The 114134-nt window shown below is 72.9% G+C and carries 106 protein-coding genes and 2 pseudogenes (2 of these 108 only partly in view); 51 read left to right on the forward strand and 57 right to left on the reverse strand.

The genetic code is table 11. The features are described from left to right. The 5 genes from OHA72_RS38695 to OHA72_RS38715 all read left to right on the forward strand — a co-directional run. Window positions 1-482 carry the 3' portion of a M28 family metallopeptidase gene (locus OHA72_RS38695; RefSeq protein ID WP_327001034.1) on the forward strand. 739 nt of this gene lie to the left of the window's left edge, so 482 of the gene's 1221 nt are visible here — the last part of the coding sequence; its start codon lies beyond the left edge, outside the window; its stop codon occupies window positions 480-482. A 12-nt stretch (window positions 483-494) separates the two neighbouring features. Then, window positions 495-824, forward strand: coding sequence for an ArsR/SmtB family transcription factor (locus tag OHA72_RS38700; RefSeq protein ID WP_327001035.1), 330 nt, complete (start codon window positions 495-497; stop codon window positions 822-824). A 93-nt stretch (window positions 825-917) separates the two neighbouring features. Further along, complete coding sequence (locus OHA72_RS38705; protein ID WP_327001036.1) at window positions 918-2297, forward strand: NAD(P)-binding domain-containing protein; 1380 nt, start codon at window positions 918-920, stop codon at window positions 2295-2297. After that, complete coding sequence (locus tag OHA72_RS38710; RefSeq protein ID WP_327001037.1) at window positions 2297-5122, forward strand: MFS transporter; 2826 nt, start codon at window positions 2297-2299, stop codon at window positions 5120-5122. The genes OHA72_RS38705 and OHA72_RS38710 overlap by 1 nt, the downstream gene beginning before the upstream one ends. 9 nt (window positions 5123-5131) lie before the next feature. Then, window positions 5132-5758 carry a hypothetical protein gene (locus tag OHA72_RS38715; protein ID WP_327001038.1) on the forward strand — a complete coding sequence of 209 codons (627 nt, stop codon included), beginning with the start codon at window positions 5132-5134 and terminating at the stop codon, window positions 5756-5758. A 57-nt stretch (window positions 5759-5815) separates the two neighbouring features. Here the strand turns inward: OHA72_RS38715 and OHA72_RS38720 are convergent, their stop codons facing one another. From OHA72_RS38720 to OHA72_RS38730, 3 genes are all read right to left on the reverse strand, one after another. Beyond that, entirely contained in the window at window positions 5816-7384 is a 1569-nt protein-coding gene (locus OHA72_RS38720) for a nucleotidyl transferase AbiEii/AbiGii toxin family protein (RefSeq protein ID WP_327001039.1), read from the reverse strand. 55 nt (window positions 7385-7439) lie between these two features. Then, entirely contained in the window at window positions 7440-7979 is a 540-nt protein-coding gene (locus OHA72_RS38725; protein ID WP_327001040.1) for a GNAT family N-acetyltransferase, read from the reverse strand. Between the two features lie 85 nt (window positions 7980-8064). Then, entirely contained in the window at window positions 8065-8571 is a 507-nt protein-coding gene (locus OHA72_RS38730) for a DUF1269 domain-containing protein (protein ID WP_327001041.1), read from the reverse strand. A 198-nt stretch (window positions 8572-8769) separates the two neighbouring features. Here OHA72_RS38730 and OHA72_RS38735 point away from each other — a divergent pair, with 198 nt between their 5' ends. Further along, window positions 8770-9378 carry an HdeD family acid-resistance protein gene (locus tag OHA72_RS38735; RefSeq protein WP_327001042.1) on the forward strand — a complete coding sequence of 203 codons (609 nt, stop codon included), beginning with the start codon at window positions 8770-8772 and terminating at the stop codon, window positions 9376-9378. Between the two features lie 16 nt (window positions 9379-9394). On the opposite strand, the gene OHA72_RS38740 is transcribed toward OHA72_RS38735, so the two are convergent. Then, window positions 9395-10534, reverse strand: a complete 1140-nt coding sequence (locus tag OHA72_RS38740; RefSeq protein WP_327011748.1) for an alpha/beta-hydrolase family protein — start codon at window positions 10532-10534, stop codon at window positions 9395-9397. Window positions 10535-10720: 186 nt separating this feature from the next. Here OHA72_RS38740 and OHA72_RS38745 point away from each other — a divergent pair, with 186 nt between their 5' ends. After that, entirely contained in the window at window positions 10721-11593 is an 873-nt protein-coding gene (locus OHA72_RS38745; RefSeq protein ID WP_327001043.1) for a hypothetical protein, read from the forward strand. A gap of 59 nt (window positions 11594-11652) precedes the next feature. Beyond that, window positions 11653-12243, forward strand: a complete 591-nt coding sequence (locus OHA72_RS38750) for a hypothetical protein (protein ID WP_327001044.1) — start codon at window positions 11653-11655, stop codon at window positions 12241-12243. Here the strand turns inward: OHA72_RS38750 and OHA72_RS38755 are convergent. The 10 genes from OHA72_RS38755 to OHA72_RS38800 form a co-directional block, all read right to left on the reverse strand. Further along, window positions 12206-12859 carry a hypothetical protein gene (locus OHA72_RS38755; RefSeq protein ID WP_327001045.1) on the reverse strand — a complete coding sequence of 218 codons (654 nt, stop codon included), beginning with the start codon at window positions 12857-12859 and terminating at the stop codon, window positions 12206-12208. The genes OHA72_RS38750 and OHA72_RS38755 overlap by 38 nt on opposite strands. Next, window positions 12856-14211: a cation:proton antiporter gene (locus tag OHA72_RS38760; protein WP_327001046.1), complete on the reverse strand. Its 1356-nt coding sequence runs from the start codon at window positions 14209-14211 to the stop codon at window positions 12856-12858. Before OHA72_RS38760 ends, OHA72_RS38755 begins: the two co-directional genes overlap by 4 nt. Further along, a complete protein-coding gene (locus OHA72_RS38765) occupies window positions 14211-15518 on the reverse strand; it encodes an ATP-grasp domain-containing protein (protein WP_327001047.1) in 1308 nt (435 codons plus the stop codon). Before OHA72_RS38765 ends, OHA72_RS38760 begins: the two co-directional genes overlap by 1 nt. Before the next feature lie 31 nt (window positions 15519-15549). Further along, window positions 15550-15951, reverse strand: a complete 402-nt coding sequence (locus tag OHA72_RS38770) for a nuclear transport factor 2 family protein (protein WP_327001048.1) — start codon at window positions 15949-15951, stop codon at window positions 15550-15552. A gap of 144 nt (window positions 15952-16095) precedes the next feature. Next, window positions 16096-17127, reverse strand: coding sequence for a guanitoxin biosynthesis L-enduracididine beta-hydroxylase GntD (gene gntD, locus OHA72_RS38775; protein WP_327001049.1), 1032 nt, complete (start codon window positions 17125-17127; stop codon window positions 16096-16098). A 40-nt stretch (window positions 17128-17167) separates the two neighbouring features. Further along, window positions 17168-18028 carry an MBL fold metallo-hydrolase gene (locus OHA72_RS38780; RefSeq protein ID WP_327001050.1) on the reverse strand — a complete coding sequence of 287 codons (861 nt, stop codon included), beginning with the start codon at window positions 18026-18028 and terminating at the stop codon, window positions 17168-17170. A gap of 2 nt (window positions 18029-18030) precedes the next feature. Beyond that, window positions 18031-18840 (reverse strand): dimethylargininase, encoded by an 810-nt coding sequence (gene ddaH, locus OHA72_RS38785; RefSeq protein WP_327001051.1) that lies wholly within the window; start codon window positions 18838-18840, stop codon window positions 18031-18033. A gap of 24 nt (window positions 18841-18864) precedes the next feature. After that, window positions 18865-20115, reverse strand: a complete 1251-nt coding sequence (locus tag OHA72_RS38790) for an ATP-grasp domain-containing protein (RefSeq protein ID WP_327001052.1) — start codon at window positions 20113-20115, stop codon at window positions 18865-18867. 6 nt (window positions 20116-20121) lie between these two features. After that, window positions 20122-21222, reverse strand: coding sequence for an FAD-dependent oxidoreductase (locus OHA72_RS38795; protein WP_327001053.1), 1101 nt, complete (start codon window positions 21220-21222; stop codon window positions 20122-20124). Between the two features lie 16 nt (window positions 21223-21238). Further along, window positions 21239-22258: a TauD/TfdA family dioxygenase gene (locus OHA72_RS38800; protein WP_327001054.1), complete on the reverse strand. Its 1020-nt coding sequence runs from the start codon at window positions 22256-22258 to the stop codon at window positions 21239-21241. 244 nt (window positions 22259-22502) lie between these two features. Here OHA72_RS38800 and OHA72_RS38805 point away from each other — a divergent pair, with 244 nt between their 5' ends. The 11 genes from OHA72_RS38805 to OHA72_RS38855 all read left to right on the forward strand — a co-directional run bounded on the left by OHA72_RS38805 (window position 22503) and on the right by OHA72_RS38855 (window position 35954). After that, the gene (locus OHA72_RS38805; protein WP_327001055.1) at window positions 22503-23807 is read left to right on the forward strand and encodes a lysine N(6)-hydroxylase/L-ornithine N(5)-oxygenase family protein; all 1305 of its coding nucleotides are present in this window, start codon (window positions 22503-22505) and stop codon (window positions 23805-23807) included. A gap of 24 nt (window positions 23808-23831) precedes the next feature. Next, window positions 23832-24206: a cupin domain-containing protein gene (locus tag OHA72_RS38810; RefSeq protein ID WP_327001056.1), complete on the forward strand. Its 375-nt coding sequence runs from the start codon at window positions 23832-23834 to the stop codon at window positions 24204-24206. A gap of 6 nt (window positions 24207-24212) precedes the next feature. Continuing rightward, entirely contained in the window at window positions 24213-25865 is a 1653-nt protein-coding gene (locus OHA72_RS38815; RefSeq protein ID WP_327001057.1) for a class I tRNA ligase family protein, read from the forward strand. Between the two features lie 8 nt (window positions 25866-25873). After that, a complete protein-coding gene (locus tag OHA72_RS38820) occupies window positions 25874-27181 on the forward strand; it encodes an MFS transporter (protein WP_327001058.1) in 1308 nt (435 codons plus the stop codon). 59 nt (window positions 27182-27240) lie between these two features. Then, on the forward strand, window positions 27241-29016 hold the full coding sequence (locus OHA72_RS38825) for an ABC transporter substrate-binding protein (protein ID WP_327001059.1): 1776 nt from the start codon (window positions 27241-27243) through the stop codon (window positions 29014-29016). Continuing rightward, window positions 29013-30359, forward strand: coding sequence for an ATP-grasp domain-containing protein (locus OHA72_RS38830; protein WP_327001060.1), 1347 nt, complete (start codon window positions 29013-29015; stop codon window positions 30357-30359). Before OHA72_RS38825 ends, OHA72_RS38830 begins: the two co-directional genes overlap by 4 nt. After that, window positions 30356-30826 carry a cobalamin B12-binding domain-containing protein gene (locus tag OHA72_RS38835; RefSeq protein WP_327001061.1) on the forward strand — a complete coding sequence of 157 codons (471 nt, stop codon included), beginning with the start codon at window positions 30356-30358 and terminating at the stop codon, window positions 30824-30826. Before OHA72_RS38830 ends, OHA72_RS38835 begins: the two co-directional genes overlap by 4 nt. Then, window positions 30823-33195 carry an amino acid--tRNA ligase-related protein gene (locus OHA72_RS38840; RefSeq protein WP_327001062.1) on the forward strand — a complete coding sequence of 791 codons (2373 nt, stop codon included), beginning with the start codon at window positions 30823-30825 and terminating at the stop codon, window positions 33193-33195. The genes OHA72_RS38835 and OHA72_RS38840 overlap by 4 nt, the downstream gene beginning before the upstream one ends. A gap of 85 nt (window positions 33196-33280) precedes the next feature. Beyond that, window positions 33281-34546: a glutamate synthase-related protein gene (locus tag OHA72_RS38845; protein WP_327001063.1), complete on the forward strand. Its 1266-nt coding sequence runs from the start codon at window positions 33281-33283 to the stop codon at window positions 34544-34546. Next, window positions 34543-34878 (forward strand): avidin-fold protein, encoded by a 336-nt coding sequence (locus tag OHA72_RS38850; RefSeq protein ID WP_327001064.1) that lies wholly within the window; start codon window positions 34543-34545, stop codon window positions 34876-34878. Before OHA72_RS38845 ends, OHA72_RS38850 begins: the two co-directional genes overlap by 4 nt. Continuing rightward, window positions 34875-35954: an asparaginase gene (locus OHA72_RS38855; protein ID WP_327001065.1), complete on the forward strand. Its 1080-nt coding sequence runs from the start codon at window positions 34875-34877 to the stop codon at window positions 35952-35954. Before OHA72_RS38850 ends, OHA72_RS38855 begins: the two co-directional genes overlap by 4 nt. A gap of 35 nt (window positions 35955-35989) precedes the next feature. Here OHA72_RS38855 and OHA72_RS38860 read toward each other — a convergent pair whose 3' ends face one another. Further along, on the reverse strand, window positions 35990-37147 hold the full coding sequence (locus OHA72_RS38860) for a hypothetical protein (protein WP_327001066.1): 1158 nt from the start codon (window positions 37145-37147) through the stop codon (window positions 35990-35992). Beyond that, entirely contained in the window at window positions 37099-37431 is a 333-nt protein-coding gene (locus OHA72_RS38865; protein WP_327001067.1) for a hypothetical protein, read from the reverse strand. Before OHA72_RS38865 ends, OHA72_RS38860 begins: the two co-directional genes overlap by 49 nt. Before the next feature lie 239 nt (window positions 37432-37670). Between OHA72_RS38865 and OHA72_RS38870 the strand changes: the two genes are divergently transcribed. Then, window positions 37671-37841 (forward strand): hypothetical protein, encoded by a 171-nt coding sequence (locus OHA72_RS38870; RefSeq protein WP_327001068.1) that lies wholly within the window; start codon window positions 37671-37673, stop codon window positions 37839-37841. 9 nt (window positions 37842-37850) lie between these two features. On the opposite strand, the gene OHA72_RS38875 is transcribed toward OHA72_RS38870, so the two are convergent. Then, window positions 37851-40856 carry an AfsR/SARP family transcriptional regulator gene (locus tag OHA72_RS38875; protein ID WP_327001069.1) on the reverse strand — a complete coding sequence of 1002 codons (3006 nt, stop codon included), beginning with the start codon at window positions 40854-40856 and terminating at the stop codon, window positions 37851-37853. A gap of 295 nt (window positions 40857-41151) precedes the next feature. Here OHA72_RS38875 and OHA72_RS38880 point away from each other — a divergent pair, with 295 nt between their 5' ends. Next, window positions 41152-41355 carry a hypothetical protein gene (locus OHA72_RS38880; RefSeq protein ID WP_327001070.1) on the forward strand — a complete coding sequence of 68 codons (204 nt, stop codon included), beginning with the start codon at window positions 41152-41154 and terminating at the stop codon, window positions 41353-41355. A gap of 54 nt (window positions 41356-41409) precedes the next feature. On the opposite strand, the gene OHA72_RS38885 is transcribed toward OHA72_RS38880, so the two are convergent. The 10 genes from OHA72_RS38885 to kdpF form a co-directional block, all read right to left on the reverse strand. Beyond that, on the reverse strand, window positions 41410-43245 hold the full coding sequence (locus OHA72_RS38885; protein ID WP_327001071.1) for an Hsp70 family protein: 1836 nt from the start codon (window positions 43243-43245) through the stop codon (window positions 41410-41412). Window positions 43246-43398: 153 nt separating this feature from the next. Then, window positions 43399-43914 carry a hypothetical protein gene (locus OHA72_RS38890; RefSeq protein WP_327001072.1) on the reverse strand — a complete coding sequence of 172 codons (516 nt, stop codon included), beginning with the start codon at window positions 43912-43914 and terminating at the stop codon, window positions 43399-43401. Between the two features lie 3 nt (window positions 43915-43917). Beyond that, window positions 43918-45252 carry a diaminopimelate decarboxylase family protein gene (locus OHA72_RS38895; protein WP_327001073.1) on the reverse strand — a complete coding sequence of 445 codons (1335 nt, stop codon included), beginning with the start codon at window positions 45250-45252 and terminating at the stop codon, window positions 43918-43920. Then, the gene (locus tag OHA72_RS38900; RefSeq protein WP_327001074.1) at window positions 45249-45572 is read right to left on the reverse strand and encodes an Lrp/AsnC ligand binding domain-containing protein; all 324 of its coding nucleotides are present in this window, start codon (window positions 45570-45572) and stop codon (window positions 45249-45251) included. Before OHA72_RS38900 ends, OHA72_RS38895 begins: the two co-directional genes overlap by 4 nt. 88 nt (window positions 45573-45660) lie before the next feature. Next, complete coding sequence (locus tag OHA72_RS38905) at window positions 45661-46338, reverse strand: response regulator (RefSeq protein ID WP_327001075.1); 678 nt, start codon at window positions 46336-46338, stop codon at window positions 45661-45663. Continuing rightward, window positions 46335-48920 carry a sensor histidine kinase gene (locus OHA72_RS38910; RefSeq protein ID WP_327001076.1) on the reverse strand — a complete coding sequence of 862 codons (2586 nt, stop codon included), beginning with the start codon at window positions 48918-48920 and terminating at the stop codon, window positions 46335-46337. The genes OHA72_RS38905 and OHA72_RS38910 overlap by 4 nt, the downstream gene beginning before the upstream one ends. A 75-nt stretch (window positions 48921-48995) precedes the next feature. Further along, window positions 48996-49865, reverse strand: a complete 870-nt coding sequence (locus tag OHA72_RS38915) for a potassium-transporting ATPase subunit C (RefSeq protein ID WP_327001077.1) — start codon at window positions 49863-49865, stop codon at window positions 48996-48998. 17 nt (window positions 49866-49882) lie between these two features. Next, the gene (gene kdpB, locus OHA72_RS38920) at window positions 49883-51985 is read right to left on the reverse strand and encodes a potassium-transporting ATPase subunit KdpB (RefSeq protein WP_327001078.1); all 2103 of its coding nucleotides are present in this window, start codon (window positions 51983-51985) and stop codon (window positions 49883-49885) included. Window positions 51986-52014: 29 nt separating this feature from the next. Next, window positions 52015-53676, reverse strand: a complete 1662-nt coding sequence (gene kdpA / locus OHA72_RS38925) for a potassium-transporting ATPase subunit KdpA (protein WP_327001079.1) — start codon at window positions 53674-53676, stop codon at window positions 52015-52017. Next, window positions 53676-53765 (reverse strand): K(+)-transporting ATPase subunit F, encoded by a 90-nt coding sequence (gene kdpF, locus OHA72_RS38930; protein ID WP_327001080.1) that lies wholly within the window; start codon window positions 53763-53765, stop codon window positions 53676-53678. Before kdpF ends, kdpA begins: the two co-directional genes overlap by 1 nt. A 349-nt stretch (window positions 53766-54114) precedes the next feature. On the opposite strand from kdpF, the gene OHA72_RS38935 reads away from it, so the two are divergent. Then, entirely contained in the window at window positions 54115-54468 is a 354-nt protein-coding gene (locus OHA72_RS38935; protein WP_327001081.1) for an NfeD C-terminal domain-containing protein, read from the forward strand. Window positions 54469-54482: 14 nt separating this feature from the next. After that, window positions 54483-55265, forward strand: a complete 783-nt coding sequence (locus tag OHA72_RS38940) for an SPFH domain-containing protein (RefSeq protein ID WP_327001082.1) — start codon at window positions 54483-54485, stop codon at window positions 55263-55265. A gap of 178 nt (window positions 55266-55443) precedes the next feature. On the opposite strand, the gene OHA72_RS38945 is transcribed toward OHA72_RS38940, so the two are convergent. From OHA72_RS38945 to OHA72_RS38990, 10 genes are all read right to left on the reverse strand, one after another. Then, complete coding sequence (locus tag OHA72_RS38945) at window positions 55444-57570, reverse strand: MMPL family transporter (RefSeq protein WP_327001083.1); 2127 nt, start codon at window positions 57568-57570, stop codon at window positions 55444-55446. Window positions 57571-57682: 112 nt separating this feature from the next. Next, window positions 57683-58474 carry an ABC transporter permease gene (locus OHA72_RS38950; protein WP_327001084.1) on the reverse strand — a complete coding sequence of 264 codons (792 nt, stop codon included), beginning with the start codon at window positions 58472-58474 and terminating at the stop codon, window positions 57683-57685. Further along, window positions 58471-59418: an ATP-binding cassette domain-containing protein gene (locus OHA72_RS38955; RefSeq protein WP_327001085.1), complete on the reverse strand. Its 948-nt coding sequence runs from the start codon at window positions 59416-59418 to the stop codon at window positions 58471-58473. Before OHA72_RS38955 ends, OHA72_RS38950 begins: the two co-directional genes overlap by 4 nt. 13 nt (window positions 59419-59431) lie before the next feature. Next, the gene (locus OHA72_RS38960; protein WP_327001086.1) at window positions 59432-60277 is read right to left on the reverse strand and encodes a DUF4097 family beta strand repeat-containing protein; all 846 of its coding nucleotides are present in this window, start codon (window positions 60275-60277) and stop codon (window positions 59432-59434) included. A 68-nt stretch (window positions 60278-60345) separates the two neighbouring features. Further along, window positions 60346-60858, reverse strand: coding sequence for a YlcI/YnfO family protein (locus OHA72_RS38965; protein WP_327001087.1), 513 nt, complete (start codon window positions 60856-60858; stop codon window positions 60346-60348). Window positions 60859-60914: 56 nt separating this feature from the next. Then, a complete protein-coding gene (locus tag OHA72_RS38970) occupies window positions 60915-61292 on the reverse strand; it encodes a VOC family protein (RefSeq protein WP_327001088.1) in 378 nt (125 codons plus the stop codon). 43 nt (window positions 61293-61335) lie between these two features. Next, a complete protein-coding gene (locus OHA72_RS38975; RefSeq protein ID WP_327001089.1) occupies window positions 61336-61524 on the reverse strand; it encodes a hypothetical protein in 189 nt (62 codons plus the stop codon). Between the two features lie 180 nt (window positions 61525-61704). Beyond that, complete coding sequence (locus OHA72_RS38980; protein ID WP_327001090.1) at window positions 61705-62424, reverse strand: class I SAM-dependent methyltransferase; 720 nt, start codon at window positions 62422-62424, stop codon at window positions 61705-61707. Window positions 62425-62507: 83 nt separating this feature from the next. Beyond that, window positions 62508-63686 carry a hypothetical protein gene (locus tag OHA72_RS38985; RefSeq protein ID WP_327001091.1) on the reverse strand — a complete coding sequence of 393 codons (1179 nt, stop codon included), beginning with the start codon at window positions 63684-63686 and terminating at the stop codon, window positions 62508-62510. Beyond that, window positions 63670-64149 carry a SigE family RNA polymerase sigma factor gene (locus OHA72_RS38990; RefSeq protein ID WP_442788763.1) on the reverse strand — a complete coding sequence of 160 codons (480 nt, stop codon included), beginning with the start codon at window positions 64147-64149 and terminating at the stop codon, window positions 63670-63672. The genes OHA72_RS38985 and OHA72_RS38990 overlap by 17 nt, the downstream gene beginning before the upstream one ends. Before the next feature lie 232 nt (window positions 64150-64381). Here OHA72_RS38990 and OHA72_RS38995 point away from each other — a divergent pair, with 232 nt between their 5' ends. Next, window positions 64382-65350, forward strand: a complete 969-nt coding sequence (locus OHA72_RS38995; protein ID WP_327001093.1) for an aldo/keto reductase — start codon at window positions 64382-64384, stop codon at window positions 65348-65350. Window positions 65351-65363: 13 nt separating this feature from the next. On the opposite strand, the gene OHA72_RS39000 is transcribed toward OHA72_RS38995, so the two are convergent. The 3 genes from OHA72_RS39000 to OHA72_RS39010 form a co-directional block, all read right to left on the reverse strand. Beyond that, window positions 65364-65969, reverse strand: a complete 606-nt coding sequence (locus OHA72_RS39000; protein ID WP_327001094.1) for a hypothetical protein — start codon at window positions 65967-65969, stop codon at window positions 65364-65366. A gap of 369 nt (window positions 65970-66338) precedes the next feature. Further along, on the reverse strand, window positions 66339-68015 hold the full coding sequence (locus OHA72_RS39005; RefSeq protein WP_327001095.1) for an alpha-keto acid decarboxylase family protein: 1677 nt from the start codon (window positions 68013-68015) through the stop codon (window positions 66339-66341). Next, window positions 68012-68383: a hypothetical protein gene (locus tag OHA72_RS39010; RefSeq protein WP_327001096.1), complete on the reverse strand. Its 372-nt coding sequence runs from the start codon at window positions 68381-68383 to the stop codon at window positions 68012-68014. Before OHA72_RS39010 ends, OHA72_RS39005 begins: the two co-directional genes overlap by 4 nt. Window positions 68384-68467: 84 nt before the next feature. Here OHA72_RS39010 and mdcA point away from each other — a divergent pair, with 84 nt between their 5' ends. From mdcA to OHA72_RS39040, 6 genes and pseudogenes are all read left to right on the forward strand, one after another. Further along, window positions 68468-70111 (forward strand): malonate decarboxylase subunit alpha, encoded by a 1644-nt coding sequence (gene mdcA / locus OHA72_RS39015; protein ID WP_327001097.1) that lies wholly within the window; start codon window positions 68468-68470, stop codon window positions 70109-70111. Window positions 70112-70123: 12 nt separating this feature from the next. Then, window positions 70124-70946, forward strand: a pseudogene (locus OHA72_RS39020) (triphosphoribosyl-dephospho-CoA synthase). Window position 70947: 1 nt separating this feature from the next. Further along, a complete protein-coding gene (gene mdcC / locus OHA72_RS39025; RefSeq protein ID WP_327001098.1) occupies window positions 70948-71265 on the forward strand; it encodes a malonate decarboxylase acyl carrier protein in 318 nt (105 codons plus the stop codon). Next, window positions 71262-73025 (forward strand): biotin-independent malonate decarboxylase subunit beta, encoded by a 1764-nt coding sequence (locus OHA72_RS39030; protein WP_327001099.1) that lies wholly within the window; start codon window positions 71262-71264, stop codon window positions 73023-73025. The genes mdcC and OHA72_RS39030 overlap by 4 nt, the downstream gene beginning before the upstream one ends. Window positions 73026-73308: 283 nt before the next feature. Continuing rightward, window positions 73309-73638, forward strand: coding sequence for a phosphoribosyl-dephospho-CoA transferase MdcG domain-containing protein (locus tag OHA72_RS39035; RefSeq protein WP_327001100.1), 330 nt, complete (start codon window positions 73309-73311; stop codon window positions 73636-73638). After that, entirely contained in the window at window positions 73635-74543 is a 909-nt protein-coding gene (locus OHA72_RS39040) for an ACP S-malonyltransferase (RefSeq protein WP_327001101.1), read from the forward strand. Before OHA72_RS39035 ends, OHA72_RS39040 begins: the two co-directional genes overlap by 4 nt. Before the next feature lie 24 nt (window positions 74544-74567). Here the strand turns inward: OHA72_RS39040 and OHA72_RS39045 are convergent, their stop codons facing one another. Both OHA72_RS39045 and OHA72_RS39050 read right to left on the reverse strand, forming a co-directional pair. Continuing rightward, window positions 74568-74993 (reverse strand): MmcQ/YjbR family DNA-binding protein, encoded by a 426-nt coding sequence (locus OHA72_RS39045; protein WP_327001102.1) that lies wholly within the window; start codon window positions 74991-74993, stop codon window positions 74568-74570. Window positions 74994-75137: 144 nt separating this feature from the next. Continuing rightward, on the reverse strand, window positions 75138-75545 hold the full coding sequence (locus OHA72_RS39050) for a nuclear transport factor 2 family protein (protein WP_327001103.1): 408 nt from the start codon (window positions 75543-75545) through the stop codon (window positions 75138-75140). Window positions 75546-75626: 81 nt separating this feature from the next. On the opposite strand from OHA72_RS39050, the gene OHA72_RS39055 reads away from it, so the two are divergent. Further along, the gene (locus tag OHA72_RS39055; protein WP_327001104.1) at window positions 75627-76415 is read left to right on the forward strand and encodes a helix-turn-helix domain-containing protein; all 789 of its coding nucleotides are present in this window, start codon (window positions 75627-75629) and stop codon (window positions 76413-76415) included. Between the two features lie 59 nt (window positions 76416-76474). Here OHA72_RS39055 and OHA72_RS39060 read toward each other — a convergent pair whose 3' ends face one another. Beyond that, a complete protein-coding gene (locus tag OHA72_RS39060) occupies window positions 76475-78007 on the reverse strand; it encodes an alpha-L-rhamnosidase-related protein (protein ID WP_327011749.1) in 1533 nt (510 codons plus the stop codon). Between OHA72_RS39060 and OHA72_RS39065 the strand changes: the two genes are divergently transcribed. After that, complete coding sequence (locus tag OHA72_RS39065; RefSeq protein WP_327011967.1) at window positions 77889-78200, forward strand: hypothetical protein; 312 nt, start codon at window positions 77889-77891, stop codon at window positions 78198-78200. The two genes, OHA72_RS39060 and OHA72_RS39065, sit on opposite strands and share 119 nt — an antisense overlap. A gap of 52 nt (window positions 78201-78252) precedes the next feature. On the opposite strand, the gene OHA72_RS39070 is transcribed toward OHA72_RS39065, so the two are convergent. Both OHA72_RS39070 and OHA72_RS39075 read right to left on the reverse strand, forming a co-directional pair. Further along, window positions 78253-83328, reverse strand: coding sequence for a hypothetical protein (locus OHA72_RS39070; protein WP_327001105.1), 5076 nt, complete (start codon window positions 83326-83328; stop codon window positions 78253-78255). Between the two features lie 85 nt (window positions 83329-83413). After that, complete coding sequence (locus OHA72_RS39075) at window positions 83414-83962, reverse strand: DUF488 domain-containing protein (protein ID WP_327001106.1); 549 nt, start codon at window positions 83960-83962, stop codon at window positions 83414-83416. A gap of 53 nt (window positions 83963-84015) precedes the next feature. On the opposite strand from OHA72_RS39075, the gene OHA72_RS39080 reads away from it, so the two are divergent. The 3 genes from OHA72_RS39080 to OHA72_RS39090 all read left to right on the forward strand — a co-directional run bounded on the left by OHA72_RS39080 (window position 84016) and on the right by OHA72_RS39090 (window position 86894). Continuing rightward, on the forward strand, window positions 84016-84663 hold the full coding sequence (locus tag OHA72_RS39080; RefSeq protein WP_327001107.1) for a rhomboid family intramembrane serine protease: 648 nt from the start codon (window positions 84016-84018) through the stop codon (window positions 84661-84663). Window positions 84664-84744: 81 nt separating this feature from the next. After that, complete coding sequence (locus OHA72_RS39085) at window positions 84745-85872, forward strand: FAD-dependent oxidoreductase (protein WP_327001108.1); 1128 nt, start codon at window positions 84745-84747, stop codon at window positions 85870-85872. Between the two features lie 23 nt (window positions 85873-85895). After that, entirely contained in the window at window positions 85896-86894 is a 999-nt protein-coding gene (locus OHA72_RS39090) for a hypothetical protein (RefSeq protein ID WP_327001109.1), read from the forward strand. A gap of 27 nt (window positions 86895-86921) precedes the next feature. Here the strand turns inward: OHA72_RS39090 and OHA72_RS39095 are convergent, their stop codons facing one another. Then, complete coding sequence (locus tag OHA72_RS39095) at window positions 86922-87782, reverse strand: hypothetical protein (RefSeq protein ID WP_327001110.1); 861 nt, start codon at window positions 87780-87782, stop codon at window positions 86922-86924. A 51-nt stretch (window positions 87783-87833) separates the two neighbouring features. Then, a complete protein-coding gene (locus tag OHA72_RS39100) occupies window positions 87834-88415 on the reverse strand; it encodes a hypothetical protein (RefSeq protein ID WP_327001111.1) in 582 nt (193 codons plus the stop codon). On the opposite strand from OHA72_RS39100, the gene OHA72_RS39105 reads away from it, so the two are divergent. Together OHA72_RS39105 and OHA72_RS39110 are read left to right on the forward strand one after the other, a co-directional pair. Then, on the forward strand, window positions 88396-89205 hold the full coding sequence (locus OHA72_RS39105) for a sensor histidine kinase (protein WP_327001112.1): 810 nt from the start codon (window positions 88396-88398) through the stop codon (window positions 89203-89205). The two genes, OHA72_RS39100 and OHA72_RS39105, sit on opposite strands and share 20 nt — an antisense overlap. Then, entirely contained in the window at window positions 89196-89840 is a 645-nt protein-coding gene (locus tag OHA72_RS39110) for a response regulator transcription factor (RefSeq protein WP_327001113.1), read from the forward strand. The genes OHA72_RS39105 and OHA72_RS39110 overlap by 10 nt, the downstream gene beginning before the upstream one ends. Window positions 89841-90072: 232 nt before the next feature. Here the strand turns inward: OHA72_RS39110 and OHA72_RS39115 are convergent, their stop codons facing one another. The 6 genes and pseudogenes from OHA72_RS39115 to OHA72_RS39145 form a co-directional block, all read right to left on the reverse strand. Further along, window positions 90073-90666, reverse strand: a complete 594-nt coding sequence (locus tag OHA72_RS39115) for a hypothetical protein (RefSeq protein WP_327001114.1) — start codon at window positions 90664-90666, stop codon at window positions 90073-90075. Between the two features lie 8 nt (window positions 90667-90674). Then, on the reverse strand, window positions 90675-91034 hold the full coding sequence (locus OHA72_RS39120) for a hypothetical protein (RefSeq protein ID WP_327001115.1): 360 nt from the start codon (window positions 91032-91034) through the stop codon (window positions 90675-90677). 24 nt (window positions 91035-91058) lie between these two features. Further along, window positions 91059-91349: a hypothetical protein gene (locus OHA72_RS39125; protein WP_327001116.1), complete on the reverse strand. Its 291-nt coding sequence runs from the start codon at window positions 91347-91349 to the stop codon at window positions 91059-91061. Further along, window positions 91346-92997: pseudogene (locus OHA72_RS39130) on the reverse strand (carboxylesterase/lipase family protein). The gene OHA72_RS39125 and the pseudogene OHA72_RS39130 overlap by 4 nt, the downstream one beginning before the upstream one ends. Next, entirely contained in the window at window positions 92960-94666 is a 1707-nt protein-coding gene (locus tag OHA72_RS39140; protein WP_327001118.1) for an ABC transporter ATP-binding protein, read from the reverse strand. Before OHA72_RS39140 ends, OHA72_RS39130 begins: the two are co-directional and overlap by 38 nt. After that, a complete protein-coding gene (locus tag OHA72_RS39145) occupies window positions 94663-96261 on the reverse strand; it encodes an ABC transporter transmembrane domain-containing protein (protein WP_327011750.1) in 1599 nt (532 codons plus the stop codon). Before OHA72_RS39145 ends, OHA72_RS39140 begins: the two co-directional genes overlap by 4 nt. A 307-nt stretch (window positions 96262-96568) precedes the next feature. Here OHA72_RS39145 and OHA72_RS39150 point away from each other — a divergent pair, with 307 nt between their 5' ends. Genes OHA72_RS39150 through OHA72_RS39165 form a run of 4 tightly spaced genes read left to right on the forward strand, consistent with a single transcriptional unit; the run spans window position 96569 to window position 102509 of the window. Then, window positions 96569-98404, forward strand: coding sequence for a glycoside hydrolase family 15 protein (locus OHA72_RS39150; protein WP_327001119.1), 1836 nt, complete (start codon window positions 96569-96571; stop codon window positions 98402-98404). After that, window positions 98401-99753: a glucose-6-phosphate dehydrogenase gene (locus tag OHA72_RS39155; RefSeq protein ID WP_327001120.1), complete on the forward strand. Its 1353-nt coding sequence runs from the start codon at window positions 98401-98403 to the stop codon at window positions 99751-99753. The genes OHA72_RS39150 and OHA72_RS39155 overlap by 4 nt, the downstream gene beginning before the upstream one ends. A gap of 10 nt (window positions 99754-99763) precedes the next feature. Continuing rightward, on the forward strand, window positions 99764-101527 hold the full coding sequence (locus tag OHA72_RS39160; RefSeq protein WP_327001121.1) for an IlvD/Edd family dehydratase: 1764 nt from the start codon (window positions 99764-99766) through the stop codon (window positions 101525-101527). Continuing rightward, window positions 101514-102509 carry a C-terminal binding protein gene (locus OHA72_RS39165; protein ID WP_327001122.1) on the forward strand — a complete coding sequence of 332 codons (996 nt, stop codon included), beginning with the start codon at window positions 101514-101516 and terminating at the stop codon, window positions 102507-102509. The genes OHA72_RS39160 and OHA72_RS39165 overlap by 14 nt, the downstream gene beginning before the upstream one ends. Before the next feature lie 24 nt (window positions 102510-102533). On the opposite strand, the gene OHA72_RS39170 is transcribed toward OHA72_RS39165, so the two are convergent. Further along, window positions 102534-103163, reverse strand: a complete 630-nt coding sequence (locus OHA72_RS39170; RefSeq protein WP_327001123.1) for a hypothetical protein — start codon at window positions 103161-103163, stop codon at window positions 102534-102536. A gap of 66 nt (window positions 103164-103229) precedes the next feature. Beyond that, the gene (locus tag OHA72_RS39175) at window positions 103230-103724 is read right to left on the reverse strand and encodes a MarR family winged helix-turn-helix transcriptional regulator (RefSeq protein WP_327001124.1); all 495 of its coding nucleotides are present in this window, start codon (window positions 103722-103724) and stop codon (window positions 103230-103232) included. Window positions 103725-103784: 60 nt separating this feature from the next. Here OHA72_RS39175 and yczE point away from each other — a divergent pair, with 60 nt between their 5' ends. From yczE to OHA72_RS39225, 10 genes are all read left to right on the forward strand, one after another. Next, a complete protein-coding gene (yczE, locus tag OHA72_RS39180) occupies window positions 103785-104381 on the forward strand; it encodes a membrane protein YczE (protein ID WP_327001125.1) in 597 nt (198 codons plus the stop codon). Further along, entirely contained in the window at window positions 104378-105199 is an 822-nt protein-coding gene (locus OHA72_RS39185; protein ID WP_327001126.1) for an LLM class flavin-dependent oxidoreductase, read from the forward strand. The genes yczE and OHA72_RS39185 overlap by 4 nt, the downstream gene beginning before the upstream one ends. Window positions 105200-105381: 182 nt before the next feature. Then, entirely contained in the window at window positions 105382-106599 is a 1218-nt protein-coding gene (locus OHA72_RS39190; protein ID WP_327001127.1) for an ABC transporter substrate-binding protein, read from the forward strand. A 43-nt stretch (window positions 106600-106642) separates the two neighbouring features. After that, window positions 106643-107518: a branched-chain amino acid ABC transporter permease gene (locus OHA72_RS39195; protein ID WP_327001128.1), complete on the forward strand. Its 876-nt coding sequence runs from the start codon at window positions 106643-106645 to the stop codon at window positions 107516-107518. Further along, a complete protein-coding gene (locus OHA72_RS39200) occupies window positions 107515-108474 on the forward strand; it encodes a branched-chain amino acid ABC transporter permease (protein ID WP_327001129.1) in 960 nt (319 codons plus the stop codon). The genes OHA72_RS39195 and OHA72_RS39200 overlap by 4 nt, the downstream gene beginning before the upstream one ends. Next, window positions 108467-109291 carry an ABC transporter ATP-binding protein gene (locus OHA72_RS39205; RefSeq protein ID WP_327001130.1) on the forward strand — a complete coding sequence of 275 codons (825 nt, stop codon included), beginning with the start codon at window positions 108467-108469 and terminating at the stop codon, window positions 109289-109291. Before OHA72_RS39200 ends, OHA72_RS39205 begins: the two co-directional genes overlap by 8 nt. Then, window positions 109278-109997 carry an ABC transporter ATP-binding protein gene (locus OHA72_RS39210; protein WP_327001131.1) on the forward strand — a complete coding sequence of 240 codons (720 nt, stop codon included), beginning with the start codon at window positions 109278-109280 and terminating at the stop codon, window positions 109995-109997. The genes OHA72_RS39205 and OHA72_RS39210 overlap by 14 nt, the downstream gene beginning before the upstream one ends. A 21-nt stretch (window positions 109998-110018) precedes the next feature. Continuing rightward, window positions 110019-110315 carry a hypothetical protein gene (locus OHA72_RS39215; RefSeq protein ID WP_327001132.1) on the forward strand — a complete coding sequence of 99 codons (297 nt, stop codon included), beginning with the start codon at window positions 110019-110021 and terminating at the stop codon, window positions 110313-110315. Window positions 110316-110342: 27 nt separating this feature from the next. After that, window positions 110343-111110, forward strand: a complete 768-nt coding sequence (locus OHA72_RS39220) for a PH domain-containing protein (protein WP_327001133.1) — start codon at window positions 110343-110345, stop codon at window positions 111108-111110. A gap of 446 nt (window positions 111111-111556) precedes the next feature. Then, entirely contained in the window at window positions 111557-111970 is a 414-nt protein-coding gene (locus OHA72_RS39225; protein WP_327001134.1) for a hypothetical protein, read from the forward strand. Window positions 111971-112022: 52 nt separating this feature from the next. Here the strand turns inward: OHA72_RS39225 and OHA72_RS39230 are convergent, their stop codons facing one another. Then, window positions 112023-113006 carry an acyl-CoA dehydrogenase family protein gene (locus OHA72_RS39230; protein WP_327001135.1) on the reverse strand — a complete coding sequence of 328 codons (984 nt, stop codon included), beginning with the start codon at window positions 113004-113006 and terminating at the stop codon, window positions 112023-112025. Beyond that, window positions 113003-114134 carry the 3' portion of an acyl-CoA dehydrogenase family protein gene (locus OHA72_RS39235; protein ID WP_327001136.1) on the reverse strand. 29 nt of this gene lie beyond the right edge of the window, so the window shows 1132 of its 1161 coding nt (coding positions 30-1161); the start codon falls outside the window, past its right edge; the stop codon is at window positions 113003-113005. Before OHA72_RS39235 ends, OHA72_RS39230 begins: the two co-directional genes overlap by 4 nt.

The raw sequence follows: 114134 nt of genomic DNA on the forward strand, positions 1-114134 counted from the left end.
TCGAGGCGGCCCGCGTCCTGGCCCAGGGCCTGCCGGACCGGGCACGGCTGTCGGTCGCGCTGCTCGACGCCGAGGAGGCGGGAGCGCTCGGCTCCGCGCACCACGCGGCGCAACTGCGCGCGGCGGGCTCGGCACCCCTGGTGATCAACGTCGACGGTGCCGGCAACCTGTACCAGGCCGCCGCGGTCGAAGCCGGAGGACCCGCGCACGCCCTCCTCGCCGCGCTCGACCAGGCCGGCCGGCACACGGGCCTGCCGCTCGCCGCCGGGCCGGTGGCCTCCGACAACCGCCGGTACGCCGCCGCCGGGCTGCCGGCGGTCGGCATCGGCGCCGGGATGGCCGGATACCACAGCCCCGCCGACACCGCGGAGCGCGTCGAGACCGGCACGCTGACCGCCGTCGCGAGGCTCGTCGTCGCGACCGTCTGGCTGGCGACCGGGGACCCGGCTACACTTTCATCGTTGATCGGCGATAAACGATGAAGTGGGTGGACAGTGAGCGAACTGCTGGACCGCGCGGTCGCCGAGGAGTACGCCTCCTGGTTCCGTGCCCTGGCGGACCCCTCGCGGGTGCAGATCGTGGAATACCTGGCGCGGCAGGGCAGGCCGCTGAGCGTCGGGGAGATCGTGACCGCGGTCCGCCTCGCGCAGTCGACCGTGTCGCAGCACCTGAAGATCCTGACCGAGGTCCGGTTCGTGCTCGTCGAGGCGGTCGGCACCGCCCGGCACTACCGGATCAACACCAACTGCATCGCGTGCTTCCCGTCCGCCGCCGACGTCGTGATGGGCAAGCCGGCCCCCAGCCCGATCGGCGGCTGCGCATGACCGACATCGCGATCCGGCACGCCACCCAGGACAACCGTTGGCGCGATGTGGTCTTCATCGAACGCCGCAGCCCACTCACCTAAGGAATCAATCATGAGTACCTTGCCCGTCGTCGTCATCGGAGCAGGGCCGGTCGGCCTGGCCGCCGCCGCGCACCTGCACGAGCGCGGACTGCCGTTCACCGTCCTTGAAGCGGGCGACGGCCCGGCCGCCGCCGTGCGGCAATGGGGGCACGTGCGGCTGTTCTCGCCGTGGCGGTACGACATCGACGCCGCCGCACGACGCCTCCTCGCGGAAACCGGCTGGGTCGAGCCCGACCCCGAGCGCCTGCCGACCGGTGGTGAGCTCGCCGCCGGCTACCTGCAACCGCTGGCGGGCCTGCCGGCGCTCAAGCCGCACGTGCGCTACGGCGCCCGCGTCGTGGCCGTGACCCGGCTCGGCCTGGACCGGCTGCGCACCGCCGGCCGCGAGTCCGCGCCGTTCCTGGTACGCCTCGCCGACGGCACCGACCTCCTCGCGCGTGCCGTGATCGACGCGTCGGGCACCTGGTCCACCCCGAACGTCCTCGGCGCGTCGGGCATCGCCGCGCACGGCGAGGCCCGGGCCGCCGCATTCGTCGAGCATGCCCTGCCCGACGTCCTCGGCGTCGACCGGGACCGGTTCGCCGGCGCGCGGACCCTCGTCGTCGGCGCCGGCCACTCCGCCGCCAACACGCTGCTCGTCCTGGCGGCCCTCGCCGACGAGGTGCCCGGCACCCACGTCACCTGGGCGATCCGGGCGGCGACCCCGGCCCGCACGTACGGTGGCGAGACCGCCGACGCGCTGCCCGCCCGCGGCGCGATCGGCACCCGGCTGCGCGAGCACGTCGAGGCCGGCCGGATCGAGCTCATCACCGGGTTCTCCGCCGACACGCTCACGGTCCTGCCCGGCGGCGGGGTCGAGGTGACCGACGGCATCCGCGCCGTCGTCGTGGACCGCATCGTGTCCGCGACCGGGTTCCGCCCCGACCACGGCTTCGTGTCCGAGCTGCGCCTGGACCTGGACCCGATCCTGGGCTCCACCCGTGCCCTCGCACCGCTCATCGACCCCAACGAGCACTCCTGCGGCACGGTCCCGCCGCACGGCGCCGACGAGCTCACCCACCCCGAGCCCGGCTTCTACGCCATCGGCGTCAAGAGCTACGGCCGCGCCCCGACGTTCCTGCTCGCCACCGGCTACGAGCAGGCCCGCTCCGTCGTCGCCGCCCTCGCCGGGGACTGGGCCGCGGCCCGTGACGTCCAGCTCGACCTGCCCGAGACCGGGGTCTGCAGCAGCGACCTCGTGATCGGCGAGGAGTCCCCGTCCGCCGGCGGTTGCTGCGGTACAGCGGCCGCAACGGTTCCCGCGGGGCACGGGTTGCTGTCCGCGCCGCTGACCCTGGTCCCGGTGTCGCGGGCCGCCGCAAGCGAGCAGGCGGGCGGTTGCTGCGGCTGATGACGCCGGCGCCGGTCTTCCACGGCTGGAGGATCGTTGCCGCGTTCGCGGTGACACAGACCGCCGGGTACGGCTGCCTCTACTACACCTTCGCCGTCCTGCTGCACCCGATCGCCGCCGGCCTGCACACGTCCACCACCGCCGTCACCGGCGCCCTCACCTGCGCGCTGCTCGCCTGGGCCGTCGTGGCGGTGCCGGTCGGCCGGTGGCTGGACCGCCGCGGCGGGCGCGCGCTCATGACCACCGGGTCCGTCGCCGGGGCCGGGCTCCTCGTCGCCTGCTCGCAGGTGCGGACGGTCTGGCAGCTGTACGCGGTGTTCATCGGGCTGGGTGTGGCGATGGCGATGGCGTTGTACGACGCGGCCACGGCCGTCATCGTGTCCTGGTTCGGCCCGGCCCGCCGACCGGCCGCGCTGCTGGCGATGATCGTCGTGGCCGGGTTCGCCAGCACCATCTTCATGCCGCTCACCGGCCAGCTCGAACACCGGTACGGCTGGCGCACCACCCTGCTCGTCCTGGCCGCCGTGTACGCGTCCGTCGCGGTGCCCCTGCACGGCCTGGTGGTGCGCCGCCCACGCGCCGGTCCGGCCGCCGCCCGGCAGTCCACAACGGGCGAACGGCGGATCCTGGTCCGGGCCGCGCTGCGCGACGCCCGGTTCTGGTGCCTCGCGGTCGCGTTCGTCGCGCACGGCGCCGCGATGAGCGCCATGACCGTGCACCTCGTCGGCTTCCTCGTCCACAAAGGACACCCGGCCACGTTCGGCGCCACCGTCGCCGGGCTGCTCGGCGTCCTGTCCGTGACCGGCCGGCTGGCGCTCACCGGCGCGCAGCGGCGCGTCCGCCTGCACCTGGTCGTCGCGGGCGTGTTCGCCGTGCAGGCCGCCGCCGCGCTCAGCCTGCCGTTCGCCGGTGGCAGCCCTCGGCGCCGTCATCGCGGTCACCGGGTTCGGCCTCGGGTTCGGGGTGGCCAGCCTCGCCGCACCCGCGCTGCTCGCCGAGCGGTACGGCACCACCGCCTACGCCAGCATCGCCGGCGCCCTCGCCACCCCGGTCACCCTCGCCAAGGCCGGCGCACCGCTCGGCGCCGCCGCCCTGTACACCGCCACCGGCGGCTACACCCCGGTCCTGCTCACCATCGGCGCGTCCAGCATCATCGCCGCCGCCGGGATCCTCGCCCGCGCCACCAGCACGCACGTCGTCCCCGCCGGAGGGGTGGCGGATTTCTGACCGGTGCCGCCGGTATCTCCTGCACCCCGGCCGGCTCCTTGGGCGTGACGGGCGCACGGCGCCCGCACGGGTGGCGAACCGAAGGAGCACCGATGGCAGACCAACGCTGGTACGACCAGGGGCTGCGGCCACGCATCCTCATCAACTGGCAGTCGTTCACGGCCGAAGGGATCGATCCCGCGTGGCAGGGGGCGTTCGCCGACGCGGTCATGAACGCCTACACCAGATGGATGAACGTCGCGGGGATCGACCTGCGGCCACAGTTCTGGGGGTACACCAACGCGAAGACCGCCGCCTCCGGCGAGCTGCTGATCCAGATGGACCCGCAGTTCGGCGGCGGCGGGTCCCGGCTGGCGTCGACGTTCGGCAGCTACAACGCGCTGACCATCATCTTCCACCGCCGCGACGCGGCCAGCGGGACGCCGTGGAACTTCGTGCCCTACAACGCCAACAGTGGCGAGTTCGACATGCAGGGCATCCTCATGCACGAGCTGGGGCACTGCCTCGGACTGGACCACGGTTCGTCACCGAACGAGACGATGTTCCCGTCGTACGGCTACCACTCCACACGCTACGGGCCGTTCGAGGGCGACGTGGCCCGCGTGAAGGCCGTCTACAACGACTACACGCAGAACCGGCTCCGGCAGCTGCGCACCGTCGACGCCGCGGGCACCTGGTCGGTCGCGCCGAACGAGATCACGCCGTACAACCACGTGCAGGCCCGCACGAACCAGTCGCCGGGCATCGCCCGGTCCGGCAGCACGGGCGTCTCCACGCTGGGCTGGAGCCACCCCAGCCGGGTCCCGACCTGGGCCCGCACCGACGGCGAGAAGTGGCTGCGGCGGCGCTGGTACTTCTACGGGGGCGAACGGTCCGTCCACGCGCCCGCGGTCGCCAGCGACGACTCCGGCCGGCTGCTGTGGGCCTGGGTCACCAACGACGACCAGGCGACGATCCGCATCACCCGCTCGACGAGCCTCGGCCTGACCTGGGGCACCGTCGCGACACCCGTCGGCGCCCGCTCCTGCGGCACGCCCGGCCTCGCATGGACCCGCGTCGGCGGCCAGTCCACGTGGATCCTGGTGTGGCCGAACTTCGACCGCGCCGACCACGCCGGCACCGGACACCTGTGCAGCAGCACCTCCACTGACGACGGCGCCACGTGGAGCCCGCCGACGGCGCTGAACACCTTCTACAAGGCGCTGTCCGGCGTCGCCGTCGCCGCCGACGGCACCAACACCGTCCTGGTGTCGTTCGCCTGGTCCAGCAACTACTCCACGTACGGCCTCAACGAGATCCGCACGCTGCGCTGCGCCGTCGCCGGCGGCGACCTCAAACACCAGACGACGCTGTGGTCCACCGACCGGACCCGGGTCCAGCCCGCCCTCGCCCACGACGCCGCCTCCGGCCGGTTCGTCATGGCGTGGCGCGAGCAGAACTTCGCCACCACCCTGGCAACGGCGAACATGCCCGTGGCCGGCAACGGCTGGTCCGCGACCGTGAACCTGCTCGCTTACCCGAGCCACGTCGCGCCCGCCCTCGCCGCCGCGCCCGAGTACGGCGAGGTCGCCCTCTGGTATGCGTACGAAGGAAACTGAGGAGGCATCATGTCCACCACCTACGATGCGACACCGTCCATCCTGGACCGTGTCGCCGGCTCCGACCTGATCCTCCTCGGCGTCGCCCACGGCCCGGTCCGCATCGAGCCGATCCCGGACAGCGAGCCCCCACGCGTCCACGGCTGGTTCGAGCTGCGCCCCGAACGCGTCCTCAGCGGCGACCCGGAGCCGTCGACGGTCGTGTTCCGCGTTCTCGGCTCGGGCACCGGCGAGAAGGACGTCACCTGGCTCGTGCCGGTCCCCACGGAGACCACCGTGCTGGCCCTGCTCATCCGCGACGTCGGCGCCGGCGTCCCGGAGGGCGTGTTCGCGCCGTGCTTCGCGGGCATCTATGAGCTGTCGGACGACGGCCGGATCCGCGTGCCGGACGAGGCCCTGGACCCGGCGACCCGCGACCTGATCGACGCCGGGTCCGACGGGCTCACGGTCGAGCACCTCGGCCGGGTGATCGACGGCGCCGGCCACCGCCGCGCCGAGGACCGGCGCCGGCTGGAGGACGAGGAGCCACGCGACGTGCGCCGCCGGCCGCGTCAGGAGCTGTTCGAGTACCCGCGCTCGGCGCAGGACGTCGCGGACGTGTCCCGCGGCGGCGGCCGGGACGCCCGGCTGGACTGACCGGTCTCGCCCGCCGCGGGAATCCCCGCGGCGGTCGAGCGTCGGCGCAAGGCCCGATCACGTCCAGGCCCGCTCCAGGGTGAGGGCGAGCCGCCAGCGCCAGTCTTCCGCCGTGCCGCCGACGACGCCGTATTCGTCGGTGAAGTTGGGCCAGTCGACGGGCAGCGACAGCAGGCGCTCGGCGGTGAACGTGTCGGCGTCCTCGCCGAGCTCGGGGCGCAGGACGTCGCGCACGAAGGCGAGGTCGGCCGTGGTGTGCTCGGCCAGCAGTGCGGCGTCGTAGAGGTCCTTGCCCTGCGGGTAGGAGTCGGTGAGCAGCCACAGCAGCTTCCACGCGAGCGCGAGGGGAGCGGGCGCGGCGAGGACGGGGCGGTCGGCGCCGGGGAGCGTGACCGGCTCCGGCGGCATCGGCAGGTGCTCGCCGAAGACCAGGTCGACCTGGACTGTGCCGCCGGGGACGCCGTCGGCGCGGAACGGGATGGCGAGGCGGCGGCCGTCGGCGCGTTCGTACGTCCAGATCGCCGACTGCACGGTCCGCTCCGGTTGCAGGCCGGCGCCGGGCTCGGCGGTGAGCGCGGCGGTGATGCCGTCGAGGAGTTCGCGCGCCGCCGGGCTGCCGCTGGTGATGTCGGGTGGGGTGACGACATAGTCGAGGTCGCCGGGCTCCCGCGCGGCCTCGCCGACCCACGCGGCCATCGTGACGCTGCCGCGCAGCACCAGGTGGCCCGCCCAGCGGCTGCGGGCGATCACGCCGAGCACGTGGTCGAGGGCGGCGCGGCGGGCGCGCTGCCAGCGCCGGCCGGTCCCGTGGTCGGCGAAGGTGGGCTCGCCCGCGCGGTACGCGTGCCGGTACTGCTTCAGCGCAGGGTCGAACGCCGCCGTCTGCCGGACGTCGTCGCCGGCGGGCAGCGGCAGGTAGGTCGGAGGGTAGCCTTCGGCGCCGGCCCGCGCGGCCCGCCCGGCGGGTTCGTGCCGTTCGTCGCGCCAGACCTCCGGCGACTCACCGTCGAGCCAGCCGTGGTCGTAGGCCAGGTTGGAGTCCTCGACCACGTATTCCTGCTCGACCTCCACGACCTCGAGCCCCGCAGCGCGCAGCCCGGCGACGAGCCCGTCGAGTCGTTGCGTGGCGGTAGCGAGGCCCGCGTCGTAGCAGCGTTGCGTGAGGAAACGCTCCTGCCGGCCGTCACCGTCGCGGCGCCGCGCGTTGCGAGACAGGCGAGCACCGTGCGCGGCCCCGACGTCCGTGGCCACCCGCATCGCGGCGACCGCGGCAACCGGCAGGGCGAGCTTGACGTGGTGCTCGAAGTACCGCCCCGGCGGCTCGGCAACGCCCTCCGCGTCGGTCTGCGGCACGCCGCCGCACCACGGCGCCGCCTCGATCTTCACGCGCGTCGTGTGCGTGCCCCGGGCCACCAGCTGCCGCTGCCACTTCCGCGCCACCGCCCGCGCCTCGTCGAGCGTGCCATGGACGGACACGGTGAGCATCGGCTGCGACCTGTGCTGCCCGCGATCCAGGAGGATGTGTACGAACTTCGCGCCGTGCCGCTCGGCGAACCCGGCGATCGCCTGCGCGTCGTACACGCCGACCGTCAGATGGATCTCGAACGTCCCCGCGATCTCGGCCACCGGTGCAGCGTAGGGCATCCCTGGCCGACCGTCGGGGCACCCGGCACACGTGCGCTCACGGCGGCCGCGCCCGGTGGTACGCCACCTGCGGGCGCAGCGGAGAGCCCGGCGCGATCCTGGGATGGTCGAAGCGGGCCGCCTCCGTGAGCCCCAGGCGGTGCATGACGGCCCGCGACGGTGCGTTCAGGACCGCCGTCAGCGACCAGATCCCGGGCACGCCGAGCTCGTCGAAGGCGACGCCGAGCGCGGCCTGCGCCGCCTCGGTGGCATACCCGTGATGCCAGGCGTGCCGGGCCAGCCGCCAGCCGACCTCCAGACCACCGGCGCCGGGCACGCCGTCCGGCAGCGGGTTGAGACCGGTGAACCCGATGAACGCCCCGGTTGCGGCAACCTCCAACGCCCAGAACCCGAACCCCTGCCGCTCGAACCGCGCCTCGATCGACCCGACCATCGCGTCGCTGGCCGGGCCGTCGAGAGTGCCCCGGAAGAACCGCATGGTCTCGGGGTCGGCGTTGAGCGCGGCGAACAGCGCCCGGTCGGACTCCTGCCACCGCCGCATGACGAGCCGCTCGGTCCGCAGCCGATCGAACCGCATCACCGTCATGGCGTGGCGGGACGAGAGGATGCCGATGGTGGTGCCACGGCGGCCTGGGACCGGGTGGTCCCAGGCCGGTGGTGTTTCAGACGTGGGCCAGGCGGGCCGCCTCGACGGCGTCGCTCAGCTGCTGCTCCGCCTCGCGGCTCAGGGAGCTGCGCAGCAGGCGGCCGCCGAGCTGCATCGACGCCATCTCCTGCACGACCTTGTCGACGGTGACCTGGTCGACCAGCAGGAACAGCACCGCCGAGCCGGGCTGCAGCGTCGCGGCGAGGTCCCGCATGAACGAGTCGTCCACGCCGACGTCGGTGGCCTTCCCGGCGAGGGCGCCCGTGCCCGCGCCGATCGCCATGCCGAGGAACGGCGCGAAGAACAACAATCCGATGAGCCCGCCCCACATCGCGCCGCTGGCCGCGCCCGCGCCGGTCATGGACGCCGCCTGATGCATCTTGATCTTGCCACCGGCGCTGACCTCGACCACTGCCGCGTCGCGCAGGGAGATGAGTCCCTGCCGCTGCAGGTCCATGATCTTCTCCCGGGCGGTCTTCGCGGTGGCGACGTCGCCGTACTCGATTGCGATCATCTCGCTCATGCTGCTTCCCTTCACCTGGTCGATCAGGCCCGGTTGGGCACCTGCAACGCTCGCCACACCGCTGCCGAACCGCCTCGCCCGCAGCGAGTGACGATCGCGCGCCCGCCCGTCACGCCACCCCACCCGCGCAGGATGACGGCGTCCGGCCGGGACGGGTGAACCGTCATACGCGACACCGTACGCACCTGGGGGTGGCCCATGACCGCGATTCCCGACCGCCACGACGATCCGCACGCGACCAGCCGCCCGGTCCGAGCGGCGGCGGGCGGCACGACCGTGCCGTTCCGGCACATGTTCACGCTCGGATCGATCACAACCGTGTTCGGCGTCGCGGTGCTGATCTGGCCCGCCGCGACACTGCGACTGCTCGGCATCCTGGCCGGCGTCTGGCTGATCGCCACCGGCGTGCTGCGCGTCGTCCACGCGTTCCGGCGTGACCGCGACGTCCACGGCCTGACCGGCCAGGTCCTGTCCGTGGGCCTCGGCGCCGTGCTCATCGTGGGTGGCGCCGCCTGCATCGGCAGCAGCGCGACGGGCGCCGTGGCGGTGGCCGTGATCCTCGGCCTGGCGTGGCTGCTCAGCGGCATCGCGGAGATCCTGCTCGGGCTGTTCTCCCGCGGCAGAGCCCGCGTCTGGCTGCTGCTGATCGGTGCCGCGTCGATCGGCGCCGGGCTGCTGTCCGTCGCCTGGCCGGACATCTCACCGCGCAACCTGGTCCTGCTCACCGGCATCACCGCGCTGATCGTCGGCACCGGCGAGGTCACCGTCGCGTTGCAGCAGCGTCACCCCGCCGTTCGCGAGGTGTGACGCCCGGGAGGGGCGGTCAGCCGGGCCGGGTCATGGTGCGGGTCAGGTCGGCGGTGCGGGCCGCGGTCCAGCCGGCCGGTGGGGCGATGGCCGCCCAGGCCGCCACGGGGGCGGTGCCGTAGCGGTGGCCGTGGCCGGCCGGGCCGCTGTTGGAGAACGCGAGATCGGCGGTCACCTGCCAGAAGGTGACGAACGGCAGCCAGTGCGTGCTGGGCAGGACGTCGGCGCCGCGGCGCTCGGCCAGCCGGTTGGGACGGCTGAGCATCAGGTCGGGTGTCCACCACACGATCGGGTCGGACGGGTGCTGCAGGTACACCACCCGCGGGCGGCTCCACGGCCCCGGCGGGCCGTCCAGGTCGGTGGACGGGTCCGCCGCGAAGCGCACCGAGGCGCCGCCCTCGAAGGTGGGCAGCACCTCGCGGGTGCCGGGGTCGCGCTCGGCCGTGTACCGGCGCCACAGCTCGTTGCGGTTGGGTGGGCCGACCAGCAGCATCCCGTCGACCCGGTTCTGGATGTCCTCGACGCCGCTGAACGCGGACTCCGCGCCGAAGACCAGCAACTTCGGGCGCTGCCCGGGCGGCAGGCGGGACCAGACGCGGTACACCTGGTCGAAGAGGTCACGGCCGGCGGCGCGGGCCCGTTCCTTGTCGACCAGGAACGAGATCCAGCTCGGCAGGTACGAGTACTGCAGGCCGACCAGGGCGGTGTCGCCGTGGTACATGAACTCCAGCGGCTCGACGGCCTGCTCGTTGACCCAGCCGGTGCCGGTCGTGGTGATCACGCACAGCACCTTGCGGTCGAACGCGCCGGTGCGTTGCAGCTCGCGGACCGCGAGCGCGGCCCGTTCCCGTGACGTCGGCGCGGCGTCGAGGTCCCGGGTGGCCGGCAGCACGGCCGTCGCCGCGTACACCACGGCGATCGCGGCGACGGCGGCGCCCGCGTACGCCGCGCCCCGCCCCCAGGAGCCGGGGCCGATGTCCAGGTCCGTGCGGCTCAGCCCGGCCGGGCGCCCCAGCAGGAGCAGCAGCGCGGCACCGGCGGGCGCGACGACCAGCATCGTGTGCCGCGGCCCGAAGTGCCCGCAGGCGGCGACGACGGCCAGCACCCCGATCGTCGCCGGCACCGCATGCCCCGTGCCGAGCCGACGCGCCGGCATGCGTGTCACAGGCGCAGCGTGGCGCCCCGGCGGGTGCGCGCACACCACCCGCGGAGGGCGAACGCTGTCGGGGAGCCGACGCCGGGTCCCCGTTCCAGTGTTGCGCAAGGTCCGCCGAAGGATCGCCGAGGGTCGCGCGGTCAGGCTGCGTGGACACAGCAACGTTCCACGACCAGAGGAGATCCGATGCGAAGAATCGCCGCGGCCGTCCTGCTCGTCGCCGCCGGCATCGCGGTGTCCGCCGCGCCGGCGCACGCGTACCTGGCAGGCATGACCCTGACACCGCCGGTCACCAGCGCCTTCGACTCGACGGCGAGCAAGACCGTGGAGGTGTCCTGCCCGGTGGGCACCACCGTGATCGGGATGAGCGCCAGCATGGCCAACACCGGCGGGAAGGTGTCCATCGAGGCGATGGTGCCCGACATCGTCGCCGGCACCGCCACCATCACCGCGAAGGAGACGGACAGCTACGCGTACGCGTGGAGCGTGTCCGGACAGGCGCAGTGCGCGCCTGCCCCGCCCGGCGTGATCCTCAGGATCGCCGGGCAGTCCGGCACCTCCTCGGACAAGTCCGTCACGCTGCGGTGCCCGGCCGGCAAGACCCTGCTGGGCGTCGGCTACGACACGAACGACACCTTCGGCGAGGTGGTGATCAACCAGGTCGTGCCCAACGGCAACAGCACCACCGCCGCCACGTCCGTGACCGTGAACGCGTTCGAGGAGGACCCCTACGCCGCGATCTGGGACCTGAACGTCTACGGCATCTGCGCCGACCCGATCGCCGGTCAGCATGTCGTCAGCTACACCTCGCCCGTCGACGCCACCGACCTCAAGTCGGCCACCGTCTCCTGCCCGGCCGGGGAGGACGCCACCGCCGGCGGGATCGAGGCACTCACGACGACCACTGCGCTCGTCAGCGAGATCTCCGTGGACCAGGTGTGGGCCGAACTGCTGTGGCTCGGCGGCGCGGCCGACACCGTGCAGGCGATCGCCAGGGAGGAGGACCCGCTGGGCCCGGCCGAGACATGGAGCCTGGCCGTGCACGCCCTGTGCCTCTGACACGGGGCCGGGGCGATACCGTCACGTACTGAGCGACCACGACGGCGGGAGACGTTCGGATGCCGAAAGCCCGTGCCAGCAGCGGCATGACCATGCAGCGCAAGTACGACCGCCTGGCGAGGGGCGAGTTCTTCGAGCCGGTTGTGCAGGTCGCGACCGCCTACGTCGCCGCCGCGATGCCCGGCGCGGCGGCGACCGAGGGGGAGTACTGGGCGCTGTCGTGCCTGCCGGGCACCACGCCGGGGCGGCTGTCGGCGCTGACGATGCGGGCCACCGACATCGTGGTCATCTACCAGGTGCTGCCGAAGACCCCCGGCTCACCGGTCGACGCGTTGATGATCGTCGAACGGTCCACATTGGAGTCCGGGTTCGGCCGGCGCGAGGTGGCGGCGAAACGGTACCCGCACCTGCACTTCGTGGACTCGCAGTACTACGGGGCGGGCGAGGACCAGATGATGGTCCGCGGGCCCGCCGACGAGATCGTCGCGGTGCTGAAGGATCCGGTGGTGGCCGAGGCGGCGCAGGCCCTCGCCGATCGGGTGATGGGCTCGGGCCGGGTGCTGTTCGCCCGCGGCCACAACCGGATCCTCGCCGATCACGCCCTGGGCCGCGCTACCGCGCCGCCCACTGCGCGTCGTGCTGAAGGGTGATGAACACGTAGGTGTACTCGTCGAGGAGCTTCGCCAGCGACACGCCGGGGCGGCCGAGCAGCGCCGGCATCGCGGCATCCTCGACGCCCGCCTCGGTGACCAGGCCCGCCGCCCAGGCTCGCCCGAGGGTCAGGTGGCGGGTGTAGGCCGCGCCGTCCCGGGCGCCGTGCAGGGCGGCCGCGATCGCGGCGTCCCAGGGCATCACGGTGTCCGGGCGCAGCGCATACAGGGCCTTGGCGGCCGCCGTCGGCCCCAGCGTGCGGCTGGGACCGGCCGGTGCGGCCGCCAGCGCCGCGTAGGCGGTGCCGAGTGCGGCGAGGTCGTCGTCGCCGGCGAGGCGGAGCGGGCCGGTCGGCAAGCTCGCGCCGAACGCGGTCCACCAGTCGGCGATCCCGTCGTCGAACGGGTCGGGCTCGCCGTCGCGGGGGTAGCGGATGCGGCAGCCCCACGAGTTGAGCCAGCGGTGCAGGAGCCGGCGGTGGTCCGGCCGGCCGAGATCGGCACCCGGCACGGTCTGTGCGACGAACTCGTGCCAGGTCCGGTCCACGTTCGCATACCCGTTGAAGACCTCGACGGAGTGCGCGAGTCGGTCCAGGGTCGGAGGCGCCAGGGTCACGCGGACGATCCTACCGGGACCGCGACCGGCGGCTCCTCGCGTGCGAGGCCGAGCCGGACCTCGCGGTCGTGTTCGGCCGGGGTGGTCTCGACGCGGCGCAGGGCGTACCGCAGCATCGGCGGTGCCATCACCGACGTGGCGAGCGCGACCAGGACGATGATGGTGTACGCGGTGGTGCCGATGACGCCGACCCGCAGCCCGACCGAGGCGACCACGATCTGCACGACGCCGCGCGCGTTGAGACCGGCGCCGAGGCTCAGCGCGTGCCACCGGTCCAGGCCGATGATGCCGGCGCCGAGGTACGCGCCGCCGAACTTGCCGATGACGGCGACGGCCAGCACCACGACCGCCGACAGCGCCACCGTGGGGTCGGCCAGCAGGGTCAGGTCCATCCGCAGCCCGGCGGTGGCGAAGAAGATCGGGGCCAGGACGCCGAGCACGACGGTACGCAGCGACGACAGCCGCGCGGCGTCGACGCGCCTGGTGGAGCTGATCGCGATCCCGCACAGGAACGCGCCGAGCACCGCCTCCATCTTCAGCGCCTGGGTGGCGGCCGAGCACGCCACGATGAGCACGGCGATGACCGCGACCGTGGTGGCCTGGTCCTTGGCGCGGTCCGTGAAGCGCAGCACGACGTGCAGCAGGGGACGCAGGACCAGCCCGGTGAACAGCAGGATGCCGGTCAGGGTGAGGACGCTGAGCAGGACCGAGCCGGTGCTGACACCGACCGTGGCCATGGTGGTGACGACCGCGAGCAGCAGCCAGCCGATCGCGTCGTCGACCCCGGCCGCCATCAGCGTCAGCTGGCCGAGATCGCGGTGCAGGAGGCGGAGGTCGGCGAGGATCTTCGCGATGACCGGGATCGCGCTGACGCACAGAGCGACACCGATGAATCCGGCGAAGACGGCGCGGTCGCCGGAGGCCGGCATGATCACGGCCGGGAGCAGCAGGCCGCACACGACGCCGAGCACGAGCGGGATGATCAGGCTGGTCAGGCTCACCACGCCGGCCCGCGGCCCCTGCCGGCGCAGCAGGCCCACGTCCAGGCACATGCCGGCCACGCCGACGAGCAGCAGCATGCCGAGCTGGCCGACGGCGTCGAGCATGTTGAACTGGCCGGTCCTGTGGGGGAACAGCCACTCGGCCGTGGCCGGCGCGACGTGGCCGAGCAGGGACGGCCCGAGCAGGACACCGGCGAAGAGCTCCCCGACGATGGCGGCCATGCCCAGGCGGGCGGCGAGCCTGCCGAGCAGGATCGCGGCGGCGAGCAGCGTGGCGACCTGCACCAGGAACACCAGCAGCGTGGCGGCCGCCACCGGCGGCATCGGGTCGGACGCGAGCACCGTGCCCATCACGCCTCGTCCCCGGACGAGGAGACGGATGACGAGACGGACGACGAGACGGACGAAGCGATCGGGTCGACGTCGACCTCGACGAGGGCGACCGCGGCGTCCAGCGCGGCGTCGCACTCCTGCGGGGAACCGGCGCGGCAGATGACGTAGGCGAACCGGCTGATGAACTGCCGCGGCGGCAGCCGCAGCACCGTGCCCAGCTCGACCATCGGCTTGGCCTCCTCCAGGCCGGGCACTGCGCCGGGTGCGGGCAGCCGGATCCCTGTGATCCGTCCTTCGACCGGCGGGTTGCAGAACCTGATGCCGACGGTGCCGGTCTGGTGCGTCCGGGTGAGGTCCGGGCCGAGACCGGTCGCCAGGTCGACGGCCACGAACGCGGGATCGATGCCGGTGGCCAGCCGGCCGATGTAGGGGATGAGGTCGCCGCCGAGCCGTGCGTTGATCTCGATGATCGCGGGGCCGCGGTCGGTGAGCCGGATCTCGGTGTGCGTGATGCCGTCGCGTACCCCCACCGCGCGGTGTGCCTCGCGCAGGACCCGCACGATCTCCGGGTCGCGCAGCAGCGGGTCGTCGACGCTGACCGTGTGCCCGGTCTCCTCGAAGTACGGCGGGAACCCGATGCGCTTGCGGGCCAGGAAGAACGGCTGGTACTCGCCGCGGTGCAGCGCGCCGTCGATGCTGATCTCGGGGCCGCTGAGGTACTCCTCGACCAGCACACCGCCCTCGTACGCGGGTGCGCCGGTGTGGCTGGCCGCCTCCGCCACGGTGAACGCCGCCTCGATCTCGCCGGCGTCCGCGGCACGGACCACGCCGATGCTGGCGCCGCAGCCGCGGGGCTTCACCACGACCGGGTAGCCGAACGCCTCAGCGGTCTCGACGGCCTCGGGCAGGCTGGTGACGTAGGCGAACCGTGGCTGGGGAAGCCCGGCGGCGGTGAGCGCCTGGCGGTTGCGGTGCTTGTTGCGGCAGTTCTCGACCCCGTCCACGGTCAGGCCGGGCAGGCCGAGCGCCTCGGCGATGTACGCGGTGGTGACGACGAGGGTCTCGTCGTAGGTGAACACGCCCTTGACCGGACGGTCGGCGGCGATCTCCTGGGCGGTCTTGACCATGAGCTCCCGGTTGGGGATGAGGCGCTCCCGGTCGACCAGCGGGACCACGGTGGAGTAGCGCACGTACGGCTGCTGCCACGTCGTCGGCGCGCCGTCGAGCAGCCACAGGTCCTGCCGTCGGCCGGCCGAGTCGAGCAGGTACTCCCGGTAGTGTCTGTTGGCGCTTCCGACGACGAGTACTACACCCTCACGGTCCATGGGCTCGAGCCTTTCCGTTCCAGCGGTGGGTTCAATTCGGTGCGACGTAGTAGTAGCGGCGGTAGCCGAGCAGCAGCCCGAAGTCCGACAGGGTGAACACGTCGACGAACTCCACGTCGAGCTGCGTGCCGGTGGGTGCGGGCGGCCGGACGAACCGCCCGGTCACCACGATGCTGTCGCCGTCGGCGATGATCTGGTCGAGCAGGTGCCGGCCGGGTGGTCCGGTGACCTCGGCGTGCAGCTGCTGCACCTGCACGCGGCCCCGGCCCTGGCCGGCGTCGGGGCGCCGCACCTGGACGTCGTCGTCCAGCAGCGAGCCGTACGCGTCGAGGTTGCCGGCGTCGAGGTAGTCGTAGGACAGGCGGACGTGGTCGACACCGATCGACGTGACGGCCGCGGCCCGCGACGATCGCCTTCTGCCGTAGCCGGCCATGTGAACCTCTTCCGATCGGTGTCGGCCCGAACCCTGGGCGGCAGAGCCGGTGCCTCACTGTGCGGGACGGCCCCAACCGCGCGGTATCACGCTGCTATCACGCCGGATGGCGGGTCGGCCGGCGCCCGCCATCCGGCCCGTCCGTCAGTACACGACCCGGGCGGTGGCCGACGTGCGGGAGTCGCGCGACTTGCGGATGTCCCGGGTGATGTTGACGCGCCGCAGCCAGCGGTCCCGCCCGTCGAACCTGGCCTTGAACGGCTGGCGGCCGTGCACGGCGCGGTAGTTGTCGACGAACATGACGTCGCCGGGTTCGAGCACGACACCCTGCAGGTGCTTGTCGACCTCGGCCATGAACACGTCCAGGGCCGCAACCGCGAGAGGGTCGTCGATGTCGCGTTCGATCGCGTCGGAGTCCAGCCGGATGTACGGGGCGGACGGGTCACCGAACAGCACCGCGGTCTTCTCGGGGTTGCGGCAGATCTCCTCGATCCGGGCGTAGCTGCGCGCGAGGGCCGCCTCGGTGCCCGGCTCGACCTCCATGTTCGGGTCACGGTTGCTGGGCAGGTGCGCGTCGTCGGGCCGGAACACGAAACGCTGTTCGAAGAGCACCTTCGACACGTCCTCAGCGATCGGGACCTCGTCCAGGCAGGCGACCATCGTCTCGGTGCGGTCGGGGTTGCGCAGGCACATCAGGCCGATGTAGTCGGCCCGGTACGGGTGGAACGCGTCCTCGGTGTGCCACAGCAGCTCGGTGGTGCTGCCGGAGTTGATCTGGCGGTCCTCGTCGCCCTTGATCGGCACGACCTCGTTGACCAGGCGGCCGCCCTGCTGGCTCGACCAGCAGAACACGTCGCCGAGCAGCGTCGCGCACAGGACGAAGAAGAAGTCCTCACGGATGGTGGTGCTCTGCCGCAGGGTGTCGGCCCAGTGCCGTGGGGTGGCACCGATCTGCTCGTCGTCGACCGCGAAACCGGTGATCCGGCAGGCGCCCACGGTCTCCTGGTGGCGCATCCCGTTGATCCCGGCCCGCAGGCGCTGCGGCATCCGGGCCGCGTAGAGAGTCACCTGCTGCAGGAACGTGGCGTCGTTGGCGTCCGGGTACGTATCGATCAGCTCGGCGAGGATCGCCTCGACCTCCGCGCACTCGGTTGAGCTCAGGCGGATTTCGTGCACAACTGTGCTCCATTCGGGTTGGGCTCCAGGGATCGGAGAGCTATTGCACGGTGAACCCGCGCCCGTTCCGCGCGATCAGGACCGCGGTGGGCGACGGAAAATGGGAACCGATCAGCAGGGACCCGGAATCGGCGCACCGCCCGAGCAGTTCGACACGGGTCCGCCGGGCGAGGTCCGGGTCGAAGTCCGCGTGCACGTTCCACTCCGGATGCGCGATCTGGCACGGGTGATGGATCGCGTCGCCGGAGATGATGGCCCGCCGGCCGGCCGACTCCACCGAGACACTCACGTGGCCCGGGGTGTGGCCCGGCGTCGGGACCAGCCGGACACCGTCGCGCAGTTCGTGGTCGTCGGGGACCAGGTCGACCAGCCCGGCGTCGAGGACCGGTCGCACCGAGTCCTCGAAGCCGGCCCGGTCGTCCGCGGTCTCCCGCTGTGGCAGGGTCGCCCAGTACCCGAACTCCGTCTCGGTGACCAGATGCCGGGCGCGGGTGAACGTCGGCGTCCAGCCGTCCGCCAGCGCCGTGGTGTTCCAGCCGACGTGGTCGAAGTGCAGGTGCGTGGAGACCACGACGTCGACGTCGCCGGGCTTGACCCCGTGCGCGGCGAGCCGCTGCAGGAATTCGGTGTCCAGCCCGCTCCACGCGGGCAGGCCCGGGCGGTGCTTGCCGTTGCCGACACCGGTGTCCACCAGGACCGTGGTGTCACCGAGCTCGATCAGGAACGCCTGGACGACGCTCTTCATCTCCCCGGCGTCGGTGGCGAAGTCCGGTCGCAGCCAGGGAATGCCGAGCAGGCGCGACGGTGTGGCGTCGCGCATGCCGGCCTGGATGACGCAGTCGGCCACGATCTCCACGATCGGCGTGATCCGCGCGTCGCCGATCTGCCACCCGGTCGTCATCGTCAGCCACGCAGTTCCAGCGTGCAGCACTTGACGCTGCCACCGGCCTTGAGCAGCTCGGACATGTCCGCGCCGATCGGCGTGAAGCCGCGCTCCCGCACCTGCGCGATCAGTCCGGTCGCGGCCTGCGGCAGCACCACGTGCCGGCCGTCGGACACCGCGTTGAGACCGAACACGGCGGCGTCGAGGTCGCTCGCCTTGATGGCGTCCGGGTACAGCTCCTCCAGCAGCCGGCGGCTGTCCGGGGAGAACGCCCGGGGGTAGTACATGACCGTCTCCGCGTCCAGCACGCACAGGGCCGTGTCCAGGTGGTAGTAGTGCGGGTCGATCAGCGTCAGGCCCGTCACCGGCACGCCGAAGAACTCCTCCGACTCGCGGTGCGCCCGGGAGTCGGTGCGGAAGCCGGTGCCGGCCAGCAGCCGGCCCGCGGCCACCAGGTAGTCGCCTTCGCCCTCGTTGACCCACCGCGACTGCCGCACGTCGCGATAGCCGTGGTCGCGGAACCAGTCCAGGTACGCGTCGGCCTCCGGGCGGCGCTGCGGGTGCCGGAACCGCGCGACGAACACCTGCCCGTTGAGCACGGTCGCGCCGTTCGCGGCGAACACCATGTCGAGCAGTCCCGGCCGCGGTTCGAGCAGCTCGACCCGGTGGCCGAGCTCGAGGTAGAGGTCGCGCAGCCACTCCCATTGGGCGACGGCGAGGCCGGTGTCGGTGGGCTTCTTCGGGTCCATCCACGGGTTGATCGAGTACTCGACGTCGAAGTACGTCGGCCTGACCATCAGATAGTGTCGCGGGGTGGCTGTACGGCGCATGCGGTCCTCCACAACTGGTGTGTGTCAACGGTTCCCGGTCAGGCGGACCTCGATCTTGCCGGCCAGGTCGGTCGCGACCCGCATGGCGTCGTCCAGCGACGTGCCGCTCGCGCCGATGCCGCCGATGATGCTGTTGCCCTCCGGGGGCCGGCGGATGATGTCGCCGGGCCGGGCCGTGACCTTCAGGAAGTACAGCTGCTCGGTGTCGGTCACCTCGGGCGGCACGGTCACCGACTCGATCGTGCCGCTCGGGCACAGCAGGCACATCGCCGCGGTGTGCACGTCGGTCGGGTGGAAGTGCCGCACGTCCGGGCGCACGCCGGCGGCGACGTCGGCGACGGCCCGGATCGGGTCGTAGCCGGCGGAGATGCGGGCCATGTAGTCCAGGCCGCCGCCGCCCGGGCGCACCGCGATCTCCAGGATGAACGGCTTGCCCTGGTGGAAGCGCACCTCGGCGTGCATCGCGCTGCGGTGCAGGCCCTGCGCCCGCACCGCGGAGGCGACCAGTGCGTGCACGTCGGCGATCTGCTCGGTGGTCAGCGCCGTCGGCGCGTGGTGCACGTCGTCGTCGAACGTGTCGCCCTCGACCGTGACCCGGTCCACAATGGACCCGAGGTAGACCTCGTCGTCCCAGACCAGCGCCTCGATGAGATGCTCGTGGCCGTCCAGGAACGACTCGACCAGCAGGCCGTGCGGCCCGAGGTCCAGCCCGCCGGCCTCCATCTCGTACCACGACATCCGCTCGATGCCTTCGCGCGCCTGCCGGTACCGTTCGCGCAGCTGCTCCTCGTCGTCGATGCGGAACACGAAGTTGCTCGCCGCGCCCAGCGTCGGCTTGAGGATCACCGGATAGCCGAAGTCCCGCGCCGCGCCCAGCGCCTCGTCGAGGTCGGTGACGAACGCGAAGCTCGGGTGCGCCACGTCGCCGCGCTCGTGCGCCTGCCGCATGATGAGCTTGTTGCGGCTCGCGACCGCCGCGTCGACGCCGATGCCCGGCAGGCCCAGCGCGGTGGCCACGGCGGCCACGGCGACGACCGCGGACTCGGAGAAGGTGAAGACGCCGTCGAAGTGCTCCTCGGCGTGCCACGCCTTGGCGTCGGCGATGAGGTCGTCGATGTGGGTGCTGCCGACCCGGCGGTAGCGTTCGGCCGGCCAGAAGTCGTCGGTACCCTCGCCGTTGAGCACGTACAGCTCGACACCGAGGTCGGCGATCTGCTGATAGCGGGACAGGTAGTAGTAGGCGTTCTGGCTGGCTTCCAACCCGAGCAGTTTCATGACACCTCACATCACGGGACGATGGGACGGCACCCGCACGACGCCGGCGCCGATCAGGTGCTGCACAAGGGAACGGGCGATGAGCGGGGCGAACTTGAACGAGGAGCCCCCGCACGCCGCGTAGGACACGACCCGGTCGCCGAGCACCGCCGACATCGGGCCGCCGGTGGACCTGCGCATCAGGTAGTAGGCGTCGCGGGCGCCGGTCACCCAGCCGGCGTCGAGGCCGCGGACCACCGGCGCGAACTGCTCGACGAGATGGTCCCGCCAGTACGCGGGTGTGCCGGTGTCACCGACCTGCGTCACGACCCGGCACGCGGTCGCGGCGCTGAGCTTCAGGGGCGTGCCCGCGACCGGCGGCACCAGCCATCCGCCGTTGCTGGTGCCGAACGTCGAGATCGGCGGCGTGGCCGACCACACCGCGGCGTCCTGCGCGGGCACGGCGCAGAGGATCATGCTCTGCCGGCACAGGACCAGCTCGCCGGCCAGCCGCGGTGGCAGCAGCCGCTGCGACCACGCCCCGGCGGCCAGCAGCACCCCGTCCGCGCGCAGCACCTCACCGTCGGCCAGCTCGACGGCCGCGTCGTCGGCGTCGACACGGACCGCGGTGCGGTGCGGCAGGAGTTCCGCGCTTGACGACTCCCGCAGCCAGCCCGCGCAGGCGAGGAGAATCCGGTCGGCGAGCAGCACGCCCGCCAGGTCCTCCAGGACGGCGGACGACCCGGCGGGGAACCGCACCTGCGGGTAGGTCGCCGCGAGCGACAGCGGGCCGAACAGGTGCGCTCCGGAGCCGGCGTCCGACAGCATGCGCTGGGCCCGGGACAGGTCGCCGGCCGGCAGCACGTGCAGCGCGCCCGCCGGCTCGTAGACCCGGGTGCCCAGCAGGCGCTGCAGGCGCAGCCACTGGTGGTGCGCCTGCACCGCCGTCGCCGTCGCCGCCGGATCGTCCAGGTGCAGCGCGCGGATGACCCGCTGCCGGTCGTAGGAGGTGGAGCCGGTGGACGGGATGCCGGCCTGGTCGACGAGTACCACCTGATGCCCCGTGGACACGATCTCCACGGCGCTCAGCAGGCCGATGACACCACCGCCGACTACCACGATCCGCATGACGCACCCCCGGTCATCAGTGGACCCGGCGGCTGTCCGCGGTGCTGCGGTAGCGGATGTCCCACAGGCTGCGGCGCAGGTAGGTGCGCTGCAGCCAGCGGTCGTGACCGTCGTGCCGGGCGAGGAACTGCGACCGCGCGTGCAGCCCCTTGCGGTTGTTGATCAGCAGCGCCGTGCCGCTCTCCAGCCGCACCTGGTGCGCCACCGCGCGGCACGCCCGCTGCAGCTCGCCGAGCGCGGCCTCCGCCTCGCCGGTCAGCCCCGCCACACCGTTGGCCGACACGACGATCCCGGGCGCCGACGGCGGGCCGGAGATGATCGGGATCGGGTCGGACAGCACCGCGGCGCCGCCGGCGACATCGCGCACGTAGCTGCCGGGCGCGTTCAACCGGAACAGCGGGGTCCGCAGGGTCTCCACCACGTCCGTGGCCAGGACGTTGATCACGTCCCGGGCGTCGGCGTAGTAGGTCACGGCCTCCCCGCTCACGTCCTGCCGGAGGCAGTTGAGCACCAGGAAGTCCGGGTTCGGCAGGTCGAAGCGGCCGAACTCGTCGAACACGATGTCGCTGTGGAAGTTCAGGAACGCCGCTGAGCTCTGGTTGGTCTGCGACAGCGCGCCGGTGGACACCGGCACCACGTCGTGCACCAGCCGGCCGCGCTTCTCGGTGGTGACGCCCACCGGCTCACCCAGCAGCTGGCTGAGCCCCAGCAGCACACCCTCGGCGACGAACGTGCGCTTCAGCGGGCTGGGCTCGCCGTTCACCGGGGTCATCGGCAGCACCGGGTCGACCGGCAGGTTGCGCACCAGCGCGACGCCGGCGGTGTCGACGTGCCGCCCGAAGTCCAGGATGCCCTGCAGCAGTTCGATCGGCAGCGCCGAGAACACGACCCGCAACCAGGTCAGCGAGCGATCGATGTCGTCGACCGGATCCGGCGAGGACACCAGCAGTTCGCCGATCGCGTCCCGCACGGTATCGGTGAGCACGAACTCGGTGAATGTTCTTTCCGACGTGCGGACATCCGCATCGGCAAGCATGGCCAACAATCCTCTCCATCGAGAAGGTGTGTGTATCGGTCCGCCCGCTTCAAGAATGCGGCGGCCGTTGTCAGCTAACGGCTTCGTCGAAGCGGCGTCAATGAATGCGATGTCCGGGATTGTTGGTCGATGCGGAGTTGATTGTTCTGCGCCCGGCGGGGTTCCGGTCAACGCCGGCAGGGGCTGTAGTCAACGGCAGCGAACTGTGGTGCCGGCCCGGTCCCGACGACGATTGGAGCACTCTATGGCGGATCGTGATGTCCAGTTACTGGCGATCGGGGCAGGACCATCGAACCTCGCGCTCGCCGTGGCCCTGGAAGAACTCGCACCGGATCTGGCCCGCGACTCTCTCATCATCGAACGCAACGAGGAGGTGAGCTGGCAGCCCGGAATGCTGTTTCCGGACGCGCTTTCCAACACGAACTTCCTGAAGGACCTGGTGACGCTGCGCAATCCACGCAGCCGGTTCTCGTTCCTCAACTATCTGCACAGCACCGGCCGGCTCGACCACTTCGTGAACATGAGCAGTTTCACGCCCTACCGGGCCGAGGTCGCCGACTACCTGCGGTGGACGGCCCGCTCGCTCGCGCTGGTCGAGTTGCAACGCGGCACGGAGTGCGTCGACATCAGCCCGGTCTGGACCGGTGGCACGCTCACCGGCTGGGCGACCACGGTCGCCGGCGGGCAGACGATCACCAGCCGGTACCTGGTCCTCGGCACCGGCCGGGACATCCGCATCCCCGAGGTCCTGCGCGGCCTCAAGCGGGAGCGGGTCGTGCACAGCACCGAGTACCAGCCGCGGATGGCGGGTCTGCGCAAGGACCTGCCGTACCGGGTGGTCGTGGTCGGCGGCGGGCAGAGCGCGGCGGAGCTGTTCTACTCCGTGCAGATCGACCTGCCGGAGTGCCGCCCCACGATGGTGATGCGCTCGGTCGGCCTGAGCACCTACGAGACCAGCAAGTTCACCAACGAACTGTTCTTCCCGTCGTTCGTCGACGAGTTCCACGGCGCCCGGCCCGAGGCACGGGACCAGATGCTCGCCGAGATGCGGCACACCAACTACGCCGGCGTCGCGCCCGGCATGATGGACAACCTCTACCGCCAGATGTACCTGGACCGCTTCACCGGCCGGTCCCGGCTGCAGATGATCACGATGCACGACATCACGGCGGCGCGCGACGAGGACGACGAGATCGTCCTGAGCCTCACCGACTGGCGCACCGGCGCCACCCAGGAACTGCGCACCGACCTGGTGCTGCTCGGCACCGGGTTCTCCCCGCAGATGCCCGGCGCGGTGCAGCGCCTGGCCGAACGCATCGGCCTGTCGCAGATCGCCGTCAACCGCGACTACCGGCTGGTGATCGACCGGCCCAGCACGGCGGCGTGCTACCTGCACGGCGTCAACGAGGAGACCCACGGCATCGCGGACTCGCTGCTGTCGGTGATGGCGCCCCGGGCGAACGACATCCTGCAGGACATCCTCACCGGCGACCACCTGGAAAACCTTGCGGCAGCACCGGTCACGACACCCGTCGTGGCCGCCGGCTGACCCACTGACGAAAGGAAGACGGACATGGAGATCCGACCGCTGGTTCGGGAGAAGATGAACCACGAGAACGGCGCGGACGCGCAGCGGCTGGTGCCGTGGCCGGTGCTGAACGCACCGTTCGAAGGCTCCTGGTGCGTGGTCGCCCCGGGCGGCGCGACCGGCACCCACGCGCACCACGAGTACGAGATCTTCATCGCCCTCAGCGGCGAGGCGGTCCTGGACTCCGAGGGCGAGCGCAGCCCGTTCCGGGCCGGGGACATCGTGCACTTCCGCCCCAACACCGCGCACCGCGTCATCAACGAGAGCGACGAGGACTTCCAGCTGTACTGCGTGTGGTGGGACACCGACATGTCGGAGAAGTTCCTGGACAAGCACACCGAGCTGACGGCGAAGGCCTGAGCGGCGATGACGGCACCCGACGGTGGGAAAGGCCGCCCGGTCCTGGTGATCGGCGGCCCGCCCACGACGAATGGCGACCTGCACGTGGGGCACGTCGCCGGGCCGTACGTGGCGGCCGACGTGTGGTCGCGCTACCAGCGCGCGATCGGCCGCGACGTGGTGTTCGCCTCCGGCGGCGACGACAGCCAGACCTACGTCACGACCACCGCCGCCCGGCTCGGCACCACGCCGACCGAGCTCATCACGAAGTCATGGACCCAGATCAGGAGCACGTTCGAGGCGATGGGCATCGCCGTGGACGGCTTCGCGCCGACCGACGACGACTACCGGTCCACCGTGTACGACTACGTGAACCGCCTGCACGCGCTCGGGAAGTTCCGCCTGCGCACGGTACGGCTGCCGTACAGCGAGCGCACCGGCACCTACCTCGTGGAGGGGCTGGTCGGCGGCGACTGCCCGACCTGCCTGGCGGACAGCCGCGGCGGGATCTGCGAGGCCTGCGGCCACTGGATCGACTTCGACGGGCTGCTCGACCCCTGGTCGCTGCTGGACCCGACCGACGAGGTCACCTACCGCGAGGCGGAGATCCTGGTCTTCCCCCTTGAGGAGTACCGGGAGCGGCTCATCGCGTTCCACGAGGAGAAGGCGTCCACGTGGCGGCCGCACCTGGTGCAGCTGATGCGCGAGCTGCTGTCCAAGCCGCTGCCGGACCACCCGATCACGTACCCGGTCGCGTGGGGCCTGCCCGCGCCGTTCCCGGAGACGCCGGGGCAGACCATCAACGCGTGGACCGAGGGCATGCCGGCCTCGATGTACTGCAACCACTACGGCCGGTTGCAGCAGGGCCACCGGCCGCCGAGCACCGACGACGCCTGGCTCGCCGAGCACGACGCGGAGCTCGTGTTCTTCGTCGGCTTCGACAACCTGTTCATCTGGGCGCTGGTGCACATCGCCGAGCTGATGGCGCACGAGGGCCGCTACGTCCTGCCCAGCACCATCCTCACCAACGAGTTCTACGAACTGGACAACGAGAAGTTCTCCACCAGCAAGGGCCACGTCGTGTGGGCCCGGGACCTGGTGGCCGACGTGCCGCGGGACATCGCCCGGTTCTACCTGAACCTCAGCGCCCCGGAGCACGCCCGGACGAACTTCAGCCAGGCGGTGCTCGACAAGGTCGCCGGTGAGCGGCTGGTCGAGCCGTGGAACGAGCTCGGCACGACCCTCGCCAAGCTGGCGGCCGAGGTGGCCGGCGACGGCGAGCGGCTGCCGGTCTCACCGGGGACGCACGCCCGCGTCGCGGCGATGATCTCCCGGTTCAAGGTCTGCTTCGAACTGGACAGCTTCAGCCTGAGCCGGGCCGCAGACCTGGTGGTGCAGCACACCGCACGGCTGCGCGCCGACGCGCAGCTGGCCCTGACCGCGGAGCCCGGCGCGCTGCGGTTCCGGGCGGGCGACCTGTTCCTGCAGACGCGGGCGCTCATCACCTGCGTGTCGCCGATCCTCGTCGACCTCGCCGCCCAGGTGGCCGAGAACGGGGACTTCGAGCCGCGGCTGTCCGCCGACGCGTTCGACGTCACGCACACCACCGCGTTCGCCGTGCCCGGCCTGAGCCTGCGCACCGCGAACGCCGACCACGCCGTCCCGACCAGCATCGTTTGAGGCAGAACATGGCTATCGACACGACACCGTCCACCACTCCCGGCGTCGACCGGCGGTCGAAACTGACCGAACGGCAACTCGTCGCCGCTGGATTCATCACCACCGCCGGCAACGCGTTCCAGATCACCGCGGCCGCCATCATGGTGTTCCGGGCCGACAACACCACCCTGTCGGTCGGCTGGCTGTTCATCGCCGTGTCGATCCCGCAGGTCGTCCTGTCGGTCATGTTCGGCCGGCTGGTGGACCGGATGGACCGCCGCCTGCTGTGCGTCCTGGCCGACCTGGTCAGCGCGGTGACCGCGTTCGCGCTGCCGCTGTGGCTGTGGTTCGGCGGGCCGGTCAGTCTCGGCTCCTACCTGGCGAACTTCCTGCTCGCCGTCACCGCGGCGCTGTTCATGCCGGCCAGCAACGCGCTCGTCAAGGAGCGCGTGCTGGACGGGCGGCTCGGCCGGTTCAACAGCCGCTACGAGATGGGCACGAACTCCGGCATGCTGCTGGCGTCGTCCTCGGCCGGGTTCCTGATCGTCGGGTTCGGCGCGACACCGCTGCTGGTGTTCAACGCGTTCACCTTCGTCGCCTCGGCGATCCTCACCTGGTTCGTCGGCGCCAAACCGAGCGGCGCACCGGCGTCAGACACGACCGCCGAGGACGCCGCGGCGACCACCGGAGCACTGGCGCCGGCGCTGCGGCAGCCGATCAAGCGGCTGGCGCTGCTGTACACCGCCGGCAACGCCAACCTGATGGTCAGCAACGTCATCCTCACCACCATCGTCCTGCAGCACTGGAAGGTGAGCCCCTGGGTGATCGGGGTGGTCGACGCCCTGGCGGGCGTCGGGTTCATCATCGGCGCCGCCTGCTACCCCTGGATCAGTGCCCGTATCAAGGGGTTGCACCTCGCGGTGCTCGGCCAGCTCGGGTGCATGACGATGGTCATCTTCGAGCCGCTGCACTACATCGTGCTGATGTCGGTCATCCCGGTCGCGGCGTTCTGCTTCGCCAACGGGCGCATCGCCGCCCGCACCCTGCTGATGCAGGCCAGCCCCGTGGAGCGGGTCGGTCGCATCTTCGGCGGCGCACAGGCGTTCGGGCTCGCACTCGGGGTGGCCGCCACGGTGGTGCTGTCCGCGGTGGCGGACGCGATCTCCGTGCCCTGGGCGTTCTGGGGCCTGGTCGTGCTCGTCGACGTCATCGCCGTCGGCACCTACCTGAGCCTGCGCAAGCCGCTGTCGGTCGTCGAGCGCACCCCGGAACCCACCGAGCCCACCGAGCCCACCAAGCCCACCAAGCCCACCGAACCTGTGGTCGTCGCGGTCTGATGCCGGACCGGTGCCCGGCCCGGACAGGGCCGGGCACCGCATCCACGAGAGAGGTCATGATGGACGAGCAGTTGACAACCGCGGTCGAGGGTGGGGTCGCCACGTGGGCCTGCCTTCCCGGATTCCCGCCGGCGGTGATCTTCCCGTTCACCCCGCCCGAGCGGTACGGCATGCGCAGCACCTACGAGTTCCAGATGCTCATGTACCGCCCGCTGTACTGGATCGGCAGGGACGGCGGACTGGAGATCGACTTCGATCTGAGCCTCGCCGACGAGCCCGTCTGGGATGAGGACGGGCGCACCGTCAGCATCCGGATCAAGCCCTGGAAGTGGTCCAACGGCGAGACCGTGTGCGCCGACAACGTGATCTTCTGGATGAACATGCTCGCCCGCAAGGGCCCGAAGTTCGGCGCCTACGTCGAGGGGTTCTTCCCGGACAACCTGGTCTCCTACACGAAGGTCGCCGAGGACACGGTGAGCTTCACCTTCGACCAGGTGTACTCGCAGTACTGGGTCCTGATGAACCAGCTGACGATGATCACGCCGATGCCGAAGGCGTGGGACCGCACCGCGGACGGCCCCGCCGACGCCAGCCACGACATCGACCAGGTCGAGGCGGTCTTCGACTACCTGATGGAGCAGAACGGCAGCCCGACCGCCGAGAGCAACGCCCACCGCGTCCTGTGGCCGGACAGCCCGATCTGGAGCGTCGTCAACGGCCCCTGGCGGCTGCGCACGTTCACCGAGCGGGGCGCGGTCACGTTCGTGCCGAACGAGCACTACAGCGGCCCGAACCCGGCGCGGCTCGCGGAGTTCCGGCAGGTGCCGATCGAGACCGACGAGGAGGAGTACGAGCTGCTGCAGGGCGACTCCATCCAGATCGGCTACCTGCCGATGGGGCTGGGCGTCCAGCCCAGCGGCGACCCGACCAAGGGCGGGCCCAACCCCCTGGGCGAGCGCTACGAGCTGGTCCCGCAGGTGCTGTTCAGCCTGCACTTCATGGCGTTGAACTTCTACAACCCCACGATTGCCGGCAAGCTCATCCACCAGCCGTACATCCGGCAGGCGCTGCAGAGCTGCGTCGACCAGGACTACGGCGCGCGGGAGATCTACCAGGGCTACGGCTGGCGCCAGGACGGCCCCGTGCCGAGCCTGCCGGACAGCGACCTGATCTCGCCGCGGCTGCGCAACGGCGGCGTGGTCTGGCCGTTCGACCCGGACCGGGCGCGTGAGCTGCTCACCGCGAACGGCTGGGACACCAGTGTCTCGCCGGCCGTGTGCGTGCGCCCCGGCACCGGCCCCGGCGAGGCCGGCGAGGGCATCCCGGCCGGCACCGAGCTGAGCCTGTCGTTGCGGTACATCGAGGGCCGGCCGGCGCTGACCCGCCTGATGGAGCAGTTCCGCGCCGACGCCGGGAAGGCCGGCATCGAGCTGCGGCTGTCGGAGATCTACGCGTCGGTCCTCGTCGCGCAGGACGGCCCGGGCGCGCCGACGCCGCAGAACCCGCGGTTGTGGGAGCTGTCCTGCTGGAACGGCGGCTGGGTCTACAACCACCCGACCGGCGAGAACCTGTTCCAGAGCGGCGCGGCCTGCAACTTCAGCAACTACCGCGACGAGCGGGCCGACGAGCTCATCGCCGCGACCGTCACCACCGACGACCCGCAGGCGCTCTACGCCTACCAGGACTACATCAGCGAACAGGTGCCGGTCATCTTCACCCCGAACTTCCCGCGCCGGCTGTTCGAGGTCGCCTCGAACCTGCGCGGTTTCACGCCGGTCAACCCGTACGGCCTGATCACCCCGGAGAACTGGTACTACGTCGAGGAGGCGTCGTGAGACCCGTCATTCTCGTGGGCTTCGTGGGCGCCGCGCTGCCCACCCTGCCCGACATCCAGCCCGACCGGTCGGTGATCTTCGTGGAGGAGCCCGACGTCGTGCGCAAGCGGGACGTCCGGGCCAAGGTCGCCGGGTGCCCGACCGTCCGGGACCTCGTCGAGTGGGAGTTCCACCTGCCCGGCAAGGCCGACGAGTTCTACCACGCGCACCGCGACCTGGACCCGGCCGCGGTCATCCCGCTCACGGAGTACGCGACGCCGTTCGCGGCCCGGCTCTCCGAGCGCTACGGCCTGCCCGGCGCGGGCTTCGCCGCGGCGTCGCTGCTGCGGGACAAGGCGTTGCTACGCAACGTCAGCCGCGCCGCGGGGGTCACCAACCCGCGCAGCGTCCGGGTCGAGGGCCCGCACGAGGTGCTCGCGTTCATGCGGTCGGTCGGCGGCCCGATCGTGCTCAAGCCCGCCAACCGGCAGGCGTCGGTCGGCGCGTGGCTGATCCACGACCCGGCCGAGGTGCCGGAGGCCTGGGGGGCCTGCGTCGTGCAGGACGAGGGCGTCTTCGTGCCGGACCGGCCGATGGAACTGCGGATGCTCGCGGAGGAATGCGTGGTGGGGGAGCAGTTCAGCGTCGAGATGCTGGTGCGGGGCGGCGAGGACCTGTTCGTCAACGTCACCCGGGCCCGCCTGGTGCCCGGCCCGATCCCGGCCGAGGCGTCCCACGTCGTCCCCGCCGACACCACCCCGCAGCTCATGGTGCTGCTCGGCGAGCAGACACGGCGGATCGTCGACGCGGTCGGCTTCCGCGACGGCATCGTGCACTGCGAATGGATCGTCAGCGACGGCGTGCCGAACCTCGTGGAGTGCGCCGGCCGGTTCGCCGGTGACGGCATCATCGAGCTGATCGAGCGCGCGTACCCGGTCGACCTGGTGCGCGCGTACTACGCGGTGATGAAGGGCGAGCCGATCCCCGGCCCGCTGCCGGCCGTGGCACAGCGGGGCGCGGCGGTGCGGTTCCTGTCGATCGGCGCCGGCGTCGTGCGCGACGTGCGCGGCGTCGAGGAGGCGGGCCGGGCCGAGGGCGTGTTCCTGTGCGACGTCACCGTCAAGGCGGGGGAGCGGTTCGGCGGGCTGCGCAGCTCGTGGGACCGCGTCGGGGACGTGATGGTCACCGGGGACACCCCGGCCGACGCGCTCCGCCTGGCGGACGCCGCGGCCGCGATGATCGAGATCGACGTCCGCCCGCTCGCCGAGCCCGTCGCGGAGCCGGTCGCCAAGCCCGTCGCGGAGCCGGTCGCCGAGCCCGTCGCCGAGCTGTTCGCGCCGGAGCTGGAGACAGTGGCGCCGTGACGACCCAACATGCCGGGACACTCGTCGCGCGGGCGCGCCTGGACGTGGTCGTCACCGGTCTGTCCTCCGACGCGCACACCTGGAACCTGGTGTACCTGCAGCTGCTGCTCGAGGAGCTCGGCTGCAGGGTCACCAACCTCGGTGGGTGCACGCCGGACGAGGTGATCGTGCGGGAATGCACGGACCGCCGGCCGGACCTGGTGGTGATCGGCAGCCTCAACGGCCACGGCTGCCAGGACGGCGCCCGGCTCATCGCCGCCATGCGGGCCCGCCCCGCACTGGCGGCGACGCCGGTGGTGATCGGCGGGAAGCTCGACGTGGCCGGCGGCGGCGACGGCCACAACGGCAACCGGTTGCTCGCGGCCGGGTTCGACGCCGTGTTCGAGGACACCGGTGGGCTGAACCCCTTTCGCTCGTTCGTGCGGACCCTCGCCGGGCGACCGGCGGCGTCGGTCGGCGCGCGATGACCGCCGTGGCACAGCCGGGGGCACTGCCGGGGATGCTGTCGTTCCCCGCGGCGGACGCCGTCGCCATGCCGCCGGCGCCGTCCTTCGGTGAGGTGGTGGCGGCCTGCCGGGCCCGGGGCGAGCTGGTCGTCCAGCCGAGGATGGGCTTCGCGGACCCGGTCCGCATGCGGCAGGGGCTGCTCGCGACCCGGGGCGCGCGGGCGGCCACCGTCGGCACCATCACCCTGGACAGCTACACGAGGGTCGGCGACCACGACGCGGTGTCCCGGGCGCTCGCCGCCGGCGCCGACCTCAACGGCTACCCCCTGGTCGACGTCGAGGCGTCGGCCACCGGACGGATGCTGGCCGACGTGCTGACACCGGCGTTCCCGGTGCAGGTGCGCCACGGCTCGGCCGATCCCCGCCGGATCGTGCGGACCCTGCTCGAACGGGGCCTGCACGCCACCGAGGGCGGCCCGGTGTCCTACTGCCTGCCCTACAGCCGCATGCCGCTGGGCACCGCCGTGGAGCACTGGCGGCGGGCCTGCGAGATGCTGGCCGCGGCCCGCGACCACGGCCGCGAGCCGCACCTGGAGACCTTCGGCGGCTGCATGATGGGCCAGCTGTGCCCGCCGGCGCTGCTGGTCGCGCTCAGCGTGCTGGAGGGCATGTTCTTCCACCAGCACGGCGTGCGGTGCATCTCCTTCAGCTACGCCCAGCAGACCCATCCGGGGCAGGACGAGGAGGCCGTCGCGGCGTTGCGGCGGCTGATCCGCCGGTACGTGCCGGACGCCCGCACGCACGTCGTCATCTACACCTACATGGGGGTGTTCCCCCGCACCGCGGGCGGCGCGCACGCGCTGATCGCGGAGTCCGCGCGGCTGGCCGTGCGCACCGGGGCCAGCCGGCTCATCGTCAAGACCACCGCCGAGGCGCACCGCATCCCGACCGTGGCCGAGAACGTCGCCGCGCTGGAGCACGCCGCGGCCGTGGCCAGCGACGTCGACGCCCGCGCCCGCATCACGGACACCGGCATCTTCGCGCAGGCCCGCGCCCTGGTGGACAACGTGCTCGCGCTCGACGACGACCTCGGCCGGGCGTTGACGGCCGCGTTCGCCCGCGGCCACCTCGACGTGCCCTTCTGCCTGCACCCGGACAACGCCGGCCGCGCCCGCGGCCACCTGGACCGCGACGGCCGCCTGCAGTGGCAGCGCATCGGCGCGATGCCGCTCGGCGACCTCGTCACCGTGCCGGCCACCGAACCGATGACGTCCGCCGATCTGCTCGACGCCCTGCAGTACGTGCAGCGCACCTACGACGACCGGTTCGACACGCACCGCCCGTACATCACCCCGACGCGAACTTGGGAGAGCCGCATGACAACCACGCCGCTGGACAGCAGCATCACGGCCGGCCAACGCCCGCCCGGCACGCGCGCCCACCTGACCTCACCGGTGACCCAGGCGGCGCTGCGCATCCAGAACGCCATCCTCGCCGGCAGCCGCGAATACCTCAGCACGCTGGGCTTCATGGAGATGATGCCGCCGATCATCGGCCCGGTGACCGATCCCGGCGTGCGCGGCGCCAAGCAGATCGACGTGGACTTCTACGGGCACCGGTACAAGCTCATGACCAGCGTCATCCTGTACAAGCAGGCGTCGCTGCTCGCCTTCGACAAGATCTTCTACGTCGCGCCGAACGTCCGGCTGGAGCCCCTGGAGACCGCGGACACCGGCCGGCACCTGGTCGAGTTCACCCAGATCGACGTCGAGGTCGCCAACGCCACCCGCGAGGACATCCTCGAGGTGGTGCAGGGCCTGCTGCGGCACATCGTGACCTACACGCTGCGCGAGAGCAAGGCAGACCTGGCCGCGCTCGGGCGGGATCCCGACGTGTTCGAGGCGTTGCTGCGCGAGGACTTCGAACGGATCGGCCACCCGGCCGCCGTCGCGCACCTGCGCCGGCTGGCGCACCTGCAGAGCACCGACGCCGAGATCGACTGGGAGGGCGAGCGGCTGATCTCCGAGCAGACCGACCGGCCGTTCTTCATCGTCGACTACCCGAAGGGCTCCCGCGGGTTCACCGACGGCGAGTCCCGCGTCGAGCCGGGCGTGCTGCGCAACTTCGACCTCATCGCCCCGGACGGGTTCGGCGAGCTGTGCAGCGGCGGCGAGCGCGAGTACGAGTACCGGCGCCTCATCGAGCGCATGCGCGAGACGGGGGAGAACCCGGCCAAGTACACCTGGTACCTGGACCTCGCCCGGGAGGGTCTGCTGCCCAGCGCCGGCTTCGGCCTCGGCCTGGAGCGCGTCACCCGCTACCTGGCCGGCCTGAGCGCCGCGTGGCAGGCCAACGCCTATCCCAAGCTGCCCGGGATCGTGTCGCCATGAGCGGGCCGGAGCGAAGCGGAGGAGCCGCGAATCGGTATTGCAGGTTGGGCTCAGGGCGACGCCGGAGCGTAGCGGAGGTGGCGGCGTGAGTGTACTCAAGGCGCCGCAGATGCCCGAGCAGGCGATCCGAGCCCGCGCGCGCGACGCCACCGCCGCCGTGTTCCCCGACCTGGCCGACTACGGCCACGCGCTGTTCGGCGCCACGCCACGGTCCACGGTGGACGCCGACGAGCTCGACCTGGCGCGGGTCGTACCACCGGTGTTCATGCCGCGGCGGCTGGAGCGGATGTTCGACCTCGGCCGCGAACCGCTGCCCGCCGACGCCGCCCTCGGCTGCGAGATCGGCGGGTTCGCCGCACCGCTGCCGGTGTTCCTGTGCGCGTTCGGCTCCACCCAGGTCGCCGGCGGCGGCCTCGGGGTCGCCGCGAGCGCACAGGCCGGCCGGCTCGGCATCCCGATGGTCATCGGCGAGAACGTGGTGCCGATGCACGGCTACGGCCGCGACGCCGGCGAACCGTCGCCGGATCACGGCCTGCTGGGCCGGATCCGGGCCTACGCGGAGGCGGTGCCCGACGGGCTCGGCGGGGTGGTGGTGCAGCAGAGCACCGAGGACGCCGACGCCGAGGTGTGGAACCTGGTGTACAGCGATCCCTTCGCGACCCGGCTGCTCAACAGCGGCCGCCTGGCGTTCGAGCTGAAGGTCGGGCAGGGCGCCAAGCCCGGGCTCGGCGGGATGACGGTGCTGTCGCGCGGGGCGGCCGCGGCCGTGTCGGAGCAGTACGCGATGGACGAGGCGTTCGGCCGCGACACCGGCATGCTCCTGCGGTGCAGCAGCCCCGGCACGTTCACCGAGGAGATCCTGCGCCAGCAGGTGCACCTGATGCGCAACAACTACCCGCGCGCCCGGGTGTGGGTGAAGCTGCACCCGGGCCGCGACGTCGGGCGCGCCGCCGAGGTGGCCTGGACCGCCGGGGCGGACGCGGTCACCGTCGACGGCGCCGAGGGCGGCACCGGCTGGGCGCCGTCGGTGTTCCTGGACCAGGTCGGCCTGCCGCTCGCCGAGTGCCTGCGCCGGGTCGGCAAGCACGACGCCTCCCTGCTGGTCTCCGGCCGGGTCTGGGAGGGCAGCCGGGCGCTGAAGTGCCTGGCGATGGGCGCCTCGGCGGTCGGGCTCGGGCGGGCCGCCCTGATCGCCGTCGATGAGGACGCCGCCGACGGGCTGGTGCGCCTGGTGCGCTGCCTGGAGCTGGAGCTGCGGCTGCTGCTCAGCGCGCTCGGCAAGTACGACATCCGCGAACTGACCGAGGACGACCTGTGGTTTCCCACGACCGTGAAGGAGCCCCACTCATGATCAACTATGACGGCCGGACGTTCCGCGCGGTGCACGCCGACCCGGAGCAGCCGGCATCCTCCGCGGTGTACCGCCAGCGCGGCGACCTGGTCTGGGCGGAGTTCGGCGGTGGCGAGATCCGCCGCGGCTCGCTGACCGGCCTCTGCGGCGACGACGGCACCGTCGACTTCGCGTACACCATGGTCATGGCCGACGGCGCGGTCATCTCCGGCCGCAGCGTCAACACGCCCGAGTTCCTGCCCGACGGGCGGATCCAGCTCAACGAACGCTGGGAACGCTACGGCGAGCACGCCGACAGCGGGTTCTCCGTCATCGTGGAGGTCGTCGAATGACCACCCTCGCGCCCCCGGCGACCCGGGTGGAGCGGGTGGGCCTGATCCTGACCGGCGGCACGGTGGGCTCGCGGCTCACCACCCGCGTCGACGAGACGGTGGTCAGCCTGGCCACCGTCGCGCCGGACGAGGACGAGCCGGCCGGCCTAGGGCTGGTCCGCTCGGCGGTGCCCGACGGGCGGATCATCGAGTTCGCCACGGTGTCGCCGCTCGCGCTGGCCTCGGAGGACATGCGCCCCGACGACTGGCGCAGCATCGCCGCGGCGGTGCGCGCGCACGTCGACGCGGGGCTGCGCCGGGTCGTCATCCTGCACGGCACCGACACGATGTGCTTCACCGCCGCGGCGCTGTCGTTCATGCTGTCCGACCTCGACGTCACGGTGGTCATCACCGGCTCGAACCTGCCGCCGGACCAGGAGCACTCCGACGCGCGCAAGAACATCCACGACGCGCTGCTCGCGGTGCTGGAGCTGCCGCGCGGCGCGTACGTCGTCTTCGCCGGCGGCGCGGACCTGCCCGGCCTGGTCCATCTGGGGACCCAGGTGCGCAAGGTCCGCACGTCCGGGCAGTCGTTCCGCTCGGTCAACCGGCGGCCGGTGGCCAGCGTCTCCGGCGGGTCGCTCACCTGGATCGACCGCTGGCGGCCCGGCAGCCCGTCCGCGGGCGTCCCGGGCGGGTCGCTGTGCGACCCCGACCACGGCGTGCTGTCCTTCCGGCTGTACCCGGGGCTCGACTTCGACGCGATGCACCACGCGCTGCGGGCCGGCGGGTCCCGGGCGGTGGTGATCGAGCTGTACGCGGCGGTGACCGGCCCGAACGTCGCCCTGTCGGACTTCATCAGGAAGTGCCGCGCCGACGGGGTGAACGTGTTCCTCACCGCCTCCGCGCCGGCGACGAAGGGCGCCAACATCTACGACTCGTTCGTCGCGCTGCGCGAGGCGGGCGGCCTGTACCTGCCCGGGATGATCCCGGAGACGGCCATCGTGAAGTGCATGTGGGCGTTGGGCCGCACGAAGGATCCCGAGTCGGTCGCGGAGATCATGTCCACGTCGGTCGCCGGCGAGGTCACCGTCTGAGCGGGTGCCGCCGGCCACGGCCGGCGGCACCGGTCTCACGCCACCACGTCCCGGCGGGCGGTGTGTGTCCTGCCCGCGTTGGCCCGCACCAGCATCCGCCTGGCCGCCGTGAGGTCCGGCCGGGGCTGGACCGTCTCGGGCGCCCGCACGGCGTGTGGCGTGCTGGCCGTGAAGGCACGGACCAGGGTCGACACGCCGTAGCGGCCGGCGCGGTCCGCCCGGGTGAGCAGCCCGCTGTCCACAAGGGACTCCAGCAGCTCGTCGGCCACGTCGGGCGCGACGCCCATGGCGGCGGCAAGTCCGGCGGCGGTCGCCGTCGCCATGCCGGCGCCCGTGTGCGCGACCTGGTGCAGGGCGTGCCGGGCCGCTGGGGTGAGCCGCTGATAGGCGGCGGCGAAGCAGTCCCGGACCCGGATGTCGCCGACACTGAGGCTGGTCATGAGCCGCTCGGCGTCGGCGAGCAACCCGGACAGGTCCGCGACCCGCCACTCCGGCCGGGCGGCGATCCTGCGGCCGACGATGTTGATCGCCAGCGGCAGGTTGCCGCACAGGTCGGCGAGCGTGTCGGCGGCCTCGCGCTCGGCCCGGATCCGCTCGACGCCGGCGAGCCGGCCGATCAGGGTGAGCGACTCGTGCCGGGTGAAGGTGTCCAGGTCGATGCGGTGGACACCGTCCAGCCCGAGCAGGCGGGCGCGGCTGGTCACCACGATCTGGCTCGACGTGGACCGGCCCAGCAGCGGCCGGACCTGCCGCTCGTCGGCGGCGTTCTCCAGCAGCACGAACACCCGCCGCTGCGCCAGCAGCGACCGGAACAGGCCGATCCGCTGCGCCGGGTCGTCGGGGACCAGCGCCGGCGCCACACCCAGCGCGTGCAGGAACCCGCGCACGACGGTGACCGCCGAGGGCGCGCCGGCGGCGGTGCCGCCCAGGTCGGCGTAGAGCTGCCCGTCGGGGAACGCGGCGGACAGGTCGTCGGCGAGCCGCAGCGCGAACGTGGTCTTCCCGACCCCGATCGGCCCGCTGACGATCACGGCGGCGGCGGCCGCGTCGGCCCGGGCGATCACCCGCGCCGCACCGGCAAGGGCGTCGTCGCGGCCCACGAAGGTGCTCGGACCCATCGGCAGCTGGGCCGGCCGGGCCAGCGTCACGCCGGCGGCCTTCGCCGGGGCCGCACGCTCCACTGTGGACGGCACCGGCACGTCCTGCGCGGGCGCCGCCGGCCCTCCTGCGCCGGCGTCACACCCTGCGACGCCGCGAGCTCGTGCCACCGCCGCTGCCAGGCCTCGGGCTCACCTCCGCACGCGGCCACGAACGCCAGGGTCACCGGCAGCGACGGCAGCCGGTGGCCGCTGGCGGCGCTGGAGAGCACGGACGGCGCGAACAGCGCCAGGCGGGCGAGCTTGCGATACCCCGGGTTGCCGGCCCGCTGGCGTAATTCGCGTAGATCGGAGGCGAACTCACCGATCGGGTCGTCCACACTGTCCAACGGTCGTTCCGGCCTGCCCATGCGATCCCCCCTGAACGAGGCAGCGTGATGCTCGCTGCGCGAGTGGCGCGCCTTCAGTTCTGCCCGCCGGCGCTATCCGCGCGGCATCACGGCGCCAACCGGCCGTGATAGGGGCGCCGATAGCGGCGCGATAACGGCCGTGATAGCCGCGGGTTTGGCGCCCTCCATACGTTTGCGCCACTTGCCGGAACGAACGAAGGAAGCCCGCCATGCGCGCTCTGAAGGTCACCAGGATCGCCGCTGCCGTCGCCGCCACCGCGGCGCTGGTGATCGGCGTCGACGTCGCCCAGGCCGATGCCGGCACCGGCACCTCGACGCCGGTCGTCCAGCCGACCGTCAGCCCGACCAGCCCTGGTACCAACAACAACCCGTGGGACTGATCCCGCTGGTCAGCGCCGGCCGGTGACCGTGGCCAGCAGCCGCATGGCCCTGCCGTGTTCGACGTCCATGTTGCGGTCCTGGAATGTGACGATCGCGCGTTCCAGGAGCTCCGCGGCCGCGGCGGGCTCCCCGATCCGGTCCATCAGCCGGGCGAGGTCGACCCGGATCAGCGCCGCACCACCGTGGTCCAGGACCTGCTCGCGGACCGAGAGACCCCGGGTGAACATCTCCCGGGCCTGCGTGAAGCGCCCCATCTCGGCGTTGACCTCACCGAGGTTGCGCAGCAGGTGCCCCTCACCGATCACGTCGCCGCTGCGGCGGACCATCGCCAGCACCTCGGCCAGGATCTGCTCCGCCTGCGCGCTCTCCCCGCGCTGCGCCAGGACCTGCGCCATGCGCCGCAGTGCCTGCGCCTGACCGCCGACGTACCCCGCCGAACGGTAGATCTCCAGGGCCTCTTCCAGCTCCGCATGGGCGATCGCACTGTCGCCGCGGCGCATCCGGATGTGCGCCCGCTGGGTCAGCACGGAGGCCCGGCCCACGATGTCACCGACCCGGTCGAAGTCCCGCAACGCCGACTGGTAACCGTCCAGCGCGTCGTCGTCGGCGCCGCGCTGGCGGTCGAGCAGCCCCAGATCCCGCTGGCACATGGCCAGGCCGTGCCGGTCGTCGAGCTGCCGGAACAGCGTCACCGCGCGTTGCAGCGAGGCGCGGGCCTGGTCCGGCTGGCCGCGGCTGATGTGCAGGGTGCCCAGCGAGCCGAGCAGCACCGCGGTGCCCCGGGTGTTGCCGGCCCGGCCGGTCGCCACGAGCGCCTGCCGGTGGCTCTTCTCCCACTGGTCGAGATAGCCGCGCGCCTCGAACAGGGTCACCAGGGTCGCGGCCAGGTCCCAGCACAGCTCGTGCAGGTGCGCGGCGGCGGCCTGCTCGACGGCGGTGCACAGGTTGACGTGCTCGCTGTCCATCCATTCCAGTGGATCTGCGAGGACCTGCTCCACGTACGTGGGCGGCGGCTGCCATCGCGGCGCCGAACCGTGCAATATCGTGAAGTCGCCACCGTAGATCTTGCGGTGCGCCTGCTCGGCGATCGCGAGCCAGCCGCCGATCATCCGCGTCTGCGAGGCCGACCGCACCGCCTCGTCGTCGAGCGCCTCCAACTGTTCCCGGGCGAACACGCGGATGATCTCGTGGAACCGGTAGCGGAACTCGCCGGTGGGCTCGACCGCGACGACCTCGAGCATCTGCACGTCGACCAGCGGCTCGAGCAGGTCGGAGGGGAACGGCCGGCGGTCGTCGAGGGCCGCGCCGGCCAGCCAGCCCGGCATGGTCGGGCCCTCCGCGAGGCTGAGCAGCCGCAGGAGCTGCCGCACGGGGCGGGCGAGTCCGTCGTGGGTCAGCGACAGGCTGGCCCGGATCGTCATCTCGCCGTGCGCGAGCTCGTCGAGGCGGTGCCGTTCGTTCGCCAGCCGCTGCACCATCGACGCCAGCGACCAGTGGGGGCGCGCGGCCAGCCGGGCCGCGATGATCCGTAACGCCAGCGGCAGGCCGCCGACGGTGCGCACCAGCGCGACCGCGGCCTGCGACTCCTTGGCGACCCGGGCCTCGCCGATCACCCGCCCGAGCAGCTGCAGCGCCTGCGCGGTGTCGAGGATGTCCAGCTCCAGCTGATGCGCGCCGGGCAGCCCGGTCAGCCGCACCCGGCTGGTGACCAGCACCGCGCAGCTCTCGCTGCCGGGCAGCAGCGGCATGATCTGGTGCTCCGACGCGGCGTCGTCGAGGACCACCAGGACGCGCCGCTGCGCCAGCAGGTTGCGGTACATCTCGGCGCGCTCGTCCAGGTCGTCGGGGATCATCGGGCCGGGGATGCCCAGCGCGCGCAGGAACCGGCCGAGCACCTCGACCGCCTCCACCGGCACGGCCCGGGTGCCGCCCAGGTCGCAGTACAGCTGACCGGTCGGGAAGTGCTCCCGTCCGAGGCGGTGCGCGACATGCGTGGCGAGGGTGGTCTTGCCGACGCCGGGCATCCCGACGATCACCACGACGCCCATGGCCCGTCGCGCGTGCGCGCCGGTGAGCGCCTCCTCCGCGGCGTCGATGAGGTCGTCGCGGCCCACGAAGTCGGCGGTGTCCGCCGGCAGCTGGTGCGGCTGCTCCACCCGGACCGCGTTCGCGCCGGCCGTCGCGAACAGCTCGACCGTCTCGCGCTCGGCGACGTCGTGCAGCGCGCCGGTCCCGGCCAGGATCGCCGCCTCCAGGTTGCGCAGGTAGTCGCCCGGGGTCAGGCCCAGCTCCTCGATGAGCAGATCCCGGCCGGTGCGGTACACGTCGAGGGCCTCGGCCTGGCGGCCGGAGCGGTACAGCGCCAGCATGAGCTGCCCGCGCAGCCGCTCCCGCAGTGGATGCTCGTGGACGAGCCGGCCGATCTCACCCACCAGCTGGTGGTGCCGGCCGAGGTCGAGCTCCAGGTCAAGGTAGGTCTCGACGGCGTTGAGCCGGTCCTCGTCGATGCGCAGCGCCTTGGCCCGCAGCGCGTCGCTGGGGATCCCGGTGAGAAACGGGCCCCGCCACAGCGCGACCGCGGACCGCAGCCGCTCCGCCGCCTCGGCCTTCGCGCCGGTGCCGGCGAGCGCCCGCGCCTCGGCCACGAGCCGGTTGAAGATGTGCAGGTCGATGGTGTCGTCGGTGGCCCGCATCAGGTAGCCGGGCGGCCTGGTCGCGATCGATGCCTGGATGCCCGCGTCGGCGAAGTTCCTGCGCAGCCGCGACACGCAGATCTGGATCTGGGTCCGTGCTGTGTCCGGCGGGTCCTCGTTCCAGATCAGGTCCACCAGGTGATCGCTGCCGACCACCCGGTTGATCTCCATGAGCAGCGCGGCGAGCACCACCTCCTGCCGCCCCGGCGGCACGCGCACGGGCCCGTCGCGGCCGGTGACCTCCAAGGGCCCGAGCACCCGGAAGTCGATCTGCGCCTTCCCCGGCAGACCCGCTACCGGGGAACGATCACGTATCTCCACGGTGACGGCGCCTTCACAGATATCGGGGAACGTTGATGTAACGGTCGCCTTCGAATTGCCCGCTGTCTATCACGCGAAGGTCGCTCGATTCAGGCCGGACGAGGGTTGCGCGACGACGATCCGCACCTTTAAGGTGCCCCGTTTTGCCGGGTTGCGGGCCCGGTCCGCGCCGCGGACGGGCGCCATACGGCGGAGCGCCACCTGGCGTTTCCCCGCCTGCGCGGTGTCTGTGGATGGACTTGCAAGAGACGCGCCGCAACAGCCGCCCGAAGCATGACAACACCATAGTGCGTCGATGCGTTCCGCGGTGTCCCGAACCACGCAGCGTGATCGCGCGCCGAAAAGTGGTAATGGATCACGACCGGCCCGCATCTACACCGGCGACGAGGCTGCCGCCGGCAAGGCGCGCCGCCAGCAGCACGATCCGGGCGCCCTGCGCGACGCCTCCACCCGCGCCGCCAACAACGCCAACCAGCAGGAGCAGGTGTCCGCCTCGTAACCCCGCACCAGACCCCGGCCGGCGACGGCCAGATCGCCGCCGGCCGGGGTGCTGTCAGCGGACGCCGGGCCCGCGGTGATGGGCCAGGGCGGCCGTGACGGCGTCGGCCGACGTGCCCAGCCCGGCGAGCGGCGCGAGGTTGAACGAACCGTCCTCGCCGACCTGCGGCGTGAAGTTCGGGTCGAAGCGGAGCGGTGAGTCCGGCACCAGGCGCCCGACGACGGTGGGCCCGGTGTCCGTGCGCTGCTCGACGGCGACGGCGCTGACCTGGTTCCAGGGACACCCGCTCAGGCGATGCGCCCGGCGATAGGTGATCCCCTGACTGTCGATGCGGAGCGAGCGGGCGGTCAGCTGCACGATGTAGCCGATGAGGCCGACCGGGACCAACGCGGCGCCGGGTACGCCGATCACGGCGCCCCCGATCTCCGACTTCGTGGTCTGGGTGATGAGGACGCCGATCCCGTAGAGCAGCAGGCCGATCGGGATCGCGGCGAGGCTCCAGGTCCGCGTGGCCAGCGGGAGCCGCCCGGTGGCGTTGCGGAAGGTGACGCCGACGTCGGGCGCGACCTGCGCGACGAGTGGCGCGGCGGCCGGTGCCGGCGAGACAGGGTGATGCACCTGCTGCGCCGCAGGTGTTGCGGCGAGGACCGGCTCAGGCCGGGCCGCCGGGGTCGGCACCGGTCCGGGGCGCAGGGAGGGCGTCGTCACCGGCTCGGGCCGGCGCGCCGGGGTGGTGACCGGTTCGGGGCGCGGTGGGGGCGTCGTCACCGGTTCGGCCCGGCGCGGCGGGGTGGTGACCCGTTCGGGACGTGGCGCCGCAGTCGCGGTGCCGGCGCGCAGGCTGCCGCTGGCCACCACCAGCTCCGGCTGCTCGATGACGACCGGGGCGATGCCGAACGCCTGGTGCAGCAGCGTCGCGCACAGCGGCATCCGGCTCGAACCGCCGACCAGGAACACCCCGGCGAGGTCGGCCGGGCGCACGCCGGCCTCGCGCAGCGCGATGCGGGTCGCCGCGACCGTGCGGTCCAGCAGCGGCCGGGCCAGCGTCTCGAGTTGCTCCCGGCCGAGCGTCGTGTCGGTCTCCAGCAGCGGGATGAAGAACGAGGTCTTCGCCGCCCGCGACAGCATCTCCTTGCCGGCGCGGGCCTCGTCCCACATGGTCCGGGCGGCGCGGCGGTCGGCGTCGGTGGCCGGGCTGCTCAACCGCCTCCACGTGGCGGCGTCGGTGCCGCCGTGGACGGCGCCCAGGTAGGCGAACACGGCCGCGTCGACGTCCAGACCGCCCGCGTCGAGGATGCCCTCCGCGGCCAGGACCTCGAACCCGCCGCCCGTGCCGCGGACCACGGAGGCGTCGAACGTGCCGGCGCCGAAGTCGTACACGGCCACGCAGCCGCCGGGTGGCACCTCGTTGCCGAGGACGGTGACGAAGTAGGTCGCCGCCGCCACCGGCTCCGGCACCAGCGTCACGGCGGTGAGCCCGGCCGAGCGGGCCGCCGCCAGGAGCACGTCGCGGCGCCGGCCGCCCCACCCGGCCGGATACGTCAGGACCGTCGCGGTGGCCGGGCGGCCCGCGGTGCGCTGTGCCTCCTCGTCCACGCGGCGGAGCACGGCGGCGATGAGATCGGGCACGGCGACCTCGGCGCCGCCGAGCAGCACCTCGCCGTCGTCGATCCGCTTCTTCGGGTTGGGCTCGAACGACGCCGGCGATCCGCGCCCCACGTGCTGCGCGTCGCGGCCCACGAGCAGCGCCCCGGAGTCGTCCCGGCAGACCGCGGAGGGCAGCACCGGTGTGCCGTCGAAGAGCAGCGGCCGGGTCTGCCCGTCACCGGTGTCGAGGACCGCCACCGTGCTCGATGTGCCGAAGTCGATGCCCAGCCGCAACTCGATCACCACTCCTGGTCCAGACGGGTCCGGTCGCGTCGGCGCGAGTGCGTCGGCAGCGGCATCGTATGGACCGCCCGATCGGCGGGCAATCGAGCGAACCGCCGCACTGCCGCGGCAATCGGCTCGTGTCAGACCGACCTTCGGGGCGTACGCCCGCGCTCATCCGATGTGGACGGTCGGGCGGCGGGCCGGGTCCGGTTCGGTCTCGTGCAGCAGCTGGCGGGTGAGCGGGACGACCGCGCCGGTGCCCAGCAGCAGGAACCGCAGCCACTGCGCCGCCGGGTGCCGTTGCGGCCGGTGGAAGTGCACGTCCGGGCGCAGGCCGGTCCGGTCCCGCAGGTGCAGCAGGACCGCCGCGATGGCGTCCGGGACGTCCCAGGCCTCCGTCCGCAGCACCGGCCGGCCGTCCCGGCACAGGCCGGTGACGGTCAGCGCGGCGGCGTGCCGTGCGTCGCCGGGGGCGGCGACCTCCAGCAGCAACGAGGACCGGTCCACGGGTTCGCCGGACCCCGGCGGGCGGGCAGCGAGCCGCAGCCGGTCGCCGTGGGCCGCCGCATCGACGTGGCTGGAAGCCGTCTCGTCCAGCCGGACCTGCGGCAGGCAGGGCACGAAGAAGCGGCAGCACCGCGCCGCCAGCCAGGTGGCCGTCAGCAGGAGCAGCGCCACACCGAGCACGGCTCACCCCGCCCGCGGATGGTCGGCGTCGCGGGACAGCAGGTCGGTGAGCGACTCGCGGCGCACCAGCGTGCGGGTCTGCCCGTCGGCGACGGCGAGCAGCGGCGGCCGGGCGACCTGATGGTAGTTGGAGGCCCGGCAGTGGTGGTAGGCGCCGGTGCCGGCGACTGCGAGGAGGTCTCCGGGGTGTACGTCGGCCGGCAGCAGCAGTGTGGGCACGACCACGTCGTCGGCGTCGTTGTGCCGGCCGACGACGGTTGCCGGTTCCGGGTCGGCGAGGCTGGATCGGCCGATGAGCGCGGCGGTGTGGGCGCAGCCGCACAGGGCCGCGGTGGGGCAGTCGGTCATGCCGCCGTCGACGGCGACGACGCGGCGGCCGTCCTGGCCGCGGATCACCGACATGATGCGGTACAGGGTGAGCCCGGCGCGGGACACGATCGCCCGTCCCGGCGAGACGGTCAGCGCGGGTTCGGTGATGCGGTGCCGGTCCAGTTCGAGGTGCAGTACGGCGCGGATCCGGCCGGCGAACGCGTCCAGGGCGAAGCCGAGGTCGGCGCCGGAGTAGGCGACCGCGTGGCCGCCGCCGAGGTTGACCTGGGTCACGTCGATGCCGTGGCGGGCGTGCATCGCGGCGCAGAACTCGACGATGCGGCGTACCTCCCGTTCGTACACGCTGAACCGGCTGACCTGGTGGCCGACGGAGCAGTCGAACCCGGCCAGGCGCAGCCCCGGCTGGCCGGCGATCCTCGCGACCGCCGTCTCGGCCTCGCCGGTGCCGATCCTTGGCCCGAACCGGTGGTCGAGGCCGCCGGCGGGCTCCGGGCCGGCGAGGACCCGCAGCAGCACCCGCTGACCGGGCGGGGCGGTCGCGGCGAGCCGGGTGATCTCCGACAGCGACTCCACGACGATCGTGCCGACCCCGGCGGTGTAGGCGGCGTGCAGGTCGTCCGGGGTCTTCGCGCTGCCGTACAGCACGATCCGGTCCATCGGGAAGCCCGCTGCCTGCGCGACGTGGAGCTCACCGGCGGAGCCGACGTACAGGTCCAGTCCTTCCTCGGCGATCCAGCGGGCGACCCCGACACTGAGGAGGGCCTTCGCGGTGTATGCGACCCGCCCGGCGCCGAACGCGGCCAGGTACTGCCGGCAGCGCAGCCGCACGTCGGCCTCGTCGACGACGTAGGCGGGTGTGCCGTGCGCGGCGGCGAGCCCGGTCAGGCCGACGCCGGCGACGGTGAGGTCGCCGTGCGAGGCCCAGTGCGTGCCGGCCGGCCAGACGTCGCGGTGCAGCGACGGCGGCAGCGACGCCCGCAGCGTCGGGATGCTCTCGGCGAGGGTCATCGCACCGCCCTCCGGACCGTACGGGTCCGGCGGACCGCCGGTTCCTGGAACGAGACGGACGTCAGCGACGCCTGGCGGACGACGAGGTGGGTGCTGGTGGCGACGGCGCCGCCGGTCCGCATGGCCGTGAGCAACCGGTCGAGCGCGGCGAGGTCGGGGCAGCGCACCTGGACGGCGAGGTCGACGTCGCCGACGATGTGCCAGGCGGCGACGATGCCGGCCGCGCCGCCGAGGAACCGCTCGAACCGCACCGGGCTCGGGTCGCCGAGCCGCACGAACACCAGTGCCTGCAACGGATCCCGAAGATGTTGGCTGGTCATGCCGTTCACGCTGGCACCGGGCGACGGGCCGGCCAAGACGTCCTGACGCAATCGCTACGGACCTTGACGCTTTCTGTACACCGGCGGCTCAGGGCTGGAAACGGTAGCCCATGCCGGGTTCGGTGAGCAGGTGGCGGGGCCGGGCGGGGTCGTCCTCGAGCTTGCGGCGCAGCTGGGCGAGGAACTGCCGCAGGTAGTGCACCTCGTTGACGTAGGTGGGGCCCCACACGTGCTGCAGCAGCTCGGCGTGCCCGACGAGCCGGCCGGGGTTGCGCACCAGCAGCTCCAGCAGCCGCCATTCGGTGCGGGTCAGGTGCCGGCGCTCGCCGTCGTCGCGCTGGGCGTCGAAGGTCGCCAGGTCGACGGTGTACCGGCCGATGCGGACCCGCGCCGGTTCGCCGGTCGTGCCGCGGCGGCGGGTGACGGCGCGGAGCCGGGCGAGCAGTTCGTTGATGTCGAACGGTTTGGTGACGTAGTCGTCGGCGCCGGCGTCCAGGGCGTCGATCTTGTCGGTGCTGCTGCGCCGCCCGGACAGCACGATGACGGGCACCGGCGTCCACTCGCGCAGGGCCCGGATCACCTGGATTCCGTCGAGGTCCGGCAGCCCCAGGTCGAGCACGACCACGTCAGGGTGCTCGGCCGCCACGGCGGCGATGGCCCGGGTGCCGTCGGCCGCGGCGATGACGTCGTAGTGGCGGGCCTGCAGGTTGATCCGCAGTGCCCGCAGGATCTGCGGTTCGTCGTCGACGATGAGGACCCGGGTCATGGGGCGTCATGGGGGAAGGTGTCCAGCCGGTCCAGCAGCGCCGGGTCGGCCCGCGCGTCGAGGTCGGCGGTGCGCAGGGTCAGGGTCATGGTGAGCCCGCCGCCGGGGGTGTTCTCCGGTTCGAGGCTGCCGCCCATCGCCTCGGCCAGGCCGCGGGACAGGGCGAGGCCGAGCCCGACGCCGGTGGTGTTGTCGCGGTCGCCGAGGCGCTGGAACGGCTGGAAGACCCGGTCCCGGTCGGCGGCGGGGATCCCGGGTCCGTGGTCGATGACACGGACCTCGACCAGCCCGGCGTGCTCGCTGACGCTGATCAGCGGCGGCTGCCCCGCCGGGCTGTAGCGCAGGGCGTTGGCCAGCACATTGACGAGGATGCGTTCCAGCAGCGTCGGGTCGGCGTACACCTCGGGCAGGTCGTCGGGCACGGTCACCCGCACACCGTCGGCGGCGTCGCCGAGGTCGTCGATGCTGCGGGGGATCGCCTCGGCCACGCTGATCGCCTGCGCAGACATGCCGAGCGCCCCGGCCTGCAGGCGGCTCATGTCGAGGAGGTTCTCGACCAGCCGGTTGAGCCTGTCGAGGGACTCCTCGGCGGTTGCCAGGAGCTCCGCGCGGTCCTCGGCGGAGAACTCGACGTCGGGGCTGCGCAGGCTGCCGACGGCGGCCTTGGCCGAGGCGAGCGGGGTGCGCAGGTCGTGGCTGACCGCGGACAGCAGCGCGGTGCGCAGCTTGTCGACCTCGGCGAGGGAACCGGCGGTGGCCGCCTGCTCCGACAGCCGTTGCTGGCGCAGCGCGATCGCGGCGTGGGCGGCGAACGCCTCGACGAGGCGCCGGTCGGAGGCGGCGAGGGTGGGGCCGCGCAGCACCAGGGACAGGTCATCGTCGATCGGGACCTCCGTCTGGCCGTCGGCGGGCGAGGTGCACGGCTGGTCGCCGACGTTCGCGGCGATCTGCCACGAGCCGGCCTCGCCGCGTGGTCCGGCGTCCGCGTCGGTACGCCGCTGCAGCAGCGTGACGCTGGTGAGGCCGAACGACTCGCGGACCCGTTCGAGCAGCGCGTGCAGCGGCCGGTCGCCGTGCAGGACGCTGCCCGCGAGCGTCGAGAGGGTCTGCGCCTCGGCCCGGGCGCTGGCGGCCTCCCTGGTCCTCCGGGCGGCGAGGTCGACGACGGTGGACACGGCGACGGCGACGAGCACGAACGCCAGCAGCGCGAACAGGTTCTCCCGTTCGGCGACGGTGAACCGGTGCATCGGCGGGGTGAAGTAGTAGTTGAGCAGCAGGAAGCTGCCGACGGCGGCGAGCAGCGCCGGCCACAGCCCGCCGACCAGGGCGACCGCGACGGTCAGCATCAGGAAGGCGAGGATGTCGCTGGGCAGGGAGATGTCCGCCTGGACCGCCACGAGGCCGGCGGTCAGCAGCGGCAGGCCGAGCACGGCGAGCGCGACACCGGCCAGCCGCCGCCGCACGGTGACGCCGCGGGTCGGCCCGAACCGGAGCCGGCCGCGTCTGGCCTGCTCGTGGGTGACGAGATGGACGTCGATCGAGCCGGACTCGGCGGTGGTGGTGACGCCGACGCCGGGGGAGAGCAGCTGGGCGAGGCGGTGCCGGCGGCTGGCGCCGAGGACGAGCTGGGTGGCGTTGACGCCGCGGGCGAAGTCGAGCAGCGCGGCCGGGATGTCGTTGCCGACGACCTGGTGGTAGGTACCGCCGAGGCTCTCGGCGAGGATCCGCTGCCGGGCGAGGTTGGCGGGGTCGGCGCCGGCGAGCCCGTCGCCGCGGATGACGTGCACCGCGAGGAGGTCGGCGGCTCTGGTACGGGCGGCGACCCTGGCCGCCCGGCGGATGAGCGTCTCGCCTTCCGGGCCGCCGGTGAGGGCGACGACGACCCGTTCGCGGGCCTCCCAGGTGGCGTCGATGCGGTGCTCGGCGCGGTACCGGTCGAGCTGCTCGTCGACCTTGTCGGCGAGCCACAGCAGCGCCAGCTCCCGCAGGGCGGTGAGGTTGCCGACCCGGAAGTAGTTGCCCAGCGCCGCGTCGACCTTCTCCGCGCGGTAGATGTTGCCGTGCGCCATCCGGCGGCGCAGCGCTTCGGGGGTCATGTCGACGAGCTCGATCTGCTCGGCGCGGCGCACGACGGCGTCGGGGACGGTCTCGCGCTGCGGCACGCCGGTGATCTGTTCGACGACGTCGTTGAGCGACTCGAGGTGCTGGATGTTGACGGTGGTGAGCACGGTGATGCCGGCGTCGAGGAGCTCCTCGATGTCGTGGAACCGTTTGGCGTGCCGGGTGCCGGGGACGTTGGTGTGGGCGAGCTCGTCGACGACGACGACCTCGGGTCGGCGGGCGAGGATCGCGTCGAGGTCCATCTCGGTGAACTGCGCGCCGCGGTAGGTCATCGCCCTGCGGGGCATGACCTCCAGCCCGGAGAGCATCGCCTCGGTGAACGGCCGGCCGTGCGTCTCGACGAACCCGACGACGACGTCGGTGCCCCGCTGCCGGCGGCGCCGGCCCTCTTCGAGCATCCGGTAGGTCTTGCCGACCCCGGGCGCGGCGCCGAGGTAGACCCGCAGTTGTCCGCGCGCCATCGTTGCACCGTACCTTCTCCGCCGCTGGGCGGGGTGGCGAACGGCCCGCCGCCGGTGGCGGCGGGCCGGGAACTGTCAGCCGCGGACCGGGTGCGCGGCGTCGAGGGCGAGGTTGAGCTGCAGGACGTTGACGCCCTGCGCACCGACGAACCCGAGGAGCCGCTCGGTGGTGTACCTGTCGATGAGTTTCTGCGCGTCTGCCGGCGACATGCCGCGGGCGGCCGCGACCCGGTTCACCTGGAGGCGCGCGTAGGCGACGCTGATGTGCGGGTCGAGGCCGCTGCCGCTGGCGGTGACCGCGTCGGCCGGCACGACCGGCCGGTCCGCCGCGCCGCCGCGGACCGGCGTGACGACGCCCTTGGCGTAGTCGTCGCCGGGCGTGGCGCACTCGACCGTCACGCCGCCGTACGTGGCGACGAAGGGCTCGGCGGGGCATGCCTCGTTGAGGCTCACGACCCGGGTCACCGGGCCGGTGGCACCGTCGCGGTGGAACACGGCGAGGACCGCGCCGACCCCGCCCGGCGTGCAGTAGGGCCGGCCGCCGTCGACGCCCTCGAGGTCGCCGATCGCCTTGCTGCGGGCGCAGACCTGGGTGAGGAGGCTCTGCCTGCCGCCCTCGCCGAGGGTGTCCACGACGTTCTCCGGGCCGAGGTTGCTGGCCGACGTCGACGTGGGGTCGTAGCCGTCGCCGGCGGCCGACGGCCGGGACTGGAAGTACTGCTTGAGCGGGTTGCCGTCGGCGTCGGTGAACGCCTGGCCGATGAGGCGGCTGCCGGCGGGGTGGCCGTCCTTGTCGATGAGTGAGCCGTCGGCCCGGCCGGACAGGCCCGGTATCCGGCCGATGCCGACCATGAGCAGCGGGTAGACGATGCCGAGCAGGGCGCTCAGGACGAGCAGCGCGCGGAGCGCGGCGAGGTGCTGGCTGAGCCAGGCTGGGAGGCGCATCAGGAGATCCCGGTTCTTCACACGATGAACTGGACGATGAGGTCGATGGCTTTGATGCCGATGAACGGCACGATGATGCCGCCGGCGCCGTAGAGGAGCAGGTTGCGGCGCAGCATCGACGCGGCGGAGCCGGGCCGGTACCGGACCCCGCGCAGCGCGAGGGGGATGAGCGCGACGATGACGACGGCGTTGAAGATGACCGCGGACAGGATCGCCGAGGTCGGGGAGTGCAGGCGCATGATGTTCAGCGCGTCGAGGCCGGGGTAAATGGCGGCGAACATGGCCGGGATGATCGCGAAGTACTTGGCGATGTCGTTGGCGATGGAGAACGTGGTCAGGGCGCCGCGGGTGATGAGCAGTTGTTTGCCGATTTCGACGATCTCGATGAGCTTCGTCGGGTCGGAGTCCAGGTCGACCATGTTGCCGGCCTCTTTGGCGGCGCTGGTGCCGGTGTTCATGGCGACGCCGACGTCGGCTTGGGCGAGGGCGGGCGCGTCGTTGGTGCCGTCGCCGGTCATCGCGACGAGCCGGCCGCCCTCCTGCTCCCGTTTGATGAGGGCCATCTTGTCCTCGGGGGTGGCCTCGGCGAGGAAGTCGTCGACGCCGGCCTCCTCGGCGATCGCTTTTGCGGTCAGCGGGTTGTCGCCGGTGATCATCACCGTGCGGATGCCCATGCGGCGCATCTCGTCGAAGCGTTCCCGCATGCCGTGCTTCACGACGTCCTTGAGGTGGATCACCCCGAGCGCGCGGGCGGGTTGCCCGGCGACCCGTTCGGCGACGACGAGGGGTGTGCCGCCGGCGCCGGAGATCGCGTCGACGATCTCGCCGACGTCGGTGGTGGGGTGCCCGCCGTTGTCGCGGACCCATTTCATGACGGCGGTTGCGGCGCCCTTGCGGACCTGCCGTACCTGCCCGTCCTCCTCCACGTCGACGCCGGACATCCGGGTCTGCGCGGTGAACGGCACCCAGGTCGCGCCGGCGAGTTCTCCGGGGCTGCGTTCCCGCAGGCCGTGCGCGCTCTTGGCGTACACGACGACGCTGCGGCCCTCGGGTGTCTCATCCGCGAGGCTGGACAGCTGCGCCGCGTCAGCGAGGTCCTGCGCGGTCACGTGCTGCACGGCGACGAACTCGCCGGCCTGCCGGTTGCCCAGTGTGATGGTGCCGGTCTTGTCCAGCAGCAGCGTGTTGACGTCGCCGGCGGCCTCCACGGCGCGGCCGGACATGGCCAGGACGTTGCGTTGCACGAGGCGGTCCATGCCGGCGATGCCGATCGCGGACAGCAGCGCCCCGATGGTTGTCGGGATCAGACACACGAGGAGCGAGACCAGGACGATGCCGGTGACGCCGTCGCCGTTGAGGGCGAGGCTGTCCGGTGCGAACGCCTGCACGCCCTTGGAGTAGATCGCCAGGGGCTGCAGGGTCGCGACGGCGAGCAGGAAGATGATCGTCAGCGACGCCAGGAGGATGTTGAGGGCGATCTCGTTGGGGGTCTTCTGCCGGTTGGCGCCTTCGACGAGGGCGATCATGCGGTCGATGAAGCTCTCGCCGGGCCGTTGCGTGATCTTCACGACGATACGGTCGGAGAGGACCTTGGTGCCGCCGGTGACGGCGCTGCGGTCGCCGCCGGACTCGCGGATGACGGGTGCGGACTCGCCGGTGATGGCGGACTCGTCGACGGAGGCGATGCCCTCGATGACGTCGCCGTCGCCGGGGATGACCTGGCCGGCCTCGACCACCACGATGTCGCCGAGCTGCAGCGCCGCGGCCGGCACCGACTCCTCGACGCGGTCGTCGCCGACGAGGCGCCTGGCGAGGGTGTCGGTCTTGGCCCGGCGCAGGGTCTCCGCCTGGGCCTTGCCGCGACCCTCGGCGACGGCCTCGGCGAGGTTGGCGAACACGACGGTGAGCCACAGCCACACGGTGATCAGCCAGGCGAACCCGCTCGGGTGCAGCACCGCCAGGACGGTGGTGAAGACCGAGCCGACCTCCACGATGAACATGACCGGGTTGCGCCACAGCGTGGCGGGGTTGAGCTTGCGCAGGGCGTCCGGAGTGGACCTCCACAGCTGTGCCGGGTCCAGCAGGCCGCCGGCGATCCGGCGGGGCGATGGGGCGGTCATGTCGTTCCCTTGAGAGGCGGTCAGTGTGCTCATCGGACGCCCTCCGCGAGCGGGCCGAGGGCGAGGGCCGGCAGGTAGGTCAGGGCGACCACGATCACGGTGACCGCGACGACCATGCCGATGAACAGGGGTTGGTACGTCCGCAGCGTCCCGGCCGATTGCGGCACGGGTGTCTGCCGGGCGAGGGAGCCGGCAAGGCCGAGGACCAGGATGATCGGCAGGAACCTGCCGAGCAGCATGCACAGCCCGAGCGCCGTGTTGTAGAACGTCGTGTTCACCGAGATCCCGGCGAAGGCGGAGCCGTTGTTGTTCGATGCGGACGTGAACGCGTACAGCACCTCCGACAGCCCGTGCGCGCCCGGGTTGGCCATCGAGGACCGTGCCTTCTCCGAGCCCATCGCGATCGCCGTGCCGACCAGGACCAGTGCGGGGGTGGTCAGCAGGTACAGCGACGCGAACTTGATCTCCCGGGCGCTGATCTTCTTGCCCAGGTACTCCGGGGTGCGTCCGACCATCAACCCGGCGACGAACACGGTGACCACGGCGAGGATGAGCATGCCGTACAGCCCGGATCCGACGCCGCCGGGTGCCACCTCGCCGAGCATCATGTTGAGCATGGTCACCATGCCACCGAGCGCGGTGTAGGAGTCATGGAAGGAATTCACGGCGCCTGTCGAGGTCAGTGTGGTGACCGCTGCGAACGTGGCCGACTGGGACACCCCGAAGCGGGTCTCGGTGCCCTCCGTGGCGGCGCCGACGGCGGTGGGGACCGTCCCGCCGTGCGCGAGCTGCAGGGCGTTGATCGCGATGACGCTGCCGATCGCGAGGATCGCCATGATGCCCGCGATGGCCAGGCCCTGCCGTTTGTCGCCGACCATGCGGCCGAAGACGCGGGGGAGGCTGAACGGAATGAGCAGGATCAGGAACAACTGGATCCAGTTCGTCCAGCCGGTCGGGTTCTCGAACGGGTGGGCGCTGTTGGCGTTGTAGAACCCGCCGCCGTTGGTGCCGAGTTCCTTGATCACTTCCTGGCTCGCGACCGGCCCACCCGTGATCGTCTGGCTGCCGCCGGCGAGGGTGGTGACGTCGGTACCGCCGCTGAGGTTCTGCACCACACCACCGGCGATGAGCACGACCGCCGCGACGGCCGCGACCGGCAGCAGGATGCGCACGCAGATGCGGACCAGGTCGACCCAGAAGTTGCCGAGTTCGGTGGTCTTCGACCGGGCGAATCCGCGCACGAGCGCCACCGCGACCGCGATGCCGACCGCGGCCGAGGTGAAGTTCTGCACCGCGAGCCCGGCCATCTGCACCAGGTGGCCCATCGTCGACTCGCCCGAGTACGACTGCCAGTTGGTGTTGGTGACGAAGCTGACCGCGGTGTTCCATGCCTGGTCGGGCTTGACCGGGTCGAAACCCAGCGACAGCCACAGGTGGTTCTGGACCCGCTGGAACAGGTACAGGAACAGGATCGACACGGCCGAGAACGCCAGCACGCTGCGGGCGTAGACACCCCAGGACTGCTCACCCTTCGGGTTCACCCCGACCGCCCGGTACACGAGCCGCTCGAAGCGGCTGTGCCGGGTGGAGGTGACCGCCCGGTACATGTGATCGCCGAAGGGCTTGTGGACCAGCACCAGGGCGAGGATCAGCGAGGCGACGAAGACGACGCCCGCCGTTGCGGTGCTCATCAGAACTTCTCCGGGAAGAGTAGGGCCGTCACCAGGAAAGCGGTGAGGGCGACCGCGAGGATGAGGCCGACGAGGTTCTCGGCGTTCACAGCCGCTCCACCGCCCGCACCGCAAGGCCGAGGACCGCGAACGCCGCGATCGTCAGCAGCACGAACCACAGGTCAGCCACGAGGGATCTCCTTCTTTGCCGTCAGCTCTGCCAACCGAAGTGAAGCCCCGCTGGCCTGCCCTGCCCAGGTGCGTTGATGCAATCCATATGCGTGCACCGGCGTCCTTGACGGTTTCTTAACGCCGCCGCCCGCCGGGGTGACCGCCGCCACTGTTCTGCCTGCGGAGTGGGGCCACCCGCGCTGGCGCGGCGGGTGCACAATCTGGATCGCACACGTCACGACGCGCGGGAGTGCGCGGAGCGGGCGACGGGGTTTGGGAGAGCAGCCTGTGCGCGGTCAGTCGCTGGTCGGCAAGGTGGGCGTGGTGGTCACCGCCGTTCGCGGGGGTGAGCGACCCGGCGAGATCAGGGTCGTGGTCCAGGGTGTCCCGCATCACTATCTTGCGTTCGCCGCGCAGCCCGTGCCGCCGGGAGCTCACGTGCTCGTCGTTCATTTCCGCGGTGCGCGCCAGGTCGACGTCGAACCGTGGTCGCCGATGCCCGGGGACCAAAGGCCAGGAAGGTCAAGAAGGGCCGATGCGCTGCCGTTCAAGATCGTCACCGGGCACGGCACCTACGTCGTCCCGGTGTTCTCCAAAGTCTCCCGGCTGACGCTGGCCATGCAGGAGGCGACTGTTACATAACGTTCCTTTCCGGGATGACGGTCGAGGCGATCATCCGGGAGCAGCAGACCCTGGCCGACGCGATCGTGGACGCCAGCAAGACCGAGATGGCCCGCATCGGCCTGGACATCGACTCGCTGCAGATCAGCAGCATCGACGACAAGGGCGTGGGCTACATCAAGGCCCTCGCGGCCCCGCACCAGGCGCGGGTCAACCAGGAGGCGAACGTGGCCCAGGCGAAGGCCGACCAGGCCAGCGCCATGGCGCAGCAGGAGAGCAAGCGCAACCAGGCCGAGTACGCGCGCCAGACCGCCATCGCCCAGGCGCGCTTCCAGGCCGAGATCGACCAGGCTCAGCAGACCGCCGCGCAGGCCGGCCCGCTCGCCGCCGCCCAGGCCCAGCAGCACGTCCTGGTCGAGCAGGCCCTCGTCGCGCAGAAGCACGCCGAGCTGCGCCAGGCTCAGCTCATCGCCGAGGTCGTCCGCCCCGCACAGGCGGAGGCCGAGCGGATCGTCACCCTCGCCCGAGCCGAGGCCGACGCCACGAAGCTGTCCGCGGAGGCGGCGGCCGCGCAGGACCGCATCGCCCTCGACCAGCTGATGATCGAGCAGCTGCCGGACCTGCTCCGGGCCGCCGCGGAGGGCCTGCAGGGTGCCAACCTCACCGTGCTGGACGGCGCCGAGGGGCTCAACAGCGTCGTGGCCTCCCTCGCCACGCAGGGCACCGCGCTGCTGGAGGTCGTGCGCAAGGGCATGACCACCTCCGCACCGGCCGGCGACGCCACCGGGACCGCGCTCGTGCGGCGCGACAACGGATGACGCCCGCGTAGGTGCGCCGGCCCGGCACGCGTGTCCCGGGCCGGTCAGCACCACCTGGTGCACGACGGCCCGGCCGAGTCCCGGCCGGGCCGTCGTCATCGCTGGTCACGCGTGCCCTGCCGGGCCGTCGTGATCATCGCTGGTTACGACTGCCCTGCCGGGCCGTCGTTGTTGCTGGTCAGGCGTGTCCTGCTGGGTCGGATGCCTTCTCCAGCGGGACGGCGCCGCCCACCGGCTGGTGCGGTGCCGGGGCCCGGTCCCCGTGGCCCGGCCACCAGGCGGCATGCCCGATGAGCGCGGTGAACGCCGGCACGAAGAAGAACGACATCACGAACGCCGACAGCACGATGCCGATCGCGACCGCGAAGCCCATCTGCTGCAGGAACGAGATGGGCGCCAGCATCAGCACCCCGAACGTGCCGGCGAGGATCAGGCCGGCCGCGGCGACGGTCGGGCCGCCGTGCTCAACGCCGAGCGCCGCCGCCTCGCGTGGCTCCCTGCCCTCGCGGGCCTCCTCCCGCAGCCGCGCGATCATCAGGATGTTGTAGTCGGTGCCGATCGCGACCACGAACAGGTACAGGATGATCGGCAGCTGGAACGTGACGCCCGGTTTGCCCTGGAAGCCCTGGAAGACGTACACCGTGGCGCCCAGCGTCGCCGCGAAGTTCAGCAGCACCGCGACCACCAGGTAGATCGGCGCCACGAGGCTGCGCAGCAGCAGGGCCAGGATGAGCGCGATCAGCGCGGCTGCCACCGGCAGGATCACCGACAGGTCGCGGTTGTTGGCCGAGTTGATGTCGGCGAACACGGCCGTGATCCCGCCGACCACCGCCTTGGTGCCGGCCGGTGCCCGCGCGTGCAGGTAGTCGCGCAGGTCGTCGCGCACCAGCTCGATGGCCTCGTTGGACACCGGGTTCATGTTCAGCAGCACGTCGATGCGCACCACGCCAGGGGCGGTGCCGGGCACGGCGTCGCGGACCTGGCCCACGCCCGGCCCGCTCTTGGCCGCCGCCGTGAACTCCTGGATCGCCTGCTGGCTCAGCGCCGACCCGTCGGTGGTGGTGAGGTACACCTCGGTGGGCTGGGCGGCACCGGCCGCGAACGCGCGACCCAGGTCGGCCTGCGCGAGGGCGGACTCGGTGTCCTGCGGGAAGCCGGCGCTGAAGTCGTAGTCGGCCTTGTACATCAGCGTGCCACCCGCGAGGGCGACCAGCACCAGCCCGGACACCGCCGCGACGAGCGCCGGCCGCCGGCCGACCAGCTCGCCCAGTTTCCGCGACATCGTGGCCTTCGGCTGGCGCTGCCACGCCTTGGACGGCCAGAAGACGAACCGGCCGAGCTTCGACACCAGCGCCGGGATCAGCGTCAGCGACGTGATCAGCATGACGCCGACCGCGATCGCCAGGCCAGGGCCGAGTGACCCGAAGAACCCGAGCGAGGCCAGCAGCAGCACCAGGAAGGCGACCACGACCGCGCCGGCCGCCGAGGCGATGACCTCGCCGACCCGCTGCACCGAGACGATCATCGCGGTCTGCTTGTCGTCGCCGGCGCGCAGGCGTTCGCGGTACCGGAACAGCAGGAACAGGATGTAGTCGGTGCCGATGCCGTACAACACGATCAGCAGGATCGTCTGCAGGTCCTGCCCGACGTTCCAGTCCAGGGCCTTGCCGACGATCGCGATGATGCCGGTGGTCACCGCATACACGATGCTGATCACGAAGATCGGCAGCAGCGCCGCGATCGGGCTGCGGAAGATGAAGAGGATCAGGCCGATGATGAGCACGACCGTCGCACCGCCGACGATCGCGAACGCGCCGTTGAAGGTGTCCTCGTTGTCGACGTACGCCGCCACGTCACCGCCGACGCGGGCGCTGAGCGCCGTGCCGTTGAGGTCCTCGGTGAGTGAGGTGCGCAGGACGCGGATCGCGTCGAGCAGCGCCGGGTCGTCCGGCGTGTCGGCCTGCAGGCCCACGTTGATGAGCTGGATCGACTTGTCCGGCGCGAGCGCCTGCGGACCGGTGACGTAGCCCTGGGTGCGGGCGATGTTGCGGGCCTTGAGCTTGTCGGCCAGCTGCGTGACCGTCTTGCTGTCCTCATCGGACAGCGGCGCACCGTCGGTGCGTTTGACGACGACCAGCGCGCTCGCGGTCGCCTGCTGTGCGAACGACGTCTGTGCCAGCTTGATCGCCTGCACCGACTCGTACTTGGACGGCAGGAAGTCGCTCTGCTCCGCCGATGTGATGTCGGTCAGCGACGGCGAGAGACTGATGATCGCCGCCGAGGCGACCAGCCAGCCGGTGATCACCCACCATGCTCTGCGTACGACGAACTTACCTAGCCAGCCGAACATTGATTCCCCCTAGGTTTCGGCGCTGTCCCGAGGATAGAGCGCCGCGGATGGCGATGGTGTCCATGGGTTATCGGGTGGACTCACGGTTGAACAGCTTCCTCGACCAGAGGTAGCCGCCGAGGGCGATGACGACGCACCAGCCGACGGCGATGGCGGCGCTGTTGCCGATGGCGGTGCCCATCAGCAGGCCGCGGATGGTCTCGATGAGCGGGGTGAAGGGCTGGTACTCGGCGAACCAGCGCAGCGCGGTGGGCATCGAGTCGGTCGGGACGAACCCGCTGCCGAGGAACGGCAGCAGGACCAGGGGCAGCCCGACGTTGCTGGACGACTCGACGGTCCTGCTGGCCAGGCCCAGGGCGACCGACAGCCAGATGAAGGCGAAGGCCATCATCAGCAGGACGCCGGTGAGGGCGAGCCACTCGACGGGGCCGGCCGACGGCCGGAACCCGATGAGCAGCGCGACGCCGATGATCACCGTGATGCTGAGCATCGTCTGGATGAGGCTGCCCAGCACGTGCCCGGTGAGGATGGAGACGCGGGCGATCGCCATGGTGCGGAACCGGTCGACGATGCCCTCGGTCATGTCCATGGCGACCGAGATGGTGGTGCCCTGCACCGCGGCGGCGATCGTCATCAGGATGATGGCGGGGGTGACGTAGTTGACGTAGCCCGCCCGCCCGCCGGAGGGGCCGCCGATGCCGGCGCCCAGCGTGCCGCCGAAGACGTAGACGAACAGCAGCAGGAAGATGATCGGCATCGCGACGAGCATCACCGTCATCGACGGGTAGCGCACCATCCGCGTGAGGTTGCGGCGCAGCATCGTCGCGGAGTCGGTGAGTGCGTAGGACATGGTGCTCATCGCGTGGCCACCTTCCCGGTGTCGGGGTTGCCGGTGAGGGCGAGGAAGACGTCGTCGAGGTCGGGGGTGTGCACGCTGAGCGAGTCGACCTGGACCGCGTGCTCGTCGAGCCGGTCGATCAGCGCCTTCAGCGCGCGGAGGCTGCCGTCGTGCGGCACCCGCAGGGCGAGCGCGTCGCTGTCGAGGGACGGCTGGCCCACGGCACGCGCGGCGGCCTCGAGGTGCGCCGGCCCGGCGAAGCGCAGCAGGACATGGCCGCCGGAGATGCGGCGCTTGAGATCGTCGGCGGTGCCCTCGGCGACGATCCTGCCGTGGTCCAGCACCGCGATGCGGTCGGCGAGCTCGTCGGCCTCGTCGAGGTACTGCGTGGTGAGGAAGATGGTGACGCCACCGGCGACGAGGTCCCGCACGATCTGCCACATGCCGCGGCGGCTGCGCGGGTCCAGCCCGGTGGTCGGCTCGTCGAGGAAGATGACCTGGGGCGTGCCGACCAGGGTCATCGCGAGGTCGAGCCGCCGGCGCATGCCGCCGGAGTAGGTCGAGGCCGGTTTCCTGGCCGCGTCGGCCAGGTCGAACTGGTCGAGCAGCTCGGCGACCCGGCGCCTGCCCGCGGCCCGGCCCAGGTGGTGCAGGTCGGCCATGAGGGTCAGGTTCTCCCGGCCGGTCATCAGGTTGTCGACCGCGGAGAACTGGCCGGTGACGCCGATCGCGGCGCGCACCGCGTCGGGCTCGGTGGCCGGGTCGTGCCCGGCGACCCGGGCGCTGCCGCCGTCGGCGCGGATCAGCGTCGACAGGATCTTGACGGTGGTGGTCTTGCCCGCGCCGTTCGCGCCGAGCAGTGAGAAGACGGTGCCCCGCGGGACGTTCAGGTCGATGCCGTCGAGCACGACGTGGTCGCCGAACGACCTGCGCAGCCCGGTCGCCGTGATGGCGGGCTGGTTCATGGGAGGCTCCCTTTCACGATCGTCGGACGGTGATGTCGCCGAAGGAGGTGTGTGCGCGGACCTCGACGGTCTGCTCGGACTTCTGCGGTCCCTGGCCGATGTCGTCCAGGGCGTTGCGGACCTGCCCGTAGCCGGTCTTCAGGTCCAGCCATGCGGCGGTGCCGGTGGCGACGCCGACCTCCAGGTCACCGGTCGCGGTGTCCAGCGTGACCGTGTCGCGCGAGACCTCGCCGACGCGGATGGAACCGTTGGAGGACTTGGCCTCCACCGCCGCGCCGGCCCGGTCGACGGAGATGCTGCCGTTGGCCGTCCGCGCGCGCAGCTGGCCGGCGACGGCGCCGACGGTGATGTCGCCGTTGGAGTTCTTGATGACCGCGGCTCCGCCGATGTCGCCGAGCTCGATCCGCCCGCTGCCGTTGGAGACGTCGGCGTCGCCGGCGATCCCCTCGACCGTGATGTGGCCGGTGGTGTTCAGGCGCAGCGGGCCGGTCCGGCCGAGCCGCGCGTGCCCGACGGACGCCTTGAACCGGCACTCGCCGAGCACGCCGGTGCTGTGGACGTCCCCGGCGGTCACGTCGCCGTGCACGGCGGAGCCGGTGGGAAGCTCCACGACCACGGCGACCGACCTGGTCTTCTTGGAGAAGTCGAACACCCGCGACCGCGGCCCGCGCACGGTCAGCGTGCCGTCGGCGTATTCGACGCGGGTCTGCTGCGCGGCCTGCACGTCCGAGTCGTCGGACGCGTCGCTGGGCCGCACCTCGACGACGGTGTCGGCGCGGTCGCTCGCGACGAGCCGCACGTTGCCGACGGACAGGTCGATCGTGACGGAGATCGGTCCGGGGGTGGCGAAAACAGGCATGGTGGTCCCCTCAAAGTGAGTCGGAAGAAGATCCCCGCAGGTGGGGGCGTTGGGCCTGGGCGGCCCGGTCAGCGCGCCCAGCCGGTGTAGTGCTGCGAGCCGGCCTTGGCGCGCCGCTCGGTGCCGTGGTCGCGCTCCGAGGAGCGCAGCGCGGTCGAGGCGGCCCGCACCAGCCACGCGTTGACCGACCGGCCCTCCCTGGCGGCCGCCTCCTCGACGGCGGCCTTGAGCTTGTCCGGGAGGCGGACGTTGATGCGCGTCGTGGCGCCGTCCTCGAACCCCGCGACGTCGTCGGCGGGCGCCGCGCCCCGGTCGCCGGCGTCCTCGCGCGGCCGCTCCACCTGGTGCGGTGTCACGACGAACTCCGGGTCACGCCCGCGCAGGAGCACCTGGACCGAGCCGGGCGCCAGCTCCCTGGTGATCTCGTCGGCGGCGGCCGACAGCGCCTCGAGCAAGGCGAGCCGGATCGCTGATTCCATCGACGCGGTCAACCGCTCGACCACCGCGGCGTCGTCACCACCGGTCTCCACGGCGGTCAGCAGCTCCCGACCGAGAGCAGCCACATACGGGCTCAGGTTCATGGCACCACTATGGCACGGTGTGGTGCCACGTGCAACCCAATGTGGCTCAGTTTGGCTCAGACTGGCTCCGGCTCCAGGAACTCCAGCCGGTTGCCCAGCGGGTCGACGGCGTAGAAACGGCGATGACCAGGGAAGTTGTCGTCCCAGTCCACCTCGACGCCGGCCCCGGTCAGCCGCTCCGCCAGGGTGTCGAGGCCGGTGACCAGCAGCCCGGGATGCGCCTTGCGGGCCGCGACGAAGTCCTGCTCGACCCCGAAGTGCAGCTCCAGGGCACCACTGCGGAACCAGCAACCCCCACGGGCAGCGAGGACCGCCGGCTTCTCCACCTCCACCATCCCGAGGACACCGCCGTAGAACGCCCGGATCCGATCCTCGGCACCCGGCGGGATCGCCAACTGCGTGTGATGCAGACCGTCGAACGAGTACGTGCTCACGGACTTCCTTCCGGTGTTGAGGCCGCATCCCTTCCGGGTGACATCACTGCCGTGCTGGTCTGCCGTTCTGGTGCTCCCATGCGGTTCGCAGATCCTCCAGTCGCCGCTCGGCAGACATCCCGACCGCGATCGGTACGGGGACGTTGCCGAGGTCGTTGACGTGTCCGGCCAATTGGGCGATGAACGCATGTCCGTCTCCGGTCCAGCCGGACGCCGTCAGTATGCCGTCCATCGCACACCGCAGTTGTGCCCGAACGAGGGCGAACTCGACCGTGGCCCGCTCCTCGAGAGCACAGCCGGCGGACTGGGCCGGGGTGCGCGAGATCGGTCTCGAACCGCCATCCTTGTGACGTAGCGTCCGAGGTGGTGCCCCCAACCGGGAGGCGCGGGTCGCCGAGCGGGAGGAGCATCGTTAGGGGGTGCGGTCCGCGGCCGTCCGGCGGGCGACGGCGAACACCGACTGGCCGAAGGGCGCGCGGTGGCGGTCCGCCCGCCGGACGAGCGGGACGACCAGCCGGTCGTAGGTGCGCAGCACCGCGCCGTTCGACGGGAACCGGCCCAGGCCGCGGCAGAGGACGTACCAGGCGAGCAGCCCCATCGGGTTGACGTACCGCAGCTGCTCGATGTGCAGCCCGGCGCCCGACAGCGAGGCGGCGAGACTCTGCAGGGTGTAGCGCCGGACGTGGCCGACGCGGTGGTCGAACGCGCTCATCGCGGACTGGAACGCCGGGACGATGAGCACGGTCGCGCCGCCGGGGCGCAGCAGCGCCGCCATGCTGCGCAGCGCCGCCACGTCCTCGGTGATGTGCTCCAGCACGTTGAGCGCGACGACCGAGCTGTGCTCGCCGGTCTCCGCCGCCGGCAGCAGCAGGTGCCGGACGCGGACGCCGGGGTCGCCGGCGAACTCGGCACGCAGCCGCGCCAGCCGCTCCTCGTCGCCCTCGGCGACCGTCAGCCGGGCCGTGTGCTCCAGCCAGTCCCGTGCGTGCAGCCCGAGACCGGCGCCCACCTCGATCGGGTCGTCGCCGAGGTACGGCCGGACCAGGTCGCTCAGCCACCGCCGGTAGTTGGCCGCGTCGCTGAGATCCTCCAGAACCTCGGACTGGTACTGCGTGTCGCCCCTGATGGCCATGTCCGTCCTTGGATGCGTGCAGGGTGGGTCACCCGCGGGCGGGGGTGCCCGCGGGCCGGGAAGCGGGATCTGGTGCGGGGCCGTCAGACGTTGAGCATCCGGTAGTGCCGCAGCGCCGCCGGGGGTTCGCTGCCGTCGAGGAACTCACCGTTCGGGCCCTTCAGGGCGAACTCGGCCGGGGTGCCGATCCGCCACAGGAGCTGGGCGGAGTTGCCGAGGCCCGGATAGTTGCGGAACGTCGACTGGAAGTCCTCGAACTCCCCGATCCCGCCGGCCTCGCTGACCTGTCGGCCCTCGAGGGTGTTCACCGTGAGGTTGCTCAGCAGTGAGCGCCCGTCGTCGCCGGCCCGGTCGGGTGTGGCCGCGTACAGGTGGACCCACTGGCCGTGGACGTCGCCGTACCCGACGGACAGGCTCTGGACGCCCGTGATCCGCCGGCCGTTGAGCGGGAGCTTGTCCAGCCCGGGCACCGCGCGCTGCCCGGAGCCGTCGGGTTTGACCACGACGACGGCACCGGCGGCGGTGACGAACGCGATGCTCGACCCGTCCGCGGCGTAGGCGGCGTGGCGGGCGTCCGCCGGCAGGTTCGTGCCGAGCGGGGTGAACGTGCGCCGGTCGACGTCGACGACGCCGGCCTTGCCGGCTGTGGAGCGGACGAGCAGGTGCTTGGAGTCGCGGGCCCAGACGGGCTCCAGCAGCAGCCCGTCGACGGTCAGGTCCGGGATGACCGTCTCCTGCCCACCGGCGCGCAGGTCCGCCACGTGCAGCGGCCCCGTGTCACCCTCGACCCAGCTCACCGAACGGCCGTCGGGGGCGACGTTGACGCTGCGCCACGCGCTGCGCGGTAGCGTCCGCAGGGCCGTGACCTGCGTCTGCCCCGGCGTCCAGGACACCAGCCGCAGGACGTCCTGCGGCACCGCGTCGCCGTCCTCGACGAAGTACACCGTGCCGATCTTCGTGCTGGCGTTGGCCTGCCCGGTGGACCCGGGCAGCGGCGCCGGGCTCCCGGTCGGGGGGGCCTGCGATGCCGGGCCGGCGCTGATGCCGGGCAGCACGGTGTCGCGCCCGCCGGGCCCGGCGCCGTGCAGGGCCACCCCGCCGGACACCAGCAGCACCGCGACCGCGGTCGTGGCGGTCACCCGGCGCCGGACGGTCAGCCGCCGCGACGTGCGCAGCACCTGGGGCCGCAGGTCACGCAGCTCCACGTCGTCGGCGAGGTGCCGCAGCGTACCCCGTACCAGATCATCATCGATGCCGGTCATCGCGTCCTCCGATTGCCGAGGGGTGGCCGGCCAGTTCCGGCGCGAGGTCGCGCAGCCGCGACAGGGCTTTGAACGTCTGTGACTTGACCGTCCCGACCGACACCCCCAGCGTCTCGGCGGTCTCGGCCTCGGTCAGGTCCTCGAAGTAGCGCAGCACCAGCACCGCCCGCTGCCGCACCGGCAGCCGCGCCAGCGCCCCCCGCATGACGACCCGCAGGTCACTGGCGTCGGCCTGGTCGGGCACGTGCCGCCTGGGCTCCGGCACCTGCGCCGTTGACCACTCCGGCACCCGGCGCCGGCGCCACCACGACACCTGCAGGTGATACATGACCCGGCGGGTGTACGCCTCGGCGTTGCTGCGGCTGTCCAGGCGACGCCAGTGCTGGTGGGTCCGGGCCAGACTCGCCTGCACGAGATCCTCGGCCAGGTGCTGATCGCCGGTCAGCAGGAACGCCGACCGCATGAGCGCCGGAGTCCTGCCCCGCACAAACGCGTCGAAGTCCTCGATCTCGTCCAAGAGTCAGCCCGTCGTCGTGTCCCGTCAGTCCCGCGACACCCAAGACGCGTGCGCCGCCGCCGATGGTTGCCGCCGGAACCGTCCTGGTTTCCGCGCGCTCGTGAACCCGATGTGCGACGCTGCACGCTGGGCGTGGTGCCCGTCATCGACAGTCTCGTCCCGGCGGAAGGACAGCGCGTTGCAGTACACCCGGCTGGGCAGGACCGGTCTGCAGGTGAGCCGCATCGGGCTGGGCTGCATGAGCTACGGCGTCGCGGCCACCGGCCTGCACCGATGGACGCTGGACGAGGACGCCGCCGCGCCGTTCTTCCGGCAGGCCGTCGAACTCGGCGTGACCTTCTGGGACACCGCGAACGTGTACCAGGGCGGCACCTCGGAGGAGTTCGTCGGGCGTGCGATCACCAGGTTCTCCCGCCGCGACGACATCGTGCTCGCGACCAAGGTCAGCGGGAAGATGCACGACGGACCCGGCGGCAGCGGCCTGTCCCGCAAGGCCGTCATGGAGCAGGTGGACGCGTCGCTGCGGCGGCTGGGTACCGACTACATCGACGTGTACTACATCCACCGTTTCGACCCCGGGACACCGGTCGAGGAGACCATGGCAACCCTGCACGCGCTGGTGCAGGCCGGCAAGGTGCGCTACCTCGGGGCCTCGTCGATGTGGGCCTGGCAGTTCGCGAAGCTGCAACACGTCGCGGTGCTGGGCGGATGGACGCCGTTCGTGGCGATGCAGGACCAGTACAACGTCCTGAAACGGGAGGAGGAGCGGGACATGATTCCGATGTGCCTCGACCAGGGCGTCGGCCTCACCCCGTACTCGCCGCTCGCGAAGGGACGGGCGGCGCGGCCGTGGGGCGCCCAGACCGTGCGGTCCTCGTCGGACACCGTCGCCCAGGCGTTCGACCGCGACGTCGACCAGCCGGTCGTCGATGCGGTCCAGCGGGTCGCCGAGGCCCGTGACGTGCCGATGGCGCAGGTCGCCCTGGCCTGGGTGCTGGCCAAACCGGTCGTCTCCTGCCCGATCGTGGGCGCGACCAAGCCGCACCACCTGCGTGACGCGGTGGCCGCATTGGAGCTCACACTCACCGACGCCGAGATCGCCGACCTCGAGGCCGGCTACACGCCGCAGGACAACTACTGGTGGTGAGGCGCCGAGCCGTTCAGGCCGGCCAGCCGGGTAGCGCCGGCGCGGCCCCCTCGACGATCCGGGTCAGCGTGCCCTCGTCCCGAGGGTCGAGCGCCGCCCGGAGGATGGTGACCTCGACCATCCCGCCGGAGTCCGCACTGTCCCACGCCACCAGCAGTGACGACTCCTTCCACGGCGAGTTCACGATCAGCGAGGGCCCGGCCGTCCACAGCGCGGGCCGGCCGAGCACGGTGCGCGGCTGCGCCTCCGGGAACAGCCGCTGATACTCCGCGATGCTGGTGCGGTCGTGCGCGACGGCCAGCCGCAGCCCGCTGCTCTGCAGCGTCACCGTGCACTCGTGCCAGTCGCTCTCGCGCAGGTACGAGGTCCCGCTGCCCTTGAACGTCGCCGGTTGCTCGACGAGCCCGTACACCTCGGGCCGTTCGATGAGCGGGCACAGCTCCTTCCTCGCCTTGCGCTGCTCCGGGTCGGTCGACTCGGGAAACGGCGCCGCCTTGGCGTCCTCGCCGATGGCCGGGTTCGCGTCCCAGCGCCCGGTCACGACTCCGCCGGCATAGACGGCGACCGCCACGGAGATGAGCACTGGGAGGATCCAGCCGAGAACCTGGCGGTGTCGCATGGCCGCCGAGCATACGACACCGCCGTGCCCGGTACGTCGCGGCGTTCAGTCCTGCAGAACCCAGGCGACGACGGCGCGGACGGCGCCGGAGACGGCGGCCGCGACGACGGCGAGGGTCAGCTTCGAACGCCAGGTGGGGTGGTTGGACGGCTGCTGCATGGTGGCTCCCCGGTGGTGTCGGGTGTGTGGGGGAGCCGGCCGGTCTCCCGTGGACACTCCGAGCAGAGCCCACGGTGGTGCTGTCCGGCACCGGCGTCGAACGAAGCCGGACGGAAATGCCCGGCGACAGGGCCGGTGAACTGGGAGTTGGCGGTGAGGGCGGCGGCCGTCCGGCGGTGTTCGGAGCGGCCGGCCGAACAGCCCGCCGGGTCAGAGTTGGGCGTCGGGGCGGTGTTGGGGGCCGCGGGGGCCGTAGTCGAGGTCGGCGAAGGCGTGGCCGCCGTGGATCAGGTTCGGCGGGGCGTCGTCGGCTGCCATGACGGCCTCGATGAAGACCAGGCCGTCGTGTTCGGCGGCGAGGGCGGCGTCGAGCTCCTCGACGGTGCGCACGACGAACGACGTCGAGGGCGTGTCCGGCGCGAGGACCTTCGGCAGGTCGGCGTACGCCCAGTTCGCGACGTCGTTGTACGCGGCGTGCCGGCCGAGGATCGCGCGTTCGATCGTGTAGCCGGCGTTGTTGATGAGGAAGATGTAGGGCTTGTGGCCGTGGCGGAGGATCGTGGACAGTTCCTGGGCGGTGAGCTGGAAGGAGCCGTCGCCGATGAACAGCAGCTGGCGGCGGTGCGGGGCGGCGGTCAGCGTGCCCAGCAGCGCGCCGAGCGTGTAGCCGATCGAGCCCCAGACGGCCTGGGTGACGAAGGTGCACTCCGGGGGCAGGCGCAGGCCGGTCGCGCCGGCGCTGGACGTGCCGTCCTCGGCGAGCAGCACGTCGCCGGGGCGCAGGAACCGCTGGATCGTCCGCCAGTAGCCTGCCTGCGTCAGCTCGCCCGCCGGCGGGTTCTGACGGGGTACCGGATGCGAGAACGACGCTTCGGGACGCTCCGGCAACCGCTTGACGAGGGACGGCAGCAGATCGGCGAGCGCGACCGCCTGGAAGGTGGTGTCGCCGACGTCGGCGGACCAGGCGTGCAGGTGGACGGCGTCCGGCGGCAGGGTGTCGGTGAAGAAGCCGGAGGTGCTGTCGACGCGGCGGTACCCGATGGTCAGCAGGCAGTCGCTGTCCTCCACGGCGGCGCGGACGTCGGGCGGGCTGCCGCCGCCGGTGTACACGCCGGCGAACAGCGGGTGATGCTCGTCGATGACGGACTTCGCGGTGTTGAGCACCGCCACGGGCGCTTGCAGCCGTGAGGCGAGGGCGGCGACGTCCGCGGCCACGCCGAAGCGGTCCGCATCCAGGTCGGCGAGGATCGCCGGGGCCTGCGCGGTGCGCAGCCGGTGGACCAGGGCGGCGGTGCAGGCGTCGAGGCGTTCCGGGTCGCTGGCCGGGGTGGTGAGCATCAGCGGCTGGTCGGGGACCTGGATCGTGAGGTACGCGATGTCGGAGGGTACCTCCAGGTAGACCGGGAGCTTGCGCTGCCGGGCCGTCAGGATGATCCGGTCGATCTCGGCGGCGGCGTTCTGCGGGGTCAGCCGCGCCTGCGCGGCCGTGACCTCGGCGAAGCAGCGCAGGAATGCGTCGGGGCCGCCGCCGTCGGCGAGGGTGTGGTGCATGAGGCGGCCCTGCCCGGTGGAGCGCATCGGCGGCGACCCGCAGATGCAGATGACGGGGACGTGTTCGCTGTAGGCGCCGGCGATGCCGTTGATGGCACTGAGCGCGCCGACGCCGTTGGTGACGACGAGCGCGGCGAGGCCGTGCAGGCGTGCGGCGCCGTCGGCCGCGTAGGCCGCATTGAGCTCGTTGCAGGTGCCGATCCAGGCGAGCTCCTTGCCGTCCTCCAGCTGCTGCAGCAGCTCCAGGTTGTAGTCGCCGGGCACGCCGAACACGTGCCCGATGCCGGCCTCCCGCAGGCGACGCAGCAGGAAGTCTCCGATGGTCGAGGTGCTCATGACTGGTCTCCCGCGGGTCGGCGTTGTGGGATCTCGATGAGCCGCGGCCCGTCGGTCGCGGCCGGCGCGCGGCGGAGCTCGGCGGTGAACACGGCAAGGCTGCCGGCGCGCACGGCGGCGCCGAGGACGGCGACCAGGCCGTGCCCGGCGAGCCGCTCGGCGACGGCGCCGACGCCGGCGGGGTTGCCGGCCGCTTCGAGGCGGCCGGCCAGCCGGCGCAGCGGCGCGTCGGCGGCGACCGGGGCGCCGTGCACGCCGCTGCGGGTGAGCAGCCGGGTGGTGGCCGGGTCGTCGGGACGGTCCCAGTCGCCGAGCGGGATCGACACGTACACCCGCGGCCGCTGCCCCGGATCGGCGGCATCAAACACTGCCCGGATCCGTTGTGGCGCAACGGGATCCGCGCAGTACGGTGGGAGACCTACGCACGGAGTCCCCTGATGGGCGGGAAGCCGATGAGCCAGACAGTCTGGGACAAGCGACGCACCGCCAAGCGCCAACGGGTCGCCGCCGCCGCGGAGCACACCGACGGCAAGCTGATCCGGCCCGAGGAGCTGCGGCAGGTGCTGGAGACCGTCATCCACCCGGGCGACACGGTGGCACTGGAGGGTGACAACCAGAAGCAGGCCGACTTCCTGTCCAGGACCCTGGCCGGCTGCGACCCGGGCCGGCTGCACGACCTGCACATGCTGATCGGGTCGGTGTCGCGCGGCGAGCACCTCGACCTGTTCGAGCAGGGCCTTGCCTCGAGGCTGGACCTGGCGTACGCGGGACCGCAGAGCGTGCGGATGGCGCAGCTGGTCGAGGACGGCACGGTGGCCATCGGCGCGATCCACACCTACGTGGAGCTGTACGCGCGGATGCTCGTGGACCTGCGGCCGGACGTCGCGCTGCTGTGCGCGTCGGCGGCGGACCAGGACGGCAACCTGTACACCGGGCCCAACACCGAGGACACGCCGACGATCGCCGAGGCGACCGCGTTCCACGACGGGGTCGTCGTCGTGCAGGCCGATGAGGTCGTGCCGACCGGGCAGCTGCCGCGGGTGGACATCCCGGGTGACTGGGTCGACCTGGTCGTGCGGGCCGACCGGCCGTTCTTCCTGGAGCCGCTGTTCACCCGCGACCCGAAGGCGATCGGCCCGGTGCAGATCCTGCAGGCGATGATCGCGCTGCGCGGCGTCTACGAACGGCACCAGGTCGTGTCGCTCAACCACGGCGTCGGGTTCAGCACCGCCGCGATCGAGCTCATCCTGCCCACGTACGGCGAGCAGCTCGGGCTGAAGGGCAGGATCTGCCGCAACTGGACCCTGAACCCGCATCCGACGCTCATCCCGGCGATCGAGTCCGGCTGGGTCGAGTCGGTGCACTGCTTCGGCGGCGAGTCCGGCATGAACCGGTACGTGGCCGAACGACCCGACGTGTTCTTCACCGGCGCCGACGGTTCGCTGCGCTCGAACCGGGTGCTGTGCCAGCTGGCCGGGCAGTACGCGATCGACATGTTCATCGGCTCGACGCTGCAGATGGACGCGCGGGGCAACTCGTCCACGGTGACCGAGGGCCGGCTGTCCGGGTTCGGCGGCGCGCCGAACATGGGGCACGACCCGCACGGCCGCCGGCACGCCACTCCCGCCTGGCTGGACCTGCAGCACGGCGACGCCGCGGACCTGCGCGGCCGCAAGCTCGTCGTGCAGATCGCCGAGACGTTCCAGTCCAGCGGCACGCCGACGTTCGTCGAGTCCCTCGACGCGGTCGAGGTCGGCGAGGGCGCGGGCATGCCGGTCCCGCCGGTGATGATCTACGGCGACGACGTCAGTCACGTCGTCACCGAGGAGGGCGTCGCGTACCTGTACAGGGCGCCGTCCCTGGAAGACCGCAAGGAGGCCCTCGCGGCCATCGCCGGGGTCACGGCGCTCGGGCGCACCGCCGACCCGGCCGGGGTCGACCGGCTGCGCCGCGACGGGCTCGTCGCGCTCCCGCAGGACCTGAAGGTCGACCCGTCCCTCGCGGACCGGTCGCTGCTCGCCGCCCGCAGCATCGGCGACCTGGTCGCCTGGTCCGGCGGCCTGTACGACCCGCCGGCGCAGTTCCGGAACTGGTGAACGGGGGGACCGATGAGCATCGCTGCCGAAACCGCCTTCGCGCCCGGCCTGCTGGGTCGTCTCGCCGGGCAGGCGCTGCGCGAGGAGGCGCTGCACACGCCGAAACCCGGGCTGGTGGACCGGCGGGGCGGCGGCGCGCACCGCGACATGACCCTGCCGATGCTCCTCGCGTCGGCGGACGTCCTCGCACCGGCGATCGCGGCGTGTGCGGAGGCGGCGCAGGCGTTGCCGCCGGGCCGGGACCTGCGGGCCGTGATCGGCGCGATCGGCCGGGACGGCGAGCGGCGGATGCTGGAGGCGACCGGCGGCGTGAACACCCACCGCGGCGCCCTGTGGGCCCTTGGCCTGCTCGCCGCAGGACTCGCCGCCGCCGGCACGGTCGCCGGTGCGGCGCGGTTCGCGGCGCGGCTGGCCGCCCTCGACGATCCCGCGGCCGGCGGCCCGGCGGTGTCGCACGGCGCCCGGGTCCGGCTGCGCTACCGCGTCGGGCGCCGCGGGCGAGGCCCGACGGGGCTTTCCGCACACGGTCCGGGTGGCGCTGCCGGTGCTGCGCGCCGCCGGCCGCACCGACGCGCTGCTCGCCTCGATGCGCCGCCTGGAGGACACGTGCCTGCTGCACCGGGCCGGACCCGCGGGGCTGCGGGCCGTGCGTGACGGTGCGGCCGCGGTACTGGACGCCGGCGGATCCGGCACGACCGCCGGGGCCGCCGCCCTCGACCGGCTCGACCTGCTCTGCCGGCGCCGCGGCCTGTCACCCGGCGGCAGCGGCGACGTCCTCGCCGCCGCCGTCTTCCTCGACGCGGCCGCAGGGCCCTGCGCGGAAGGGACCCGTTGACATGCGCACGCTGCACTTCACGTTCCCGGCGACGATCCGCGCCGCCGAGCGCGCCCACGTCGGCGTCGTCGGCTCCGGCGACCTCGAGGTCCTCTTCGAACCGGCCACCGCGGGCGCTGGCGACACCGCGAACGTTCGGGTCCGGACGAGCGTGGAGGGGTTCGACGAGGTCTGGCGCAGCACCCTGCAACGGTTCTTCGCCCGTACCCCGGTCCAGGGCACCTGGGAGCTCAACGACGCGGCCGCCACCCCGGCCCTCGTCACGCTGCGGCTGCAGCAGGCCGCCCACGCCGCCGGCCACCGCGAGGAGGGATCATGACCACGACGACGCAGGCGCTCGGCGCGGCCACCGCCGGATCCGCCGCCGACTGGCAGCGCGTGCTGCACCGCCGCAGCTTCCTGGAGCTCGACGCGCTCGCCCGCGCCGGGGCGCTGCTCGACGACGGCACCGCCCACGTGCTGTGCGGCCCGTTCGAACGCCTCGAATCGCCGTGGCTGGCACCGCAGGACGTGACACCCCAGGCCGACGACGGCGTCGTCATCGCCCGCGGTACCGCCGGCGGCGCGCCGTGCGTCGTCATCTCCATCGAGCAGGCGTTCCAGGGCGGCGGCGTCGGCGAGGTGTCCGGCGCGAAGATCGCCCAGGCGCTGCGGCTCGCCGCCGCCGACAGCCGTGCCGGCACCCCCACGCCCGCCGTGCTGCTGCTGGAGACCGGCGGGGTCCGGCTGCAGGAGGCCAACCTGGGCCTCAACGCGGTCGCCGAGATCTGCGCCGCGCTGCTGGAGCTGCGCCCGCTCGCACCCGTGATCGGGGTGGTCGCCGGGACGGTCGGCTCGTTCGGCGGCCTGAGCATCGCCACCGGCCTGTGCACCCGCGTGATCGTCACCCCCGAGGCGCGCATCGGGCTCAACGGCCCCGCCGTCATCGAGCAGGAGGCCGGCGCCGAGGAGTTCGACGCCGCCGACCACGACGTCATCTGGGCCGTCGACGGCGGCGCGCAACGGCGGCGGACCGGCCTCGCCGACACCCTCGTCATCGACGACGCCGGCGCGCTGCGCGACGCGGTCCGCGCCGCCGTGGCCGCCGGTGTCACGGCGCCCGGCCGGCACCGCAGCGAACGCCTCGACGTCCTCGACGCCCGTCTCGCCACCATCGATCCCGCGGCGCCACCAGCGCCCGGGCTGCTGCCGCAGCTGTGGGGTGACACCTACAGCGTTCCCGGCGCCAAGGCACCGGACGGGCATCCTCATGCCGGCGGCGGCACCCGGACCACGATGCGGCCCAGCGAACGCGGGCGGACCTGGATCGCCGCCCTGGCCGGGTCGGCGCCGCAGCCCGTCATCGGCTCGGTCCTGCGCGCCGACACTCAGGACGCCACATATCTCGCGGTCGTCCCCGACCCGGGCAACCCGTACTACCGGGCCAGGCAGGGGCAGGTCGGCGTCACCGAGTGCGCGGCCCTCGCCCGCACGCTGCGGGCCGTCGTCGCCGAGGACGCCGGCCGGGCCTCGCGCCGCGCGATCGTCGCCGTCGTCGACCTGCCCAGCCAGGCGTACGGCCGCATCGAGGAGATGACCGGGCTGTACCAGGCGATCGCTGCCGCCGTCGACGCCGCCGACGCCGCCCGCGTCGCCGGTCACCCGCTCGTCACGCTCGTCGTCGGCCAGGCCCTGTCCGGCGGGTTCCTCGCCCACGGCCTGCAGGCGTCGCAGATCCTCGCCCTCGACGCGCCCGGCGTGGAGATCCACGCCATGCACAAGCAGGCCGCCGCCATCATCACCCGGCGCACCCTCGCGCAGCTCGACGAGCTCGCGAAGTCCGTCCCGCCGCTGTCCTACGACGTGCGGCAGTGGGCGACCCTCGGCTTCTGCGACGGCCTGCTGCCCGTCACCGACGCCGACCATCCCACCGCCGCGGACGTGCGGGGCGTCGCGCAGGCGATCCACGACGCCGCGGGCCGCGCCCGCACCGGCCCCACCGACCTGTCCAACCGTCTCGACTCCGACCAGGCCAGGACCGTCCGCAAGGCGTCCAGGGCCGTCCGTGACACCCTCGCCGACCAGTGGACCCGGCGATGACCGCCACCCGCACCCACGACCTCGTGCGGCTCGCCGACCCCGGCGCGGTGCTGACCGGTGCCGATCCGGCCTGGGTGGCCGAGTCCGTCGCCGGCACGCCCTGGGCGGTGGTGCGCCGCGGCACCGCCCCTGCCGGCTACGTCGCCGTCGGGGTCCGGGGCCCGGCCCGCCATCAGCGGCACGCCGCGCGGGTTCCCGTGGGTGCCGTGCTGCGCGTCGTCCGCCCGGAGCGGCTCAGGCCCCTGCGGACGTCTCCGCCGACCGGACGCCGGCGCTCGCGGCCTTGCGCGCGATCGTCCCGACCCTCGACGCGCTCGGCCACGACTGGGGCCCGGTCGGCGGGGTCGGGTTCGAGCTGGCCACGGGGCGGCCGACCACGACCCCGGCGAGCGACCTCGACGTCGTCGTGCGCTGCGAGGCCCTGCCCGGCACCGGCTGGGCCGCCGCACTCCTCGACGCGTTCCCGGTGCTCCCCGCGCGGGTCGACTGCCTGGTCGAGACCACGGCCGGGGCGGTCGCGCTCGCGGAGCTGGCCACCGGCGCCGACCGTGTCATCCTGCGCACCGCCGGCGGTGCCTGCCTCGTCGACCCCGCCGGGTTCCGCGCCACGTGAGCACCGCACTGCTGTTCCCCGGGCAGGGCTCGCAGCAGCCCGGGATGCTGCGGCGGCTGCCATCCTCGCCGGCGGCGGCGCGGACGGTTGCCGAGGCCCGGCCGTTGCTGTCCACAGTGGACACCGCGACGCCGTCGACGACGGGCACCCAGCTCGCCCTGCTGGTCGCCGGGGTCGCGACCGCCCGGGCGCTCGTCGACGACCACGGCCTGCAGGCGGGCGCGGTCGCCGGGCACTCCGCCGGGGCATTCGGCGCCGCCGTCCTCGCCGGGGTCCTCGACCTGCCCGCGGCCCTGCGGGTGCTCCAGGTCCGCGGCGCCGCGATGCAACGCGCGTGCGCACACGGCAGCTGGTCGATGGCCGCCGTCCGCGGACTCGGGCGTCCCGGCGTACAACGGCTCGTCGACGAGCTGTCCACATGCGACGATCCACTGTGGATCGCGAACGTCAACGCCGCCGACCAGATCGTGGTGGCCGGCACCCGCGCCGGCCTCGACGCGCTGCGGCGCCGCGCGCCGGCGGCGGGCGCCCGCGACCTCATCGACCTCGCCGTCGACGTCGCCTCACACGGCCCGCTGCAGGCCGGCACCGCCCGCGCCGTCGCCGATGCGCTCGCCCGCGAGACCCACGGCGAGCAGCGCCGCGCCTACTTCACCAACACCACCGGCCGGCGCCTCGCGCACGCCACCGACGCGGTCCTCGACGACCTCGCACAGGCCGTCCAGCACCCGGTCCGCTGGCACGACATCGTGCGCCTCATGCCGGAGCTCGGCATCACCACCACCGTGCAGGTGCCACCGGGTCACGTCCTGTCCGCGCTCGCTGCCCGGGAACACCCGCGCACGACCAACCTCGCCGTCGACGACCTCGGCATCCCCGCCACCCTGCATCGGCTGCACCATTGAGGGGGCCGCGCCCGCGGGCGGTGATCACACGTCGCGGTGGGCGCTGAGCCAGGCCGCTGCGCGGCGCGCCGACGCCCGGGACAGCCATGCGTCCTGCACGACCTCGGCCAGCTCGGCGCGGGTCAGCTCCCCGATCCGGCTGCCACGCAGAAGCACCGACGGGTGGCCGTTGAAGTGCGCGGTGGTGAAGAACGGCGACGCCTCGTCCTGCACCAGCGCCTGCTTGTCCGCCTCGGACTCGACCCAGAAGACGATCACGTCCTGGTAGCGCTCCCCGGTGCCGGGGTCCACCGCGTCCGGCCGCGGGTTGCGGAAGAACACGAACGACTTCCCGCCCACCTGGTACACCGGATTGTCGCCGGTCCCGTACTCGACCGTGACATGCGGCATGCCAGCCGCCAACTCGTGCACATCATCGATCCGGGCGGGCCGGTTCTCCTCGTCGGACACGCTCACAGCGTAGGCGTCCACGGACGGCAGGTCCTCGGCAAGCCCGGAGCAAGCGACACGATGGTGTTACACGATGCGCCACGTCTCAGATCCACGTGTCGCGGCTGCTCGCCCAGTCGCTGCGGTCGCTGCACCGCGGCCTCGTCAACGACTGACGGAGCCCGGTGAGCGCTGAGCGGTCTCCCACCACGACAGGTTCGCGGACACCTGGGCCAGCGGTTCGATGATCTCCCAGGCCTCGGCGATCAGGCCGTCGTCGAGGCGCCAGATGTCGACGACCGCGATCTGCGGGCCTGCGCCGGGAAGCCGACGGAGGGAGTACATCACGACGTGGTCGGCGTCGGCGAGCAGCTGGTGGATCTCGACCTGCATGCCGGCGAGGGGCACCAGTGCGGCCCGCACGGCGGCGAGCCATTCGGTCCTGGTCGAGGTGATGGCGCCGGGTCTGTGGTGGACGAAGTCGTCGGTCAGGAACGGGGCGAGCGCGTCGACGTCGCCCGTCGAGAGCAGTTCTGCCAGCGCCCGCTGGACGATGGCCTTGTTGTCGGTCATGGACGCAGTGTTTCCGGGCGGCGGTGCCGTTGTCGATGAAGTCGGATTTCATGGCGTCCGGCGCGATGATGCGTACGCTGCATGATCGTGCACACGGTCGGGGAACTGCTACGGCATTGGCGGCAGCGGCGGGGAGTCAGCCAGCTGGACCTGGCGATCGCCGCGGACGTCTCCGCGCGGCACGTGAGCCTGGTCGAGACCGGCCGGTCCAGGCCGAGCGCCGAGATGATCCTGCGGCTCGCGGAGCAGCTGCACGTGCCGCTGCGTGACCGCAACCGGCTGCTGCTGGCCGGCGGCTTCGCGCCCCGGTACGCGGAGCGCCCCCTGGACGACACCGCGCTGGCGGCGGCGCGGGACGCGGTCCGCAGGGTGCTGCGCGCGCACGAGCCGTATCCGGCGCTGGTCTTCGACCGGCGGTGGAACATCGTGATGACCAACCGCGCCGTCGAGCCGTTCCTGGCGCAGGTGGCGCCCGAGCTGCTGCGGCCGCCGGTCAACCTGGTGCGGCTGGGGCTGGACCCGCGCGGGTTCGCCTCGATGGTCGTCAACCTGGCCGACGTGCGTGCCGTGTTCCGCAGCCGGATCGGGCGCCAGCTCGCCGTCGCGCCGGACCCCGAGCTCACCGCGCTCTACGAGGAGCTGCTCGGGTCCGACCCGCGGGACGCACCGGGCCCGCGGGTCGAGTCCGACGTCCTGATACCGATGATCCTGCGCGTCGGCGGGCGTGAGCTGCGGCTGTTCTCGACCATCACCACGTTCGGCACGCCGATGGACATCACCCTCGACGAGGTCGCGATCGAGTCGTATTACCCGGCCGACGCGGAGAGCGCCGCCTTCTTCGGCACGCGGGAGCCCGGCGCGTCGCGGTGACAAAACGGGCGATGACAGTGGTCGATCAATCGGCGCTCAGTGCCGGGGTGCCGGGCCGGTCACTGGACATAGCAGGCCTTGCCGGTGCCGGGGACGGGGTCGCCGAAGACCGCGTTCGTGCACGGTGTGCCGCCGGTGACGCGGCGATAGGTGTACCGGCCGGCGGCGCCGAACGCGACCTCGCGGGTGCCGGTGAACGCGCACGTCCGGGTCTCATCGGCACACGGCGTCCAGATCGTGGACCCCGGCGGCGGGGCGGTGAGATGGCAGGCCTTGCCGGTGCCGGGGACCGGGTCGCCGAAGACCGCGTTGGTGCAGGGCGTCCCGCCGGTGAGGGTGGCGTAGCGGTACTGGCCCGCCGCGCCGTAGGCGACCGTGGCAGTGCCGGCGAACACGCACGTGCCGGTCTCCGTCGCGCACTGCGTCCAGGTGTCCGCGGCGGGTGGGGGAGCGGCGAGATGGCAGGCCTTGGCGACGTTCGGCGCGGGGTCGCTGAACACGCCGTTGCCGCACGCGGTGCCGTTGGACAGCGTCGCGTAGGCGAACCGGCCGGCGGCGCCGTAGGCCACCGCCTGGGCGCCCGTGAACGCGCACGTGCCGGTCTCCGCCGCGCACCGCGGCCAGGCGCCCGGCAGCGCGGACGCGCCGGCCGGTGCCACGGCGCCGGTGAAGTGCCAGACGCCGGAGCCGACCGCGTACACCGTCTCCACGCCGGTCGCCGACACCTGGGTCGCGCCGGCCGGGCTCGCCGTGGCGTCGCCGCGGCCGAAGTTCGGCACGTGCACCGTGGCCGTCGACCCGACCGGGACGGTGACGTCCAGCGCGAGCTGCCTGCCGGTGACGGTCCAGGAGCTGGCGACGGTGCCGCGCACCGTGTCGATCGACGCGGCGGCGCGCTGCAGCCCCGGTGGCACGCGCGGGTCGACGACGAGCGTGGCGTAGCCCGGGCCGGTCGGCTGGATGCCGGCGAGAGACGTGTAGAGCGAAGCGTTGATGCCGGCGAACATGGCGTGGTCGTGCGTCTCCATGTTGGACACGTACGTCCACTGCTCCCACGGCGTCGTCGCGCCCCGGCCGATCTCGTAACCGAAACCGGGATACGACGTCGAGTCCAGCACGGTCATCGCCACGTCGACGCGGCCGATGCGGGCGAGGGCGTCCACGAGGTACCGGGTACCGAAGATGCCGGTGTCGAGGTGCCCTCCGTTGCGGTTGAGGATCGTGTCGACGAGGCGGGCGCCGACCGCGGTCACGTTCGCGTCCGGCACCATCCCGAATGCGAGCGGCAGCACGCTCGTCGTCTGGCGGCCGCTGCCGTAGCTGGCGCCGTCGGCGTTGAGGAACCGGGCGTTGAACGCCGCTCTGATGGTGTCGGCGAGCTGGTTGTAGCGCGTCGCGTCGGCGGCCCGGCCCAGCGCGGCGGCGGCCTTCGCGACCGCCTGCGCCTGGCGGAACGACAGCGCGGTGTTCACAATGGACACTTCGCTCTGGCACGCGCCGGCGCTCGGGTTGCCCTGGCCGCCGTTCGCGTTCGGGCCGAGATCCGGCGGGCACCAGTCGCCGAACCCGGTCGTCCAGATGGAGCCGGGCACGTTCGCGGCGTTGGTGTCCACGAAGCGCTGCGACGACGGCGATCTCCGCGGCCGCCGCGGCGGCGGGCAGGGCCAGCACGACGATGGGCGGGAGCGCGAGCACGGCGGCGGCCAGGCACAGCTTGGCCCGTGCGTGAACGAACATGGCGGTGTCCTTCACGATGCGGAGCGGAGCGAGCGATTGCGTTATTGAAACCTTTCAATCCCAGTGATGTCTCAGGCTAGCACTGAGGGATGTCGATGGGCTAGGTGAACAGTGTCCGATCGAGGGTGAGCAGCACGATGCCCGCGGACGTCCCGGCGGAGAGGGTGTCGTCGGATTCCTGCTGCAGGCAGTGCACCGGGTGGCCCACGTCGATCGTCACCGGCACCGGCGCGCCGCTGTCCGCGTGCCACAGGCGTACCCGGTGATCGTGGCCGCCGGATGCCAGCAGGGTGCCGCCGCCGGCCGTGGTGAGCAGCAGGGCCGCGCGGACCTGGTCCTCGTGCCCGATCAGGGGCCCGCCGATCGGCGCGGCGGTGCGCGGATCCCAGCGGCGGACCGTGCCGTCCGCGCCGGCCGAGACCAGTCGCGGCCCGGCCTGCGCGAGCGACCAGATCCAGCCCCGGTGCCCCTGCAGCGGCGCGCCCCACGGACGGTGCCGCGCGAGCTCCCAGAGCCTGATCAGGCCGTCCTGCCCGGCGACGGCGAGCAGGTCGCCGTCCGGCGTCCGCAGGGCGCACAGCGCGCGGACCGGCGCGTCGCAGACCTTCCAGGGGCCGGTGACCGTCCGGCCGGTCCGGGGATCCCAGATCGCCACGGTCCCGTCGCTGCCGCCGACCGCGACGAGACCGGGCAGCGGGCAGCTCGCGGTGATCGGCGCGGACAGCACCGGCGTACCCACGGTGACCGCCGCCGACGCCGCCGAGTCCACTGTGGACAGGTGCCCGTCGGCCCGGCCGATCGCCAGCAGCGGCCCGGCCGGGGCGATCGTGGTGACGGGCGCGTCCACCGGCACCGCGCGGCCCGGATCCCCGGTGCGCAGCCGGCCGTCGCCCGTGCGGGTGAACGCGCCGGCCAGCGCCTCGATCGAGCGGGGGAAGTCGCCGAGGGCGGCGCCGACCGGGCGGCCGGCGAGGTCCCAGGTGCGCACCGTGCCGTCCTCGTTGGTGGCGGTCACCACGGGTTCGCCGGCGCAGTCCCAGACGCACATGGCGGAGATGGTGGCGCGGTCACCGGCGGCCCAGTGCCCGAGCATCGTCGCGGTCAGCGGATCCCAGACCCGCACCGTCATGTCGTCGCCGTGGCTGATCAGGCGCGCCGCGCCGCCGGCGGTGCAGTGGCGCACGCCGCGCACGACGCCGCTGTGACCGGCGAGCGCCGCGCCCACCTGGACACCGGCGGCGGGATCCCAGACCCGCACGGTGCCGTCGAGGCCATTGGTCGCCAGCATGGGCCGGCCGTCCCGGTCGCGCCACACGGTCACCCCGCCGACCGGGCCCTCGTGGCCCGTCATCGGCTCGCCGACCTGCCGCCCGGCGACCGGATCCCACACCCGCACCGTGCCGTCCTGACCGGCGGTGGCCAGCCGCACCGCGGCGCCAGGGCCGGTCCACGAGCACACGCCGAACACCGGGCCCGCGTGCCCCGTCAGCGGCGGCGCGACCTCGGTGCCGGCGGCCGGGTCCCAGAGCCGCACGGCACCGTCCTCGCCGACCGTCGCGAGCCGGTCCGAGGACCAGACGCAGACCTGGAACACCGGGCCGGCGTGACCGGTGAGGGGCGCGCCGAGCGGGGATCTCGTTTCGGCGTCCCAGATCCGCACGGTGCCGTCGTGCCCGGTGGTGACGAGGCGGCCGGCCCAGGCGCACACCGCCCAGATCGCGCCGGCGTGCCCGACCAGCGGCGGGCCGCACGGCGTACCGGCGAACGGGTTCCACACCCGCACCTGCCCGTCGTAGGCGACGGCCAGCAGTGTCCCGCCGGGCCCCGTCCACGTGCAGCAGGCCCGCGCCGGGGTGTTGCCCGTGGGATCGTCCGCGGCGTCGGCAGGTGCCGCCGGATCCCACATCCGCACCGAACCGTCGCTGCCCGCGGTCGCCAGCAGCGTGCCGTGCGGCCCCTGCCACGCGGTCAGCGCGGACACCTGCCCGAAATGGCCGCCGAGGACCGGCCCGGCCGTGCCGGCAAGAGGATCCCAGATCCGGATCGAGCCGTCGGCGCCGCCCGTGGCCAGCCGCGGCCCGCCGCCCGGCCCGGTCCACGAGCAGATGTCGAGGATCGCCCGGGTGTGCCCCTCCAACGGCGCACCGGCCGCCGCGCCGGAGGTCGCGTCCCACAGCCGAACCGTCCGGTCGGTGCCCACGCTGGCGAGCATCGGGCGTCCCTGCGGCCCCGGCCAGTGGCAGACCCCGAAGACCGTGCCGGTGTGCCCGGACAGCGGCGCGCCGGCCGCGGAACCCGTTGCCGGGTCCCAGATCCGCAGGAGACCGTCCATGCCGGCAGTGGCGACGCGGACCCCGTCGTCCTGCGTCCAGGCGCACAGGGCGAAGGCGCTGCCGGTGTGCGCGGCCAGCGGCGCCGCGAGCATCGTCGCGGTCTCCGCGTCCCAGATCCGCAGGGTTCCGTCGATCCCGGCGGCGGCCACCCGCACGGCGCCGTCCGCCTCCTCCCAGCCGCACACCGCGGCGACGGGGCCGTCGCCCTCGATCGGCGCCATGCCGGTCGCCGGGAGGCCGCTGAGCGCGTCCCACACCCGCAGGTCGCCGGCCTGGCCCGCGCTGATCAGCAGCACCCTGCCCGACCGGGTGGGCAGCGCGGCGAGGCAGGGGATGGAGCCGGTGTGCCCGGTGACCGGGTTGCCGACCGGGGTCGCGGTGGCGGTGTTCCACAGCCGGATCGTCGCGTCGTTGCCCGCCGATGCGAGCAGCCGCCGCCCGTCCGGGAGCACGAACGCGCAGATGTCGGTCACGAAGCCGCGATGCCCGGGCATCGTCAGGTGCAGCGGGCTGCGCGGCAACGTGGCCGCGCGGACACCCCAGGGCGCGGGCCCCTCCGTCAGCGCGCGGACGCCGGAATGGAGCAGGGCCGCCAGTTGCCTGCGGCCCGCACGGTCGGCGGGCGCCGCACCGGCCAGGTCGGCCCGGGCGGCGACCACCCCGGCGACCGGGACCGGCAGCGGTCCCCGGCCGAAGAGCGTGGTCACGGCCTCGGCGGTCACCGCGTCCGGCGACAGCCCGTCGAGGATCCGCGGCCGGTCGGCCAGGTCGGCCCACTGCCCGGCCGCGGCGACGTGGCCGGGCAGGTGGTGGCGCAGGTAGGTGGGCATGTCCTGCGGTGCGTGCCCGCCGGCCAGGTCGAGCAGCACGCGGCCCGCGCGCCGGATCCGGTCCGGCTGGCCGTCACCGGCGAAGTGCTCCACCAGGGCGCGGTGCGCCAGCCGGTACACCGTCTGCCCGTGGCTGACGTCGATCACCACATACGCCGGCGTCTGGTCCAGCAGCAGCTGGATGTCCGCCCGCGACGTGCCGGCACCGCCCGACAGCCCGTCCGCGATCGTGCCCCAGATGCCGTCGGCGATCGGCAGCCCGCGCCCGCGGGCCAGTGACAGCGCCTCGATCAGCGGCACGAAGGCGTCGTGGGTACGGCCCATGCGCGCCAGCGTGACGTCGAACAGCTGCCGGTGCGTGCCGGCGAGGAGCCGCTCCAGCGACCTCGCCCGCCCCGGGGTCAGCAGCGTCGGGTCCTGGATGAGCTCCTGCACGACCAGCCTGGCGAACAGGAACTCCCGGTCGTTGCCGGCGACCCGCTCGGCGGTCTGCCGGATGACGTCGTCACCGGGCCGCCGCCGGTGCAGCTCGGTGAAGTCACGCGGCGGATGGTCACGGGCCTCCCGGAGCCTGCGCTCCACGTAGCGCAGGACGGCGTCCGGCTCACGCCCCACCGTGACCACGTCTGCGTCGCCGAGAGCGTCGAGGATGTCGCGGTCGCCGTGTCCCGGGTGGTCCGGCGCCTCCCTCGTCGACACCCGGCTGCCGAGCACGACCCGTACCCCCGGCAGCGAGGCGATGCGACGGACCAGCGTCACCGCGATGCCGACCGGATCGCCGGACTCGTCCAGCGCGTCCATCAGGACCGTGAACGGGCGGTCCCGCCGGGCCAGGCGGTCGGCCAGCCAGTCCAGGTCGTTGGCGAGGCCATGGGAGCGGTCGGCGGCGCTGGGCGGCGCGCCCAGCCCCGCGCCCTGCGCCACCCGGTCCAGCACCTGGGCGACGATGAGGCGGGCGAGGTGGATCGTGGCGTCGAAGACCTCATCGGGCGGGCGGTCACCGGCCGGCAGCGGGTCGATGAGCCCGCGCCGGACGAGCGCCTCCCGCACCTCGGGCAGCGTCTGGACGAGCAGGTGGCCCAGCAGCGCGGACTTCCCGGCGCCGGCCGGGCCGCCGACCACCAGCAGCCCCGTGTCGTGGGTGCCGAGCCAGCGGACCACCGCGCGGCGCTCACCGGCCCGGCCCTCGAAGAACCAGGACACCTCGCCCTGTTCCGCGGCCTGCGCCTTGACCAGGAAGTGGTGCCGCTCGTCCGGGGCGAGACCGTCGAGTGCGTCCTCGAGGAACCGGATCGTGTCCAGCGGCCCCGACAGCGACGCGGCCGGCAGCGCCTGCCGTTGCAGGGCGGCGCCGTCGGCGTCACGCTCCCGGACGGTCCCGCCGCCCAGCTGGTGCCGCAGGTCCGTCGCGAGGTCGTGCAGCGCGATCGTGCGCACCGCCCGGAACGTGCCGTGCAGGCTGCGGGCGAGCGCGTCGGTGAACCGGCCGAGCGTGGTCGCGCCCCGCCCGGCGACGCCGACCAGCAGGACGGCACCGGGCTCCTCGTAGGCCCCGGGCGGATGCCGGTCCAGTTCGGCGTTGAGCAGCTGGACGAACCGCGCCGACTGGCAGGCGTCGACGACGACCACGGTCCACCCGCCGGCCGACCCGAGCCTGCGGCGCACCGCCTCGGCCAGCTGCTCCGGCCGGATCCCGAAGGTGCCGACCTCGGCCGGGCTCGCGAAGTGCGCCAGTGCCGCGTCCAGCCCGTCCGACCAGCCGTGCCCGACCCAGTACAGCCACGAATCGACGCCGTCCCGGTCGGCCCAGGCACGCATCCGGCGCTGCACACTGTCGCCGTCGCGGCGCTCGACCGGCCCCGGCCAGCGGTGCTGCCCGGCGCCGAACTCCGCCAGCAGCTCGACCAGCCGGCCCACCTGCGGCTCGACGTCCAGATCCGGCAGGCCGTCGGCTTCGTAGTGCCCGATCGCGACCGGGAAGATCTCGAACCTGCCGATCGTCGCGTCGTGCACGGCTCAGATCGTCCGTTGACGCACTCACCGCCGGCAATCCCCGGATCGGCCCGAAATGATTGGACGGGGTATGGAAGCCGGGTGGTCACAGGCCGGGCAGGGCCTGCTGGGCGTCGTACACGGGCCAGCCGCCGCGGTCGCGGCGGACGCCGTCGGTGAGGCGGTGCGGCTGGCGGGTGCCGGCGTCCAGGAGGTGCTCGACCGTCGCGCCTCGCATGACGAGGGCGTCCGCGATGAGCATGCGATGGCAGTGCCACCAGAGCGTCTCGGCGCACATGACCGCCGGCAGGTCCGTCGCGGCACGGGCGAGAAGGTCGGTGACGGCGGTGCGGAACGCCTGGGTGTCCATGTGGTCGGCGTAGGCGGCGAACGCGGCGTTGCGCAGCGCGGTGTGTCTGGAGCCCGCGACGATCTGGCGTCGTCCGCCGAGGGTCTCGCCCTGCCAGGTGTAGGTCAGCCCCGCGCCGGTCACGGCGGCCGCGAGCGCGTCACGGCCGAACTGCGGGTGCCGCCGGGACCCCGGGAACCGGCGCACGTCGACGAGGGTGTCCACGCCGGCGCCGGCCAGGATCTCCAGCAGCGCCCCGATCGGCCGCGCGCCGTGGCCGACGGTGCAGATCCGTGGGTTGTCCACTGCTCGCACGGTACCCGCCTGCGCGCGTGACGGTCATGGGCCACCATGGTCGCGTGGATGCGGTGCTGTCCGTGCTCTATGTCGTCGTGCTCGTGACCGCCGGGATGGCCGGCGCCGGGTTGCTCCGCGCGCGGCCGCCCGCACCGGCGCGACGGGCACCGGTCGCCACGATGGTCGCGTTCGCGCTCACCGCGGTACCGTCGCTGCTCCAGCTCACCGTCGCGCCCGGGTTGTTCGAGGCGCTGCGACGCGACCGGGCGGCGATCGGCGACGGGCAGCTGTGGCGCCTGGTGACGTCGTTCGCCGTGCAGGACGGCGGCTGGCCAGGTCTGATCTTCAATCTTGCCGCGCTCGCCGTCATCGGTACGCTCGCCGAGCGCCTCTGGGGCCCGGCCCGGTGGGTGTGCGTGGCGCTCGCCGTGCAGGTCCTGGGCAACCTGTGGGGCCTCGTCGTGCAGCCCGTCGGCGCCGGCACCTCACTCGTCAACTACGGCCTCGCCGCCTCGCTCGCCGCCGCGGCCCTGGTGCTCGCAGCGAGCCGACCGCCGGCCGTCGTGAGTCTGGCCTTCGCGCTGGTACTCCTCGCGCTCGGCGACATCCACGGCGGCGCGGCGCTGCTCGGCGGAGTGTCCGGCGGCGTGTTCGCCGCGCTGGACGCCGTCACGGGCCGGAAGTCGGGTGGCGGGCCGCCGGTGTCGTGAGCGCCACCTTGACACGGCCTGGAACGCCGTTCCACGATGGGTGTCTGGAACGCCGTTCCAGACCGTCCTGAAGGGAACACGATGACACCACCGGTCACGATCATCGGTGCGGGCCTCGGCGGGCTCACCCTCGCCCGCGTCCTGCACGTCCACGGCATCCCCGCGACGGTCTACGAGGCGGAGCCGTCCGCGCAGGCCCGCACGCAGGGCGGCCAGCTCGACATCCACGAGCACAACGGCCAGGTCGCTCTCGCGGCGGCCCACCTCACCGCCGAGTTCCGCGCGATCATCCACGAGGGCGCCGAGGCGACCCGGGCGCTGGACGAGCACGGGACGGTGCTGTTCGAGGCGCCGGACGACGGCACCGCCCGGCGCCCCGAGGTGCTCCGCGGGGACCTGCGCCGGATCCTGATCGACTCCCTGCCCGCCGGCACGATCCAGTGGGGCCGCAAGGTCACCGGCGTCCGCACCCTCGGCGACGGGCGTACCGAGGTGGCCTTCGCCCGCGGATCGACCGTGTGCGCCGCGCTGCTCGTCGGTGCCGACGGCGCCTGGTCGAAGGTCCGCCCCCTGCTGTCGGCCGCGACACCCGAGTACAGCGGCACGACCTTCGTCGAGACCTACCTGCACGACGTCGACGAGCGGCATCCCGCGACCGCGAAGCTGGTCGGCGACGGCGTGATGTTCGTGCTCACCCCGGGACGCGGGATCGTCGCGCACCGCGAGGCGGGCGGCGTGCTGCACGCGTACGTCCAGCTGCGGCGCCCCGCGGAGTGGGTCGCCGGCATCGACTTCACCGACGCCGCCGCGGCGGCCGCCCGGGTCGCGGCCGAGTTCGACGGCTGGGCGCCGGAACTCACCGCCCTGATCACCGAAGGCGAGGGCGCACCGGTCCCGCGCATGATCTACACCCTCCCCGACGGCCACCGGTGGGACCGCGTGCCGGGAGTGACGCTGCTGGGCGACGCCGCGCACCTGATGCCACCGGCCGGCGAGGGCGCCAACCTCGCCATGCTCGACGCCGCCGAGCTCGGCCTCGCCGTCGCCGCACACCCCGGCGACATCGAAGCGGCGCTCACCACCTACGAGGCCACGATGTTTCCCCGCAGCGCATCGGAGTACGCCGACGCGCACGAACTGCTCGACCTCTGCCTCGGCGACCGCGCCCCCTCCGGCTTCATCGAGTTCTTCACCGGCGCCGCTCGTTGACAGGCGCCGGTAGCGTGCGCGGCATGGACGCCGACACCGCGGCCGGGTTGCTGGAGCTCGCTGAGGACGCGCAGCGGCGCCGGCGCAGGCAGGACCCCGACGCCGAGCAGATGCTCGAAGCGCGCTACGGCGAGCTGCGGGAGGCGCTGGACTGGTACCGCACGGCCGGGAACCCGGACACCGCGCTCCGCCTCGCCGGCGCACTGGTGCCGTTCTGGATCGCGACGAAGCGCATCGACGAAGGCGACGCGTGGTTCGACCAGGCGCTGAGCGACCCGGCGCCCGCGCGAGCCCTGTACGACCACGGCTACCTCGTCTTCTGGGCGGGCAGGTATGAGCTCGCGGAGCAGCGCTTCGCAGCGGCCCTGGCGGGTGCGGACGGCGACCCGTCACTGCAGGCGCTCGTCCTCGCCGGCCTCGCCCGGGTCGCCATCAACACCGACGTCCTGGAGGCCGTGCGGCTGCTGCGGCGCGCGCAGGACGTGACGGCCGGCCTGGACGACGCCGACCCGGGACGCTCCAGCGCCCTGCACGTGCTCGGCGTCGCCCTGCAGATGGCCGGCGACCTCACCGGCGCCCGCGAGGTGATGTCGGCCCGGCTGGAGGCGGGCCGCGAGCGCGGGGACGAGTTCGTGGTCTGGGTCGAGTCGGCGAACCTCAGCATGGTCGAACGGCAGCTCGGCAACCTCGACCGCGCCGAGGCCCTGTCCCGCGAGGCCCTCACCCTGTGCGCCCGCCGCGCCGACGTGATGGCGACCGCCTGGATGTTCAACGGCCTGGCCGCCGTCACCGCCGCCCGCGGCCGCCTCGAACGCGCCGCGACCCTGCACGGCCTCGCCGCCGCCCAGCTGGCCCGCGCGGGCGGCGAATGGCCGGCCGACGAACGCGCCCAGTACGAGGAGACGCTCACGACCCTCACCGTCCACCTGCCCGCCGACGCCCTCGACCAGGCCCGCAGCCGAGGCGCCGCCATGACCGCCGAGGAAGGCCTCATCTACGCGCTGTCGCCGACGGACCAGTGACGATGGCCGGGCGGACGGCCCGGCAGGTCAGGCGGGGTGCAGGTCGGCCCATTGGCGGGCGTCCGGGCGGTCGCGGGCCCAGGTGTCGAGCAGGTCGCGGGCCGCGGGTTCGGGGGCGGCGACGAACAACTGCTGCTCGCCGGCGAACCGGCCCCGGTCGGACACGTGGGAGCCCGCGCTGCAGCAGGCGCACCGGTCGACCCGGCTGCTCAGGATCTCCATGCCGTAGCCGCGCTCGGCGAAGCGGAGGGCCAAGGCCTCCAGGTCGTCGGGGTCCGGCGCGCTGACGACCACGGCGAGCGTGGCGAGGTCGGACGGCTCGAACAGCTCGATCTCGTCGAACACCGGGTAGCCGACGCCGCCCATGATGCGCTCGCCGCTCGGCGCGCCGCCGTGCAGCACGACCTCCCCGTACCGGCGGGAAGGGTCGAACGGCACGTTCTGGACCTTGCCGCGGACCGGGTCGAGCCGGGTCACCCAGACGACCTCGCCGACGCTCAGCCGCACGCACGCCGGTCCGCCGTCGGTGTCGATCGGGCCTTCGCCCGGCAACGGCGGCATGCCGAAACCCTCCCAGCAGTCCCGCGCCAGGGCCCAGTCGCGCAGCGCGGTCGCCGCCGTGCCGAGATTCCAGTACGCGGGCTCGCCCGTCCCGCGCTCGACGAACCGGACCGCCTCCCGGCCCCGTTCGACCGCCAGCGGCCAGTCCCGCTGGAGCAGCGCGCACAGTGCCGCGTCGAACCACAGTGGCTTCGCGAACCCGTCCGGCAGCAGCGGCGCCGTGGCCGCGAGCAGCGCGCCGGCCCGCCCGTGGTCGCCGGCCTCGTACGCCTCGTACGCCTGCTCCAACGCCTGCCCGATGGCGTCCATGGGCTCGTCCCCCGTCATGCCCGCGGACGATACCTGCTCGCCGGCGCGGTACACACGCCGACGTGGTGCTCAGCCGACTGGAGCGGCGACCGGGTCCGGGGTGCGGGACAGTGCGGCGGCGGCGCCGGCGAACGCGGCGACCAGGGCGGCGTTGACGAGCACGGCGAGCCAGCCGATGTTGGCGATGTGCGCCACCGGCCAGGCGAGCCCGCCGGCCGCGAGCAGCGCGACGGTCCAGACCGGTGCGTGACGGCGCAGGACGGCCGCGCCGAGCAGCAGCGTCAGCGGGAAACACAGGCCGAGCGGCTTGATGAGCACGGCGGCGCCGGCGGCGTCGACCAGGTCGGTGTCGCCGAGCGAGACGTGGATGGTGTTGAACCCGTACGCGACGTCGCCTGCGGCGCCGAACGCGCCGACCACGAGCAGGACGGCGGCCAGGACGCCGTCGCCGAGGGTCACGAGGCGGACCAGGACGAGGGTGTACCCGACCGCGCCGAGCACGTGGACGACGGCGGCGGTGGGATCGTCCCAGCCCCGGGTCGCGTACAGGACGTCGGCGACGAGATAGACGGCGGGCGCGACGACGAGCGACGCGGTGAGCAGGCGGCCCAGCGGTGAGGAGCTGCGGGCCGTGGCCGCGTGGCCGGTCACCACGCCGCTCCCACCGGAGCCATGCACGCTGACCGAACTCGCGGGCGTGCCGGTCCGGCACGACGGCCGGTTCCGGGGCGCGATCACCGTGCGGCAGGCGCCCGGGGAGTCCCTGTCCAGCGTGGAGCATCGGCTGGTCGGTGACCTGGCCGCCCAGGCCGGTCTGGTCCTGGAGCTGCGGGCGACCGCCCAGCGCCTGGTGGCGGCAGGCGACGCCGCACGCCGGCGGCTGGAGCGTGACCTGCACGACGGCGCCCAGCAGCGGCTGGTCACCGTGGCGATGGAGCTCGGCGGGGTGGTGCGCCTCGCGGCGACCGGCGCAGCCGCCGAGGTGGCGGCCCGGGCCGACGACGTACGCCGGCAGCTGCTGGAGGCCACGGCGGAGCTGAGGGAGATGGCGCGCGGGCTGCACCCGGCCGTGCTGACCCAGGACGGGCTCGAGGCGGCGATCGAGTTCCTCGCCGACCGCTCGCCGCTGCCGGTGCGGCTGACGATGTCGGTGGCCCGGCGCCTGCCGTCCGAGGTCGAGTCCACGGCGTACTTCGTGGTCAGCGAGGGCCTCACGAACGCCGCCAAGCACTCCGGCGCCGGGACCGTGGCGGTCCGGATCGTCCTGGCCGAGGCCGGTCTGCTCGTCGAGGTCACCGACGACGGCTGCGGCGGCGCCGCGGTCCGGGCGGGCAGCGGCCTGGAGGGCCTCGCCGACCGGCTCGCGACCCTCGACGCCCGCCTGACGATCGTCAGCGACCAGGCCGGCACGCGGCTGAGCACGGTGATCCCGTGCGCGTGATGCTCGCCGACGACGCCGTGCTGTTCCGCGAAGGCATGGCCCGCATCCTCACCGACGTCGGTTTCACCGTGACCGGTCAGGCCGGCGACGGCGCGGCGCTGCTCGGCCTGGTGCGCGCCGACCCGCCCGACGTCGCCGTGATCGACCTGCGCATGCCGCCCGGGTACGCGGCGGAGGGCATCGACACCGCGGCCGCGATCCGCGCGACGGTGCCCGGCGTCGGCCTGATGCTGCTGTCACAGCACGTCGAGGTGCACCATGCGCTGCGCCTGATGACCGAGTTCGACGGCGGCGTGGGCTACCTGTTGAAGGACCGGGTCTCCGACCTCGCCGCGTTCGGGACCGACGTGCGCAAGGTCGCCCGCGGCGAGACCGTCATCGACCTCGAGCTCGTGACCCGCCTGGTCGCCCGCCGCCGTGAGCGCGACCCCCTGGACGCGCTCACGGATCGGGAGCGCGCCGTGCTCGCCCTGATGGCGCAGGGCCTGTCCAACGCCGCGGTCGCCGCCGACCTGCACCTGGCGATCAAGACCGTCGAGGCGCACGTCACGTCCATCTTCACGAAGCTCGGCCTGATCCAGCACGAACGCGAACACCGCCGCGTGCTGGCCGTCCTGACCTTCCTGCGGGCGTAGCGACCACGATCATGCACCTCGGCCAGTGCCGCGCGGATGCCGGCGGGCCCGCCCGCGTCGACCCACCACACGGGCTCGCCGTGTTCGTGCGCGTACGCGGCGGCCAGTGCCGTCTTGCCGGATCTGGGTGGCCCATGCAGGACCGTCGGCGAGGCACCGCCGACCGACGCCAGTTCGAGCGCCGCGAACTCGGCGGCGCGGCCGACGAAGGCGCGTGGCAACGGCACGGGCGTCACCGGAGCAATAGGAACGCTCCGCGTTGCGGGTGGCTGTCGTCGGACGCGGCGACCGCGGTCTCGGAGGCGACGACGGCCGCGTCGAGGTCCGCCGGATCGCCGGCCAGGTCCAGGCGCAGCTGATGGGCGATGGCGAGGTTGTTGTGGCACAGCGCCGGGTCCGGGTCGTCCGGGCCGGCGGCGGTGATGCGCTGCCAGACACCGACGAGCGCCCGCACGAGGGCGGGGTCGCCGCCGGCCGCGGCCTCCTGCAGCAGCTGCACCGCGAACGGCGCGGCCCGCTGGGCGAGGACCGGCAGCAGGATGTCGGGCAGGTCGTCGATGCCGTTGACGAAGCACACCGTGAACCGTTCGACCGCGGCCCCGACCTCGTCGGCGTCGCCGCCGGCGGTGCCGCGGTGCCAGTGCAGGCTGCCGAGCAGCCAGTGCGCCTCGAGGTCCTCCGCGTCCTCGTCGAGCAACGCGGTCAGACCCACGATGTCCCAGTCGCCCGCCGGGCCCAGCAGCTCGGCGGGGTCCCCGGCGCGTCGTGCCCGGTCCAGCCGGGCGTGCACCGCGGCGACGAGCGACGCTCGCCGGTCGTCCGGCATCGACGCGGCTACCGCAGCCAGCGCAGGGCGGCGTCGGCGGTGTCCTCGGGGGTGCTGTTGAACGCGATCGCCGCTCCCGGGGCGTGCTGCCGGACCAGGTTGACCACGCGTTCGAAGAGTTCGAGCAGCGGCTCGTGCTTGCGGATGCCGCCGCCGACCACCACGCACGCGTAGTCGTGCTGGGTCAGGGCGTCGACGATCGCGGCGTCCGGGTCCTCGTCCGGTGCCACCAGGCACGTGTCGGCCTCGATGCCGAGGTCGGCGAAGCGGGCCTGACCGCGGGCGATCGCGGCCACGACCGGCGCCGGGTCCCAGCCCGGGATCTTGACCGGGTCGAGCCCGATCACCAGCACCCGCCCCAGCGCCATGCGTCCCCCCTCCGTCACGGTGACCTACAGCAGATCGAACAGGGTCTCGATCCTGGCGGCAAGGACCGGGTCGATGTCGCCGTCCACCCGGACGCTCACCACGCTGCCGTCGACCGCCTGGGCCAGCGACACCGTGAGCGGCGGGGTTCCTTGGAGAGGATAGGTGAACCAGGCGTCGGGCGTCTCGTCGTCGGTCTGCTCCAGCGCGCCGGTGAGCGCGTCCTCGTCCAGGTGGTCGTACCGGTAGCCGATGTACCTGCTGAGGTGCTGCAGGAACTGGACCACGTTCTCCTCGAACACCCAGTCCTGCATCATGCGTGCAGGGGCAGCGCCGCGAAGGTGTGCTCCCGCCACAGCCGCTCGGATGCCGCCTCCGGGTACGCGGTGACGGCCGGCCGCGTGTCGAGGATCTGGGTCAGGCGCTGCGCAGCGTCGTACGCGGGCCAGCCGGGGTCGCCGCCGGTGGCGAACGCGGTCCAGGCGGCGCGGATGCGTGCGGACAGCGCCTCGGCCTCCGCGGGCGGGGGATCGCCGATCAGCATGCCGGGGCGGCCGCTGCTGAGGTTGCCGAAGACGAGTGGCACGTCGAGACCGTGGCAGGCGCCGAGGGCGCCGGCCATGCCCGGGGCGGCCCAGGTCACCTCGAACAGGTGGGTCCGGCCACCGGCGGCCGCGTGCGCCGCCGCGAGGTGCAGCGTCGGCATGCGGAACAGCCAGTCGGCGTTGACCGTCTCGTACAGCTGCTCCGAGGAGGCGTCCGGGAACGCCGCACGGTAGCGGCCGGCGCCGTCCGGGCCGGGGGCGAGGGCGCGCAGGGCGGCGTCGGCCTGCTCCGCGGTGACCTGGCCCAGCACGCCGTCGATCAGGCTGAACAGCCGGTGCTCGTCGCGGACGTGCCCGGCGAGCAGGTCGACGCCCCGGGCGGCGCCGGCGGCGAGGGCCTGCCAGGGGGTGGCCGGCAGGACGTCGCCGTCCACGACGGGTGCGAACGGGATCGGCCGGTACGTGATCGGGCCCCAGCGGTCCTTCCACTGCTCGATCTTCGTGAAGACGGCGTCGCCCGCGGCGGGCAGCAGGGTCGGGTCCACAGTGGACAGGTCGGCCGCGGTGGGGCGCACCCCGAGCTCGGCGGCGAAGGCGGCGGCGATGTCGGCGGCGAGCTCGGGGGAGAAGAACGTCCCCGGGATGCTCTGCGCGACGGCCCGGCGGAAGAGCCCGGCGGCCCGTGGCATGGCCAGCAGCGCGGCGACCGACCCGCCGCCCGCCGACTGGCCGAAGACCGTCACCCGGTCCGGGTCGCCGCCGAAGCCGCGGATGTCGCGGCGCACCCACTCCAGCGCGGCGACCTGGTCGAGCAGCCCACGGTTGGCGGGGGCGCCGTCGATCTGTGCGAACCCCTCCACGCCGAGGCGGTAGTTGAGCGTCACCACGACGACGCCGCCCGCGGCCAGCCGGCCGCCGTCGAACTCCGGCAGGCTGGACGCGCCGATCGCGTAGGCGCCGCCGGGGATCCATACCAGCACGGGCAGGCCGGCGCCGGGCGCGGGATCGGGCGACCAGACGTTGACCGTGAGCCAGTCGTCGCCCGCCGCCGGCGCGAGGTCGCCCATGCTGAACAGGCCGGGCTGCGGCGGTGGCGGGCCGAACGCGACCGCGGGCCGCACCCCGTCCAGGCGTGCACCGGCCGCGGCGCGGCGAAGCGGAGCGCGCCGACCGGCGGCTGTGCATACGGGATGCCGCGGAACACGGCCAGGCCCGCCTCGCGGCTGCCGCGCAGCACCCCTGCCGTCGTGCGGACGTCGGGCGACCCGGTAGCGGCGGCTGTCACGACGGATTCCTCACCCGCGCATCGTCCCACCGCCCCCGGCACCCGGCCAGCCAATAACGCACCGGCCGGCCGACAGCACTGGCCGGCGCTGCGCCGGTCAGACGCCGTCGTGCCAGGAGTGCCAGAGCGCGGCATACGGCCCGCCGGCGGCGACGAGGTCGTCGTGGGTGCCGAGCTCGATGATGCGACCGTCCTCCATCACCGCGACCCGGTCGGCGTCGTGCGCGGTCTGCAGCCGGTGCGCGATCGCGATCACGGTGCGCTCGTGCAGCACGGCGGCCAAGGCGCGCTCGGCGGTGCGGGCCGCGGTCGGGTCCAGCAGCGCGGTCGCCTCGTCCAGGATCACCGTGTGCGGGTCGGCGAGGACGACCCGGGCCAGGGCGACCTGCTGCGCCTGCGCGCCGTCCAGCGGCCGCTGCGCGAGGTCGCGGTCCAGGTCGTCGGCCCAGTCGGCGCCGACGGTCTTCAGCGCCGCGCGGAGCACGTCGTCGGGCGCGGCGACGATCAGGTTGTCGCGCAGGGACTCGCGGAAGACGTGGTGCTCCTGGGTGACGAGCACGACGTGCCGGCGCAGCTCGTCCGGCGGGAGGTCGGCGATCGGCACCCCGCCGACCGTGACCGTGCCGGCGGCCGGCCGGTCGACGCCGGCGATCAGCATGCCGAGCGTGGACTTGCCGGCGCCGGACAGCCCGACGATCGCCAGCCGTTCCCCGGGGCGGATCGTCAGGTCGACGCCGTGCAGCACGTCGTGGCCCGGGTCGTACGCGTACCGCACGCCCCTGACCTCGATCCGCTCGTCCCGTGGCGGTTCGACAACGGCGGGCGGCGCGGGCGGGATCGCCGCGAGGCCCTCCACCCGGGCGAACGAGGCGCTGCTGCTCTGCAACTGCTCGATCCAGATCAGGATGCCGTCGAGCGGCCCGACCAGCTGCCGCATGTACAGCACGGCGGCGACGACGGTGCCGAGGCTGACCCGGCCGTCGATGTACAGCAGCCCGCCGAGCAGCAGCACGAGCACACCCGGTACCGCATAGGACGTCTCCACCAGCGGGAAGTAGACGGATCGCAGGGCGAGGGTGCCCAGGCGGGTCCGGCGGGTCTCCTTGATCGCCGCGTGCCCGGCGGCCAGGCGCCGCTCGCGCAGCGCGAACGCCTCGATCGTGCGGGCGCCGGCGGTGGTCGCGGACAGGTCGTCGGCGAGCACCGAGTTCGCCGCACCCTCGGCGAGGTACGCGGCGCGGGCCCGGCGCAGGTACCACCTGGTGACGAACCAGATCCCGGACAGCCCGGCGACGCCGACGACGCCGAGCACCGGCTGCAGGACCACCACCGCGGACACGATGAACACGATCTGGACGGCGCCGACGGCCATGCCGGGCACGATGTCACGCAGGGTGTTCGCGACCGCGTCGATGTCGGTGGTGCCCCGGGCGGCGAGGTCACCGGCCGGCACCCGTTCCACCACGGCGGCCGGCAGGCCGAGCGCGCGCCGCAGGAAGCCTTCCCGGATGCGGTACGCCGTCCGCTCGCCGAACCGGTACGCGATGGCGAGCGCGAACCGGGTCAGCAGCATCTGCGCCACGGCACACCCCAGCACCGCGAGGGCGAGCCGGTCGATCCCGCCGCCGCCGCGGGTGACGGCGTCGACGATGCGGCCCAGCAGCCAGGGTGCGCCGAGCCCGGCGAGCGCGGCGAGGGAGTTGAGCGTGATGATCGCGGCGACCGACCGGCGGTCGGCGGCCAGGAGTTTCAGCGCCGCCCGGCCGACCATGCGCTGATCGGCGATCGGCAGCGTCGCGGTCATGCGTCGCCCCCGAAGGCCCGCGTGACCAGCGCCCGGTAGCCGGGATGTGCGGCGAGCAACGTCCTGTGCGTACCCGATGCGGCGACCCGGCCGTCGACCAGATAATGCACCACATCGGCCCGGTCCAGCAGCACCGGCGACGTGGTCGCCACGACGGTGCCGCGCCCGGCCCGCGCGGCCGAGAGCCGCTCGGCGATCGCTGCCTCGGTGTGCGCGTCGACGGCCGACGTCGGCTCCGCGACCAGGAGCACCTCCGGGTCCGCGTGCACGGCCCGGGCCAGCCGGACCCGCTGCCGCTGCCCTCCGGACAGGTTGCGGCCGCCCCACTCGACGGGCCGGCCCAGGTCGGCGGCCACGTCGTGGGCGACGGCGGTGCGGATGGCGAGCCCGACCAGGTCGTCGTCGGGTTCGTCCGGCCCGGCGACCACCTCGCGCAGCGGCCCGGCGAACAGGTCGGCGTCGTGGTCCGCGACCAGGATCCGCGCCCGGACCTCGGCCTGCGCGATGTCCGCCAGGCGCAGCCCGCCCCAGGTCGCGTCGGTCGGGCCGTACCGTCCGAGCCGGTCGATCACGGCGGCGGCGTCCTCCGGTCTGGCTCCCGCGAGGGCCGTCAACCGGCCGGGCTCCGCGACGACCCCGGACCCCGGGTCGTGCAGGGCGGCCGGCGTGGCGGGTGCGGCGCCGCCGGACGGGTCGTCCAGGGGCAGCCGCAGGAAGTCCACGACCCGCCGCGCGGCGACCAGCCCCCGCACGATGTCGAACGCACAGAAGATCATGACATTGACCGGGATGACGAGCATGGCGGTGTACCCGTACACGGCCACCAACTGACCGACGGTGAGCTCGCCCGCGGCCGCCAGCCGGGCGGCAAGCCACACCACGACGCCGAGGAACACGACCGGCAGCCCCTCACCGAGGGCCCCGATCCAGCTGGACGGCGCGCCCACCCGGTACCCCTGGTCCCGCAGCGTCGCCGACTCCTTCGTGTACCGGGCGAGGTAGGTCTCCTTGCCGCCGAGCCCGTTGAGGATGCGCAGCCCGCCGAGCACGTCGACCAGCCGGGCGTTCAGCCCGCCCTGCCCGTCGCGGTACCGCAGACCGGCCCGCTGGGTGCGCTGCAGCAGCGGCCCGACGATCAGCAGCAGCACCGGCAGCCCCGCCGCGACGACCACGGCAAGGGTCGGCGACGTGTGCGACAGCAGGACCGCGACCACCACGTATGCGAACGTCGATGCGAACCCGACCCCGCCGACGTTCATCGCCCGTCCGATCGTCCACACGTCGGAGATCCCGATCGTCACCACCTCGCCGGCCGTGACCCTGCGCGGCAGCGCCGCCCCGAGCCGGGTCGCGTGCGTCATGATCATGTCGGCGGTGTCCAGCGCGGCGGCCATCCGCAGCTTCGTCATGCTCCGGTGCCGCATGATCCCCAGCCCGGCACTGGCCACCCCGACGAGCAGCACGGCACCCGCCCAGCCGGCCAGGACACCGGGCCGTCGCGACTGGAGACCCCGGTCGATGGCCTGCGAGATGAGGAACGGCGTGAACGCCAGACTCAGGAACCACAGCGACCCGAACAACGCCCCGAGCGCCACCCTGCCCCTGAGCCGCCACCCCAGCCACCACAGAAATCGCCCCGGTCCCCGTTCATTCACGGATCCCATGCTGCCCGACCGCCCCCGGTGCCTGTCGCCCCTATTTCCGCCCCGCCGGCGTTGCGGTGCCGCGCGGGGCCTGCCATGACCGCCGGCGTGGGCCATGACCTGCACGTCACCCGCGCGTTCGTGTCGTAGGACAGCGAGCGGTATCCGCATATGCGGGTGTCCGTGCGTTACGGATCAGGGCGGCCGGGTAGGTGCCGCCGGTCACGAGAACGTCGTACTCCGTGTGGAGGGTCACGACATGCTTGATCCCGAGCCCGCGTTCCGCCCATTGCGCCTGCGCGACGGCTTCGTGCCGCTGGAGGACATGGGACTGATCGGTGACGGGGCGACCGCCGCGCTGGTCGGGCTGGACGGCAGTATCCCCTGGTTGTGCGTGCCCGGCTTCGACGCCGAGCCGTTGTTCTGCGGGCTGCTCGACCGGGACGGCGGAGGGCACTTCGCCGTGACGCCCGAGGGTGCTGCCGAGGCTCGCCAGCACTACCGGGGTGACACGGGCGTCCTCGTCACCGAGGTGCGGACCGCGACCGGGGTGGTACGGCTCACCGACGCGCTGGCGCTGCGCTCCGGCGCCGACCTCACGGACGACACGCCCGCCGACCGCGGCGAGCTGGTGCGGCTGGTCGAGGTGCTTGACGGCACGGTCCGGCTGCGGGTCGACGTGGAGCCCCGAGGCGGTGGCCTCGTGCGCGCGGCGTTCGGTGGACTGGAGATCCAGGGCGGGCCGGTCACCCGGCTGCACCTGCGCTCCAGCCATCCGCTGGACGGCCTGCACAGCCGACACGACCTGACCCGCGGCGACCGGGTGGAGCTGGTGCTGTCGTGGGGCCGGATCCATCGCCACCACCGGCTGGACGTCGAGACGACCCTGCGGCACACGGAGGAGGCGTGGCGGCGGTGGATGACCGGCTTCGGGTACGACGGCCCGCAGGAGCCGATGGTCCGGCGCGCGGCGGTCACGCTCAAGCTGTGCGACCACTGGGCCAACGGCTCGGTCGCCGCGGCGCCGACGTCGTCGCTGCCGGCGCCCGTCGGCGGGACGCGCAACTGGGACTACCGCTACGCCTGGGTCCGCGACGCGGCGTTCGCCGTCTTCGCGCTGCGCCGCATCGGGTTCGGCGGGGAGGCCGACGCGTTCCTCGGCTGGGTCCTGGACGCCTTCGAGCAGAGCCGGCAGCCCCGGATCATGTACACGCTGGCCGGCGAGCAGGTGCCCGACGAGCAGGTGGACCCGGCGCTGCGCGGGTACCGGGACTCCGCGCCGGTGCGCTGGGGCAACGGCGCCGCCGACCAGCGCCAGCACGACATCTACGGCGAGGTGCTGGACTGCGCCGAGCAGTGGTCACGGGCCGGCGGCCACGTCGAGCCCGGGCTCTGGGCCGGCCTGTCCGGGCTGGCGGAGGCGGCGGCACAGACGTGGCGGCAGCCGGACCAGGGCATCTGGGAGGTGCGCAGCGAGGGCAGGGTCTTCACCTACTCGGCCGCACTGTGCCAGGTGGCCCTCGACCGCGCCGCGACGATGGCGGACCGGCTCGGCCTGCCCGGCGCCGCACCGCGGTGGCGGGCGGAGGCCGGCGAGATCCACCGGGCGATCGTCGAGGACGCGTGGAACGAGCAGGCGCAGACGATCTCCGAACACCTCGACGGCAGGGGCGGGGTGGACGCCAGCCTGCTGGCCCTGCCGCTGCGCGGCGTCGTCGCGGCCGACCATCCCCGGATGGTGGCGACCACGAAGGCGGTCAGCGAGCGGCTCGGCGCCGGCGACGGGCTGCTGTACCGCTACCGCCACGACGAGTCCCCGGACGGCATCCCCGGCGATGAGGGCGCCTTCCTGCTGTGCAGCTTCTGGCTGGTCGACAACCTGACGGGTCAGGGGCGACTGGAGGAGGCCGAGGAGCTGTACACGTCGCTGTGCGAGCGGGCGAGCCCGCTGGGCCTGCTGTCCGAACAGGTGGACCCGGGCAGCGGACAGCTCGTCGGGAACTTCCCGCAGGCGTTCAGCCACATCGGCGTGATCGCCAGCGGCGTCACCCTGACGCGAGCAAAGCAACGAGCAAAGCAAGGAGCGACGGCATGATCCAGCACCTGGCAATCCTGGGCGCCACCGGTGACCTCACCGCGCGCTACCTGCTGCCCGCCGTCGGCGCCCTGCGCGCCGCTGGTCATCTCGACGAGCGCTTCGGTCTCACCGGCCTTGGCCGGGAGGACTGGAGTGACGAAGCGTTCCGGGCCTGGGCCGCCGAGCAGCTCGACCGGCACGCACCCGACCTCCCCGCCGACCACCGCCACTGGGTGGTGGCGGCCGCGCAGTACCGGCGGGCCGACGTCACCGACCCGGGCGCGCTGACCACCGTGATCCCGTCCGACCGGCCGGTCGCCGCATACCTGGCACTCCCGCCGTCGGTCTTCCCGGGCGCGGTGTCGGCGCTGCACACCGCCGGGACCGCGGACGGCAGCACCATCGTGCTGGAGAAGCCGTTCGGCGAGAGCCTCAACGACGCGATCGAGCTCAACCACCTGCTGGCCGAGCGGTACCCGGAGCGGAGCATCTTCCGCGTCGACCACTTCCTGGCGATGGCGACCGTGCTCAACGTTCTCGGCGTCCGGCTCGCCAACCGGGTGCTGGAGCCGATCTGGAGCAGCGCGCACATCGAGCGGGTCGACATCACCTGGGACGAGTCGCTGGCGCTGGAGGGCCGGGCCGGCTACTACGACGGCGTCGGCGCGCTCAGGGACATGCTGCAGAACCACCTGCTGCAGCTGCTGTGCCTGGTGGCCATGGAGCCGCCGATCAGCCTCGGCGACCGCGACCTGCGCGACCGCAAGATGGACGTGCTGCGCTCGATCCGGCCGCTGAGCCTGCACGACGCCGCACACCGCACGCGCCGGGCCCGCTACAGCGCCGGCGCGGGGACACCCGCCTACGTCGACGAGGACGGCGTCGACGCGCAGCACCACACCGAGACGTACGCGGAGCTGCTGCTCGAACTGGACAACTGGCGCTGGCCCGGGACGACGTTCCGGCTGCGGACCGGCAAGGCGCTGCGGACCGCCCGGCACGAGGTCGCGGTCCACTTCCGGCCGGTGCCGCACCTGCCGTTCAGCACGGACGCCACGGCCGAGCCCAACGTGCTGCGCTTCGGCCTGGAGCCGGAGAGCGTCTCGCTGCACCTGACCGGCACCTCGAACCGCGGTGACGTGCTCACCCCGCTCACGCTCGCGGCCACGCCGGAGCCGGCGGAGCTGCCGCCGTACGGCCGGCTGCTGCTGGACGTGCTGCACCGCAACCCGGCGCTGTCGATCCGCGCGGACGAGGCCGAGGAGTCCTGGCGGGTCGTCACGCCGGTGCTGGACGCCTGGGCGAAGGACCTGGTCCCGCTGGAGGAGTACCCGGCCGGGTCGGACGGCCCGCCCCCGCGACGGTGAGGAGACCACGATGGCGGCCACGGCACTGCGCAGCCGGAATTGGTGGGACAACTCGGAGAATCCCGACATGACGGCGCTGTACCTGGAGCGCTACCTGAACTTCGGCCTGACCCGCGACGAGCTGCAGGGCAGCCGGCCGATCATCGGCATCGCGCAGACCGGCAGCGACCTCGTGCCGTGCAACCGGCACCACCTCGAGCTCGCCGACCGGGTGCGGGACGGGATCCGCGACGCCGGCGGCATTCCCATGGAGTTCCCGGTACACCCGCTGCAGGAGACCGGCAAGCGGCCCACCGCGGCCCTGGACCGTAACCTCGCCTACCTCGGCCTGGTCGAGGTCCTGTACGGCTACCCGCTCGACGGCGTCGTGCTGACCACCGGATGCGACAAGACGACCGGCGCGTGCCTGATGGCGGCCGCCACGGTCAACATCCCCGCGATCGTGCTCTCGGGCGGCCCGATGCTCAACGGGTACGTCGACGGCCGGCGGGCCGGCTCGGGCCTGATCATCTGGCAGTCGCGGCGCCTGCTCGCCGCCGGCGAGATCGACTACGCCGAGTTCATGGACCGTGTGGCGGGCTCGGCGCCCAGCGTCGGGCACTGCAACACGATGGGCACCGCGCTGACGATGAACAGCATCGCCGAGGCGCTGGGCATGACGCTGCCCGGCTGCGCGTCGATCCCCGCCCCGTACCGCGAACGCGGGCAGATCGCCTACGACACCGGCCGTCGCGCGGTGGAGCTGGTCCGCGCGGACGTCACCCCGCGCACGGTCATGACCCGGGACGCGTTCGAGAACGCCGTCGTCGTCACCGCGGCCATCGCCGGCTCCACCAACTGCCCGATCCACCTCAACGCGATCGCCCGCCACACGGGCGTGGAGCTGACCAACGACGACTGGGAGCGCATCGCGGGAGACGTGCCGATCCTGGCCAACTGCGCCCCGGCCGGCGCCTACCTCGGCGAGGACTTCCACCGCGCCGGCGGGGTGCCGGCCGTGATGCGCGCGCTGCTGGACGCCGGCCGCCTGCACGGCGACGCGATGACCGTGAACGGGCAGACGGTCGGTGACAACGTCCGCGCCGCGCACAGCACCGACCCGGACGTCATCGCCGCGTACGAGGACGCGTTCGCACCCCGCGGCGGATTCCTCGTGCTGCACGGCAACCTCTTCCGCTCCGGGATGATGAAGATGTCGGTGATCACCGAGGACCTGCGGTCCCGCTACCTCACCGCACCGGCGGTGACCTGGCGCGCCGTGGTCTTCGAGGGACCCGAGGACTACCACCGGCGCATCGACGACCCGGCCCTGGACATCGACGAGGGCTGCATCCTGGTCGTGCGCAACACCGGCCCGATCGGGTACCCGGGCTCCGCCGAGGTGGTGAACATGCAGCCGCCCACGGCCCTGATCGTCCGCGGCGTCGAGGCGATCCCGACCCTGGGCGACGGCCGGCAGAGCGGCACCGCCGACGCCCCGTCGATCCTCAACGCCAGCCCGGAGGCGGCCGTCGGCGGCAACCTCGCGATCCTGCGTACCGGCGACCGCATCACCCTCGACATCCCCGGGCACCGCATCGACGTCGAGCTCAGCGACGAGGAGATCGCCGAGCGCTGGCGCAACCACGTCCCGCCGGCGCTCGCCAACCAGACGCCCTGGCAGGAGCTGTTCCGGGCACACACGGGCCAGATGGACACCGGCAGCTGCCTGGACTTCGCCGTCACATACCAGGACATCGTGCACACGAAGGGAATGCCCCGTGACTCCCACTGACCGCGGCACCATCATGATCGCCGACTCGGACTTCGGCGACACGGACATCGAGCGGGCCATCGTCGAGGAGGCCGGTTTCGCGCTGCACTCCTACCAGTGCAAGTCCGAGGCGGAGGTGATCGAGCACGGCCGGGACGCCGACGGCATCCTGACCCAGTACGCCCGGATCGGCGCGACCGCCATGCAGCAGCTGCCGAACTGCCGGGTGATCGCCCGCTACGGCACCGGTGTCGACATCGTCGACGTCGACGCGGCCACCCGCCTCGGCATCCAGGTGACCAACGCCCCGAACGACTGGTGCGCCGACGAGGTCGCCGACCATGCGATCGCGCTGTGGCTGTGCGCCGCCCGGAAGATCAGCGACTACGACGCGGCCACCCGCGCCGGCGTCTGGAGCTGGCGGACCGGCGAGCCGATCCGGCGGCTGCACGGCCAGGTGTTCGGCATTCTCGGCTTCGGCGCGATCGCGAGGCTCATCGCCGAACGCGCCCGGCCGTTCGGGGTCGACCTGCGAAGCCACGACCCGTACGTCGACGACGCGCAGATCCGCGCCTACGGCGTGCACCCCGTCTCCTTCGACGAGCTCGTCGAGCAGTCCGACCATCTCGTCATCCAGGCGCCGCTGACCCAGGACACCCATCACCTGTTCGACCACGCGACGCTCGCCCGCATGAAGCCCAACGCGATCCTGGTCAACACGGCCCGCGGCCCGATCGTCGAGGACTCGGCCCTCGCCGAGGCCCTTTCCGACGGCACGATCGCGGGCGCGGCGCTGGACGACCTGGAGGAGGAGCCGGCCAAGCACCGCGACTGGCGGCCGGACAACCCGCTGCTGCACCTGCCGAACACCGTCATCACGCCACACGCCGCGTACTACTCCGAGGAGTCACTGCACTCGGTGCGCGCCATCGCCGCCGAGGAGGCCGTCCGGGTCCTCAGCGGCCTCAGCCCCCGCTCGCCGGTCAACACGATCCGGCAGTGACCCTCGCAGCCCGGGGGTCGGATCTCAGGCCCGCGCCGCGCTCGGGTGGAGCGCGGCGCGGTACCCGGCGCGCAACACCGCCACCGACGCCGGAGGTGTGAGCAGCTCGGCCCGGTCCGGCAGCGGCTGCGGCCGCCCGTACCCGGTGCCGGTCCACGGCAGGAACCGTCGCTGTGAGACGAGCCCGACGATGCCGTCGTGCCGGACCATCGTGCCGGTCGGCAGGTCGGCGCACCGGGCCGGCCGGGTGATCTGGCGGCGGGTCCGTGGCTCGACGCGTTCGTCGTGCAGCTGTGCGTCCATCTCCCGCGCCCACGGGCGCCGGGCGAGGTGCTGCGCGCTGCGCCATGCCTCCGCGTAGGCGAGGAAGCCGGCCCGCCGGCAGTATGCGCACGGCCGGTGCCCGGCGGCCAGCGCGGTCGCCTCGTCGAGGAAGAACAGCGCCGTCCAGCGGCCTGGCGGCATCGGGTCGCGGCGGACGTCCTTCCAGGTCAGCGTGCAGCAGATCCACAGCTTGGATCGCCACCGGGCCGCGCCGAGCTCGCGGCCGGTGCCGTGCAGGCAGCCCCGATTGCCCATGAGCGTCCCGCGGGCAGGATCGGCGACGATGTCGCCGGTGGGCAGGACGCGGTTCTGCAACGGACGGCGCTCCACCCGCCGAGCGTACGGCTTGCCCGGGCGGCGTTGGTCGGCGCGCTCTTCCGGTCGGCCGCGCTGCGGTCAGGTGGATTTGCGGCGGCGTGGGGGAGTGGGGGGCGTCGCCTCGGTCAGGTGGGCGAGGACCTTGTCGGCGATGCGGCCGAGGGCGGCGATGTCGTGCTCGTCGAGGATGTCGATGAAATGGCGGCGGACCGAGGCGACGTGGTGCACCGCCGCGGCCTGGACCGTGGCCCAGCCGGCGTCGGTGAGGGCGACCGTCGCGCCCCTGCCGTCGTCGGCGGAGCCGCCGCGGGCCACCAGGCCGCGCTGCTCCATGCGGCTGACCTGGTGGGACAGCCGGCTCACCGACCAGCGGATCGACGCGGCCAGCTCGCCCAGGCGCAGCTGCCTTCCGGGTGCCTCCGAGACCGAGGTCAGCACGTCGTAGTCGGCGTCGGACAGGCCGGAGTCGGCGCCGAGGTCGCGGGTGAGCTGCAGGTCGAGCAGGTTGCGCATGCGGCGGTATCCGCGCCAGGTGTGCATCTCGGCGTCGGTGAGCCAGCGCGGTTCGGTCATGGTGCCAAGCGTACGAGGTCTGTTTGACATGTCAAGCAGAGGCGACGTAGCGTGCTTGATATGTCAAGCAATAGGCTCGGGCGGCTGTACTGCGGGCTGGTGCTGTTCGGGGTCAGCCTGACGCTGATGCTGCGGGCCGACCTGGGGCTGGGGCCGTGGGACGTGCTGCACCAGGGCATCTCGGACCGCACCGGGGTCTCCATCGGCCTGATCGCGAACCTCGTGGCGGTCGCGGTCCTGCTGCTGTGGATTCCGCTGCGGCAGCGCCCCGGGCTGGGCACGATCAGCAACGTCATCGTGGTCGGGCTGGTCACCGACGCGACCCTCGCCCTCACCGGACCCGTTCACGGGCTCGCCGCCCGCATCGGGCTGCTGGTCGCGGGCATCGTCGCGAACGCGGTCGCGACCGGGCTGTACGTCGGCGCCGGTCTCGGGCCCGGGCCGCGGGACGGCCTCATGACCGGCCTCGCGGCCCGCGGTCACTCGCTGCGACTGGTCCGCACGCTGATCGAGATGACGGTCCTCGGCGCCGGCTGGCTGCTCGGCGGCACCGTCGGGCTCGGCACGCTCGCGTACGCACTCGCCATCGGGCCCCTCGTGGGCTGGTTCATGCCGCGTCTCAAACCCCCTGTTACCGTTCAAAAGGAGCGATCATGACCACCTTCGGGATCGACATCCCCGCCTCGACGGCCGTGGACCCGGTCGCCGCCGCCCGCGCCGCCGAGGACCTCGGCTATGACTTCGTGTCCACGTCGGATCACCCCAGCGGCACCGACCCGAGCAACGAGACCTGGACGATGCTCGCCTGGATGGCCGCGCACACCACGCGGATCGGCGTCATGCCGCGGGTGCTCGGCGTGCCGTACCGCAATCCCGCGATGGTCGCCAAGATGGCCGAGACCCTCGACCGGCTCGCGAACGGCCGGCTGATCCTCGGGCTGGGTGGCGGCGCGTCCGACGAGGAGTTCCGCGCCTTCGGCATCCCCGTGCCGTCGCCCAGGGACAAGGTCGACGGGCTCGCCGAGGCCATCGAGCTCGTCCGCGGGCTGTGGACGGAGCCGGCGCTCAGTTATACAGGGCGGCTCCACCGCACCGTGGCCGCGCCGCTGGAGCCCAAGCCCGCCCGGCGGATCCCGATCTGGGTCGGCACGTTCGGCCCGCGCGCCCTGGCCGTCACCGGTCGCCTGGCCGACGGGTGGATGCCGTCGCTCGGGTACGCGCCCCTGGAGGAGCTGCCGCGCATGCGGGACCGCATCGCCGCCGCGGCGGAGGGCGCCGGCCGCGACCCGGGCGACGTCACCTACGCCCTGAACGTCGAGGTGCGCGGCGACGAACAGTCAGAGCAGGCCGCCGAGCGGCTGCGAGGGCTCACCGGGATGGGCTTCACCGTGCTCAACCTGAAGCCGTCCGGCCCTGGCCGGGAAGAACAGGTCGAGCGCCTGGCCCTGGAGGTGCTGCCGCTGGTGCGGCACTGATTTTGACGGTTCTGTTACGCCCGTGCGTCCCCTGTGTTCTTGACACCCACCGCGCCCGTGGCCAAGATGTAGAAACCAAGCGCTTGTTAGGTTTATGCATGAGGCCACACGGCCGGGCGGCGTTAGCCGCGAACACTCCTCCTGAGGCTGACGATTCGTATAATTCCGTGACAGGGGTACAAATGGGCGTTTCATCGACGATTCGCATCGTCAGCTGTCTCGCGCTGGCGGCGCTGACCGTCGCCGGCTGCGGTAACAAGGCGGGGGAGGACAAGCCGAGCAACGGCACGGCCTCCGGTGCTCCGATCATCATCGGTCTCGACGAGGACAGCACCGGCTCCGGCGCCTCCTACAGCACCATCGCCGGCAAGACGATCCGCCTGGCGATCCAGGACGTCAACGACAAGGGCGGCGTGCTCGGCCGCCCGCTGCAGCTGGTCGTGGAGAACGACGAGTCCGACCCGACCAAGGTCCCCGCCGTGCTGCAGAAGCTCGCCAGCCAGGGCGCCAAGGCACTGTTCCTGCAGAGTGGCAGCGCCGCCATCCTCCAGGCGAAGTCGACGCTCACCCAGCTCGGCCTGCCCGCCATCGCGCCCACCGGCGTCACCGCCACGCTCGTCTCCCCGCCCGACAACGAGCTGATCTACATGCTCGCCAACACCACCACGGACTGGGCCTCCGTCTACTGCGGCGCCTTCAAGGCCGCCAACATCACCAAGATCGGCGTGCTCACCGACGACACGACCACCATCGCCGCGCTGGACAAGGCGCTGCTGCCGGCCCTGTCCTGCGTGCAGATCGTGGCCACCGAGAAGGGCGCGGCCAACGCCTCGGACCTGTCCGCACAGGTCGCCCGCCTCAAGAACGCCAACCCCGACGCGATCCTGGTGACCAGCGTCGGCGGTGCCTTCGAGGTCCTCGCCCAGAACACGCTCGGCAGCCAGATGAAGTCCACGAAGCGCTTCTCGCTCGCCTCCATCGGCAACCAGCCCTCGTCGTGGAAGCTGGCCGCGCCGGGCGCCCTGGAGGGCCTCATCTTCATGGGCTCCATCAACACGGCGAACCCGCGCACCCAGGCGCTCGTGACGCTGCTCAAGGACAAGTACGGCAAGGACTACGACATCACCGCATACGACGCTCAGGCGTGGGACTCGGTGCAGGTGCTCAAGCAGGCGATCGAGAAGGCCGGCGGGGTCGACGACTCCAAGAAGCTCAACGAGGCCATCCAGAGCATCAAGGGCTACCCCGCCACCTTCGGCCAGGCCAACTTCACCCTGTCCTTCGGCGCCGACAAGCACCTGGGCGCCGACGGGCCGTGCGGGCTGTCCCTGATCGAGTTCGGCGCCGACAACAAGCCCAAGGGCCCCTGGGCCACCTTCCAGCCGCCGTGCACGAAGTAAGCCACCGAAGCAAGCAAGCAACGGCAGTAGGGAGGTAACAGGTATGGGCCAGTTGCAGCTGTGGTTGTCCGCCCTCGAGATGGGGTGTTTCTTCGGCCTGCTCGCGCTGGCCTACTACCTGGTCCTGGTGGGCGCCGGGTTCTTCAACTTCGCGATCGGACCGTACGCGATGGTCGGCGGTCTGTGCACGTCGTACCTGGTGCTCTACGAGGACATGAACGTGTGGGTCGCGGCGGCGGTGGCGATCAGCGCCGCCGCGGCGCTCGCCGTGATCACCGAGCTGGCGGTGGTCCGTCCGGTGCAACGGCGCTCCGGCGGCGGCGAACTGCCCGCCCTGGTCGCCGTCGCGGCGGTGCTCTTCGCGATCCAGCAGCTCGGGGGGTACCTCTTCGGCTACACCACGCTGCCGGGGCAGAACCTGCTCACGTTCGACCCGGTGACCGTCGGCGAGACGGCGATCCAGCCCAGTGCGCTGGTGCTGGTCGCGTTCACCGTCGTGGCGTTCGCCGGCCTCGCCGTGTGGGTCCGCAGCACCCGCAGCGGCCGGCTGCTGCGGGCCGTCGGCGACAGCACCCACGCCGCCCGGCTGCTCGGCCTGCCGGTCAACCGGGTGCGGCTCATCGCGTTCGTGCTGTCGGGGCTGCTCGCCGGGATCACCGGCCTGCTGTTCGCCCCGAAGGCGGGCGTCAGCTCCCTGTCGGGGCTCAGCTGGGCCCTGTCGGGCTTCCTCGCGATGGTCGTCGGCGGCACCGGCTCGGTCTGGGCGCCGCTCGTCGGCGGGCTGCTGCTCGGCGCCGTCGAGGTCTTCGTCCCCTACTACTTCGGCGGGCAGTCCCACGTGTACGGGCTGCTGATCGTCGCCCTGGTGTTCTTCGCCCTCAAACCGAGCGGCCTGTTCGTGCGGAGGGTACGAGCATGAAACGCTTCCCCGGCTCCTTCGGCCTGCTGGGCGGTGTCGTGGGCGCGGTGCTGATCCTGGTCTGGGTCGGCGCCGACGGCTACAAGCAGACGCTGGTCACCACCACCGCCACCTACGCGCTGATCGCACTCGGCATGTACGTGCCGTACCTGATGGCCGGGTCGCTGTCGATGGCCTACGGCGCGTACGCCGGCATCGGCGGCTACGCCGTCGGGCTGATCTCCAACAAGAGCGGCCTGCCGCTGGTCGTGGCCTGGATCGTCGGGCCGATCGTCGCGGCGGCGGTGGCGGTGCTGCTCGGCCTGGCCACCCGCAGGCTGTCCGGCTTCTTCCTCGCCGCGGTGACCCTGCTGTTCGGCATGGCGTTCACCGCCTGGCTGGTGGACGCCGAAGGCATCTCCGGCGGCTCCGGCGGCCTCGGCAGCCTCCGCAAGCTCAACATCCTCGGCTGGCAGCCCAGCCACTACGAGGTCGTCGTCGGCTCCACCGTCGTGGTGTGCGTCATCGCGTTCCTGCTCGACCGGCTGCGGATGTCACCGTGGGGCGTGATCGTGCGGACCATGCGCGACGCGCCCCGCGCCGTGGAGGCCGCAGGGGTGCGGGTACCGATGATGAACCTGGTGTCCCTCGCCATCGGCGCCGCCATCGCGGCCGTCGGCGGCGGCCTGTTCACCTACTCCGCCGGCAGCGTCACCCCGGACACCTTCACCCTCAACCTGGTGTTCCTGGCCATCTTCATGCCGCTCATCGGCGGCTCGGCGACCCCGTGGGGCGCGGTCCTCGGCGCGGTCATCGCGGTCGAGCTGACCCTGAACTTCCCCGCCGTGGAGACCAGCGGCACGCTGATCCTCGCCCTCGGCGTCCTCGTCATCCTGCTCGTCGCGCCGCAGGGCGTGATCGGATACGCGGGCAGGCTCGCCAAGCTCGCCAGAATCACAGGAGGACGCCGTGGCTGAGACGCTCCTCGTCGGCACCGGCCTGACGAAACGCTACGGCGGGGTCACCGCACTGCAGGACGTGTCGTTCTCGCTGACCGCCGGCGAGGTCCTCGGCCTCGTCGGGCCCAACGGCGCGGGCAAGACGACCCTGGTCGACCTCATCTCCGGCGCGCAGCCGGCCACCGAGGGCGCCCTGACGCTGCGCGGGCAGCGCCTGACCGGGCCCGCGTCCCGGCGGGCCAAGGCCGGCCTCGCCCGGACGTTCCAGTATCCGCAGCTCGCCCTGGAGCTCACCGTCGGGGAGAACCTGCTGCTCGGCCGGGTCGCCCGCCGGCACGGCACGGTCTGGCAGATGATCGCCGGCTCGTTCAGCGGGGCGCTGCGCCCGTATCCGGCCGCCGACACCGCCGCCGTCGCCGCGATCGCCGAGGAGCTCGGCATCGACCGCCTGGACCGGCCCGCCGGGGACCTGTCCCTGGGCGAGCAGCGCCTCGTCGAGGTCGGCCGCGCCCTCGGCCAGGACCCCCTGGTCCTGCTGCTCGACGAGCCGTTCGCCGGCTCCGACGCGGCCGGCGTCACCGGCATCTCCGAGGTGGTGCGCACCGTGCAGCGCCGCGGCCACGCGGTGATCCTGGTCGACCACAACGTCGACCTCGTCGCCGGGCTGGTCGACCGGATCATGCTGCTGGACCGCGGGCGGTCGGTGTTCGACGGCTCGCCCCGCGAGTGCCTCGACAGCCCGCAGATGCAGCAGGTGTACTTCGGGGTCACCGAAGGAGCACCCGAAGACGCCGTTGAAGACGCCCCCGAGGAGGTCGACCGTGTCGGCTCATGAACTGCGGCTGGAAGGGCTGACCGTCCGGTACGGGCACGCCAGCGCCGTGGCCGGCGTCGACATCGTGGCGCCCGGCGGCGTGATCACCGCCCTGGTCGGCCCGAACGGCGCCGGCAAGAGCAGCGCGCTGCTCGCCGCGTACGGCTCCGTCGCCGCGACCGGCCGGGTGTTCCTCGACGGCGACGACGTCAGCAAGCTCAAGCCCGCCGCGCGGGCCCGCGCCGGGATCGCCGTCGTGCCCCAGGGCCGCCAGCTGTTCCCGAAGCTCAACGTCGTGGACAACCTGCAGGTCATGGCGGAGCTGCTGCGCCTGCCGCGCAGCGCCGTGCAGACCGCGATCGACCGGTTCCCGATCCTGCGGACCCGGATGAAGAGCCTCGTCGGCGTGCTGTCCGGCGGCGAGCAGCAGATGCTCGTCGTGTCACGGGCGCTGATGGGCTCCCCGCGGGTGCTGCTGCTCGACGAGATGATGACCGGGCTCGCCCCGCTCGTCGTGCAGGAGCTGCTGCGCACCGTCACCCAGCTCGCGGGCGAGGGCGTCGCGGTGCTCATGGCGGAGCCCGCCCTCGGCGCGGTCCGCGGCGCCGTCGACCGCGGCTACGTCCTGGTCCGCGGCGAGGTCGTCGCGACCCGCGAGGACGGCGGCGCGGCGCTGGACGACGAGTACCGCACCCGCATGGGCGTGCTGAAGACCGCCGCGCACTGAGCGCTCTGTACCGTCCGGCGGGTGGGCGCGGACGCGGACGTGCATGTCTTTGACCACGACCGCTACCGGCACACGGTGGCGCCCGGCCTGATCGAACTGATCGGCGGCGCCGGGCCCACCCCGTGGTTCAACGGCGTGTGCGACCGGCTCGGCGACGGCTTCGGACCCACCTGGCGGGACCTGGCCGCCGCGCTGCGGGCGCGGCCCACCGACCTGGCCAGGCACTGCACCTGGCTCGGCGAGGACCTGTGCCACCGGGCAGGTCGCAGGCCGCCCGCGACGGCTGGGAGGGTCACCCCGTCCGCCGGGACACCATGACGGTGCCCGGCCGCCTACGCTTCTGTGATGTCGTTCGCCTGGCGGATCGCCGCCACCCTCGCCGCCGCGGCGACGCTCGCCGCCCTCCTGACGAACAGGTTCGTGCTGCAACCCGTGTACTGGCGGATCGAGCCGTCGTCGCTCGGCCTGTGCCTGGGCCTCACCGGGTTCCTGCTCGCCTCGGCCGGGCCGGCGCTGGTCTACCTGTGGCTGACCCGCCGCGGCCCGCGCGCCACCGCGACGTTCCAGCGCGCCGCGGACGCCCAGGCGTTCGTGGTCCCCGACTCGCCGGTGTTCCCCGGCCTGGTGGCGTGCGCGCTCATGATGCAGGCCGGCAACATGATGCCGTACGAGCGCGTGCCCGACACCGACCAGGTCCGGCTGGCGGACGACACCGAGTTCCTGGTCCTGGCCGCGCTGCTCGCCGTCCTCGCGCTGGCGCTGATCTGGCTGCCCGGCCCGTCGGTGCGCCTGACACCGGCCGGCCTCGCCCTCCGGCAACCGTTCGGCTCGCGGGCGATCCGCTGGGAGGACCTGCTGCCCGGCGGCCCCCACCCGGGCGGCCCCTGGAGGATGCGGCTGCTGTACAACGGCGGCAAACCCCGCCCGGCGCGCTGCGACCTGCCGACGCACCGGCTCCGCATCGACGCCGTCTTCCTGGCCACCGTGGTGCGCCACTACGCGGAGCGCCCCGAACACCGCGCCGACATCGGCACCCAGGCCGAACTCGACCGCCTCGAGTCCGCCTACACCACGTGGCGCCCGGCCCCGAGCCCGTCGCCCCAACCGGCGTAGGGTCACACGACCCCGCCGAGCGGAAGCTCGACCGGAACCCGTTGACGAGGACGTCTGGAGCCGCGAGACGCGGCGCCTGCGGACCTCGCTCGGCCGGGCACTCACAGTGCAGTACGGCGGCAGGACCAGGCGGGAACAGCCCTTCACCCCGAACAACGTCGACTGGCTGGTCTCCTGGCACGCGGCCAAGGCGGCAAAGCGTTGGGACCGCACCCGGACGGTCGAGGTTGCCGCAGCTCTCGTGCCAGCGGTCCCGCAGGCGCTGACAGCCAGGTACTACGGCAGCGTCATGGTGATAGGCCTTGGCGTGATACTCGCTGTGCTTGCGTTGTCGGGCTGGGCGTTCGCGTTCGGCATCGTCGCTGCCGCCGGCATCGTCGCCGGGCTCAGCACTGCGGCGGTCAACGGTCCGGCCGTCCTGACACACCGCGCACGGAGAACGCACCGTGGAACGCGTGGCCAGGCGCGCTTCCGGCAGCGACCGAAAGCTGACTTCCGCACGCGCGCTGCACCTCACGATCAAGGACGGAAACTCCATCTATGCGCTGATCGAGAACTTCGACCAGGGATTTCTCGACCGCATCAAGGAGGACCCGTCGACGCTGGAGGAACTGACCCAGGACGCGGCCGGTGTCACGGGCGCGCTGCGCACGCTCGAGGCGATCGCGGCGGAAGGCGCGGCCTGGATCGAAGAGGAGCGGAAGCGCCGCAACCGCCGGCTCCGTGACTACAACAGGCGCCAGCGTCGGCGGGCACTCGGCGCCGCGCCGTCGCTCGACCTGGGCAACCTCCCTCGGCAGGCTCGAACGCAGGCCGGTGAGATCGCCCGCCGTCGGCGAGCTGGGCGACCGGTGGGGTGACGACGACTGAAGGCCACCGATCGGGTCCTGCGCGGCGGCTCCGGGCCGGGGGCTACAGGCCGGCGCGGGTGAGCAGGAGACGGCGCAAGGTCACGGGGTCGTCGGCGAGGAGGCGGTTCGTGGTGGCGCGTTTCAGGTAGCGGTGGGCGTCGTGCTCCCAGGTGAAGCCGATGCCGCCGAGGAGCTGGATCGACGCGCGGGTCACCGTCCAGGCGGCCTCGGTGGCGATGAGTTTCGCCAGGGGGGCGGCGGTCGGGAAGTCGGGGGTGCCGGCGGCGCGCAGGGCGTACCACACGGACGACACGGCCTGTTCGAGCTGGACGTGCAGGTCGGCGACGCGGTGCCGCAGCGCCTGGAAGGTGGCCAGGGGCACCCCGAACTGTGAACGGGTGCGCAGGTGCTCGGCGGTGAGCCGCAGGGAGGCGCGGGCGACGCCGACGGACTCGGCGGCCAGGGCCACGTGCAGCAGGTCCCGGGCGTGGGCGGGGTCGCGGGAGACGAGGCGGCCGGGTGTCTGCCACAGCACGAGGGTGCCCTGGCCGCGGGTCTGGTCCAGGGTCGGTTGCGGGCGGACGGCGGGGTCGGTGACGGCGTACAGCGCAGTGCCGTCGGACACCAGCACGACCCCGGCCGCGTCTGCGTCCAGGACGTGCGCGAACGAGCCGTCCAGGACGTAGCCGTCGCGGTCGGGGCGGGCGGTGCAGTCGCCGTCGAGGGCGAGGGTGCCGACGAGGTCGCCGGCGGCGAGGGCGGGCAGCAGCGCGGCGGCGTCGGGCAGGGCCGGGTCGAGGGCGAGGGCGGCGACGGTGGTGGACAGCAGCGGCAGGGTGAGCAGCGCGGCGCCGGCCTCCTCCAGGACGATGCCGAGCTCGACCAGGGAGGCGCCGAAGCCGCCGTGCTCCTCGCCGATCGCCAGGGCGGTCAGGCCCAGCTCGCCGGTGAGGCGGTCCCATTTCGCGCCGGTACCGAAGAACGCGGCGACGCTGTCACGCAGGGCGGCGTGCTCGGCGTCCATTGTGGACGGCTGGTCGGTCATCGGGTGCCTCGCTGGACTCGGCCGAGGATCTGGTCGGCGACGATGTTGCGCTGGATCTCGTCGGAGCCGCCGTAGATGGTGTCGGCGCGGGTGAACAGGAACAGCCGCTGGGCGTCGGTCAGCTCGTACGGTGCCGCCTCGGCGACGGTGGAGGCGGCGCCGCCGACGTCCATGGCGAGCTCGCCGAGGCGCTGGTGCCAGCCCGCCCAGAGCAGTTTGGCCACCGACGCGCCGGTCGGGTCCGGTGCGGTCGCCGACAGCGCCCGCAGCGCGTGGTGGCGCAGGCCCTGCAGCCCGGCCCACGCGTCGGCGATGCGGTCGGCGACGACCGGGTCGTCGAAGGATCCGTTGGCGCGGGCGGCGGCGACGACGGCGGCGAGCTCCCGGGCGAAGCCGAGCTGCTGGCCGAGGGTGGCGACGCCGCGCTCGTAGGACAGGGTGCTGGTGGCGACCCGCCAGCCGTCGCCGGGTGCGCCGACGACCAGGTCGGCGTCGGCGAGCGCACCGTCGAAGAAGACCTCGTTGAACTCCGACGTGCCCGTCAGCTGCATGATGGGCCGCACCGTGACGCCGGGCTGCCGCATCGGCACGAGCAGGTAGGACAGGCCGGCCTTGCGGGTCGCGGCCGGGTCGGTGCGGGCCAGGACGAAGCACCAGTCGGCGACGTGCGCCAGCGACGTCCACACCTTCTGCCCGGTGATCCGCCACCGCCCGTCCTCCAGGGTGGCGCGGGTGCGCACGCCGGCGAGGTCGGAGCCGGCGCCGGGCTCGGAGTAGCCCTGGCACCACAGCTCCTCGGCGCGGGCGATCGGCGGCAGGAACCGGTCGCGCTGCGCGTCGGTGCCGTGCGCGATCAGGGTCGGCGCGAGCAGGTACTCGCCGATGTGGCTGAGCCTGCCGGGGCCGCCGGCGCGGGCGTACTCCTCGAAGAACACCACCTGCTCGGCGATGCTCGCGCCGCGCCCGTATGGTGCGGGCCAGCCGAGGCCGATCCAGCCGGCGGCGCCCAGCACCCGCTCCCACCTGGCTCGCAGGTCGAGCTGCTCGTGCTCGCGGCCGGGGCCGCCGGCGCCGATCAGCGGGGCGAACTCGCCGGTCAGGTGCTCGCGCAGCCATGCGCGGATGTCG

Source organism: Dactylosporangium sp. NBC_01737, assembly GCF_035963215.1.
Lineage (GTDB): Bacteria > Actinomycetota > Actinomycetes > Mycobacteriales > Micromonosporaceae > Dactylosporangium.

Coding starts and splice junctions, on each gene's coding strand:
- OHA72_RS38825 (WP_327001059.1), top strand. CDS start 27,241: ATGGACGAGCAGTTGACAACCGCGGTCGAGGGTGGGGTCGCCACGTGG.
- OHA72_RS38855 (WP_327001065.1), top strand. CDS start 34,875: ATGACCACCCTCGCGCCCCCGGCGACCCGGGTGGAGCGGGTGGGCCTG.
- OHA72_RS39030 (WP_327001099.1), top strand. CDS start 71,262: ATGACCACGACGACGCAGGCGCTCGGCGCGGCCACCGCCGGATCCGCC.
- OHA72_RS38960 (WP_327001086.1), bottom strand. CDS start 60,277: ATGCCTGTTTTCGCCACCCCCGGACCGATCTCCGTCACGATCGACCTG.
- OHA72_RS38965 (WP_327001087.1), bottom strand. CDS start 60,858: ATGAACCTGAGCCCGTATGTGGCTGCTCTCGGTCGGGAGCTGCTGACC.
- OHA72_RS39050 (WP_327001103.1), bottom strand. CDS start 75,545: ATGACCGACAACAAGGCCATCGTCCAGCGGGCGCTGGCAGAACTGCTC.
- OHA72_RS38745 (WP_327001043.1), top strand. CDS start 10,721: ATGCGAAGAATCGCCGCGGCCGTCCTGCTCGTCGCCGCCGGCATCGCG.
- OHA72_RS38795 (WP_327001053.1), bottom strand. CDS start 21,222: ATGCGGATCGTGGTAGTCGGCGGTGGTGTCATCGGCCTGCTGAGCGCC.
- OHA72_RS39175 (WP_327001124.1), bottom strand. CDS start 103,724: ATGACCGAACCGCGCTGGCTCACCGACGCCGAGATGCACACCTGGCGC.
- OHA72_RS38850 (WP_327001064.1), top strand. CDS start 34,543: ATGATCAACTATGACGGCCGGACGTTCCGCGCGGTGCACGCCGACCCG.
- OHA72_RS38790 (WP_327001052.1), bottom strand. CDS start 20,115: ATGAAACTGCTCGGGTTGGAAGCCAGCCAGAACGCCTACTACTACCTG.
- OHA72_RS39155 (WP_327001120.1), top strand. CDS start 98,401: ATGATCCAGCACCTGGCAATCCTGGGCGCCACCGGTGACCTCACCGCG.
- OHA72_RS39085 (WP_327001108.1), top strand. CDS start 84,745: ATGACACCACCGGTCACGATCATCGGTGCGGGCCTCGGCGGGCTCACC.
- OHA72_RS38840 (WP_327001062.1), top strand. CDS start 30,823: ATGACCGCCGTGGCACAGCCGGGGGCACTGCCGGGGATGCTGTCGTTC.
- OHA72_RS38915 (WP_327001077.1), bottom strand. CDS start 49,865: ATGCGCCTCCCAGCCTGGCTCAGCCAGCACCTCGCCGCGCTCCGCGCG.
- OHA72_RS38905 (WP_327001075.1), bottom strand. CDS start 46,338: ATGACCCGGGTCCTCATCGTCGACGACGAACCGCAGATCCTGCGGGCA.
- OHA72_RS38770 (WP_327001048.1), bottom strand. CDS start 15,951: ATGGCCGGCTACGGCAGAAGGCGATCGTCGCGGGCCGCGGCCGTCACG.
- OHA72_RS38765 (WP_327001047.1), bottom strand. CDS start 15,518: ATGGACCGTGAGGGTGTAGTACTCGTCGTCGGAAGCGCCAACAGACAC.
- OHA72_RS39160 (WP_327001121.1), top strand. CDS start 99,764: ATGGCGGCCACGGCACTGCGCAGCCGGAATTGGTGGGACAACTCGGAG.
- OHA72_RS39090 (WP_327001109.1), top strand. CDS start 85,896: ATGGACGCCGACACCGCGGCCGGGTTGCTGGAGCTCGCTGAGGACGCG.
- ddaH (WP_327001051.1), bottom strand. CDS start 18,840: ATGCGCCGTACAGCCACCCCGCGACACTATCTGATGGTCAGGCCGACG.
- kdpA (WP_327001079.1), bottom strand. CDS start 53,676: ATGAGCACCGCAACGGCGGGCGTCGTCTTCGTCGCCTCGCTGATCCTC.
- OHA72_RS39000 (WP_327001094.1), bottom strand. CDS start 65,969: ATGCGACACCGCCAGGTTCTCGGCTGGATCCTCCCAGTGCTCATCTCC.
- OHA72_RS38810 (WP_327001056.1), top strand. CDS start 23,832: ATGGAGATCCGACCGCTGGTTCGGGAGAAGATGAACCACGAGAACGGC.
- OHA72_RS39055 (WP_327001104.1), top strand. CDS start 75,627: ATGATCGTGCACACGGTCGGGGAACTGCTACGGCATTGGCGGCAGCGG.
- OHA72_RS39195 (WP_327001128.1), top strand. CDS start 106,643: ATGGGCCAGTTGCAGCTGTGGTTGTCCGCCCTCGAGATGGGGTGTTTC.
- OHA72_RS38730 (WP_327001041.1), bottom strand. CDS start 8,571: ATGAGCGAGATGATCGCAATCGAGTACGGCGACGTCGCCACCGCGAAG.
- OHA72_RS38895 (WP_327001073.1), bottom strand. CDS start 45,252: ATGACCCTCGCCGAGAGCATCCCGACGCTGCGGGCGTCGCTGCCGCCG.
- OHA72_RS38900 (WP_327001074.1), bottom strand. CDS start 45,572: ATGACCAGCCAACATCTTCGGGATCCGTTGCAGGCACTGGTGTTCGTG.
- OHA72_RS38750 (WP_327001044.1), top strand. CDS start 11,653: ATGCCGAAAGCCCGTGCCAGCAGCGGCATGACCATGCAGCGCAAGTAC.
- OHA72_RS38910 (WP_327001076.1), bottom strand. CDS start 48,920: ATGGCGCGCGGACAACTGCGGGTCTACCTCGGCGCCGCGCCCGGGGTC.
- OHA72_RS38815 (WP_327001057.1), top strand. CDS start 24,213: ATGACGGCACCCGACGGTGGGAAAGGCCGCCCGGTCCTGGTGATCGGC.
- OHA72_RS38740 (WP_327011748.1), bottom strand. CDS start 10,534: ATGCCGGCGCGTCGGCTCGGCACGGGGCATGCGGTGCCGGCGACGATC.
- OHA72_RS39005 (WP_327001095.1), bottom strand. CDS start 68,015: ATGAGCACCTCGACCATCGGAGACTTCCTGCTGCGTCGCCTGCGGGAG.
- OHA72_RS38975 (WP_327001089.1), bottom strand. CDS start 61,524: ATGGACGGCATACTGACGGCGTCCGGCTGGACCGGAGACGGACATGCG.
- OHA72_RS38780 (WP_327001050.1), bottom strand. CDS start 18,028: ATGACGACCGGGTGGCAGATCGGCGACGCGCGGATCACGCCGATCGTG.
- OHA72_RS38800 (WP_327001054.1), bottom strand. CDS start 22,258: ATGCTTGCCGATGCGGATGTCCGCACGTCGGAAAGAACATTCACCGAG.
- OHA72_RS38705 (WP_327001036.1), top strand. CDS start 918: ATGAGTACCTTGCCCGTCGTCGTCATCGGAGCAGGGCCGGTCGGCCTG.
- OHA72_RS38980 (WP_327001090.1), bottom strand. CDS start 62,424: ATGGCCATCAGGGGCGACACGCAGTACCAGTCCGAGGTTCTGGAGGAT.
- yczE (WP_327001125.1), top strand. CDS start 103,785: ATGTCAAGCAATAGGCTCGGGCGGCTGTACTGCGGGCTGGTGCTGTTC.
- OHA72_RS38725 (WP_327001040.1), bottom strand. CDS start 7,979: ATGCGGTTCGATCGGCTGCGGACCGAGCGGCTCGTCATGCGGCGGTGG.
- OHA72_RS38870 (WP_327001068.1), top strand. CDS start 37,671: ATGCGCGCTCTGAAGGTCACCAGGATCGCCGCTGCCGTCGCCGCCACC.
- OHA72_RS39065 (WP_327011967.1), top strand. CDS start 77,889: ATGGACACTTCGCTCTGGCACGCGCCGGCGCTCGGGTTGCCCTGGCCG.
- OHA72_RS38990 (WP_442788763.1), bottom strand. CDS start 64,149: ATGCGGTCGGCGTTCCTGCTGACCGGCGATCAGCACCTGGCCGAGGAT.
- OHA72_RS38735 (WP_327001042.1), top strand. CDS start 8,770: ATGACCGCGATTCCCGACCGCCACGACGATCCGCACGCGACCAGCCGC.
- OHA72_RS39140 (WP_327001118.1), bottom strand. CDS start 94,666: ATGACCGCGACGCTGCCGATCGCCGATCAGCGCATGGTCGGCCGGGCG.
- OHA72_RS39150 (WP_327001119.1), top strand. CDS start 96,569: ATGCTTGATCCCGAGCCCGCGTTCCGCCCATTGCGCCTGCGCGACGGC.
- mdcC (WP_327001098.1), top strand. CDS start 70,948: ATGCGCACGCTGCACTTCACGTTCCCGGCGACGATCCGCGCCGCCGAG.
- OHA72_RS38715 (WP_327001038.1), top strand. CDS start 5,132: ATGTCCACCACCTACGATGCGACACCGTCCATCCTGGACCGTGTCGCC.
- OHA72_RS38880 (WP_327001070.1), top strand. CDS start 41,152: ATGCGTTCCGCGGTGTCCCGAACCACGCAGCGTGATCGCGCGCCGAAA.
- OHA72_RS38985 (WP_327001091.1), bottom strand. CDS start 63,686: ATGACCGGCATCGATGATGATCTGGTACGGGGTACGCTGCGGCACCTC.
- mdcA (WP_327001097.1), top strand. CDS start 68,468: ATGAGCCAGACAGTCTGGGACAAGCGACGCACCGCCAAGCGCCAACGG.
- OHA72_RS38805 (WP_327001055.1), top strand. CDS start 22,503: ATGGCGGATCGTGATGTCCAGTTACTGGCGATCGGGGCAGGACCATCG.
- OHA72_RS38760 (WP_327001046.1), bottom strand. CDS start 14,211: ATGGGCACGGTGCTCGCGTCCGACCCGATGCCGCCGGTGGCGGCCGCC.
- OHA72_RS39095 (WP_327001110.1), bottom strand. CDS start 87,782: ATGACGGGGGACGAGCCCATGGACGCCATCGGGCAGGCGTTGGAGCAG.
- OHA72_RS38940 (WP_327001082.1), top strand. CDS start 54,483: ATGACGGTCGAGGCGATCATCCGGGAGCAGCAGACCCTGGCCGACGCG.
- OHA72_RS38820 (WP_327001058.1), top strand. CDS start 25,874: ATGGCTATCGACACGACACCGTCCACCACTCCCGGCGTCGACCGGCGG.
- kdpB (WP_327001078.1), bottom strand. CDS start 51,985: ATGACCGCCCCATCGCCCCGCCGGATCGCCGGCGGCCTGCTGGACCCG.
- OHA72_RS39220 (WP_327001133.1), top strand. CDS start 110,343: ATGTCGTTCGCCTGGCGGATCGCCGCCACCCTCGCCGCCGCGGCGACG.
- OHA72_RS39190 (WP_327001127.1), top strand. CDS start 105,382: ATGGGCGTTTCATCGACGATTCGCATCGTCAGCTGTCTCGCGCTGGCG.
- OHA72_RS39120 (WP_327001115.1), bottom strand. CDS start 91,034: ATGGCGCTGGGGCGGGTGCTGGTGATCGGGCTCGACCCGGTCAAGATC.
- OHA72_RS39115 (WP_327001114.1), bottom strand. CDS start 90,666: ATGCCGGACGACCGGCGAGCGTCGCTCGTCGCCGCGGTGCACGCCCGG.
- OHA72_RS39230 (WP_327001135.1), bottom strand. CDS start 113,006: ATGACCGACCAGCCGTCCACAATGGACGCCGAGCACGCCGCCCTGCGT.
- OHA72_RS39125 (WP_327001116.1), bottom strand. CDS start 91,349: ATGATGCAGGACTGGGTGTTCGAGGAGAACGTGGTCCAGTTCCTGCAG.
- OHA72_RS39200 (WP_327001129.1), top strand. CDS start 107,515: ATGAAACGCTTCCCCGGCTCCTTCGGCCTGCTGGGCGGTGTCGTGGGC.
- OHA72_RS38950 (WP_327001084.1), bottom strand. CDS start 58,474: ATGAGCACCATGTCCTACGCACTCACCGACTCCGCGACGATGCTGCGC.
- OHA72_RS39185 (WP_327001126.1), top strand. CDS start 104,378: ATGACCACCTTCGGGATCGACATCCCCGCCTCGACGGCCGTGGACCCG.
- OHA72_RS38955 (WP_327001085.1), bottom strand. CDS start 59,418: ATGAACCAGCCCGCCATCACGGCGACCGGGCTGCGCAGGTCGTTCGGC.
- OHA72_RS38710 (WP_327001037.1), top strand. CDS start 2,297: ATGACGCCGGCGCCGGTCTTCCACGGCTGGAGGATCGTTGCCGCGTTC.